The 112,709-nt window shown below is 46.4% G+C and carries 120 protein-coding genes and 6 tRNA genes (2 of these 126 cut by a window edge); 64 read left to right on the top strand and 62 right to left on the bottom strand.

Features of this window, described 5'->3' with window-relative positions; translation table 11 throughout:
* The 3 genes from IS446_RS02735 to IS446_RS02725 all read right to left on the bottom strand — a co-directional run.
* On the bottom strand, positions 1-1,613 hold the 5' portion of the coding sequence (locus tag IS446_RS02735; protein ID WP_203058339.1) for a M1 family metallopeptidase. 700 nt of this gene lie to the left of the window's left edge; 1,613 of the gene's 2,313 nt are visible here — the first part of the coding sequence; the start codon lies at positions 1,611-1,613; its stop codon lies off the left edge, out of view.
* 63 nt (positions 1,614-1,676) lie between these two features.
* Positions 1,677-2,180, bottom strand: coding sequence for a DUF6702 family protein (locus tag IS446_RS02730; protein ID WP_203058338.1), 504 nt, complete (start codon positions 2,178-2,180; stop codon positions 1,677-1,679).
* Between the two features lie 150 nt (positions 2,181-2,330).
* Positions 2,331-3,071: a peptidase associated/transthyretin-like domain-containing protein gene (locus IS446_RS02725; protein WP_235996377.1), complete on the bottom strand. Its 741-nt coding sequence runs from the start codon at positions 3,069-3,071 to the stop codon at positions 2,331-2,333.
* A gap of 166 nt (positions 3,072-3,237) precedes the next feature.
* Here IS446_RS02725 and pepE point away from each other — a divergent pair, with 166 nt between their 5' ends.
* Entirely contained in the window at positions 3,238-3,942 is a 705-nt protein-coding gene (gene pepE / locus IS446_RS02720; RefSeq protein WP_203058328.1) for a dipeptidase PepE, read from the top strand.
* A 155-nt stretch (positions 3,943-4,097) separates the two neighbouring features.
* Here pepE and rluF read toward each other — a convergent pair whose 3' ends face one another.
* Positions 4,098-4,829 carry a 23S rRNA pseudouridine(2604) synthase RluF gene (gene rluF, locus IS446_RS02715; protein WP_203058326.1) on the bottom strand — a complete coding sequence of 244 codons (732 nt, stop codon included), beginning with the start codon at positions 4,827-4,829 and terminating at the stop codon, positions 4,098-4,100.
* Between the two features lie 81 nt (positions 4,830-4,910).
* A tRNA-Gly gene (locus IS446_RS02710) sits at positions 4,911-4,983 on the bottom strand.
* Positions 4,984-5,166: 183 nt separating this feature from the next.
* On the opposite strand from IS446_RS02710, the gene IS446_RS02705 reads away from it, so the two are divergent.
* The 4 genes from IS446_RS02705 (at position 5,167) to IS446_RS15550 (ending at position 8,082) form a co-directional block, all read left to right on the top strand.
* Positions 5,167-6,126 carry a GNAT family N-acetyltransferase gene (locus IS446_RS02705; RefSeq protein ID WP_203058323.1) on the top strand — a complete coding sequence of 320 codons (960 nt, stop codon included), beginning with the start codon at positions 5,167-5,169 and terminating at the stop codon, positions 6,124-6,126.
* Positions 6,123-6,836 carry a M15 family metallopeptidase gene (locus IS446_RS02700; protein ID WP_203058322.1) on the top strand — a complete coding sequence of 238 codons (714 nt, stop codon included), beginning with the start codon at positions 6,123-6,125 and terminating at the stop codon, positions 6,834-6,836. The genes IS446_RS02705 and IS446_RS02700 overlap by 4 nt, the downstream gene beginning before the upstream one ends.
* A 65-nt stretch (positions 6,837-6,901) precedes the next feature.
* Positions 6,902-7,678 carry a M48 family metalloprotease gene (locus IS446_RS02695; protein ID WP_203058320.1) on the top strand — a complete coding sequence of 259 codons (777 nt, stop codon included), beginning with the start codon at positions 6,902-6,904 and terminating at the stop codon, positions 7,676-7,678.
* A gap of 236 nt (positions 7,679-7,914) precedes the next feature.
* Entirely contained in the window at positions 7,915-8,082 is a 168-nt protein-coding gene (locus IS446_RS15550) for a DUF6747 family protein (RefSeq protein ID WP_317192153.1), read from the top strand.
* Between the two features lie 89 nt (positions 8,083-8,171).
* Here IS446_RS15550 and IS446_RS02690 read toward each other — a convergent pair whose 3' ends face one another.
* On the bottom strand, positions 8,172-8,555 hold the full coding sequence (locus IS446_RS02690; protein WP_203058318.1) for an ankyrin repeat domain-containing protein: 384 nt from the start codon (positions 8,553-8,555) through the stop codon (positions 8,172-8,174).
* A 232-nt stretch (positions 8,556-8,787) separates the two neighbouring features.
* Here IS446_RS02690 and gpmI point away from each other — a divergent pair, with 232 nt between their 5' ends.
* From gpmI to IS446_RS02670, 4 genes are all read left to right on the top strand, one after another.
* On the top strand, positions 8,788-10,311 hold the full coding sequence (gpmI, locus tag IS446_RS02685) for a 2,3-bisphosphoglycerate-independent phosphoglycerate mutase (protein ID WP_203058316.1): 1,524 nt from the start codon (positions 8,788-8,790) through the stop codon (positions 10,309-10,311).
* A 20-nt stretch (positions 10,312-10,331) separates the two neighbouring features.
* Entirely contained in the window at positions 10,332-10,955 is a 624-nt protein-coding gene (locus tag IS446_RS02680; protein WP_203058314.1) for a thioredoxin family protein, read from the top strand.
* An 88-nt stretch (positions 10,956-11,043) separates the two neighbouring features.
* Positions 11,044-11,316, top strand: coding sequence for a Sec-independent protein translocase subunit TatA/TatB (locus IS446_RS02675; protein ID WP_203058313.1), 273 nt, complete (start codon positions 11,044-11,046; stop codon positions 11,314-11,316).
* Positions 11,316-11,876 (top strand): phosphatase PAP2 family protein, encoded by a 561-nt coding sequence (locus IS446_RS02670; RefSeq protein WP_203058312.1) that lies wholly within the window; start codon positions 11,316-11,318, stop codon positions 11,874-11,876. Before IS446_RS02675 ends, IS446_RS02670 begins: the two co-directional genes overlap by 1 nt.
* A gap of 18 nt (positions 11,877-11,894) precedes the next feature.
* Here the strand turns inward: IS446_RS02670 and IS446_RS02665 are convergent, their stop codons facing one another.
* The gene (locus IS446_RS02665; RefSeq protein ID WP_203058309.1) at positions 11,895-12,536 is read right to left on the bottom strand and encodes an O-methyltransferase; all 642 of its coding nucleotides are present in this window, start codon (positions 12,534-12,536) and stop codon (positions 11,895-11,897) included.
* 133 nt (positions 12,537-12,669) lie between these two features.
* Here IS446_RS02665 and kynU point away from each other — a divergent pair, with 133 nt between their 5' ends.
* A complete protein-coding gene (gene kynU, locus IS446_RS02660) occupies positions 12,670-13,938 on the top strand; it encodes a kynureninase (RefSeq protein WP_203058307.1) in 1,269 nt (422 codons plus the stop codon).
* Between the two features lie 36 nt (positions 13,939-13,974).
* On the opposite strand, the gene IS446_RS02655 is transcribed toward kynU, so the two are convergent.
* Both IS446_RS02655 and IS446_RS02650 read right to left on the bottom strand, forming a co-directional pair.
* On the bottom strand, positions 13,975-14,703 hold the full coding sequence (locus IS446_RS02655) for a pirin family protein (protein WP_203058304.1): 729 nt from the start codon (positions 14,701-14,703) through the stop codon (positions 13,975-13,977).
* A gap of 76 nt (positions 14,704-14,779) precedes the next feature.
* Entirely contained in the window at positions 14,780-15,646 is an 867-nt protein-coding gene (locus tag IS446_RS02650; protein WP_203058298.1) for a helix-turn-helix domain-containing protein, read from the bottom strand.
* A 97-nt stretch (positions 15,647-15,743) separates the two neighbouring features.
* Here IS446_RS02650 and IS446_RS02645 point away from each other — a divergent pair, with 97 nt between their 5' ends.
* Entirely contained in the window at positions 15,744-16,898 is a 1,155-nt protein-coding gene (locus IS446_RS02645; RefSeq protein ID WP_203058296.1) for an MFS transporter, read from the top strand.
* A gap of 22 nt (positions 16,899-16,920) precedes the next feature.
* Here the strand turns inward: IS446_RS02645 and IS446_RS02640 are convergent, their stop codons facing one another.
* Positions 16,921-17,574 carry a hypothetical protein gene (locus tag IS446_RS02640; protein WP_203058294.1) on the bottom strand — a complete coding sequence of 218 codons (654 nt, stop codon included), beginning with the start codon at positions 17,572-17,574 and terminating at the stop codon, positions 16,921-16,923.
* Positions 17,575-17,745: 171 nt separating this feature from the next.
* Between IS446_RS02640 and IS446_RS02635 the strand changes: the two genes are divergently transcribed.
* Positions 17,746-18,171 carry a (4Fe-4S)-binding protein gene (locus tag IS446_RS02635; RefSeq protein ID WP_203058292.1) on the top strand — a complete coding sequence of 142 codons (426 nt, stop codon included), beginning with the start codon at positions 17,746-17,748 and terminating at the stop codon, positions 18,169-18,171.
* A gap of 5 nt (positions 18,172-18,176) precedes the next feature.
* On the opposite strand, the gene IS446_RS02630 is transcribed toward IS446_RS02635, so the two are convergent.
* The 5 genes from IS446_RS02630 to IS446_RS02610 form a co-directional block, all read right to left on the bottom strand.
* Entirely contained in the window at positions 18,177-18,938 is a 762-nt protein-coding gene (locus IS446_RS02630; protein ID WP_203058290.1) for an SDR family oxidoreductase, read from the bottom strand.
* A 469-nt stretch (positions 18,939-19,407) separates the two neighbouring features.
* Positions 19,408-20,943: a cryptochrome/photolyase family protein gene (locus IS446_RS02625; protein ID WP_203058288.1), complete on the bottom strand. Its 1,536-nt coding sequence runs from the start codon at positions 20,941-20,943 to the stop codon at positions 19,408-19,410.
* A gap of 10 nt (positions 20,944-20,953) precedes the next feature.
* Positions 20,954-22,264 (bottom strand): DASH family cryptochrome, encoded by a 1,311-nt coding sequence (locus tag IS446_RS02620; RefSeq protein WP_203058286.1) that lies wholly within the window; start codon positions 22,262-22,264, stop codon positions 20,954-20,956.
* Positions 22,207-22,383, bottom strand: a complete 177-nt coding sequence (locus IS446_RS02615) for a DUF2256 domain-containing protein (RefSeq protein ID WP_203058285.1) — start codon at positions 22,381-22,383, stop codon at positions 22,207-22,209. The genes IS446_RS02620 and IS446_RS02615 overlap by 58 nt, the downstream gene beginning before the upstream one ends.
* Positions 22,384-22,457: 74 nt before the next feature.
* Positions 22,458-22,703 (bottom strand): hypothetical protein, encoded by a 246-nt coding sequence (locus IS446_RS02610; RefSeq protein WP_203058283.1) that lies wholly within the window; start codon positions 22,701-22,703, stop codon positions 22,458-22,460.
* Positions 22,704-22,904: 201 nt separating this feature from the next.
* Here IS446_RS02610 and IS446_RS02605 point away from each other — a divergent pair, with 201 nt between their 5' ends.
* The 3 genes from IS446_RS02605 (at position 22,905) to IS446_RS02595 (ending at position 25,562) form a co-directional block, all read left to right on the top strand.
* A complete protein-coding gene (locus IS446_RS02605; RefSeq protein WP_203058281.1) occupies positions 22,905-24,251 on the top strand; it encodes an FAD-dependent oxidoreductase in 1,347 nt (448 codons plus the stop codon).
* 276 nt (positions 24,252-24,527) lie between these two features.
* The gene (locus IS446_RS02600) at positions 24,528-25,361 is read left to right on the top strand and encodes a VOC family protein (protein WP_203058279.1); all 834 of its coding nucleotides are present in this window, start codon (positions 24,528-24,530) and stop codon (positions 25,359-25,361) included.
* Between the two features lie 21 nt (positions 25,362-25,382).
* Positions 25,383-25,562 carry a hypothetical protein gene (locus IS446_RS02595; protein WP_203058278.1) on the top strand — a complete coding sequence of 60 codons (180 nt, stop codon included), beginning with the start codon at positions 25,383-25,385 and terminating at the stop codon, positions 25,560-25,562.
* A gap of 87 nt (positions 25,563-25,649) precedes the next feature.
* Here IS446_RS02595 and IS446_RS02590 read toward each other — a convergent pair whose 3' ends face one another.
* Together IS446_RS02590 and IS446_RS02585 are read right to left on the bottom strand one after the other, a co-directional pair.
* Complete coding sequence (locus tag IS446_RS02590) at positions 25,650-26,429, bottom strand: zinc ribbon domain-containing protein (protein WP_203058277.1); 780 nt, start codon at positions 26,427-26,429, stop codon at positions 25,650-25,652.
* 5 nt (positions 26,430-26,434) lie between these two features.
* Positions 26,435-27,529 (bottom strand): Nif3-like dinuclear metal center hexameric protein, encoded by a 1,095-nt coding sequence (locus IS446_RS02585; RefSeq protein WP_203058276.1) that lies wholly within the window; start codon positions 27,527-27,529, stop codon positions 26,435-26,437.
* Positions 27,530-27,573: 44 nt separating this feature from the next.
* On the opposite strand from IS446_RS02585, the gene lpxK reads away from it, so the two are divergent.
* Positions 27,574-28,581 (top strand): tetraacyldisaccharide 4'-kinase, encoded by a 1,008-nt coding sequence (gene lpxK, locus IS446_RS02580; protein ID WP_203058271.1) that lies wholly within the window; start codon positions 27,574-27,576, stop codon positions 28,579-28,581.
* Positions 28,582-28,597: 16 nt separating this feature from the next.
* Here the strand turns inward: lpxK and IS446_RS02575 are convergent, their stop codons facing one another.
* From IS446_RS02575 to IS446_RS02530, 10 genes are all read right to left on the bottom strand, one after another.
* Entirely contained in the window at positions 28,598-30,835 is a 2,238-nt protein-coding gene (locus tag IS446_RS02575) for a response regulator (protein ID WP_203058269.1), read from the bottom strand.
* A 28-nt stretch (positions 30,836-30,863) separates the two neighbouring features.
* Entirely contained in the window at positions 30,864-31,862 is a 999-nt protein-coding gene (gene gap / locus IS446_RS02570) for a type I glyceraldehyde-3-phosphate dehydrogenase (protein WP_203058267.1), read from the bottom strand.
* Between the two features lie 61 nt (positions 31,863-31,923).
* The gene (gene lipA / locus IS446_RS02565) at positions 31,924-32,802 is read right to left on the bottom strand and encodes a lipoyl synthase (protein ID WP_203058260.1); all 879 of its coding nucleotides are present in this window, start codon (positions 32,800-32,802) and stop codon (positions 31,924-31,926) included.
* A 50-nt stretch (positions 32,803-32,852) separates the two neighbouring features.
* On the bottom strand, positions 32,853-34,061 hold the full coding sequence (locus IS446_RS02560) for an Nramp family divalent metal transporter (protein WP_203058253.1): 1,209 nt from the start codon (positions 34,059-34,061) through the stop codon (positions 32,853-32,855).
* Between the two features lie 73 nt (positions 34,062-34,134).
* Entirely contained in the window at positions 34,135-34,698 is a 564-nt protein-coding gene (locus tag IS446_RS02555) for an RNA polymerase sigma factor (RefSeq protein WP_203058250.1), read from the bottom strand.
* Between the two features lie 126 nt (positions 34,699-34,824).
* Complete coding sequence (locus IS446_RS02550) at positions 34,825-35,025, bottom strand: membrane or secreted protein (protein WP_203058249.1); 201 nt, start codon at positions 35,023-35,025, stop codon at positions 34,825-34,827.
* 165 nt (positions 35,026-35,190) lie between these two features.
* Positions 35,191-35,988, bottom strand: a complete 798-nt coding sequence (locus IS446_RS02545; RefSeq protein ID WP_203058248.1) for an anti-sigma factor domain-containing protein — start codon at positions 35,986-35,988, stop codon at positions 35,191-35,193.
* Entirely contained in the window at positions 35,985-36,560 is a 576-nt protein-coding gene (locus IS446_RS02540; RefSeq protein ID WP_203058247.1) for an RNA polymerase sigma factor, read from the bottom strand. Before IS446_RS02540 ends, IS446_RS02545 begins: the two co-directional genes overlap by 4 nt.
* 124 nt (positions 36,561-36,684) lie before the next feature.
* Positions 36,685-37,704, bottom strand: a complete 1,020-nt coding sequence (gene murB / locus IS446_RS02535; RefSeq protein WP_203058245.1) for a UDP-N-acetylmuramate dehydrogenase — start codon at positions 37,702-37,704, stop codon at positions 36,685-36,687.
* A complete protein-coding gene (locus IS446_RS02530; protein WP_203058242.1) occupies positions 37,697-38,887 on the bottom strand; it encodes a pyridoxal phosphate-dependent aminotransferase in 1,191 nt (396 codons plus the stop codon). The genes murB and IS446_RS02530 overlap by 8 nt, the downstream gene beginning before the upstream one ends.
* Before the next feature lie 156 nt (positions 38,888-39,043).
* Between IS446_RS02530 and IS446_RS02525 the strand changes: the two genes are divergently transcribed.
* The 3 genes from IS446_RS02525 (at position 39,044) to IS446_RS02515 (ending at position 43,492) form a co-directional block, all read left to right on the top strand.
* Positions 39,044-40,381: an aspartyl protease family protein gene (locus tag IS446_RS02525; protein WP_235996376.1), complete on the top strand. Its 1,338-nt coding sequence runs from the start codon at positions 39,044-39,046 to the stop codon at positions 40,379-40,381.
* Between the two features lie 83 nt (positions 40,382-40,464).
* Positions 40,465-42,309 (top strand): CBS domain-containing protein, encoded by a 1,845-nt coding sequence (locus IS446_RS02520; RefSeq protein ID WP_203058240.1) that lies wholly within the window; start codon positions 40,465-40,467, stop codon positions 42,307-42,309.
* The gene (locus tag IS446_RS02515) at positions 42,299-43,492 is read left to right on the top strand and encodes a M14 family metallopeptidase (protein ID WP_203058235.1); all 1,194 of its coding nucleotides are present in this window, start codon (positions 42,299-42,301) and stop codon (positions 43,490-43,492) included. Before IS446_RS02520 ends, IS446_RS02515 begins: the two co-directional genes overlap by 11 nt.
* A 68-nt stretch (positions 43,493-43,560) precedes the next feature.
* Here IS446_RS02515 and IS446_RS02510 read toward each other — a convergent pair whose 3' ends face one another.
* Both IS446_RS02510 and IS446_RS02505 read right to left on the bottom strand, forming a co-directional pair.
* Complete coding sequence (locus IS446_RS02510) at positions 43,561-43,989, bottom strand: hypothetical protein (protein WP_203058233.1); 429 nt, start codon at positions 43,987-43,989, stop codon at positions 43,561-43,563.
* A 76-nt stretch (positions 43,990-44,065) separates the two neighbouring features.
* Positions 44,066-44,452 carry a DUF1573 domain-containing protein gene (locus tag IS446_RS02505; protein ID WP_203058231.1) on the bottom strand — a complete coding sequence of 129 codons (387 nt, stop codon included), beginning with the start codon at positions 44,450-44,452 and terminating at the stop codon, positions 44,066-44,068.
* Positions 44,453-44,581: 129 nt separating this feature from the next.
* Here IS446_RS02505 and IS446_RS02500 point away from each other — a divergent pair, with 129 nt between their 5' ends.
* Positions 44,582-47,215, top strand: coding sequence for a valine--tRNA ligase (locus IS446_RS02500; RefSeq protein WP_203058229.1), 2,634 nt, complete (start codon positions 44,582-44,584; stop codon positions 47,213-47,215).
* Positions 47,216-47,311: 96 nt separating this feature from the next.
* Here the strand turns inward: IS446_RS02500 and IS446_RS02495 are convergent, their stop codons facing one another.
* From IS446_RS02495 to rsfS, 6 genes are all read right to left on the bottom strand, one after another.
* A complete protein-coding gene (locus IS446_RS02495) occupies positions 47,312-47,587 on the bottom strand; it encodes an acyl-CoA-binding protein (RefSeq protein WP_203058225.1) in 276 nt (91 codons plus the stop codon).
* Between the two features lie 3 nt (positions 47,588-47,590).
* On the bottom strand, positions 47,591-48,241 hold the full coding sequence (locus tag IS446_RS02490; RefSeq protein WP_203058224.1) for a phosphatidylserine decarboxylase family protein: 651 nt from the start codon (positions 48,239-48,241) through the stop codon (positions 47,591-47,593).
* Entirely contained in the window at positions 48,231-49,046 is an 816-nt protein-coding gene (locus IS446_RS02485; RefSeq protein ID WP_203058223.1) for a phosphatidate cytidylyltransferase, read from the bottom strand. The genes IS446_RS02490 and IS446_RS02485 overlap by 11 nt, the downstream gene beginning before the upstream one ends.
* Before the next feature lies 1 nt (position 49,047).
* Complete coding sequence (locus IS446_RS02480; protein WP_203058222.1) at positions 49,048-49,656, bottom strand: LUD domain-containing protein; 609 nt, start codon at positions 49,654-49,656, stop codon at positions 49,048-49,050.
* 113 nt (positions 49,657-49,769) lie between these two features.
* A complete protein-coding gene (gene ftsH / locus IS446_RS02475; protein ID WP_203058215.1) occupies positions 49,770-51,767 on the bottom strand; it encodes an ATP-dependent zinc metalloprotease FtsH in 1,998 nt (665 codons plus the stop codon).
* A 29-nt stretch (positions 51,768-51,796) separates the two neighbouring features.
* Positions 51,797-52,165 carry a ribosome silencing factor gene (rsfS, locus tag IS446_RS02470; RefSeq protein WP_203058207.1) on the bottom strand — a complete coding sequence of 123 codons (369 nt, stop codon included), beginning with the start codon at positions 52,163-52,165 and terminating at the stop codon, positions 51,797-51,799.
* 94 nt (positions 52,166-52,259) lie between these two features.
* Between rsfS and IS446_RS02465 the strand changes: the two genes are divergently transcribed.
* Positions 52,260-52,991 (top strand): biotin--[acetyl-CoA-carboxylase] ligase, encoded by a 732-nt coding sequence (locus IS446_RS02465; protein WP_203058193.1) that lies wholly within the window; start codon positions 52,260-52,262, stop codon positions 52,989-52,991.
* A 307-nt stretch (positions 52,992-53,298) separates the two neighbouring features.
* On the opposite strand, the gene IS446_RS02460 is transcribed toward IS446_RS02465, so the two are convergent.
* From IS446_RS02460 to pyrE, 3 genes are all read right to left on the bottom strand, one after another.
* A complete protein-coding gene (locus IS446_RS02460; RefSeq protein WP_203058191.1) occupies positions 53,299-53,781 on the bottom strand; it encodes a glutathione peroxidase in 483 nt (160 codons plus the stop codon).
* 182 nt (positions 53,782-53,963) lie between these two features.
* Positions 53,964-54,356, bottom strand: a complete 393-nt coding sequence (locus IS446_RS02455) for an SRPBCC family protein (protein WP_203058190.1) — start codon at positions 54,354-54,356, stop codon at positions 53,964-53,966.
* Positions 54,353-55,006: an orotate phosphoribosyltransferase gene (gene pyrE / locus IS446_RS02450; RefSeq protein ID WP_203058188.1), complete on the bottom strand. Its 654-nt coding sequence runs from the start codon at positions 55,004-55,006 to the stop codon at positions 54,353-54,355. Before pyrE ends, IS446_RS02455 begins: the two co-directional genes overlap by 4 nt.
* 88 nt (positions 55,007-55,094) lie before the next feature.
* Between pyrE and IS446_RS02445 the strand changes: the two genes are divergently transcribed.
* Positions 55,095-55,616 (top strand): NUDIX hydrolase, encoded by a 522-nt coding sequence (locus IS446_RS02445; protein ID WP_317192152.1) that lies wholly within the window; start codon positions 55,095-55,097, stop codon positions 55,614-55,616.
* Here the strand turns inward: IS446_RS02445 and IS446_RS02440 are convergent.
* Positions 55,597-57,348, bottom strand: coding sequence for a M14 family metallopeptidase (locus IS446_RS02440; protein WP_203058186.1), 1,752 nt, complete (start codon positions 57,346-57,348; stop codon positions 55,597-55,599). The genes IS446_RS02445 and IS446_RS02440 overlap by 20 nt on opposite strands.
* Positions 57,349-57,541: 193 nt before the next feature.
* Here IS446_RS02440 and IS446_RS02435 point away from each other — a divergent pair, with 193 nt between their 5' ends.
* Positions 57,542-59,134: a SulP family inorganic anion transporter gene (locus tag IS446_RS02435; protein ID WP_203058184.1), complete on the top strand. Its 1,593-nt coding sequence runs from the start codon at positions 57,542-57,544 to the stop codon at positions 59,132-59,134.
* Between the two features lie 207 nt (positions 59,135-59,341).
* On the opposite strand, the gene coaD is transcribed toward IS446_RS02435, so the two are convergent.
* Both coaD and IS446_RS02425 read right to left on the bottom strand, forming a co-directional pair.
* Positions 59,342-59,809 carry a pantetheine-phosphate adenylyltransferase gene (gene coaD / locus IS446_RS02430; RefSeq protein WP_203058181.1) on the bottom strand — a complete coding sequence of 156 codons (468 nt, stop codon included), beginning with the start codon at positions 59,807-59,809 and terminating at the stop codon, positions 59,342-59,344.
* Positions 59,810-59,850: 41 nt separating this feature from the next.
* Complete coding sequence (locus tag IS446_RS02425; RefSeq protein ID WP_203058179.1) at positions 59,851-60,831, bottom strand: D-alanine--D-alanine ligase; 981 nt, start codon at positions 60,829-60,831, stop codon at positions 59,851-59,853.
* Between the two features lie 142 nt (positions 60,832-60,973).
* Between IS446_RS02425 and IS446_RS02420 the strand changes: the two genes are divergently transcribed.
* The 4 genes from IS446_RS02420 to yaaA all read left to right on the top strand — a co-directional run bounded on the left by IS446_RS02420 (position 60,974) and on the right by yaaA (position 64,084).
* Positions 60,974-61,546: a PASTA domain-containing protein gene (locus IS446_RS02420; RefSeq protein WP_203058177.1), complete on the top strand. Its 573-nt coding sequence runs from the start codon at positions 60,974-60,976 to the stop codon at positions 61,544-61,546.
* A gap of 3 nt (positions 61,547-61,549) precedes the next feature.
* Positions 61,550-62,584 (top strand): RluA family pseudouridine synthase, encoded by a 1,035-nt coding sequence (locus IS446_RS02415; protein WP_203058174.1) that lies wholly within the window; start codon positions 61,550-61,552, stop codon positions 62,582-62,584.
* A gap of 79 nt (positions 62,585-62,663) precedes the next feature.
* Positions 62,664-63,326: a VOC family protein gene (locus IS446_RS02410; protein ID WP_203058172.1), complete on the top strand. Its 663-nt coding sequence runs from the start codon at positions 62,664-62,666 to the stop codon at positions 63,324-63,326.
* Positions 63,323-64,084 (top strand): peroxide stress protein YaaA, encoded by a 762-nt coding sequence (gene yaaA / locus IS446_RS02405; protein WP_203058170.1) that lies wholly within the window; start codon positions 63,323-63,325, stop codon positions 64,082-64,084. The genes IS446_RS02410 and yaaA overlap by 4 nt, the downstream gene beginning before the upstream one ends.
* A 75-nt stretch (positions 64,085-64,159) precedes the next feature.
* Here the strand turns inward: yaaA and IS446_RS02400 are convergent, their stop codons facing one another.
* Complete coding sequence (locus tag IS446_RS02400) at positions 64,160-64,288, bottom strand: 30S ribosomal protein THX (protein WP_203058168.1); 129 nt, start codon at positions 64,286-64,288, stop codon at positions 64,160-64,162.
* A gap of 152 nt (positions 64,289-64,440) precedes the next feature.
* Between IS446_RS02400 and IS446_RS02395 the strand changes: the two genes are divergently transcribed.
* Complete coding sequence (locus tag IS446_RS02395; protein ID WP_203058166.1) at positions 64,441-65,118, top strand: uracil-DNA glycosylase family protein; 678 nt, start codon at positions 64,441-64,443, stop codon at positions 65,116-65,118.
* Between the two features lie 69 nt (positions 65,119-65,187).
* On the opposite strand, the gene IS446_RS02390 is transcribed toward IS446_RS02395, so the two are convergent.
* The 12 genes from IS446_RS02390 to IS446_RS02335 form a co-directional block, all read right to left on the bottom strand.
* The gene (locus IS446_RS02390; protein ID WP_203058165.1) at positions 65,188-65,328 is read right to left on the bottom strand and encodes a hypothetical protein; all 141 of its coding nucleotides are present in this window, start codon (positions 65,326-65,328) and stop codon (positions 65,188-65,190) included.
* Between the two features lie 84 nt (positions 65,329-65,412).
* On the bottom strand, positions 65,413-66,915 hold the full coding sequence (locus IS446_RS02385; RefSeq protein ID WP_203058164.1) for a M20/M25/M40 family metallo-hydrolase: 1,503 nt from the start codon (positions 66,913-66,915) through the stop codon (positions 65,413-65,415).
* A gap of 37 nt (positions 66,916-66,952) precedes the next feature.
* On the bottom strand, positions 66,953-67,717 hold the full coding sequence (gene trpA, locus IS446_RS02380) for a tryptophan synthase subunit alpha (RefSeq protein WP_203058163.1): 765 nt from the start codon (positions 67,715-67,717) through the stop codon (positions 66,953-66,955).
* 3 nt (positions 67,718-67,720) lie between these two features.
* Positions 67,721-68,902 carry a tryptophan synthase subunit beta gene (gene trpB, locus IS446_RS02375; protein WP_203058162.1) on the bottom strand — a complete coding sequence of 394 codons (1,182 nt, stop codon included), beginning with the start codon at positions 68,900-68,902 and terminating at the stop codon, positions 67,721-67,723.
* Positions 68,903-68,909: 7 nt separating this feature from the next.
* Positions 68,910-69,569 (bottom strand): phosphoribosylanthranilate isomerase, encoded by a 660-nt coding sequence (locus tag IS446_RS02370; RefSeq protein WP_203058161.1) that lies wholly within the window; start codon positions 69,567-69,569, stop codon positions 68,910-68,912.
* Positions 69,566-70,369, bottom strand: coding sequence for an indole-3-glycerol phosphate synthase TrpC (trpC, locus tag IS446_RS02365; RefSeq protein WP_203058160.1), 804 nt, complete (start codon positions 70,367-70,369; stop codon positions 69,566-69,568). Before trpC ends, IS446_RS02370 begins: the two co-directional genes overlap by 4 nt.
* Before the next feature lie 10 nt (positions 70,370-70,379).
* The gene (gene trpD / locus IS446_RS02360; protein ID WP_203058159.1) at positions 70,380-71,372 is read right to left on the bottom strand and encodes an anthranilate phosphoribosyltransferase; all 993 of its coding nucleotides are present in this window, start codon (positions 71,370-71,372) and stop codon (positions 70,380-70,382) included.
* A gap of 6 nt (positions 71,373-71,378) precedes the next feature.
* Positions 71,379-71,942, bottom strand: coding sequence for an anthranilate synthase component II (locus IS446_RS02355; RefSeq protein WP_203058158.1), 564 nt, complete (start codon positions 71,940-71,942; stop codon positions 71,379-71,381).
* Positions 71,943-71,957: 15 nt separating this feature from the next.
* Positions 71,958-73,361: an anthranilate synthase component I family protein gene (locus tag IS446_RS02350; RefSeq protein ID WP_203058156.1), complete on the bottom strand. Its 1,404-nt coding sequence runs from the start codon at positions 73,359-73,361 to the stop codon at positions 71,958-71,960.
* A gap of 283 nt (positions 73,362-73,644) precedes the next feature.
* Positions 73,645-74,217: a YceI family protein gene (locus tag IS446_RS02345; RefSeq protein ID WP_203058154.1), complete on the bottom strand. Its 573-nt coding sequence runs from the start codon at positions 74,215-74,217 to the stop codon at positions 73,645-73,647.
* A 25-nt stretch (positions 74,218-74,242) separates the two neighbouring features.
* Entirely contained in the window at positions 74,243-74,875 is a 633-nt protein-coding gene (locus IS446_RS02340) for an NAD(P)H-dependent oxidoreductase (protein ID WP_203058152.1), read from the bottom strand.
* A 17-nt stretch (positions 74,876-74,892) separates the two neighbouring features.
* Positions 74,893-75,342 carry a MarR family winged helix-turn-helix transcriptional regulator gene (locus IS446_RS02335; RefSeq protein WP_203058150.1) on the bottom strand — a complete coding sequence of 150 codons (450 nt, stop codon included), beginning with the start codon at positions 75,340-75,342 and terminating at the stop codon, positions 74,893-74,895.
* A gap of 139 nt (positions 75,343-75,481) precedes the next feature.
* Between IS446_RS02335 and IS446_RS02330 the strand changes: the two genes are divergently transcribed.
* The 27 genes from IS446_RS02330 to IS446_RS02200 all read left to right on the top strand — a co-directional run bounded on the left by IS446_RS02330 (position 75,482) and on the right by IS446_RS02200 (position 99,499).
* The gene (locus IS446_RS02330) at positions 75,482-76,036 is read left to right on the top strand and encodes a TlpA family protein disulfide reductase (protein WP_203058148.1); all 555 of its coding nucleotides are present in this window, start codon (positions 75,482-75,484) and stop codon (positions 76,034-76,036) included.
* A gap of 13 nt (positions 76,037-76,049) precedes the next feature.
* Positions 76,050-76,664, top strand: coding sequence for a thioredoxin family protein (locus IS446_RS02325; protein WP_203058146.1), 615 nt, complete (start codon positions 76,050-76,052; stop codon positions 76,662-76,664).
* 81 nt (positions 76,665-76,745) lie between these two features.
* Complete coding sequence (locus IS446_RS02320) at positions 76,746-77,060, top strand: rhodanese-like domain-containing protein (protein ID WP_203058144.1); 315 nt, start codon at positions 76,746-76,748, stop codon at positions 77,058-77,060.
* A gap of 89 nt (positions 77,061-77,149) precedes the next feature.
* Positions 77,150-78,424 carry a DUF2851 family protein gene (locus IS446_RS02315; protein WP_203058143.1) on the top strand — a complete coding sequence of 425 codons (1,275 nt, stop codon included), beginning with the start codon at positions 77,150-77,152 and terminating at the stop codon, positions 78,422-78,424.
* 15 nt (positions 78,425-78,439) lie between these two features.
* Positions 78,440-78,667: a PspC domain-containing protein gene (locus IS446_RS02310; protein ID WP_203058142.1), complete on the top strand. Its 228-nt coding sequence runs from the start codon at positions 78,440-78,442 to the stop codon at positions 78,665-78,667.
* Positions 78,668-78,670: 3 nt separating this feature from the next.
* The gene (locus IS446_RS02305) at positions 78,671-79,681 is read left to right on the top strand and encodes a potassium channel family protein (protein ID WP_203058141.1); all 1,011 of its coding nucleotides are present in this window, start codon (positions 78,671-78,673) and stop codon (positions 79,679-79,681) included.
* A gap of 102 nt (positions 79,682-79,783) precedes the next feature.
* Positions 79,784-81,931 carry an amino acid carrier protein gene (locus tag IS446_RS02300; protein ID WP_203058140.1) on the top strand — a complete coding sequence of 716 codons (2,148 nt, stop codon included), beginning with the start codon at positions 79,784-79,786 and terminating at the stop codon, positions 81,929-81,931.
* 13 nt (positions 81,932-81,944) lie between these two features.
* On the top strand, positions 81,945-82,784 hold the full coding sequence (locus tag IS446_RS02295) for a helix-hairpin-helix domain-containing protein (protein ID WP_203058139.1): 840 nt from the start codon (positions 81,945-81,947) through the stop codon (positions 82,782-82,784).
* Between the two features lie 35 nt (positions 82,785-82,819).
* Entirely contained in the window at positions 82,820-83,959 is a 1,140-nt protein-coding gene (locus IS446_RS02290) for an acyl-CoA dehydrogenase family protein (protein WP_203058409.1), read from the top strand.
* Between the two features lie 67 nt (positions 83,960-84,026).
* Positions 84,027-84,221, top strand: a complete 195-nt coding sequence (gene rpsU, locus IS446_RS02285; RefSeq protein ID WP_203058131.1) for a 30S ribosomal protein S21 — start codon at positions 84,027-84,029, stop codon at positions 84,219-84,221.
* Between the two features lie 77 nt (positions 84,222-84,298).
* The gene (locus IS446_RS02280) at positions 84,299-85,192 is read left to right on the top strand and encodes a tyrosine-type recombinase/integrase (RefSeq protein ID WP_203058128.1); all 894 of its coding nucleotides are present in this window, start codon (positions 84,299-84,301) and stop codon (positions 85,190-85,192) included.
* A 34-nt stretch (positions 85,193-85,226) separates the two neighbouring features.
* Entirely contained in the window at positions 85,227-85,529 is a 303-nt protein-coding gene (gene hpf, locus IS446_RS02275) for a ribosome hibernation-promoting factor, HPF/YfiA family (RefSeq protein WP_203058122.1), read from the top strand.
* A 90-nt stretch (positions 85,530-85,619) separates the two neighbouring features.
* A tRNA-Thr gene (locus IS446_RS02270) sits at positions 85,620-85,693 on the top strand.
* Between the two features lie 276 nt (positions 85,694-85,969).
* Positions 85,970-86,052 (top strand) — tRNA-Tyr (locus tag IS446_RS02265).
* Positions 86,053-86,093: 41 nt separating this feature from the next.
* Positions 86,094-86,166 (top strand) — tRNA-Gly (locus tag IS446_RS02260).
* Between the two features lie 155 nt (positions 86,167-86,321).
* Positions 86,322-86,393 (top strand) — tRNA-Thr (locus tag IS446_RS02255).
* 55 nt (positions 86,394-86,448) lie between these two features.
* Positions 86,449-87,636, top strand: coding sequence for an elongation factor Tu (gene tuf, locus IS446_RS02250; RefSeq protein ID WP_203058119.1), 1,188 nt, complete (start codon positions 86,449-86,451; stop codon positions 87,634-87,636).
* A gap of 69 nt (positions 87,637-87,705) precedes the next feature.
* A tRNA-Trp gene (locus IS446_RS02245) sits at positions 87,706-87,776 on the top strand.
* A 22-nt stretch (positions 87,777-87,798) separates the two neighbouring features.
* A complete protein-coding gene (gene secE / locus IS446_RS02240) occupies positions 87,799-87,984 on the top strand; it encodes a preprotein translocase subunit SecE (RefSeq protein ID WP_203058118.1) in 186 nt (61 codons plus the stop codon).
* A 27-nt stretch (positions 87,985-88,011) separates the two neighbouring features.
* Positions 88,012-88,563, top strand: a complete 552-nt coding sequence (gene nusG / locus IS446_RS02235) for a transcription termination/antitermination protein NusG (RefSeq protein ID WP_203058117.1) — start codon at positions 88,012-88,014, stop codon at positions 88,561-88,563.
* A gap of 73 nt (positions 88,564-88,636) precedes the next feature.
* Positions 88,637-89,074: a 50S ribosomal protein L11 gene (rplK, locus tag IS446_RS02230; RefSeq protein ID WP_203058114.1), complete on the top strand. Its 438-nt coding sequence runs from the start codon at positions 88,637-88,639 to the stop codon at positions 89,072-89,074.
* 19 nt (positions 89,075-89,093) lie between these two features.
* Positions 89,094-89,783: a 50S ribosomal protein L1 gene (rplA, locus tag IS446_RS02225; protein WP_203058112.1), complete on the top strand. Its 690-nt coding sequence runs from the start codon at positions 89,094-89,096 to the stop codon at positions 89,781-89,783.
* Between the two features lie 25 nt (positions 89,784-89,808).
* The gene (rplJ, locus tag IS446_RS02220) at positions 89,809-90,330 is read left to right on the top strand and encodes a 50S ribosomal protein L10 (RefSeq protein ID WP_203058111.1); all 522 of its coding nucleotides are present in this window, start codon (positions 89,809-89,811) and stop codon (positions 90,328-90,330) included.
* A gap of 51 nt (positions 90,331-90,381) precedes the next feature.
* A complete protein-coding gene (rplL, locus tag IS446_RS02215) occupies positions 90,382-90,759 on the top strand; it encodes a 50S ribosomal protein L7/L12 (protein WP_203058110.1) in 378 nt (125 codons plus the stop codon).
* A 136-nt stretch (positions 90,760-90,895) separates the two neighbouring features.
* Positions 90,896-94,705, top strand: a complete 3,810-nt coding sequence (gene rpoB / locus IS446_RS02210) for a DNA-directed RNA polymerase subunit beta (protein WP_203058109.1) — start codon at positions 90,896-90,898, stop codon at positions 94,703-94,705.
* 83 nt (positions 94,706-94,788) lie between these two features.
* On the top strand, positions 94,789-99,090 hold the full coding sequence (rpoC, locus tag IS446_RS02205; RefSeq protein ID WP_203058108.1) for a DNA-directed RNA polymerase subunit beta': 4,302 nt from the start codon (positions 94,789-94,791) through the stop codon (positions 99,088-99,090).
* A gap of 94 nt (positions 99,091-99,184) precedes the next feature.
* Positions 99,185-99,499: a DUF3467 domain-containing protein gene (locus tag IS446_RS02200; RefSeq protein ID WP_203058107.1), complete on the top strand. Its 315-nt coding sequence runs from the start codon at positions 99,185-99,187 to the stop codon at positions 99,497-99,499.
* Positions 99,500-99,685: 186 nt separating this feature from the next.
* On the opposite strand, the gene IS446_RS02195 is transcribed toward IS446_RS02200, so the two are convergent.
* The 3 genes from IS446_RS02195 to IS446_RS02185 form a co-directional block, all read right to left on the bottom strand.
* Complete coding sequence (locus IS446_RS02195) at positions 99,686-100,162, bottom strand: cupin domain-containing protein (protein WP_203058106.1); 477 nt, start codon at positions 100,160-100,162, stop codon at positions 99,686-99,688.
* A gap of 143 nt (positions 100,163-100,305) precedes the next feature.
* Positions 100,306-101,031: a DUF998 domain-containing protein gene (locus tag IS446_RS02190; RefSeq protein WP_203058104.1), complete on the bottom strand. Its 726-nt coding sequence runs from the start codon at positions 101,029-101,031 to the stop codon at positions 100,306-100,308.
* Positions 101,032-101,162: 131 nt separating this feature from the next.
* Positions 101,163-101,654, bottom strand: a complete 492-nt coding sequence (locus IS446_RS02185; protein ID WP_203058102.1) for a metallophosphoesterase family protein — start codon at positions 101,652-101,654, stop codon at positions 101,163-101,165.
* Positions 101,655-101,747: 93 nt separating this feature from the next.
* Between IS446_RS02185 and truA the strand changes: the two genes are divergently transcribed.
* Together truA and IS446_RS02175 are read left to right on the top strand one after the other, a co-directional pair.
* Positions 101,748-102,503 carry a tRNA pseudouridine(38-40) synthase TruA gene (truA, locus tag IS446_RS02180; RefSeq protein WP_203058100.1) on the top strand — a complete coding sequence of 252 codons (756 nt, stop codon included), beginning with the start codon at positions 101,748-101,750 and terminating at the stop codon, positions 102,501-102,503.
* Positions 102,496-104,274 carry an ABC transporter ATP-binding protein gene (locus IS446_RS02175; protein ID WP_203058098.1) on the top strand — a complete coding sequence of 593 codons (1,779 nt, stop codon included), beginning with the start codon at positions 102,496-102,498 and terminating at the stop codon, positions 104,272-104,274. Before truA ends, IS446_RS02175 begins: the two co-directional genes overlap by 8 nt.
* A 28-nt stretch (positions 104,275-104,302) precedes the next feature.
* Here IS446_RS02175 and IS446_RS02170 read toward each other — a convergent pair whose 3' ends face one another.
* Positions 104,303-104,695 (bottom strand): winged helix-turn-helix transcriptional regulator, encoded by a 393-nt coding sequence (locus tag IS446_RS02170; RefSeq protein WP_203058096.1) that lies wholly within the window; start codon positions 104,693-104,695, stop codon positions 104,303-104,305.
* A 105-nt stretch (positions 104,696-104,800) separates the two neighbouring features.
* Between IS446_RS02170 and IS446_RS02165 the strand changes: the two genes are divergently transcribed.
* Both IS446_RS02165 and IS446_RS02160 read left to right on the top strand, forming a co-directional pair.
* Positions 104,801-105,391 (top strand): NAD(P)H-dependent oxidoreductase, encoded by a 591-nt coding sequence (locus IS446_RS02165; protein WP_203058094.1) that lies wholly within the window; start codon positions 104,801-104,803, stop codon positions 105,389-105,391.
* Positions 105,392-105,393: 2 nt separating this feature from the next.
* Positions 105,394-105,924 carry a peroxiredoxin-like family protein gene (locus IS446_RS02160; RefSeq protein ID WP_203058092.1) on the top strand — a complete coding sequence of 177 codons (531 nt, stop codon included), beginning with the start codon at positions 105,394-105,396 and terminating at the stop codon, positions 105,922-105,924.
* A gap of 69 nt (positions 105,925-105,993) precedes the next feature.
* On the opposite strand, the gene cdaA is transcribed toward IS446_RS02160, so the two are convergent.
* From cdaA to folP, 3 genes are all read right to left on the bottom strand, one after another.
* Positions 105,994-106,782, bottom strand: coding sequence for a diadenylate cyclase CdaA (gene cdaA, locus IS446_RS02155; protein WP_203058090.1), 789 nt, complete (start codon positions 106,780-106,782; stop codon positions 105,994-105,996).
* A gap of 260 nt (positions 106,783-107,042) precedes the next feature.
* Positions 107,043-107,675 (bottom strand): hypothetical protein, encoded by a 633-nt coding sequence (locus IS446_RS02150; protein WP_203058088.1) that lies wholly within the window; start codon positions 107,673-107,675, stop codon positions 107,043-107,045.
* A gap of 126 nt (positions 107,676-107,801) precedes the next feature.
* Positions 107,802-108,635 carry a dihydropteroate synthase gene (folP, locus tag IS446_RS02145; RefSeq protein ID WP_203058086.1) on the bottom strand — a complete coding sequence of 278 codons (834 nt, stop codon included), beginning with the start codon at positions 108,633-108,635 and terminating at the stop codon, positions 107,802-107,804.
* A 119-nt stretch (positions 108,636-108,754) separates the two neighbouring features.
* Here folP and IS446_RS02140 point away from each other — a divergent pair, with 119 nt between their 5' ends.
* The 5 genes from IS446_RS02140 (at position 108,755) to IS446_RS02120 (ending at position 112,528) form a co-directional block, all read left to right on the top strand.
* Positions 108,755-109,297 carry a DUF1599 domain-containing protein gene (locus tag IS446_RS02140; RefSeq protein ID WP_203058407.1) on the top strand — a complete coding sequence of 181 codons (543 nt, stop codon included), beginning with the start codon at positions 108,755-108,757 and terminating at the stop codon, positions 109,295-109,297.
* 36 nt (positions 109,298-109,333) lie between these two features.
* Positions 109,334-110,428, top strand: coding sequence for a BT_3928 family protein (locus IS446_RS02135; protein WP_203058084.1), 1,095 nt, complete (start codon positions 109,334-109,336; stop codon positions 110,426-110,428).
* Between the two features lie 212 nt (positions 110,429-110,640).
* Entirely contained in the window at positions 110,641-111,390 is a 750-nt protein-coding gene (gene tpiA, locus IS446_RS02130; RefSeq protein WP_203058082.1) for a triose-phosphate isomerase, read from the top strand.
* A 12-nt stretch (positions 111,391-111,402) separates the two neighbouring features.
* A complete protein-coding gene (gene prmA, locus IS446_RS02125) occupies positions 111,403-112,236 on the top strand; it encodes a 50S ribosomal protein L11 methyltransferase (protein WP_203058080.1) in 834 nt (277 codons plus the stop codon).
* 16 nt (positions 112,237-112,252) lie between these two features.
* Complete coding sequence (locus tag IS446_RS02120; RefSeq protein ID WP_203058078.1) at positions 112,253-112,528, top strand: ATP-dependent Clp protease adaptor ClpS; 276 nt, start codon at positions 112,253-112,255, stop codon at positions 112,526-112,528.
* 61 nt (positions 112,529-112,589) lie between these two features.
* Here the strand turns inward: IS446_RS02120 and IS446_RS02115 are convergent, their stop codons facing one another.
* Positions 112,590-112,709 carry the 3' portion of a YgaP family membrane protein gene (locus IS446_RS02115; RefSeq protein WP_235996375.1) on the bottom strand. It continues 93 nt past the right edge of the window, so only the last 120 of its 213 coding nucleotides appear in the window; its start codon lies beyond the right edge, outside the window — the gene reads right to left on this strand; the stop codon is at positions 112,590-112,592.

Raw genomic sequence — 112,709 nt, 5'->3', positions numbered from 1 at the left:
ACGGTTTCACGAAGGATGTTGAGTGCTGTTGCCGGCTTGCTATATGCATTAGGTCCAAGCTGGTATACGTTCTCCGGGTTCGACATGATCGGAGAGATAAAGTTTTGGTCTCCCTTCATGTAAGGAACGATCTTTTTAGGTGCTCCTCTTCGCGATGGGTAGTTTTCGTATCCGTCGATAGACTCCGGGTAGTTTTTACCGAAATCCTGCTCTGCAAGGTACTGCATAAAGGTGTCAAGACCTTCGTCCATCCATCCCCACTGACGCTCGTCAGAGTTAACGATCATCGGGAAGAAGTTGTGACCTACCTCGTGGATGATCACAGAGATCATTCCGAACTTGGTTCTGTCGCTGTATTCTCCTTCTGCATTAGGACGTCCGTAGTTCCAGCATATCATTGGGTATTCCATTCCCTGATTCTTAGCGTGAACCGAAACAGCCTTAGGATAGGGGTAGTCGAAGGTATGACGCGAATAGGTTTTTAAGGTCTGGATCACTGCCTTAGTAGAATATTCTTCCCAAAGCGGATTTCCTTCTTTAGGATACAAAGAAACGGCCATAACGGTTTTTCCGTTATTCATTTTTACTGCCTGACGCTCCCAGATAAATTTTCTGGAAGTTGCAAAAGCAAAGTCTCTTACATTCTCGGCCTTGAAGGTCCAGGTATTCTTTTTAGAAGCCTTTTCTGTTTCATTAACTCTGGCCTCTTCTTCCGTAACGATAAATACGGGCTTATCATAAGATGAAGCTGAAGCTTCAAAACGCTTGTACTGCTCTTTAGTAAGTACGTCTTTAGCGTTTTGCAGCGTACCGGTAGCTTCCATGATATGGTCTTCCGGTACGGTGATGTTCACTTCGTAGTTTCCGAAAGGAAGAGCGAATTCCCCATTCCCCCAGAACTGATAGTTCTGCCAACCTTCAACGTCGTTGTAAACGGCCATTCTTGGGAAGAACTGGGCAATAACATAGGCGTTGTTCCCATTTTCTTCAAAGTGCTCATAACCACTACGGGCTCTGTTCACAACGTGGTTGTTCACGTTGTACCACCATTTGATCTCAAAAGACATGCTTTCTCCCGGCTGAAGCGGTTGCTTGATGTCAACGCGCATCATGGTTTGGTTGATGGTGTATGTAAGCGGATTCCCTTTGGTGTCGGTAACAGCTTCGATGTTGAAACCTCCGTCAAAAGGCTCTCCCAGGTATTTGTCGGCAAAACGGCCGGCCATATCTGCAGAAGAGGCAGAAGCCGAATTTTTTAATAATGCAGGTGAATCTTTCTTACGGATGTTCTGGTCGAGCTGTAGCCACAGGTATTCAAGAACATCAGGAGAATTATTGGTATAGGTGATCACCTCTCTACCATAAAGTTTCTGGGTTTCGTCATCCAGCTCAATATCCATTTTATAATCGGCTTGTTGCTGGTAGTATGCATGACCGGGAGCACCGGCTCCTGTTCTGTACTGGTTAGGAGTAGCAAACTCCTGGTACAGTTGGCGGAATCTGTTATTGTTGAGGTGCCCTTCAGGGGTAGCCTCCTGTTCCTGTTCCTGGGCCTGCAACAAACCGAAAGAGGCTGTTGCAATAGCTGCAAAGAGAAACTTGGTTCTTTTCATAGTTGTTTTTAAGTGATTTAAGTCGCGAAAAATATAAATTTTTAGCTTTTAATGGTTTTTACGTTAAAAGTTTAACAAAGCTTTATCATTCCCCTTGTGTAAGAGAAAACTCTTCTTTCCTTCCGGAAATTTAATATGGGTAATGTGTTTCTGCTCTTCAAAAAGTTCTGTCATCACCTCATTTTCAACCCGGATACTGCTATAGCTGCCCGGATCGATACTTTTGATCTCCAGGTAGCATTTGGTGAGATCGGAGTCGTATTCCTTTCCGAGGAATTCGAAGGTTTGTAATTCACCATCCAGGTATATCCTGAACTTTGTTTTAAGGTATTTTTCAATGAAAAAGTCGGCTTGAGCCGATTCTTCATCGGTCATTAGGCCAGCTTTAATGCCGTATCGCTCGCTTAGTAACAGGTCGAGATCGTCTGTAAAATAACGTGCAATGATCTGTATCGAACGGCTTTCTGCGTTGTAGTTGATGTCGGTTACACTTACGTAATATTTGTGCAGGATACCTGCTGAAAGCAAGGGCAAGCAGCATAGGAGGAGGGCTAAAATTCTTTTCATGCGATTTTTTTGAACGCGCGAAAAGTATCCCTTTTTTGGCATTTATCATGTTAAAAAGATGATAACTTCTGCCATTAGCCACGAACTGCATCGCTCTTGTTTAAGAGGGTGGGGTGTCTGAATGTAAAGCTGAGGGTGTTTTCCGGTGGGCTATTGTCCTTCTTTTAGCAGTTCGTTAAAGCTCCTGCTCTGATTGACCAGGTAATCGATAAGTTGAAATTCCTGATCTTTTCGCAAGAGCTCCCTGGGAGGGGTGTTCTGATCGATATAGACCAGAAATTCGTTGATCTTATCCTGAGGAATGCTGAGGTCGGTTACGAAGAATTCGTCATCGTATACCTGCCTCAATACCTCCGATACCTTAATGGTCGGCAGGTTTTCCCCATTCTTATTGTTGGCGTTGAAAAGGGCTTTAAAGATGTTAACAAAATTGAGTCCGTATTGCATTCCCTGGTCCTGCAGCGGGAGGGCTACATTATCTACCTTGGTAGACATATCGGTCTGGTAATCGATCTTCTTGAACTCCTCTCCTTTGAGCTCCAGGAATTTCTCCCTGTTCTCGGGGGTGATCACCACCTCGTCCAGTTCGGTTATCTTTTCATCGACGGTGACCACGATCCTGTTCTTTTCGATCATATCTGCAGTGATGGTTACCGTTTTGAACTGGTAGTTAAGCGAAGTAAAGGCCAGGATGTCTCCTTCTTTTACGTCGATCATGAATTCCCCGTTGTCGTCTGTGGCTGTAGCGGTTTCTGCAGTGATATTGATCACATTCTCATTGGGTACATTCGTGTTGATGTAGAGCACCTTTCCGATGATCGGAACGCGATCGTCCTGAGTATGACCGAGGAGGGTGAAGAGGCAGAGTGTTATGGTAAGTAAATGTTTCAAGAGCAAATTTTTTATTGAAATTAACCATTAAAAAGATCTAATCAAAATAAAAACAGCGGGAAGCGAGGTGCTTGTGTTTGAAGGATGATCGATGCAGGCTTCTCCTGAAGTTGTTTTAAAAACAATAAAATGCCCATCTTTGCAGGGACAGCAAAACGTTCTTCTCATGAAAAATATGATCGTAGCCAGTACTTCTACAGTACACGGCGCTTCTTATCTTGAATACCTTTTACCGGCGCTTGAATCCATGTTCGAGCAGGTCGATACGATTACTTTTATACCCTATGCCCGCCCTGGAGGTATCTCTGAAGATGCCTATACCGAAGTGGCTGCAAAGGGTTTGTCGCCCTTGGGGAAGAAGGTGGTGGGACTTCACACCTATGAGGATCCCGTGGAAGGTCTTAAAAATGCCGAGGCTGTGTTTACGGGTGGAGGAAATACATTTTTGCTGGTAACAAAGCTCTACGGGGAGGGCGTTATGGAGGTGTTGCGTGAAAAGATCTATTCGGGAATGCCTTACCTGGGTACCAGTGCCGGATCTAACATTACGGGGCTCAGTATGCAAACCACCAACGACATGCCTATTATTTATCCGCCCAGCTTTAAAACCCTTGGGGCCATACCTTTTAATTTGAATCCGCATTATCTCGATCCTGTGGAGGGGAGTACCCATATGGGCGAGACCCGGGAGACCAGGATCAAGGAGTTTCATACCCTTAATCGCATTCCTGTGGTGGGATTGCGCGAAGGCAGCTGGCTGGAAGTTAAGGGAGATAACATCGTGCTTCGCGGCCCTCTTACCGCCCGTATCTTTGAGCAGGGAAAAGATGCCTGGGAACTTGAGCCCGGGGCCGGAGTTAATTTGTCCTGACCTGTTGCCGGAAAACTCGAACCCGGGGCCGAAGTTAACTTCTCCCGACCTGTTGCAGGGAAGCTGTTGGTGGACTGTTGGTGTATTGAGCTAACTTAGGGTTGTCTCTTTTCCAGAGTCTGCGGAGTTTGGGTTTAACCTGTCTCCAGGGGCTGCTAGCGGTGGGTCTTTGACGAATCGGAGACCATATTTTTGATCTCGCCAACCTCTTTAGGGGTCAGGTAGCGCCATTTACCCGGTTCCACATCAAGGTTTACATTCATGATGCGCACCCGTTTAAGTTTGGTTACTCTGTAATCGAAGTATTCGCACATACGCCTGATCTGGCGGTTGAGTCCCTGGGTGAGTATGATCCTGAACTCGTAACGCCCGGTTTGCTCGGCAAAGCATTTTCTGGTAACTGTTCCTAAAATGGGAACACCGCTGCGCATACGTCTTATAAAATCTTTATTTACCGGTTTGTTCACCCTTACCACGTACTCTTTTTCGTGATTGTTGCGCGCCCGCAGGATCTTGTTAACGATGTCGCCATCGTTGGTAAGAAAGATGAGGCCTTCACTGGGCTTGTCAAGCCGACCTATGGGAAAGATGCGCTTTGGGTAATTGATGTAGTCAATGATGTTGTCTTTTTCGACCCTGGTGTCTGTGGTGCAAACAATACCCACGGGTTTATTGAAAGCGAGGTATACTGGAGCTTCTTCAGGCTCGTTAATGAGTTTGCCATTTACTCTGATCTCGTCTTCGGGACTCACCTTGGAGCCCATTTCGGGAAGCTCCCCATTAACCGTAACCCGGCCCTGGGCGATCAGTTTATCGGCTTCCCGGCGGGAGCAAAATCCTACTTCGCTCAGGTATTTGTTAATGCGTGTAAGCGCTTTTTCGTTCATAATCGTAAAGTTACATAATATGAAAGAGGTTTACCTCCCGGTTTATGGCAAAAAAAAACCCAACCATAAGGTTGGGCTTAGAGCGGGAGACGAGGTTCGAACTCGCGACATTCAGCTTGGAAGGCTGACGCTCTACCAACTGAGCTACTCCCGCATTCCGGGTGCAAATATATAAATTCTTTGAAATTATAACCAAAAAAAAATTGCAGTCATTTTGGCAAAAACAGCCCCTCAAAAAGGAGGAGGTGCTAAGGGTGTTGATTCTCAGGATCCTTCTTCAGGTAAGGGCTCCGGATTTGTGAAATAAAGATTATCTTAAAGGCTCATATTTTTCTTTATGAAGCGAATTACAGAGGGGGTTAGGGTCTACCTGAGGGAGTTCATGCCCGGCGACGGGATGGAGCTTTACGCGCTCAATGCCGATAGTGAAGTACTGCAATTTACCGGAGACAGCCCTTTTGCCTCAACCGCCGAAGCGGAAGCGTTTTTGCAACGGTATGAAGATTACAGGAAGTACGGTATCGGCCGGTGGGCGGTGATCCGTAAAGAAGATAATGCCTTTCTGGGGTGGTGCGGACTCAAACTTCATCCCGCAGAGGGTATCACAGAGGTGGGGTATCGCTTTTTTAAAAAATACTGGGGACAGGGCTATGCCACAGAAGCGGCCGAAGCTTCTATGGACTACGGATTTTTCAGGTTGCGGTTATGGCGTATTTACGCCCATGTGCATGTGGATAATGTAGCTTCATTAAGGGTGGTCGAAAAACTTGGGATGCTTCATATAAAAGATTTTGATTACGAAGGTTTGCCGGCGAAGTTGTTTGCCAGGGTCAATCCGAACTACCACCTGCGACTGGTTGATAAAAGCACTGTACTGGAGGTACGTCATCCGGTGCTGCGAAGCGGAAGGCCGCCGGAGAGCGCTGTTTTCAATGGTGATGAGCTGGCAACGACCTTTCACCTCGGAGCCTACTATGAAAGTCGGTTGGTGGGGGTGGCAACCCTTATGCTTACCGGCCGTCCCGGAAAACAGGAAGACGGGGTGTACCAGTTAAGGGGAATGGCCATAATCGATGAATATCGTGGTAAAGGCGTTGGTGGTGCCCTGTTGAATAAGGCGGAAAACGAGGTGGTCGCCCGCGGTGGGGATCTTATCTGGATGAATGCCCGTGAAAAGGCGGTTGGATTTTACAAGCGGGCCGAATATCGTACTATCGGTCCTTTATTCGATATCCCCAAAATAGGACCGCATTTTTATATGGAGAAATCTTTAAATTCGGGAAAACAGGCAAAATGATGAAAATTAAAGTGTTCCTGCTGTGTTGGGTTTTTACGAGTGTGCTCTGCTCGCATGCTCAGGAATTTTCTGTAGATCTTTTAAGCGGAAGGGTCGCAGTAGCGATGCGCGACGACCTTTCAGGATTGCAGCCTGAGGTGGTGGAGGCATTTAAGAAGATGGCTGAAGCTGCCGCAAAAGAAGGTGTCGTTTTAAAAGTGGTGTCCGGATTTCGCAGTTACAGCCGACAGGCAGAGATATGGAACGACAAATACAAGACATACAGGAAAGAAGGTCTTACCCCCTTGCAGGTAGTAGAACGCATTACCGAGTATTCTACCATTCCCGGTACATCGCGGCATCATTGGGGTACCGATATGGATCTTGTCGATGAGGCAGCCGGAGAAACAGAGGGGTTGCTCGTGGCCGATAAATTTGAGGATGGCGGCCCATTCGCGAAGATGAAGCAATGGATGGATGCCCATGCCGGTGATTACGGATTTTTCCTGGTCTATACGAACGACCCGGATCGAAAGGGATTTCATTATGAGCCCTGGCACTACAGCTATGCTCCGCTCTCCAAACCCATGTTGAAGGCTTTTCTGGAGCTTGAACTGGAATCGCTCATTGAACCTGCTGAACTCTATGGCGGACAATTACTACGCGGACGATTGCTGGAAGCCTATAAAAATGAACATATCATGGATATAAATCCGCAGCTCAAAAACTAATTTTTTGTAAATTGAACCACCTCCTTACGATCTTCCTGCACTGCTGTGTTATAAATGTTTAGCTCATGAGAACAAAAGTAGGCTTCCGTTTTATGATCGGAGTGGTGATCGTGCTTTTTGCGGTCTTTAAATACTGCTCTTCTGCCGAGACCAATCCCTATACCGGAAAGGAACAACACATTACCATATCGCCGGATGAAGAGGTAGCCCTGGGGTTGCGCAGTGCCCCGCAAATGGCTGCTCAGTTCGGAGGTCTTCATCCCAGTCGCGAGGCACAGGCCCTGGTAGATGCCGTGGGAAATAAACTGGTGGCCAATACCGTGGCCAGGGAAACCCCTTATAGTTTTGAATTTCACTTGTTGGCAGATCCGTCAACGATCAATGCTTTTGCACTGCCTGGCGGACAGATCTTTATTACCTATGGGCTTTTCACAAAGCTGGAGACCGAAGGGCAGTTAGCCGGAGTGCTGGGGCATGAGATAGGTCATGTGGTTGGGCGCCATAGTGCAGACCAGATGTCAAAACAAGGGCTAACCCAGGGTATTTTAAGTGGAGTGGCCATCGGGTCAGAAAGCGTTGCCACCACACAAATGGCTGCAGTAGTCGCCAATATGATCAATATGAAGTATGGTCGTAGTGACGAGCTGGAGAGTGACGACCTCGGTGTACGGTTTATGATCCGGTCGGGTTACGACCCTCATGACATGATCGGAGTACAGCAGATCCTTAAATCGGCAGCAGGACCGAACAGAACCCCTGAGTTTCAGAGTACTCACCCCGATCCGGACAACCGAATCGCTCATATTCGCGCTGCGATCGAAAAATACGGATACCCGCAATAAGTTTCGTACGTCTATATAATTGGTATTTCATCGGGAAATCGTAAGAATTTTTCTTCAAAAATTGATTTTAATTTAGCTTAGAAGGCAGAATTAAGAATGCCCCATTTTCTTATTTCTGGTCCCGGATAGTATTGAGGATCTTTAAAGGTTAAATAGCTTTTTTTCCCTGACTTCTTCACCAGAACGATCTGCTGTATGCTAATCAAAACGTTTTGTTTAATTAGTAATAGCACTTTATGACAACATTTTTACTTCTAAAAAATCTTTACCGTACCTCTTTTGAAGAATTGAATAACCGCACTGCGGCTGTTCTGTTAAAATTCATTAGTATCGTAAGCTTCGCAGGGCTTATGGTAGTGTTATACGCATTTGTATACAGGTTGGCAACCGGATTCACTTTCTAAGGGATCACGGTGCTTTAAAGGAAAAAACCCCGGGATATCCCGGGGTTTTTTTTGCGCTAAATCAAAATAGTTATTTTCAGTCTCCTCTTTTACTGATCAAGTATTGTCATGGCCTCATCGGCATTGGAGATCGCGGCAAAATCGTAAGCGGTCTTTTTCAGAACGCTGTGCTTTACATCTTCTTCAGCTCCCGCATTAAGAAGCGCTTTAACCACCTTGCAGTGATTGTATCGAGCGGCATACATTAGTGGTGTATAGCCTCTGGAGGTGGCGTCTACATCGGCCCCCAGTTCGATAAGTTCTTTAACCTTCGCAACATCGCCTTTGGCAGCGGCATAACACAAGGGGGTTAGGTTGTAAGACGCTACCTCGGTATAAGGATTGGTTTTGTCAGGATCGATGGAGTTGTCGTTGTTTGCCTGTACGGCAGTTACTGTGAGCAGGAATGCTGCGATAATTGATAATGTTTTCATGATTGATGAATGTTATTGGTTATACGATTTAATAGACGCCTCAGAAAGTGTGATGTTTCAGTATTTGGAGGGTATTAACTTGGATTTAACGAAATCAATCACTTCTTTATCAATACTTTAAGAAAGTCAAACGTTTGCGTAAAAACCCTTCGTGAGGCTTAAATCCAAGGGCTCTCAGCTTTCAGAAGAGCATATATGTTAGTATCTTTGGGAGATAAGATTAATGTTGAAAATGGATAAAAAAGTATTATTGATGATCCTCGACGGATGGGGGATCTCACCCGATAAGAACGTATCGGCCATTGCACAGGCCAAAACTCCTTTTGTTGATAGTCTTTATGACAAATACCCGAACGCTACCCTGCGTACCGATGGTCTTAATGTAGGCCTTCCGGAAGGTCAGATGGGAAACAGTGAAGTAGGGCATATGAATATTGGTGCCGGCCGTATCGTTTACCAGGACCTTGCGAAGATCAACCTTGCGGTAAAGAACAATACCCTGGCAGACGAAAAGGAGATCAGAGATGCCTTTGATCACGCTAAAAAGAACAATAAGAACGTTCATTTTATAGGTCTTGTGAGTAACGGAGGGGTACACTCTCATGTGGATCACCTGAAGGGGCTTATGGATGCTGCTCATAGTGCCGGTCTTGATAAGCAGGTTTACATACACGCCTTTACCGATGGTCGGGATGTTGACCCGAAAAGTGGTAAGGATTTTATTGCCGATGTGATCTTACACGGTAAAAAGACCCATTGCCAGCTGGCATCGGTTATAGGGCGTTATTTTGCCATGGACCGCGATAAGCGATGGGAGCGTGTTAAAAAGGCTTACGACCTTATGGTACACGGAGAAGGTGCAGCATACACAGATCCGGTAAAAGCGATGCAGGACAGCTACGATAACGGGGTTACCGATGAATTTGTTGAGCCGATCGTTGTGGTAGATGACAATAAGGAACCGGTGGCTACGATCGCAGCGGGCGATGTGGTGATCAATTTTAACTTCCGTACAGACCGTGGTCGTCAGATCTCCATGGCACTTACCCAGCAGGATTACCACGAGCAAAATATGCATAAGCTCGATCTGTATTACGTGACCATGACCAATTACGACGATACCTTCAAGAACGTTCATGTGGTTTACGATAAGGAAAATATCTCCGACACCCTTGGTGCTACGCTCGCCGCGGCCGGTAAAACACAGATCAGGATCGCAGAAACGGAGAAGTATCCGCACGTAACCTTCTTCTTTAACGGAGGGCGCGAGGAACCTTTTGAAGGAGAACAGCGCATTCTTTGTCCGTCGCCAAAAGTGGCTACCTATGATCTTCAGCCGGAAATGAGTGCCTTTGACATTCGCGATCAGATCATTCCGGAGATCAAAAAAGACGATTCGGCCGATTTTATTTGTCTTAATTTCGCCAATCCGGATATGGTTGGACATACCGGAGTAATGGAAGCTGCCGTCAAGGCTTGTGAAACCGTTGATGCCTGTGCGAAAGAGGTGATCTCGGCTGCCCTTGAGAGCGGATATGCCACCATCGTGATCGCAGATCACGGAAACTGCGATACCATGATCAATCCGGACGGTTCGCCAAACACGGCGCATACCACCAACCTGGTGCCGATCATTCTTGTAGATAATGACGTTAAAAAAGTGGCATCAGGGATCCTTGGGGATATTGCTCCAACCGTACTGAAGCTTATGGGGGTAGCAAAACCTGAGGCCATGACCCAGGATGCTCTAGTATAAAAACCAATTAAAACCATACCATGTATAAAATTGCTTATGTAGTGCTTGCTGCCATCATGCTTTCGTGCGCAGGCCAAAACAATAAAGAAGGAAAACAGGCTGAGGTAGCTGCAGAGGCTGCCGTTGCTGATGAAGCGGCTATGGCCGGGGCATCGGCTATGGCGGAAGAAGCCGAATCTGCGGCAGATCACGCTGAAGCGCAGGATAAGTTACTCCTCGGACTTCAGGATCGCGAAGCCCTTCAGCAACCACCGTTCAATAGCTGGTTTGATGTGAATTACGAGGAGTATCGTCCGGATGTCGCGATGGTCCAAAAGCTCAAGCCACTCACACAAGACCTCGAGATCAAAATGTTCATGGGGACCTGGTGCGGTGATAGTAAGCGTGAAGTACCGGCCTTCTTCAAACTTTTAGACGCGTTGGAATTTCCGGCAGATAAGGTGACCCTTATCACCATGGATACCGAAAAGACCACTCCGGACAACCTGGAGGAAGGTCTGGATGTAACCAATGTACCTACCATCATATTTATGAAGGAGGGTAAAGAGCTCAACAGGATCGTAGAATATCCTATCGAGTCTCTTGAAGAGGATATGTTAAGCATTCTTAAAGGTGAAGATTATAAGCACGCCTATGCGTGGTAATTGCAGGAAGCAAAATATTTCTTCCTTATATTTGTAGACTCAAATGGCTGCCGGCTCCTGCCGGCAGCTTCATATAATCGAAGTAGCTATGTTTTTATTTATCAGCGGAGGTGAGATCGTATTTATCCTGTTTATCGTGATCATGGTTTTTGGTGCCGATAAATTACCTGAGATCGCTCGCGGACTCGGGAAGGGGATGCGACAGTTGAAAGACGCGACAGAAGATGTAAAGAGAGAGATCCAGCGCAGTGCCGAAAGCCAAGGCATAGATACCGATTTTACCAAAGAGATCAAGGAATCTGTAGAAGGGGTGAAAGACGATCTTGAAAAATTCACCGGCTCGGTTAAACGCAAACTCTGATGTTCGAGCAATTGCTGGAATACGACAGGCAGCTGCTCGTATACCTCAATAATCTGGGAATTGAAGAATACGATCTTTTCTGGAGCACCATTACCCAACCCATTTTCTGGACCCCTTTGTTTTTTTTGTTCCTGTTCCTGATCTATAAAGCTTGGTGGGGTAATAAACCCTGGATGGGACAGGTTACTGCCGTAAGCACCTTGCTTTTTACCTTATTACTTACCGTTGTAGTTAAAACTCTGGTGGCCCGTATACGGCCCAGTGGCGATGAAGAATTTTCCAAATTACTTCGCGTACTTACCCAATCTGATACCTTTAGCTTTTTTTCGGGGCATGCCGCCAGCTCATTCGCACTTACCACCATTGTGGTGTTCCTGGTGCAGCGCAAATATCCCTGGGCATTCTTGTTCTTTCTGTGGCCTTTGGCGTTTAGTTTCAGCCGGATATATGTGGGCGTACATTACCCCTCAGACATCCTTGCCGGAATGCTGGTGGGGATATTACTTGGAACCCTTGGGTACCGGGCGCATAATTCCTGGAGAGCAGCTACCGGAAGGTGAATGCTTTTGTGTATGGCGTTAGCGTACCCGCGTAACGGTGAGTCCGTCGCGTATAGGCAATAATACGGTTTCTACCCTTGGATCTTCATTAAGTAGCTTGTTGTACTCCAGCAGGGCGTTGGTTTGCTTGTCGTTGGGCTTCACTTCTTCCAAAACCTTACCGCTCCACAATACATTGTCTGTTAGGATCACGCCTCCGGGATTCATCTTTTCGATGATCAGGTCGAAGTATGCGGGGTAGTTTACCTTATCGGCATCTATAAAGACCAGATCGAATTTCTGAGGCATGTCGGGGATGATGTCCAGGGCGTTCCCGGTATATTGAACGATCTGTTCGCCCCAGCCACTCAGATCGAAGTACTTTCTTTGAAAGTCGTGAAGCTCCTCGTTTACGTCGATGGTATGCACCTTTCCACCGCTGGCTAGTCCTTCGGCCAGGCATATGGCCGAATAACCCGTATAGGTGCCGATCTCCAATACCTGCTCAGGGGCAATGATCTTTGACAACATGCTGAGTACTCTGCCTTGAAAATGACCGCTGATCATTCGGGGTTGAAGCACCTTGAGATGCGTCTCCCGGCTCAGCTTTTTTAAGATAGCAGGTTCCTGTTGTGAATGCTTTTCGACATATACTTCCAGTTCCTCGGGTAAAAAATGCATATCCAGAAATTTTTGCAAAGGTACTACCTGGAACACAGATGTCATAACCAGGAAACAAAAGGATATAGTTTTTGCCATTTTTCGACCCAAACCTATTCTTCTTTGTATTTTTAGCCCAAAACAAAATAAACGCATGACATTCGAGAATACGTTGGATTTTGCTAAGAAGATGGATGCTTCTGATCCTCTGGCCTCGTACCGTTCGGAATTTATTTTTCCGCAACACGAGGGGCATCCGGTGATCTATTTTACGGGGAACTCCCTGGGCTTGCAGCCCAAACGAAGCAGTGCCTATGTCAATGAGATCATGGCCGATTGGGCCAACCTTGGTGTAGAGGGGCATTTTGAGGCCGACAAACCCTGGTGGGATTACCATGAAAGGCTGGCGGCTCCCCTGGCAAAGATCGTAGGGGCTCGGGAAGAAGAGGTAACCGTTATGAATACCCTCACCGTGAACCTGCACTTGCTCATGGTGTCTTTCTACCGTCCGGAAAAAGGGCGCTATAAGATCTTGTGCGAGGAGAAGGCCTTTCCGTCTGATCAGTATATGTTAAAAAGTCAGGCGAGGTTTCATGGGTATGACCCGGAAACTGCCCTGGTAGAAGTTCAAAAACGCCCCGGTGAGCACCATTGGCATACCGAGGATTTTTTAGATGCTATCGAGGAACATAAAGATGAGCTCGCTCTTGTTTTGCTTGGAGGCGTTAATTACTACAACGGTCAGGTGCTAGATATGGAGGCCATTACGGCTAAGGCCAAAGCCTGTGGTGTAATGATCGGTTGGGACCTGGCACATGCTGCCGGTAATGTGGAGCTGAAATTACACGATTGGGATGTTGATTTTGCTGCGTGGTGCAGCTATAAATATATGAACAGTGGTCCCGGAAACCTTTCGGGAGTCTTTATCAATCAGCGCTACCTGGATCGTAAAGATATTCCGCGTTTCGAGGGATGGTGGGGAACTAAAAAAGAAACCCGCTTCTTGATGAAGCCCGAGTTTGAACCTATGGCCAATGCAGAGGCCTGGCAGTTGAGTAATGCTCCTGTTATGGCTATGGCTCCATATCTTGCTTCTCTTACCATGTTCGAGGAAGTTGGGATGGATGCCCTCAGAGCTAAGAGCCAGAAGCTCACTGCTTACCTGGAGTTCATCCTTAAAACGGTCGAGACTGAGGTCCAGGGAAGTTTTGAGATCATTACTCCGGAAGAACGCGGATGCCAGCTTTCGGTGTTCCTGCACGGACAAGGACGGTCGTTGTTTGATTTTTTAATGAGCAAGGGAGTGCTTCCCGACTGGAGGGAGCCTAATGTGATACGACTGGCACCGGTGCCATTCTACAATTCGTTCGAAGATATGTATCGCTTCGGCCAGATCCTGAAAGAAGGGATCCTTAAGAAATAAAAAAAACGCCCGGCTTGTGCCGGGCGTTTTTTATAATCATCCATTAATAGAAGGAAGCTGCATGGGCACCTCCATAAGCAAAAACTCGGCATCGGTACCTGCTTCAATTTTGAGGCTGTCGGTTTCACTGATCCCCAATCCGTCGCGGGTGGAGAGCGCTACCCCATTGATCGATACGTCTCCTTTAAGAACGAAGGCGTATACTCCTGTATTCTCCCCTTTCAGGGTGTAGTCCAGGCTTTTTCCGCTATCGAGATTCGAGAGGTGAAACCAGGCGTCCTGGTTAATGGTCACCCCACTGTCGTCCTTATCGGGAGATACGATCTGTTGCAGGGTATTGTGACGGTCTTCTAACGATAAGGTGATCTGATCGTAAGAAGGGGTGACGTTTCTCTTTTTAGGGAGTATCCATATCTGGAGAAATTTCACTTCTTTGTCTTTGTTCTTGTTGTATTCGCTGTGAAAAACTCCGGTTCCGGCAGTCATGGACTGTATGTCACCTTCTTTGATCACCGTTTTGTTTCCCATACTGTCCTGGTGCTCCAGGTCACCGTAGAGCGGGATGGAAATGATCTCCATATTGTCATGAGGATGCTTTCCAAATCCCATGCCCGGGGCTACACTGTCGTCGTTGAGTACGCGTAGTACACCAAAATGCATGCGCTCAGGGTTGTAGTAATTGGCGAAACTAAAGGTGTGATAACTCTTTAACCATCCGTGATCTGCATGACCGCGGGTATCTGCTTTATGAAGTAGTGTTTTCATAGGATCTTATTTTTTAACAAAGATCAGGAATAACCAAACCTGAGTCCATGTAAAAAAGCGGAATATTGGTGTAGATCTAACTCCTGATGCCCTGGCGGAAGTCGGAGATAGAGGTTCCCGTACAATTTCTGAACATTTTGCTGAGGTGTGAAGGGTCTTGAAAGCCCAGGTCGTAAGCGATCTCCTTGGCCGATGCACCGGAGGTAAGCAGCTTGCGCTTGGTTTCCAGTACCAGTCGGTTCTGCAGGTATTCCTTGGTGGAGGTATGCAGGTACTCCCGGTTGAGCTTGTTGAGGTAATTGGTGCTAATGTGCAGGGCTTCGGCATATTGGGATGCCTTATGCCAGGTGTTGATCTTTTTTTCGACCAGGTCCTTGAATGCGCTTATGGTGGTCATAGCGCTGTCAAGCGTTTGGTTGATATCGGTCGAATTCAGGTTGCAAACGGTATTGCAACTAATAAGAAACAGACGTAGGTGTGCCCCCAATGCCTCGTACCTGAAAGCCTGCTCTTCGTTAAAGCAGGTCTCCATATCACGGCAGTACTGCTCCAGTAAGGTCATGGTGTCGGGGTCAGGGAGCAGGGGAGGACTCTCTCCATAAGGCCTGAAGAGGTTGATGTGTTCCAGGAAATGCCTGCTGATATTGGAGTGCAGTAAGAACTCATCGTTAAAGGCGATGGTGTATCCACTCAATCCCTTTTCTTCGATGACCCGGTGTACTTGGTTCGGGCTTAAAAAGAATACACTACCCGGAGTGATCTCGTATTCCCGGAAATCGATAAGGTGCATGCCGGTGCCGTTTCGGGTAACCATGATCACGTAGTAATCATGGCTGTGAGGTGCATAGGTCTTGGGTGGTTCGCCATCTGCTTCCCGGTTAACCAAGGTAATGTGAAAAAAGGGATCTCTCTCGAAGGTGTTTTCAAATTGCATTAACCGCATGCGTAGCCGGGGATTTCTTGTGGTGTGATCATCAAAAATAATGGAAACACAGTGAGTTACACAATGAATAGTTTTATTTTTGCACTTTTTTAAGTCTATGAGATCACTGAAATTAATCCTGACCAAACCCTTGTACTTTGGCGTTGCATGGGTGTTTGCTTCTATCAATATCCTTATTGGTACATGGGCTATTTATATTCCGGAGATCGCTCAGAAACTGGCGATCAATGAAGGACAATTAGGAATTTCCCTGTTCTTTCTGGCTTTCGGGACCTTATTAGGTCTTCCTGTATCTCCTTACCTCGTGGGCCGTTTAGGTCTTGGAAGATCCACCATCGTGGGGATCTCCCTGTTTTGTGTCGCCTTTGTTTTTCCGTTTCTGGCCACAAGCCATATCGGTTTGTCGGCAGCTTTGTTCGGAGTGGGGCTGGCTTCGGGATTTACCGATATTGCCATGAATACCCTGGTGTCTGAACTGGAAGCTAAGAAGCAGGTACAGATCATGTCTGCAGCGCACGGATTTTTTAGTCTTGGAGGTGTTATCGGAGCGGGAGTAGGAAGTATCTTATCGCCTCTGTTCCCAACCCCATTGATGTATATGTTGGTGGTCGCTTCCCTGGTGCTTGTTGTGAACGTATTGCTCTCGCGCAACTACATTGCTGAGCGGTCACCCGTGAAGTCTGATGGTCACTTTAGCTTTAAACACTTTAAACCGCTCTTCGCACTCGGATTAGTGGCTTTTATCATTATGGCCAGTGAAGGTGCAATGGTCGATTGGAGCGGCTTGTATCTCGAAAAGGTAACCCTGGCACAAACGGCATTGCTCATAGGTATGGGGTATACTGTTTTTTCGGCCTGTATGACCCTGGGCAGGTTCTTTGGTGATGAGGTGAGTAACCGCTTTGGCTCTTTTGCGATAATCATTTATGGCCTTCTCATTGGTATTGGGGGGTATTTGCTTATCCTGAGCGGATCTACCCTGTTGGCTATTGGAGGGTTCGGACTTGTAGGTATCGGATTTTCGGTGATCGTTCCTGAGCTGTTTCGCCTGGGAGGAAAAGTTAAGGGGGTGGCAGCTTCTCAAGGGATTTCTTTTATCGCCGGAAGTGGATTTCTCGGATTCTTAATGGGGCCTGTGTTTTTAGGATTTTTGGCACAATACGCTTCCCTGCGTTTGAGTTTTATCGCATTGCTGGTGGGGGCGGTCATAGCCGCGCTTACCATGTCGTATAAAAAAATAAAGGGCTCTTAACAAGAGCCCTTTATTTTTTGATCTAATCTTTGATCACTTCTATGTCGCTGAAGTAAAGTTTGAAGCCTCCCGTCTCATCCTGATGAAGCGTAGCGAACTTCATTTTTCCTTCTTCTGTATAGTCTTCCCATGTGGTGATAAAACAATTGCTGGTAGAATTGTCTTCCCGGTAGATCCATTCTCTGATCATATGGTCGTCGTCAATAAAGAAATCGTAGGCATCTCCCGGCGTGTATCCGCCATCCCCGGTGTAGTGTATGGTGAGCTTGTACAGGGTATCTTTGCTAATTGGCGCTTCATCCCTGATGATAGAATCCCTGGTATACCCTTCGTCCCAAATGAGCTTGAAGGGAGCAAGCAGCCAATAGGTGTCATTTACAAAGGCCTTATCGGCTTTAAGTGAGCGTTCGTCTACAGCATCCCTGTTGTAGGTGGTAGTCTCTCCGTTATAGGTCATAGCCACCTGGCCGGTTTTCGGATTCCATGCCCAGTCCCTTTCAAAGTGAATGGTATCCCGGTCTACATTGAAGGTGAAGCGCAATTCTGAAACATCTTTCCAGTGTTCAATACCATTGGCTTGGGCCACTTTTTCAACAAAACTTAAGGGTTTGGCCTTTTCCTCTTTACAGGAAATAATGGTGAGGAGGATCATGGCGATCGGAAACAGGTATTTCATAGTAGATGATTTTTGATAAAATTAAAGAATTATCGGGTATCAGCCTAATGTACATTCTTTTAAGGTGACCAGCCTGTAAGTACAGGAGGTTGTAACGGTTGGGTGTATTTTTCATTCCCCGGCCCGGGGAAGAGTCTCCATTTTTGGTATCTTTAAGAGAAAATCGAAGACATGTCAAAAAAAGAGTATACCAACGGCGAGGTTACCGTGGTTTGGAAACCCGGAATTTGTATTCATTCTGCCATTTGTGTTAAGGGACTTCCCGGCGTTTTTAAGCCTGATGAAAAACCGTGGATAACCATGGACGGGGCGGGGACAGATGCCATTGTAGAACAGGTGAAAAAATGTCCGTCCGGCGCATTGAGCTTTTTTATGAAGGATAGCGAAGAGCAGGCTGTAACCGCAGGGCACGATAAAGATACCCTGGTTGAGATCATGGAGAACGGACCGTTACTGGTACACGGTAAGCTCCATGTGGCACATCCTAACGGCGACACCGAGGAAAAGGAAAAGACCACCGCCTTTTGCCGATGTGGAGCATCTGCGAACAAACCATATTGTGATGGAGCACACCGCAAAGCCGGTTTTAAAGGATAAGGAGATCACAACAGGGCATTGATGCTCATGCCGCCATCGGTTACGAGATTGTGCCCGGTAATATATGATGATTTGTCCATAGCCAGGAACGCAACAGCTGCTGCCACCTCTGAAGCATCGGCAACGCGTCGCAATGGCGTGCGTTGAAGTACGGGGTCTATTTTTTCAGGTTGCTTTAGGAGTCCTTCTGTTAAAGGGGTAAGGGTAAACCAGGGAGATACAGCGTTAACGCGAATGCCGTGTTGCGCCCATTCTACGGCAAGACTTCGCGTCATTTGAAGGATCCCCGATTTGGCCATACCGTAGGGGGCACCTGTGTGATCGTCTACGATAGCCGCTACCGAAGAAATGTTGATCACAGATGCTTTTCCTGAAATTTTAAGAAAGGGAAAGCAGATACGACATAATTCGAATGGAGCCATGAGGTTGAGTTCGATCACCTTTCGGTACTCTTCTTCCTTATAGCCTGTCGTGGCCTTGCGAATGTTGGTTCCTGCGTTGTTCACCAGGATGTCCAGGCTGCTGAAGTTCTTTTCGATGGCGTCCCGTAATCTCGCCCTATCACTATCCAGGGTTACATCGCCGGCTACACCAATAACCTTGTAGCCTTTTTTCTTTAGCCGGGTTTCTTCCTTTTTGAGTACGTCTTCATTTCGTCCTGTAAAGATCACCCGTGCGCCCAGTGCCGCAAATTCTGCTACACAGGCCAGGCCTATGCCTTTAGAGCCGCCAGTGATCAAAGCTGTTTTATTTTTAAGATCCCACATCGTGTTCTTTGCTTTTCAACTAAGATAGGTAAACTGTAATAATCTCCTTTGAGGCTGTGGCGTACAAATGAGGTCGTGGCGTACAAGAACATCTGAAAACAAAGAGGTAGGAGATCGTGTTGACAGGAAAACGGTTACAGTGCGAAGGGAGGTGAAAGATGATGCTGCAAAGATTAAGGTGCTGCAGAAAGTGGTTTAGTGCGAAGTCCGGTTATGGGAAGTATTAACCAACAAAAAGCCCTTTGACCTTAAAAGACCAAAGGGCTTTCTTCCCTAAACTAATACCTACTACTATGTAATGATTACTTTATATACGTGCGCTTTTTGGTTTTGGATCTCGATAATGTGTTTTTTTTGAAAAAAAATGCTTGTTTTTTACAATTTGCTGAAACCTCCTAAAGTGGTTGTAAGTAAATGATTTATACTATTGGGTTAAGCGCTGTCATACAAGGTGAAGGCCTTTCAGAAATTAAAATTCATCCGGATCGCTCATGATCGCCTGGCTGCGTTTTTTGATCGCATCCAGCTCTTCCGGTTCGATCTTGTCGAGTAATCGGTACATTATTCCCATGCGTCTGTTTGATTCCAGTTGTGCTCTTTTATCATGGAGGAAATTCCAGTACAGGGCATTAAACGGACAGGCATCTGATCCCGTTCTTTTTTTGTGATCGTATGTACACCCTTTACAGTAATCACTCATTTTGTTGATGTAGTTGGCAGAGGATATATAGGGTTTTGTAGCGAGAAGTCCGCCATCTGCATACTGGCTCATGCCTCGTGTGTTGGTGATCTCTACCCATTCTATAGCATCTATATAGATGCCGAGATACCACTCGTCTACCATATCCGGGTCGGTTTGATTGAGCAGGGCAAAATTTCCGGTAACCATCAGCCGTTGTATATGGTGGGCATAGGCGTGGTCCAGGCTGTTCTTTATGCAGTTGCTCAGGCAGTTCATTCGTGTGTTTCCGGTCCAGTAGAAACCGGGTAATTTGTTCTTGTTCTTAAAAAAGTTTTGATCATTATACCCGGGCATTTCCATCCAATAGATGCCTCTCATGTATTCTCGCCACCCGAGGATCTGGCGAACAAACCCTTCTACCTGGCTTATGTCGATACGGTCTGGATCCTTTTCATAGGTATGAACGACCTGATCGATAACTTCCCGGGGATGGAGGATCTTGGTGTTCAGGGCAAACGACAGGCGGGAGTGAAACAGGTATACGGTCTCAGTGTGCATGGCATCCTGATAGTCGCCGAAGTTGGGGAGCAGGTATTCGCAAAAGTGATCGAGGAGTTCCCGGGCTTCAGATCTGTTTAATGGCCATTGAAAATTATCGGGGTCGGCCTCACCGATTGACGATAATTCAGCTTCATCGATGTCCTTTAATACAGTGACCGTGTTTCGGCTAAAATGAGGTAGTTCCGGAATTTCAGGGTCTCCCTTCCATTTTTTTCTGTTGCTTTTATCGTAATTCCACGCTCCCCCTACAGGCTTCCCGTTAGCGTCGATAAGGATGTTGTGTTCTTTTCGCATCATGCGATAAAAATGCTCCATAAGCAGTTGCTTCTTGCCTTTAAAGAAGTTCTTCAGCGTATCGCGGGTGGTGAGAAAGTGCTCTGTGTCGGCAGTCGCCGAGGAGATATTCAGGGTTTTGCAAATTTCCCGAAGTTCCTTGTCAAGGCGATATTCATCGGGTAGTTGGTATTCGAATTGCTCTGCCTGGTATTGTGTGATGCACTTGTGGATCACTTCTTTAAGGGTGTGCGGATTCTCAGGGTCATTAATGCGGAGGTAGTGTACCCGATGCCCCTCTTGCTCAAGGTGCTCAGAAAAATTGCGCATGGCAGCGAAGAAGCCGATAAGTTTCTGCAGGTGATGAGTCACATAGGTCGCTTCCGGTCTCATTTCGGCCATTAGGTAGATCACCTCCTCGTTCTTTTCTTTAAACCAGGAGTGTTGGCTATTGAGTTGATCGCCTAGAATAAGTCGGACAATGGTCATAGGTATGGGTTTAGAATAAGGTGTTTTGCAGCCATAGTTTTCTAAAGGAGCCATTGGTGTCGTAGCGTTCTGCCTGGCTTTTGGTATTGAACTTCCGGTTTCTGGGATCGTTACCTACCCCGCTTACATAGTTCCAGTTGCCCCAATTGCTGTGCACATCGTAATCGATCAGTTGGCTTTCGAACCACGCCGCACCTGCGCGCCAATCCTGTTCCAGGTCTTTTGCCCAGTATGAAGCCACATTTTGCCGCCCCCTGTTACTCATCCATCCGGTGCGGGCCAGTTCGATCATGTTGGCATCGACAAAATCATTACCGGTGTTCCCGCTGGTCCAGCGTTTAAAGGCGTGCTTGTTAAACCTCCATTCGTATTCCCGGTTTTTGATACCTCCCTGCAGAAAGATGCGGTTACCGTGTTTCATGGAGATGTATTTAAAGTAATCCCGCCAGAGGAGTTCAAAGATCAACCAGTAAGTATCCTGATTACTCACCACCTTTTTTTCGAATTGTTTTACCTCGTGGTAGATCATTCGCGCAGAAATACTTCCATTGGCCAACCATGGGGAAAGCTTGGAGCTGTAATCTATACCTGTTAGTCCATTCCTTGTGCGCTTATAGTATTGCAGTTTTTTCGTTTTCCAGAAATAATGATCTATACGTTCCAGGGCTTGTGAGGTACCACCCTTGCACGGGAAAGCAGTCCTGTTGTCAGGCTCACTGATCACGACGCCTAGATCGTCGGGCTGGGGGAGTTGGGTGTTCAATCCCGGTAGCGGATTTTCAGCCGAAGAGCTGCCCGTAATATGCACGACAGGCTTCACCTCCGAATGGGCTTCCACCTGTTTTCGGAATCTCGTAAAGACTTCGGGAACATTCTCCGGTTCAAAAGGCAGGTGATCGGGGTGTATGAGAAACTGATCGTAATGTTCGATCAGGGGAGGCAAGGTATGCGCTTTTATATGCCTGTTATCCCATTCTTCTTCTGAAGTCCATTCTTTTTGGGTGTAAATGGCATCGACATGCCAGGATCTTACCAATTCCGGAAGTACTTCTCCCGGTCGCCCTGAGCCAAAGTGCAATGGGATGTTCAGGGTAAGCAGTTCCTCCTTAAGGTCTTTCAGGGTTTCCAGAAAGAAACGTCTTCGGTGACCTCCGGTTTTTGGAAAGCCCCAGGGCGTTGTGCCCAGTTGTACGGGGTCAAAGCAATACACCCCGGTAACCTGATGGCATGAGGCCAGGGCTTCATGGAGACTCGTATTGTCTTTTACCCGAAGGTTGTTTCTGAACCAGACGATTCCGTGTTTTTTCTGTTTCTCCTGCATCGTTCGCTACAGTATTTGACCTGCTCCCAGTTGCGCTGCCATTTTTTTCTCCAGCTGAATGGTCTTTCACAGGTCAGGCATATCTTTTCCGGCAGGTCTCCTTTCTTTTTGTGTTTCATAAATAAGGGCCGGAACTATCCGACCCCTCTAAAATATAAAATGTCTAACTTTTTAAAGTTAATATTAAACAAAATTATTCTGATGGTGTTAACTTTTTCAAGCGTTCTTCATATTCGTGCATGGCTGCACGAACCATGTCTACATTGTCTGATGCTCTTTGGTGGGCGTCTTCCATGACCTTTTCCAGTTTAGGGTCAGGGTGTTGAAACAGATCGGTGATCACATGGTTGATCTTATCGATGCTGCTTTCCTGGGTGTTTTTAATGTCTTCAAGTTTTGTGAGGAGCTTACGCATGACCTCAAGTTTCGCTTGGTCCATAATATTTGAATTTTTGGATTCTCTATAAAATACAAAATTTTGTTTAAAGTGCTTTTGTACAGGGGCGTAGGGTCTTGTTTCGTCTTTTGAAGATCGGTGTAAGATGGGTGTGCTGAGGTTTGTAATATGGGAAGAGTAAACCCGTATTTATTTGTTAACTTTGTAAAAACCCGCTATGGCGGGCATTTTTTTATACACGATATGCAAACGCCCAAAAATATCGCTGTCATTGGCAGCGGACTCGTAGGAAGTTTACTGGCTATTTATCTCAAGAAGAGGGGTCACGAAGTCGATGTTTATGACCGACGTCCTGACATACGGCATACCGCTTTTTCCGGTAGGTCTATCAACCTTGCCATGTCTGTTCGCGGGTGGAAAGCCCTGGCTGAGGTGGGTATTGAGGAGGAGATCCGTAAATTGGGGATCCCCATGGATAAGCGCGCCATTCATCCTATGGAAGGGGAGGTATATTTTCAACCCTATGGAAAAGAAAGGGAGGCTATCTATTCTATATCCCGTGGGGTGTTAAACAAAAAAATGATCGATCTGGCAGAAGCTACCGGGGCCCGGTTTATTTTCAACTCCAGGGTTTGGGATGTCGATCTTCCGGAAGCTAAGATCTACCTCGGAGACGAGGAGAATGCTCCATGGACTCCTGTAAAGTACGATCATGTTTTTGGGGCCGACGGTGCTTTTTCAAGGGTTCGGCACAAAATGCAACGTCGTAGTTTGTTCAATTACAGTCAGTCCTTTCTCGAATCGGGATACAAGGAGCTCACCATCCCGGCAAATGCAGATGGATCGCATAAGCTCGACAAGCATTCGCTGCACATCTGGCCAAGGGGTAAGTTCATGCTCATTGCCTTGCCTAACCTGGACGGGAGTTTTACGTGTACCTTGTTCATGCCGTTGGAGGGCAAGTATTCTTTCGAGGCTTTGACCGATGAAAAGATCGTTGAGGAATTCTTTAGCCACTATTTTGCCGATGTGCGCCACGAGATCGAAAATCTGAAAAAAGACTTTTTTAAGAACCCAACCAGTACCTTGGTCACTATTAAATGTGATCCCTGGACCTACTGGGACAAGGTGGCCCTGGTGGGGGATGCCGCCCATGCGATAGTACCTTTTTACGGTCAGGGCATGAATGCGGGATTCGAAGATATTATGACCCTGAATGATCTTATGAACGCTTATCAGGACGATTGGGAACTTATATTCAAAGCCTATCAGAAACTGCGTAAACCCAATGCAGATGCCATTGCACAACTCAGCCTGAATAATTTTATGGAGATGAGTTCCAAAACTGCAGATCCTGACTTTTTACTGCGTAAACAGATCGAAAAATGGTTCTCTGAACGTCATCCGGATAAGTGGGTGCCGCTATACACCCGGGTAACCTTTAGCACGAAGCCTTATGCCGAAGCTCTGAAAGAGGGAGATCGACAAAAGGCGATCATGGACCAGGTGATGGCTATGGAAGGCATACGAGACCAATGGGCTACCGATGAAGTAGAGCAAAAGATCCTGGAGCTTCTCGAATCGCACTGATCGTTTTTACAGGGTATAAACTATTTTTCTTCTTAGTTAATGAGAGGCGGTAGTTTTACCCATCCCGCATCCCGCATCCCGCTATACGCTGTACGCATCCCGCACTACGCATTTCGCATCACTAATCATCCATAGTTTATGATCTCTCGAGGTGTAAACAGCTATGGATCAGGTGGTTGGTAGGATTTTTATTTTGGTTGTTTTATCTTTAACAAAGGGTTTAACGGCTTGACTAGAGGTACGTTAGACCTTCTTAATAAATTAAAACCACCAGCAATGAAATGTACACGGTATCTTCAATGGCCCCTGATCGTGATCTTGTTCTTGACCTTGTCTGCCTATGAAGATATTCCAGAGCCTACCGGGGAGGAGGCGCCTACCCGGCCTTTTATTTGGCATGATCTGGTGACCCCGGACCTGGATGCCTCCAAAAAGTTTTATGAATCGGTATTTGGGTGGACCTTTAAGGATATAAAAGTTAAGGGGCTGCGATTGGCCGGTATCTATTCGGGAGGGACCCGAATAGGAGGTGTTATAGAAGTTCCGAGAGCCAATCAGGCCGTATGGATCAAATTGATCCCTGTAAATGACCTTGAGCAAAGGGTTGACATGGTGAAGCAGAACGGAGGCAGGGTGATCCTGCCGCCGGCGAATATACCCGGTCGTGGAACCCAGGTAGTTCTGGAAGGGGCTGAAGGAGAAGAATTTGCCTTTATCGGAAATGTTGATCCCGCGTTTAGCGGTGGTGGTATGGCCGACAAACATCCTCTCGCCTGGTCGGAACTATGGGCCGACGATCCCGCTACGTCAAAAAGCTTTTATGAGACTGCTTTCGGAGTGGCTACAAATGATCAGGAGGTTGATGGAAAACCCTATTGGGTGTTTGAGAACAATGGAGAGAAGATCGCGGGAATGATTGAGAATCCGATAACCAACCAGGGGACACAATGGGTACCTTATGTGCTGGTGTCGGACCCTTCCGGGGTTGTTGAACGCGCTGAGCAAGGTGGCGCTTTTATTGTGCTGGAGCCTGCAGAAGACATACGTGACGGGAAGTTCGGGATCTTTCAGGATCCTGCAGGAGCTATCGTTTGTGTACAAAAGAAATAATGTGAATTAAAAAGTAGAAAGATGAAAAAGTACAGATATGCCCTGATCATAGCGATCGTTTTACTGGCCGGATTTAGTCTGGCAGGTTGCGGAAATTCTCACTGGGGTACCAGTGCGGGAGTCGATGTGGTTTGGGGGCCGGGAGGACCCAGGGTACAGCCAAATATTAGCGTAGGTGTTTACAACGGAGGGCGTTGGTGATCATCCGGTTGATTTGCCCATTATAATTGATAGCATAAAAAAAGGCCACTGAGATCAGCGGCCTTTTTCAATATTTGGAAAACCTTCTTAGAACGATTCGAAAAGGTTTTGCATTTTCTCTTTTTCTTCATCTGCCAAAGCAGGGTCTACAAGGATACGACCACTGTGCTCGTCGATGATGATCTTTTTGCGGGCAGCGATCTCCATTTGCACCTGTGGTGGAATGGTAAAGAAAGAACCTCCTGAAGCGCCACGCTCGATCGGCACTACTGCCAGTCCGTTCTTCACACTTCCGCGAATTCTTTTGTACGCCTGTAGCAAACGATCTTCGATCTGATTTTGGTATTCTTCGCTCTTTTCGATCAGGGCTTTTTCTTCCTTCTCGGTCTCTGCAAGGATATCATTCAGCTCGTCTTTCTTGTGCTTAAGGTGCGTTTCGCGCTCGGTCAGACGCTCTTTGGTCTGAGCGATAACCTCTTTTTTCTGCTCGATCTGTACCTTGAATTCCTTGATGTGCTTTTCAGCCAATTGGATCTCAAGCTCCTGGTACTCGATCTCTTTGGAAAGCGAGTTGAACTCTCTGTTATTTCTAACGTTCTTTTGTTGTTCGCTGTACTTCTTGATCAGCGACTTGGCTTCTTCGATCAGGTTCTTCTTGTTGGCGATCTCCGTGTGGATATCGTCAAGATTCCCGTTCAGCTTTTCTAACCTGGTATTCAGGCCTTCTACCTCATCTTCCAGGTCTTCCACTTCAAGAGGAAGTTCTCCTCTTACATTTCTGATCTCATCTACCCTGGAATCTATGAGCTGAAGGTCGTAAAGTGTCCTTAACTTTTCTTCAACGGTTACGTCTGTTTTCTTTGCCATATGAATTATAAATACTTGACGGGATTTGTATTGCAAACTGATAAAACGATTGCAAAATTAGGGATTTTTTTTCTAAGATGCTCAACTAATAGTTCTTTTGTATATTGTTCCGTTTCAAAATGACCCGGATCAGCGAGCAGGATCTTGCCTTCGGCCTTGTAAAAGTCGTGATACTTAAGGTCTCCGGTAATGTAGGCGTCGGCACCGGCAGCCAGGGCATTACCTATACCAAAGGCTCCGCTTCCGCCTAATACAGCTACCTTTTTTACCGGTTTTCCTCTAAGGGCTGAGTGTCGCACACAGCCGGTTTTAAAAACCGATTTCACGTGATCCAGGAATGTTGTCTCTTCCATTGGAGCTTCAAAGGTACCGGTCATTCCGATCCCGATATGCTGGTTGGTGTTTTCCAGGGTATGGATCTCATAAGCCACCTCTTCGTACGGGTGGGCTTTAAAAAGACCTTGCAGTACCTGAGATTCGGTGTGACGTGCATAGGTTACCCCTACCATGACCTCTTTTTCGGTATGTACCTCACCTTTTTTTCCGTATACCGGATCTGCACCTTCCTCACCTTTAAAGGTGCCGTCACCTTCGAGATTAAAGCTGCAATGGCTGTAATTGCCTATGTTACCGGCGCCGGCCTCGAATAGGGCCTGGCGAAGTTTTTCGGCATGTTCAACGGGCACGAAGGTGGTGAGTTTTTTGATGGTTGCCTTTTGAGGAATAAGTACCTTCTTATTGCTTAATCCCAATACATCACAGATCCTGGCGTTAACGCCTTCAAAGCTATTGTCCAGTGCCGTGTGTATGGCATAAATGGCAATATCGTTTCTTATGGCTTTTAATACCACCCTTTCTACATATGTCTTTCCGGTGATCTTTTTGAGTCCGCTAAAAATAATGGGATGAAAGCTCACGATCAGGTTGCACGCTTTTTCGATGGCTTCATCGACCACCGCTTCAAGGGTGTCGAGGGAAACCAGAACCCCGGTGCAGTCTGCATGGGCATTGCCTACCAACAGGCCTACGTTGTCAAAATCTTCAGCATAGGGCAGGGGCGCAAAAGCCTCAATGTGATCGGTGATCTGCTTTATTGTCATAGACAGGTTTTATTTTCAAATATAATTATTCTAATTTCGCTATTGTGCGTGCCTGGCGAAAAATACTACTTCCCTTTACTTGGCTTTATGGAGCTGTGATCCTGGTGCGCAATAAATGCTACGACTGGGGCTGGTTTGCCACAAAGCGATACGATCTTCCCGTGATCTGTATCGGAAATCTCAGGGTAGGGGGTACGGGAAAGACCCCAATGACCGAATTTATTGCCGATCATATCAAGGACCGGTACAGGACGGCACTGCTGAGTCGCGGGTATAAGCGGAGGTCTTCAGGCTATGTGCTGGGCGGTCCCGATACCAGGGTTGAAGATCTGGGCGATGAACCGTTTCAGTTCTTTCGGAAGTTTCCGGAAGTGGCGGTTGCGGTCGATGCCAACAGGACAGAGGGTATCGCTATGCTACTGAAAGAGGTGGCTCCCGAAGTTATTCTGTTGGATGATGCCTTTCAGCATCGCAAGGTAACAGCGGGATTAAATATCCTGCTAACTGTATATGGCGATCTCTATGTAGACGATCGTGTGTTGCCGGCAGGAAATCTCAGAGATACGAAGAACCAGGCTGCCAGGGCCGATATTATCGTGGTAACTAAGTGTCCTTCGCATCTCATGGACACCGAGATGAAAGATGTAAAAGCACATTTGGATCCCTTGCCCGGGCAGGAGGTGTATTTTGCCACTATCGATTACGATCAATACCTGTACAACAAAAAGGGAGAAAAGTTGCCGCTTACCGCCATACCTCAGGACGCCAGCCTGATCACGGGTATTGCGACCCCGGGACCGCTATTGCATTATTTGAAGTCGCTGGACCTTGAGTTTAAGCACCTGGGATATCCGGACCATCATAATTTTGCACCCCATGAAATAAAGGTGCTAAAAAAGAATAGCTTCAATTTCACTACCGAAAAAGACTTTATGCGGCTGGAAGACCAATTGGACGACCTTTGGTACTTGCCCATTAAGTTGCGATTACTCGACCGGGAAGAGCAGTTCCTGGAACATCTCAATTCCTTTATTGCGGGGTATTCAAACTAGAAACTTTCTGTTTTTACTAGACGCTGGCCCTTGAGTCTCCAATAACGCGGGCTATGGTATGGTAAAAGGTATCCGGTTTAAAAGGCTTGGTGATGATGTCTGTACATCCGGCCTCAAAGAAATCATCGGTATTCTCATCGAGGGAGATGGCAGTAAGTGCAATGATCGGAATGTTCGTGTCGAATTCCCGGATCTGCCCCGTAGCAACGAGTCCGCTAATTCCGGGCATATGAATATCCATGAGTATGAGGTCGTATTCGTTGCTTTTTGCCATATCTACAGCCTCATATCCGTCATTGGCGATCTCACAGGTGATATCTTTTTTATCGAGCATTTTTTTGGTGATCACCTGGTTGATCTTATTGTCTTCCACGATGAGAATGTGGAGGCCTTTAAGAATGTCGAGGTCGGTGCTTTCCATGACAGGCAAGGGCTCCGGAGTTTCTTCTTTTTCGGCCACTGCCACCTTTTCTTCAGGAAGATCGAAGGTGATATCAAAAAAGAAACGGCTTCCTTTTCCGAGTTCACTCTCCAGGTCGATCTCACTGTTAAAGAGACCTAGCAAGCTCTTGACTATCGTGAGGCCCAAACCGGTACCCCCGTATTTACGGTTGATCTGTACCGATCCCTGAGAGAAGCTTTCAAAAATGGTTTGTTGCATTTCTTTAGAGATCCCTATCCCCTCATCGACCACCTCGAAATGGATCTTGATCAATTTATCGGTTTTCTCTGTGGTAAGGGCTTTAAGGGTTACAGTACCGTTATTGGTGAATTTTAGTGCATTTCCGACCAGGTTCAGGAAGATCTGTGAGAGTTTGAGTGAATCTCCAATGATCTTCGGAGGTATGTCAGGAGAAATATCCAGTTCAATACGGTTGTTGTTCTCTCTGGCCGTTTGCTCCAGTGAATGCGATACATCTTCAAGGGAGTTGCGCAGGTCAAAGGGCTGATTTTCGAGAGATACCTTATTGGCGTCGATCTTATTGATCTGAAGGATGTCATTGATGAAATCAAGCAGGTATTCTCCGGAGAATTTTAATGATTTCAGGTGTGCCTTCTGACTTTCTTTAGGGTCTTCTTCCAGCAACAGGTGGGTGAGTCCGGTAACCGCATAGAGTGGCGTGCGTAACTCGTGACTCACGGTAGAAAGAAACTGACTTTTGGCTTTCATCGCCTTTTCGGCCTCTTCTTTAGCCAACTGTAATTCTTTATTCTTGATGATCAGAAGGTCATTCGATTTGATCTTGATCTGGTTGTTCCTGTAAAGGGAGATGGTAAGTAAAGAGATAATAATAAGCAGGGCAGAACTCAGAACCGTAGTGAGCTTTTGTTTGTTGGAGGTTGCTTCCCCTTGCTTTATTTGCGCATTCAGTTCATCAAACGTTCGCTGCATCATTTCGATGTCGTTCTCGTGGGAAGCTCTTTCCTGTGATTGCAGGATATCCGGATTAAAGTACAAGGCAATAATGCTATCGGCTTGTTTAAATTGGTACAACGCCTTCTGGTATTCTCCTTGTTCTTCAAGGATCTTATAACTGAGCAAGTGGGCGTCTTTTAAGATCTTCGGGTACTCTCGTGCAGAGGCTATTTGTAAGGCATTTTCCAGCTGTGGGCGGGCACTTGCAAAATTGTCATTCTCGAAAAAGATCTCGGCCATGCGCAGATTTGACATTGCTTTGAGGTATTCTTTTTCGAAGCTGTGTTCTTGTTGACCTACCTTACTGAAATAAACCTTGGCCTTAGCGTAGTTCTCCAGCTCCTTATAGGTGAGACCTAAATAGAAATTGATTGAGGTCTGTGTGTTGGGATTGAGTAATTCCGGGTCGACCTTGGCAAGGAGTTCTTTGGCGCGGTTTACCTCTTTGAGGGCGTTACCTGGGTTGTTGTTCCTGGCTTGAACATAGGCTGCAAGAACCGAAGTCAGAGCATCGGCCTGGGGGTAGGTGCCTGAACCGTTGAGGTCGTCCTTAGCCAGCCGCAAGCTCAGAGAGGGGCTTATGTTTTTGTTGAACTCCAGGTTGAGGATGGTGTTCAGGTTATACAGGTCAACGAGTACCCTCTCGTCATCTATGATCGAAGCCAGCTCTGTTGCCCGGTTGAGCTCTGTAAGGGCTCCTTCGTAGTTGGCCAGATTCTTTTGTTTGTAAAATTTTTCAATGATGCCTTGCAGACTGTCCTTGTTGATGAGGTCGGTCTGTGCCACCCCGGAAAAGGGTGCGAAAAGTAGTGCTATGAGGAGTATAATGAACCGCATAGAGGTAAGTTAAGAAAATTAAATATAGCTATTTCTGACTTAACAGTTCAATTAAATTGACGATTCTGCTGCTGTAACCGTACTCGTTATCGTACCACCCAATGATCTTAACCATTTTTCCGATCACTGAGGTCATTTGGGCATCGAAGGTACACGATGCCGGATTTCCGATCATGTCTACCGAAACTACCGGGTCTTCTGTATACACCAAAATGTTCTTTAAAGTGGTGGAGGCTGCTTCCTTAAAAGCGTTGTTGATCGCTTCGATACTCGTGTCCCGGGTTACGTTCAGGGTGATATCGGTTAGGGATCCGTCCGGAACGGGAACGCGAATACCACAGCCACCGATCACATCGGCCAGGTCGGGGAAGATCTGCGTGAGTGCTTTCGCAGCACCAGTCGTGGTGGGCACAATACTTTGTCCGGCAGCCCTGGCTCTTCGCAGGTCCCGGTGTGGTTGATCGTGTAAACTTTGATCGGTAGTATAGGAATGCACGGTGGTGATATACGCCTGCTCGATGCCACAAAGGTCCCTGATCACCTTGATCATCGGGGCCGCATTGTTGGTGGTGCAGGAAGCATTGGAAATAATATCTTCTTCTCCGGTGATCTCGTGCTGGTTAACGCCTAATACGACCATTTTTATGTCGTGATCTTCGGGGGGGACACTCAGGATCACCTTTTTTACTCCGTTCTTGAGGTGACCTTCAAGGGAGGCCTTGGTTTTGAACTTCCCGGTAGCCTCCACTACAAGAGTCACAGTTTCGGGCCATGCGATGGCATCCGGGGTGCGATCGTTGGATAAGGGGATCTCCCTGCCGTTCACAATGATCCTTCCCGAAGCATGAGTAATGTCTGCTTTCATGACTCCGTGTATGCTGTCGTATTTTAAGAGATGGGCCAGCGTACGGGCATCGGCGAGGTCATTTATAGCTGTTACCTCAATAAATGGGTGGTCTTGTAAAATGCGGAAAAGCGTTCTTCCGATGCGGCCAAAGCCGTTTATTCCGATAGCGATCTTCTTCAAGGTGTGGTGGTTAAAGATAAAAAACCCCGCCGTGGCGGGGTGAGTATAGTGTTGGTGTTATTTATTCAATATGTTTTTGAGCCTTGTATGACGAACGCACCAGTGCTCCACTTTCTACATGGCGGAACCCAAGGTCCAAACCGATCTGACGGTATTTGTCAAACTGATCGGGAGTGATGAACGAACGTACCGGAAGGTGTTTTTTCGAAGGCTGGAGGTACTGACCGATAGTTACGATATCTACCTGTGCTTCCTTAAGGTCGTGAAGGGTTTGGATCACTTCTTCTTCGGTTTCCCCAAGACCGAGCATGATGCCCGATTTCGTTCTGTTGATCCCCTGTTCTTTCAGGTATTTAAGTACGCCAAGGCTTCGGTCGTACTTTGCCTGGATACGAACCTCACGGGTTAACCTTCTTACGGTTTCCATGTTGTGAGATACCACCTCAGGAGCTACCTCGATAATACGATCAATATTGCGTTCTACGCCCTGAAAGTCGGGAATAAGGGTTTCGAGGGTGGTTTCGGGGTTCATTCTTCGGATCGCCTTCACGGTCTCTGCCCAGATAATAGACCCCATATCTTTAAGGTCGTCACGGTCTACAGAGGTGATCACGGCGTGCTTGATCTTCATGATCTTGATCGATCGGGCTACCTTTTCGGGTTCTTCCCAATCTACCGTTTCCGGACGCCCGGTCTTCACTCCGCAAAATCCGCAGGAACGGGTGCAGGTGTTTCCGAGGATCATGAAGGTGGCGGTACCTTCTCCCCAGCACTCACCCATGTTCGGGCAACTTCCTGAGGTACAAATAGTGTGGAGGTTATATTTATCTACCAGGCCTCGAAGCTCGGTGTATTTCTTGCCTGTGGGCAGCTTTACCCGCAGCCATTTCGGTTTACCTTTTTTTGGTGCAACACTTTTGGATACAGTTTCTGTACTCATAGCTGAAATTTTCTTCCGGCAAAGATACAAAGTTCAGATCATAAAATGTCTTAAAGGGTTGTGATATACCAAATACTGAATCCCGATAAGAATAAGATCCCTGCACAACTTAATATGCGCATAGACGTATGAGGTCTTTCGCCTTCCGGCATATGGCGGGAGGTCACCAATGTGTAATTGACAATGGCATAAAACGGAGCCGTAACAAACGAAAGGATGGTGGCCAGATCGATCAGGGTTTTCATTTCTGACCGCAGGAATAGCAGGATGCTTATAGTTCCCGTTGCCAGGATCGCGATCCAGAATACGAAGTTAAAGGGTGTTTTTCTCCCTGTGAGCAATTGCGTGGCCCTGGCCATGGTTCTGGGGGAGGCATCCAGGGTGGTGAGGGTGGTGCTGAACATGGCTGTAAATCCGGATAGTGCAATGATCAAAAAGGTATTGCTGCCCAGGTTGGAGGTATACAGGTCGATGAACTCACCGGCAAAGGCACCTGCTCCCGGGCTGAAGGTGGTTCCTGAACCGAACATGACCAAGGCTCCCAGGCTCAGGAAGAATATCCCCAGTACGATGGTGCTGAGGTAGCCAAGATTGAAGTCGCCAAGGGCATGTTTGATCTGGTAATCGGGTTGGATCTTTTTCTTTTCTATTGCCCACAGCGAATGCCAGACCGATATGTCCATGGGGGCAGGCATCCATCCCATAAATGCTATGAGGAATGCTACGGAGGCGGCTTCGGTAGGGAATACCTGGGTAAGGGGAGGCGATTGCTCTCCTCTTAGCGCGATGATCACCGCCAGCAAGGTGCAGAGGGTAAGGGTGAGCACGATGTATTTCATAAGGCGGTCCAAGAGTTTGTAATGCCCCAGTAAAAGGATCACCGTACTGATCACGGTAATGATCACGCTCCAGATCACCGGATCTGCAGTAATGCCAAAGAGGTTGGCCGCCAACCCTGCTGTAACTATGGTCACTGCTGTTTGTATAGTGAACATGGTGGCCAGGGTAATGGTGAAATACGCCAGGAGTACGCCCTTTCCTAATTTAAGGTAGCCTTCCAGTAAACTTTCTCCTGTAGCCAGGGCATATCTGGGGCCGAATTGAAAGAAAGGGTATTTAAAAAGGTGAACGAGGAGTAGGGCCCATAACAGTCCGTACCCAAAAGAGGCACCGGCACGTGTAGACTGGACCAGGTGAGAAACCCCGATGGCTGCACCGGCAAAAAGTAGGCCGGGGCCTATTCTTTTCAGAAAATGCATAGGTTGGTTAGTTTTCTGAAAAATAATGTTTTTCAGACAATATTATAACGGAAATTTAAAAGGGGTGAGGTTTTTATTTCTGCTTAATGATCTCTGCGAGGAGTTTTCTCGCCCGAAGCAGCTTCACTTTTACACTGTTTAGCGGCTCTGCAAGTTCGTCAGAGATCTCCTGGTACGACAATTCCTGGAAGTAGCGCAGGTTGATCACTTTTTGATAGTGTGGCTTCAGTTTTTTAATGTCTTCCAGCAGGGAGGCAAGGTGCTGCTCTTTAATAAGCTGGTCTTCTGCTGTAGGGGTGTCGTCGGGTAATTCGTAAATACCGCTTTCGTCCTCGCCCTGCCTTTTGTGCTCCCCTCTACTTTTTTGTTTACGCAACAGGTCGATGTGAATATTCTTGGAAATGGTGATAAGCCAGGTCTTAAAATCGTACTCTTCCTTGTAGGTTTCGATCTTATCGAAGGCTTTGGTGAAGGTTCTTATAGTAATGTCTTCCGTAAGGTTTTCATCCTTGGTGCGGAGCAGTTGATAACCGTATACGTAGTTCCAAAAAGAGTTAAGGAGAAAACTGAAGGACTTCTGATCTCCTTGTCTGGCTTTTTCTATATGTGATGTTATCAGTTCCGGCGTGAGCTCCAAAAGGATGGTGTTTGATGTCGTTTAAATATAAGAAATCTGTGGGATCTCAGAAGTTTTTCAGGATTCTGAAAACCCATAGCAGATCCGGCGCGCTCTGAAATGGGATAACGTAGGGAGGGGAAGCGGTTAGTTAAGCTCGGGGCTTTTGCATTCTTGCTCCTCGGGTAGTTTTCCACAGAAACTGCAGGCCTGACCGTCCTTGTTAAGATATGGCGATTGGCTGGCGCAGGTTCCTGCAAATTTACCGTCCTTTTTGGCCCAGATCTTAATGGCGATTCCTGCAAAAGCAATTGCTAATAATACGACACTTATCAATACGAGTTTCATACATTCAAATTTGTGGCAAAAATACGAAAATCCGCAGATATCATATTTCTTAAGCAGTTAAAAATTTGCCATTTAACAGCGCTTCACGGAAGCTGATGAGTGACATAAAAAAAAGCAGCAAAACGTAGGGTTTTACTGCTTTTATAGCTGTTTTCAATAGCCGGTTCACTCTTTGGTGAAATCGATTCTTGCTACCTCGGTATCGATGGCGGCAAAATCTTTATTTCCTTTATTATCGATGGTGATCTGTATGCTCGAGGCTTTATCTGTTAAAGGTAATGACATGAGCTTTTGATCGGCTTTTTCGAGTACTCCGAGAAGTACCATATTACCGTCGACCTCTGCCCACATCTTAAATTCCTTCTCCTTAGGCAGATCGGGTAGCGATACGATGTTAATGGCACTTAGTCCGTCTTTCGGATTGATATAGGCAACAGACCTCAGATTCTTGGCTCTTTCGTTTCCTTCAAAAACGTATTGCCTGGTATCCGGATCGCTTAATACGGCGAATTTACTTTTGAGCACTTCCATTTTGGAATTGGTCTCTACGATATCGTTCTTAAGCAAATTGACCTGTTCTGTGATATTGTGTTTCTCAGAATTGAGCATTTGATTTTGCTTCCATAGGGTAACGGTCGCTGCCCCCATAAGAAGCGTACTGATTATGGCGGCAGCCATATACCAGGTAGCGAACTTTTTCTTTGGTGCTTCAAATGTTACTTCAGATGTGTTTTGGGTCTTGATCTCTTCCAGCACGGAGTTCCTCACGGATGCAGGAAGGGGTTTGGCGTAGGCGCGAGCGAATTGTTCCAGGTCTTCCTGTAACTTATCGTATTCCTCTTTTACTTGGGGGTAAGTAGAAATAAAGTGCTCGGCCTGGAGGCTCTCCTCATAATCTGCAGCGCCCATCACGTAACGCTCCAGAATATCTTCCTCCAGAAAAATTTTCACAGCTTCTTTCATGGTAAATAATTCATCAACATACTACATATCAAAATAACCAGGGCCGGGTCGTAGATCTTTCTGAGCTCTCTCAGGCCGATCTTTAATCTTGACTTGATGGTTCCCAGCGGCATATCTAGTGCTTCGCTGGCTTCCTGTTGGGTCATGCCTTGAAAAAACAAGGCTTCCATCACCACCTGGTACTTCTCGTCGAGTGAGGCTAAATGCTTTCTCAGGTCCAGGTGATCCGGATTAACCGATTCAGTCCCTAAGTTATATACGTCAGAAACTTCGATTTGGATCTCCTGATCGCTTTTTAAATTTGCACTACGCAATTTATCGATGGCGGTGTTCCTCGTAATGCGAAATATCCACGTAAAAAGCTTTGATTTTTCCTGGTTGTAGGTGTCTATCTTGTCCCAGATCTTCATCAGGCTCAGTTGTACCACATCCTTAGCCAGATCTTCATCCTTAGTGACTTTGTAGGCTACCCCAAAAAGGGTGTCGCCATAGTGATCGAAGAGCAATTCCATACCTTTCTCGTTCCGTTCCCGGAGCAGATCAATGATATTTCTTTCAAGCAATTTGCTCATGCTATTCTATTTTAGGTAAAACAGGGGTTACAGAATTACTAAGTAACAAAATAATAATGCTTTTGCCATGAGCAAAGGTATCAATTTAATGTAATACGCTGAGGGTCAGCGTGAAGAAGGGGGGTTAAAATATATTGACCTCGGGGGTTATAGAGATGCCGTAGGTTTGCTGTACTTTCTCCTGTACGTATCTTGAAAGTCTCAGGATGTCGGATCCACTGGCGTTACCGTGGTTCACCAATACCAGGGCCTGTTTCTCATGTACGCCGGCATCGCCCTCCCGATAGCCTTTGAGTCCGCACTGGTCAATAAGCCAACCTGCGGGAACCTTTACCATATCGGTTCCGGCGGGATAATGAGGGAGCTCGGGACTATTTTCTAGTAGTTTTTCGAAGGTGGCTTTCGGGAGGATGGGGTTTTTAAAGAAACTACCGCTGTTGCCCAGTTGAGCAGGGTCGGGAAGTTTGCTTTGCCTTATGGCAATAACTGCCCTGGAGACATCTCCGATCTCCGGGTTGTTGATCCCCATTCGTTCCAGCTCGTTGGTTATGGCCCCGTATGCGGTATTTATTTTATGATGTCCTTTGGTGGTGAGCTCCATGGTCACCGAAGTGATCACGTACTGGCCTTTGATCTCCCTTTTGAAGATCGAGTCGCGGTATCCGAATTGACATTCTTCTAGGGTGAAGGTTCTAAGATCTCCGGTGCTTACAGACATGGCCTCACAGCTGTGAAAAACGTCTTTGAGCTCCACCCCGTAGGCTCCGATGTTCTGTACAGGGGCGGTACCGGTATTTCCGGGGATAAGCGACATGTTCTCTACCCCGCCAAGGTCGTTGGCAATAGCCCAAAGCACGAATTCATGCCAGGATTCACCTCCTGCAACTCGTACAAGGGCCTTCTCTTTGGTCTGTGAGATGATCTCAATGCCCTTGAGTGCGATGTGTATCACGGGGCTGGTGATCTCCCGGGTGAGTAGCATATTGCTTCCCCCACCCAGGATGAATTTTTCACCCGGGGCGTTAAGTAGGGCCTCGCGCAGATCTTCTACCGTTTTTGCAGAGAAGAATTGAGCGGCCTTGACATCAATGCCAAAGGTGTTGTATGGTTTTAGTGATACGTTCTTTTGAAAAAGATTATCCATTGTATTTTTTGAGGCCTTCTTTCAGGATGTTTACTGCCTTTGAAAGGTCTTCCTTTTTCAGGACATATGCAATACGCACCTGGTTCGATCCGATCCCCGGTGTGGAATAAAAGCCTGCAGCCGGAGCAACCATGATGGTCTCCCCGTCAATGTTGAAATCTTCTAAAAGCCATTTAGCAAAATCGTCGGCATCTTCCACCGGAAGTTCGGCGATACAATAAAAGGCGCCTTGCGGAACGGCTACTCTTACGCCATCGATCTCAGAAAGTTCCTTGATCAACAGGTCTCTGCGTTCTACATACTCTGTGATCACCTCGTCGAAATAGCTCTGAGGCGTTTCGAGAGCTGCCTCTCCGGCGATCTGCGCAAAGGTAGGGGGAGAGAGTCGTGCCTGGGCAAATTTGAGAGCCGTGGTCATGACTTCCTTATTTCTGGAGATCATATATCCGATTCGTGCCCCGCACATGCTGTAGCGTTTAGAAACCGAGTCGACAACGATGGCATGATCGTCAAGGTCTTTGCGCTCCAGTATGGATACGTGCGACCTGCCGTCGTAGGTAAACTCGCGGTATACTTCGTCTGCGATCAGGAAGAGGTCGTATTTTTTTACCATGGCTGCAAGCTCTGCGATCTCTTCTGCAGAGTACAGGTAACCGGTCGGGTTGCCGGGGTTGCAGATGAGGATAGCACGTGTTTTTGACGTAATAAGCTTTTCGAACTCTGCAATAGGAGGCAGGGCAAAATTATCTTCGATCTTGGAAACTACCGGGACCACCGTCACTCCCGATGCCGTAGCAAATCCGTTGTAATTGGCGTAAAAGGGTTCAGGGATGATCACTTCATCTCCCGGGTCACAAATGCTTCCCATGGTGAATAACAAAGCTTCCGATCCACCTGTGGTGACAATGATCTCTTCCGGTTTTACTGCAATACCCTTTTGGTTAAAGTTTTCTGCGATCTTACTGCGGTAAGAGGCTGTACCTTCACTTGGACTGTAAGCGAGTACTTCCAGCGTGTTGTTCTTTATCGCGTCAAGCGCTACCTGCGGGGTTTTGATATCAGGCTGACCTATATTCAGGTGGTATACGTGTGTTCCTTTTTTCTTAGCAGCTTCTGCAAAGGGAACTAATTTTCTAATTGGAGATTCGGGCATCGCCTGGCCCTTGGTTGAAATTTGTGGCATATCCTTCCGGTTTAACGCCAGCAAATTTGCAAAATATATTTCAATATTATAGCCGGTTTTCAGGGTAAAATTCCGCTCGTTAAAGTGTGTTAAACAGATAGTCAAAAGCTATAATAATGTGTATCTTGAATAGCATTCATCAATCTATTGTCAATTTTGCGTTCAATCCAAGTCATATGGATATTCTTTGCGTTGGCCTTTTCTTCATTACAGGCCCAGCAGGGATATCATTTAAAGGCAGGTGAGAGCCGGGAGACCATCCGTTTTCAATTCATCAATAACCTGATCATTGTTCCCGTAGAAGTTAACGGGGTAGCGTTGTCGTTTATTCTCGATACCGGAGTAAGCACGCCTATTATGTTCAATGTGACCGGAGAGGAAGGACTCGAACTTCGCAATGCCGAAACCATTATGGTTAAGGGATTAGGGGAGGGGGAGCCCATCAAGGCTGTCAGGTCTACAGGGAATACGTTCAGGCTGAAGAACCTGATGAACAGCCGCCAGGAGTTGTATATGCTCCTGGACAGTGATATTAATTTTTCACCCCAATTGGGGATTCCTATTCACGGGATCATAGGTTACGATCTCCTCAAGAATTTTATTGTGGAAGTGAAATACAACCGTAAGGTTCTGCGATTTCATGATCCGGAGGAATACCGATATAAGAATTGCAAGAACTGTGAAACCTATCGTCTGGACATTATTGGGAACAAACCATTTGTTAAGGCTGAGGTCGGGTTTGGTGAAGAAGGGAATACCCCGGTGTACCTGTTGGTAGACAGTGGTAGCTCTGATGCATTGTGGCTTTTTGAGAACAGCGACAGAGGGATCGAAGTTCCCGAAAAGCATTTTGACGACTACATGGGCAGGGGGCTCAGTGGAGAGGTCTACGGCAAGCGCTCCAGGATCGATCGGTTTCAGATCGGGAATTTTGAGTTCGAAGATGCCAAGGTGGCATTTCCCGATTCGACCAGTGTGCAGCACATTACGTTTTCTGGTGGCCGCAGTGGTAGCCTGGGGTCGGAGATCCTCAAGCGTTTCAACCTCGTCATCGATTATCCGTATGAACGTATCACCCTCACGAAGAATTCCAATTTTAAAGATCCTTTTCACTACAACATGAGCGGTATCGAGCTGGAACATAACGGCATGCGTATGGTGGCCGAAACGACAATGTCTAATCTCGGTACCGTGTTCAAGGACCGTTCGGGAACTAACGATGGGGGTGTTGTTTTTTCGATGTCCAAAGCCCTTTCCCTGCAGTTAAAACCGGCCTTACAGATCGCTGCCCTTAGAGAAGAAAGTCCAGCGAAGGAAGTTGGTCTGCGGGAAGGAGATGTGCTCCTGAGTGTAAATGGAAAAGAAACCCATAATTTCAATATTCAGGAGGTAAAAGAAATGCTGAATAAAAAGCCGGGAAAAACCGTGCGTCTCGAGGTGGACCGCAATGGTGAGCGGTTAACCTTTGCCTTCACGCTTCGCGAAGTCCTTTAATTGATTTTCAATCCTTTCGAGTTGATAATTATCATAGAATTCATCGGGGATTTGGACTAATTTCCTGCAGGAAAATCTGGGATATGGGAATTAAAGTCGTGCGTAAAATTGACTCTGTCGAAGAGCGTAAACGCTATAACGAGCATTTGCTCGCCGATATTCGGGCGTTAGAAACCATTTGCCGGCAAGGCCTCATCGAAGAAGATGTGGTTCGTATCGGCGCCGAGCAGGAATTGTGTTTGGTAGACCGCAACTGGTATCCGGCACCTCTGGCCATGGAATTACTGGAAAGGCTCGATAACGAACGTTTTACTACGGAGATCGCCAAATACAACCTGGAGATCAATCTGGATCCGCTCGTGTTAGAGGGGAAATGCTTCAGGACGCTCTTGCGCGGACTGAGGGCCGACCTTAAATACGTGGCCGAAAAAGGAGCAGAGCTGGATACTAAAGTGCTGCTCACGGGTATTCTGCCCACTATTAGCCTGAAGCATCTGCGTATAGATTATATGGCTCCTATAGACCGGTATCACGCTTTGAATAAGCTCATGCGTGAACTGCGCGGGCGGGAGTTCGATCTGCATATCAAGGGCATTGATGAGGTATCCCTTAAACACGATTCGGTATTGTTCGAAGGGTGTAATACGAGCTTTCAGGCCCACCTGCAGATAGGTGCCAAAGATTTCTGCAATAGTTATAACTGGGCGCAGATGATCTCCGGACCAGTGTTGAGTATCTGTACCAATTCTCCTTTATTACTGGGAAAAGAGCTCTGGGATGAGACCCGTATCGCACTTTTCACCCAAAGTATTGATACCCGGGCGAGTTCGTTTTACCTGAATGAACGGGAAGCCCGCGTTAGCTTTGGCGATAACTGGGCGCCGGAGAATGTTGCCGACCTGTTCAAACAGGAGGTACTGCGTTTTCGCAGCTTGTTAACTTCCGATTTTGAAGGCTTTAGCGATGAACAGCTGGCCGAAGGAAAGATCCCTAAGCTCAAGGCGCTTAACCTGCATAACGGAACCATATACCGCTGGAATCGCGCTTGCTATGGGGTTACCGAAGGAAAACCACACCTGAGGATCGAGAACAGGTACCTGCCTGCCGGACCTACCGTGACCGATGAGGTGGCCAATATGGCGTTTTGGGTAGGACTCATGAAAGGGCGTCCGAAGCAATATGATGACCTTCATCTTAAATACGATTTCCGTGATGTGAAAAGTAATTTTCTTCAGGCGGCGAGACACGGAATGGCGACGCGGTTTCATTGGGCCGGCGAATTGATCGCCGCCGATACGCTACTCGAAGAGGTCCTGATCCCAATAGCTTACAGAGGACTTATAGATTGTGGGGTGGATCATGAAGACGCCTCCTACTTCCTGAGGGTGATCCGTAACCGCATCCACCATCAGGATGGTAGTACCTGGATGCGTAAAAGCTACCGTGCCCTGAGAACCCATATGAAGAAAACCGATGCCTGCAGGGCGCTTAGTGCAGCCATTCACACCTATCAGTTCAGGGGGATTCCCGTATCGGCCTGGAAGGTGTTGAAAGAGGATATGGATATAAAGCTGGAATCAGAAAAGTACGTTAATCAATATATGAACCGTAATGTGCAAACGGTAAGGATCGACGATAATGCGGGGTTCATTGAACAGTTGATGCTTTGGCGCGGGATCCATCATATGCCGGTGATCGATGATAAGGGGGTGTTACGAGGGATCGTGACCACGACCGATCTCGACCAGACCGAAGGCGACCTGGAGCAGTTATGCGTGGCCAGTATTATGAAAAAGAATGTGATCACCATTTCTCCATACGAACACATAAGCAAGGCGCGAGAGATGCTGTTGCTTCATCATATCGGGAGCTTACCCGTAGTTCAGGAGGGATACCTGGTAGGAATAATAACCAAGAATGATGTCTGAAACCAAATCGACCATACTACCTGTAGCTAAAGATATAAACAGGGTGATCTATGAACATTACGAAAGTGCCGAAGCCCCTTGTGTGGTTGTGTTTTGTGGTGTTCACGGGAATGAACAAGCCGGACTTAAGGCCGTGGCCCGCATGAAGGATGCGCTGAGAGCGGCAAACTTTAAAGGGTCGCTTTATATCTTAAGCGGGAATATTCCCGCCATTAGACGCGGACAGCGTTTTATAGATAAGGACCTTAATCGCGTGTGGTCAAGAAACCTATTTTCAGGTCCTGTTCTGGGAGGCACCAAGGTCTCAGAACACAAGGACCGCCGGGAATTGCTCGGGATCATCTCCGATATAAGCAATCACGTAAAAGGCCCCTTATATTTTATTGATATTCATACCACCTCTGCGGCCTCCATACCTTTTATCACCATAGACGATGCCTTGATCAACCGACGGTTTACCTCGGTATTTCCTGTGCCGGTGGTGCTGGGTATCGAAGAATACTTGCGGGGTGCCTTGCTTAGCTTTATCAACCAGCTGGGGTTTGTGAGTCTCGGATTTGAAGCGGGAAGTCACGATGCAGAACAATCGGTGTTGAATGCCGAGAGTTTTCTTTGGCTGGTGTTGGATGTAGCAGGCGTTTTGGAGTTGCCAGAAGGAGTTGGAGTTGCCCATCGAAAACGTCTGGCCGATATTACCCGGGGTTACCAGAATTTCTATGAGGTCACCTTTCGCTATGCCCTTAAACCTGACGAAGGCTTTAAGATGTTTCCCGGATTTCAGAATTTCCAATCCATAGAAGAAGGCGCATTATTGGCAGAAAGTAAAGGGCAGACCCTGGTAGCCCCGGAATCGACCATCATATTTATGCCGCTCTATCAGCAGCAGGGGGAAGACGGCTATTTTTTTGTTAGAAAAGTACCTTATCCGATGCTCAAACTTTCGGCCTTGTTCAGGTTGATGAAATTAGACAGTTTGCTGGCAGCGCTGCCAGGGGTGGAGTGGATCGACAGTACAAAGAACGGATTAAGGGTCGATCTTAAGGTGGCGCGTTTTATGGCTAAGTCGGTCTTTCACCTGCTGGGCTACCGCGAAGTACAGGAAGATAAAGACCATTTGCTGGTGTACAACCGGGAACGGGAGTCTAAAAAAGACCGTTATCCGTTTCGGTATTCTAAGCATTGATCTTAAGGCGGAATCAGAATTTGTGAACCGTTTTCTTGAGATGCTACTTTCCGAAGTGCGCCTTATTGCTAATCGTAAAAGAAGGCCCGGGTAGCCTGATTTAATAAGACCTGGCCATCAATTCCTTTTTCGATCCCCAGGAAGGTTCCTCTTTTTAGATCTACCGGAATAATTGTCTTCACATCATTTATAAGAATGGTAAATGATAACGTAGCTTTTTCTGAAATTACCCATGTGCTTTCCCGTGTTTTATTCCGATAGATCACGATGGTGTCTCCTTTCTTGTAGGCAGTATAAGTGAAATCGGTAATTCCGACCGATTTATCGCTATCCAGAATTTCATGCTGAAACACCTTGCGGTCGTTAATGTGAAAGCTAACCGTATCGTTGTCAAAATAATCCTGGAAATGCAGGCTAAATATAAATTCATGATCTGACTGGCTATTCATATTTAGCGTGAACGCGATGGAAGCGAGTAGGCTGATCATAATTTTCATATCGGAAGAGGAGTGTTTTTTATTGTTATAAAAAAAGGCCCGCGATGGCGAGCCTTTTGGTGTGTTAAGCAGGTGTTTATTTTCCTGAGTCCGGCATTACTTGCCCCTTAATTTTTAATGGGACTTTAGGGGTAGCGGCATTAGAAGTTACCATGATGGTCTTTCTGATATGCCCAACTCTTTGCGTGTCGTATTTAACTTCGATCTGGCCAGTTGCTCCTGGCATGATCGGTTCTTCCGGTTTCTTCGGGATGGTGCATCCGCAGGATGAAGTTACTTTAGAGATGATCAAAGGAGCGTCTCCAGTATTCGTGAATTCGAACACACGTATTCCATCACTGCCTCGGGCGATCTCACCGTAGTCGATAACATCGCTCTTAAATTCGATCTTGGCTACTTTTTCCTGTGCAGACACACTGAGGTAGGTGAGTCCCACAAATAAAAGCATTAGTAATTTTTTCATCATTATAAGATTTAAGTGAAAAGTAAATGTAATCGATTTTAGACAGTCTTCAAAATTTAATCTTTTCTTTTAAAATCCTGCCCTTATGGCTACTTTTGCAACTTTAATGCCAAAACACAGTTTCCGAAGATGAATATTCCTTCTAAATACGAGGCCAATACCGTTGAGGGTAAGTGGTATGAATACTGGATGCAGCACAATTATTTTCGCTCGGTACCTGATGGTAGGGAGCCTTACACCATTGTAATTCCTCCGCCAAACGTGACCGGGGTATTGCACATGGGGCATATGCTCAACAATACCATACAGGATGTCCTGATAAGAAGGGCAAGACTCAAAGGGTTTAACGCCTGTTGGGTGCCCGGAACCGATCACGCATCTATCGCAACCGAAGCCAAGGTAGTGGCCCGATTGAAGGAGCATGGGATCAATAAGAGCGACCTTACCCGTGAAGAATTTCTGAAACACGCCTGGGACTGGACAGAAGAGTACGGAGGAGTGATCCTGGAGCAGCTTAAAAAATTGGGATGCTCATGTGATTGGGATCGTACTAAGTTTACGATGGACGACGATATGTCGACCTCGGTGATCAAGGTGTTCGTTGACCTCTATGAAAAGGGACTCATCTATCGCGGTCATCGCATGGTGAACTGGGATCCGGAAGCCAAGACCACCCTTTCTGATGAGGAGGTGATCTACGAAGAACGTCAGGGGCTGTTATATTACCTGGAATACTCGATCGTTGGAAGTGATGAAAAAGTGACCATTGCCACGACGCGTCCGGAAACCATCCTTGGAGATACTGCTATCTGTATTAATCCTAACGATGAGCGTTATACCCACCTTAAAGGGAAAAAGGCTATCGTACCATTGGTGAACAGGGAGATCCCGATCATCGAAGATGAGTATGTAGACCTGGAATTCGGTACGGGATGTCTTAAAGTGACCCCGGCCCACGATGAGAACGATAAGGTGTTAGGGGAGAAGCATCAACTGGAGGTGATCGATATCTTTAACGACGATGCCACCCTGAACAGCTTCGGAATGCATTACGAAGGCATGGATCGCTTTGATGTGCGTAAGGCGATCTCTAAAGAACTGGAACAAAAAGGATTTTTGGTAAAGACCGAAAACCACGTCAATAAAGTAGGAACCTCAGAGCGTACCAAGGCAGTTATCGAGCCCCGACTTTCTGAGCAGTGGTTCCTGAAAATGGAAGAGTTGGTGAAGCCTGCGATCAAAGCGGTGCTTGAAGATGAAGACGTAAAGCTCTTTCCTAAGAAATTTGAAAATACGTACCGCCACTGGATGGAGAATATCCGTGACTGGAACATTTCGCGCCAGCTGTGGTGGGGACATCAGATCCCTGCATGGTACTACGGCGACGGACAAAATGATTTCGTAGTGGCTGAAACGGTGGAGCAGGCCCTGGAAAAGGCTAAAGAGGCGACGGGTAATGCCGGTCTCACAGTAAATGACTTGAGACAGGAGGAAGATTCTCTGGATACCTGGTTCTCTTCGTGGTTATGGCCTATTAGTGTTTTCGGAGGTGTTTTGGAACCCGAAAATGAAGAGATCGAATATTACTATCCGACCAATGACCTGGTTACCGGTCCGGACATCCTCTTTTTCTGGGTGGCTCGTATGATCATTGCCGGTTACGAGTTTAGGGGAGAAAAGCCTTTTAGTAATGTATATCTCACCGGACTTGTTCGCGATAAGCAACGTCGTAAGATGTCAAAATCACTTGGGAATTCGCCCGATGCTCTAGGATTGATCAAGGAATACGGAGCCGATGGGGTTCGTGTTGGATTATTGCTGAGTTCTGCAGCGGGAAATGACCTGTTGTTCGATGAAGGCCTTTGTCAGCAGGGGAAAGGATTTGCCAATAAGATCTGGAATGCCTTCCGTTTGGTAAAAGGCTGGGAGGTAAGCGACACCCTGGAGCAACCGGAGGTAGCCAAGAGCGCTATTAGTTGGTATAAGAGCCGATTTAATGCTACCCTGGAAAATATTGAAGATCAATTTGATAAGTACAGGATCTCTGATGCGCTTATGGCGACTTATAAGCTTATTTGGGACGATTTCTGTTCCTGGCTGCTTGAGATGGTAAAGCCGGCCTATCAGCAACCTATCGATAAGAAGACCTATGAGGAGGTGCTTTCACTTTTTGAAGACAACCTGAAGATCCTTCATCCGTTCATGCCTTTCCTTACCGAGGAGATCTGGCAGCTTATGAAAGTGAGAACTCCCGAAGATGCGTTGATCATCGCATCATGGCCTGAAAAAGGAGCTGTAGATGCCGATCTTATCGCCGACTTTGATCTGGCAGCGGGGGTGATCTCCGGGATACGAAATATTCGTAAGGAGAAGAACATCGCCTTTAAGAACACTATCGACCTGATGGTGCTCAATAACGAAAAGGCAGGGACCCACTTAGATCCTGTGATCTCCAAGCTGGGGAATGTAGAAAACCTTACCTATGTGGAAGAGAAGCCGGAAGGGGCCTTGTCGTTCCGCGTGCGTTCCAACGAGTATTTTATTCCTGTGACAGGAGCCGTGAACGTAGAAGAGGAAATTCAAAAGCTGGAAGAAGAGCTTAAGTATACCGAAGGATTCCTGAAGAGTGTACAGAAAAAGCTTTCGAACGAGCGTTTTGTGAACAATGCTCCTGAGCAGGTAGTTGCCATGGAGAAGAAGAAAGAAGCAGATGCCAAGGCTAAGATCGAAACCCTTCGCGAAAGCCTCGCTTCATTGAAATAGTACGAATAACACATGTGCTGTTACAGGTGTGTCAGCATAAAAAAAGCCCGCTGTAGTCCAGCGGGCTTTTTTTTATGGTTTTTTTTCTTTTTGATTTTAGCTGTCGGTGAATGCTTTGCCAAAGTAGGAACTTACCAGGTCGGTGTATTTCTTTTTGGCTTCGTCTTCACTAATATTCCCCGCTTGAAATAGGGCATTGGTCTTAAAGGCATTGATGATAGCTCTTCGGCTACGTGGAGGAGCGTCACTGCTGGTAGCCTTTTTATAATAGGCGTATAGCCTAAGCAACAGATCGGCAGGCAAGGGCTCGTAGTAATTATTCATGAATTCTACGGCTTTGTTGAATTCTTTTTCCAAAGTGTCTTTTTCCATGTTCTATTTGCTTGCAATACGATCGATTCCTCCTTTAACTTTCTGGTTAAGGCTCACGTGTATTTTAGCATCAAGGGGCAGGAACAGGTCTACTCTGGACCCAAACTTAATAAATCCGGCATCTTCACCCTGGGTGACTTGCATGCCTTCTTTAGCGTAATTTACGATTCTTTTGGCAAGTGCACCGGCGATCTGTCTGTATAGGACCGCTCCAAAAACAGGGTTCTCTACCACGATGGTGGTACGTTCGTTCTCTTCTGAAGCTTTAGGATGCCAGGCAACGAGGTATTTCCCGGGATGGTATTTGCTGAATTTTACCAGACCGCTCAGGGCGTATCGGGTAACGTGTACGTTTACCGGAGACATAAAGATCGATACCTGTATGCGCTGGTCTTTGAAGTATTCTTTTTCGTATACTTCTTCGATCACCACGACCTTGCCATCTACTGGAGATACGATATGCTCATCTGAGAGCGCCCCCACTCGTTTTGGATTTCTGAAGAATTGCAGTACGGTAACCAGGAGCAATAGCAATACAACCTGCACGGTTTTCTGTATCCAATTAACCGGAATGTAATACTGAGCCAGCAAAATACCAATAATGACCGTTAACAGGGTCGCTACAATGATCTTATATCCTTCTTTATGAAACATAGGTGAAAATTTGCAGGGTTAAATAGGCAAATGGTGCTGCGAAGACCAAACTATCCAGTCGGTCTAATAATCCGCCGTGTCCGGGGAGAATAGCGCCACTGTCTTTCACGCCTGCCATCCGTTTAAATTTTGATTCGACAAGATCTCCCAGGGTACCGGCAATAACAACAACCATTCCCAGAGCGATCCAGTGTAACAAAGTTAATTCTTTCGTATATATGAATAAAAAATAGGAAGCAATTAATGCAAAAACGAATCCGCCCAGGAAGCCTTCAATGGTCTTTTTAGGGGATACCCTTTCAAAGAGTTTGTGTTTTCCGAAGGTACGCCCCACGAGATAAGCAAAGGAGTCGTTTACCCAGATCAGGATAAAGATCCCGATAATGAGCGACTTGGAAAATCCTTCATGGCTATAGGGGATCATGGTCAGGAAGATGCATCCGCCACCAATGTAGAACAGGGCGATAAAGAATTTTTGAAGATTCGAAAAGCGTGGCCTGTTATGGCTGTACAGCATTCTTACCATTAAAATATCGGTGATCAGGGTGCACACCAGAAGGATGCCGCTGATCAGGATCCTTTTAGGGAGTCCGTGTAAGAGATAGATGTGAAGCCACCAGAGAACCATGAATCCTAAAAAGATATAATACCCCTGCAGGCGTATGATCTTTTTAAACTCATAAAGACAGGTAAGACCAAATATCATGAAAAGGAAATCGAAGGCGTCGTCGCTAAGGAACACTGCCGCCAGTAACAGTAAAATATATAAAACACCAGTAATGGCGCGCTTTAAGAGTTCTCGCATCTTATAAATCTTCCAATAAGAGCAAATATAGGTTTTTTGAGGTACTCCCGTAAGACAGAAAATCTTTTTCTTCCTGGTTGCTGAAGTGTTTTATGGTGGTAATATTGGTAGGGATGTGCCCTTTGTTCTTCGATTTTATTCCGTGTAATCCTTCGCCCAAATTGTCAATGAGCTGACTCGTAGTGGCAAAGACGATAAAATTGTCGGGTAGATCGTGTAGTTTGCTTTCTTTGATCTGGTTCGAACTGATCAGGATCGATCCGTTATCGGCAACAAGATTTTCACATCGGGTGAGAAAAAGATTGGTATTGTAGCAGTGTGTGCGGCTGCCGATCTGGAAATTCCGGAACACAGAAGCCAGGTTGTCGTCGATACAACATACATCGTTAGGTGTCCAGGCATTTTCATTAAGGATATTTCGGAAGGCTTCCAATACTTCTTCCTTAGAGTCACAGTAAAGGAATTTGCCGCCGTTCTTTTTGAAGTTTATAGTGAATTTCTCATCGGTAGGTAATTGGACCTCAGGCATGAACTTGCCGCGCTCAGTGGCGACAGGAGTTTCCTTGTTTTTATTTTCTTTCGATCCAAAAAGTCGTCTGAAAAAGTTCATTTATGAATTTATGGGGGATGCAGATTTATAATGTTCTCTTTTCATAAAATTATGAAATCTGAACCGATAAAGTACAAAAAGGGCGTAAAAATTACCTTTACGCCCTTTTAAACTTATTCTTTTTCCTGAAGTTCTTCTTCCGGTTTTTCAGAATCGTCTTCATTTTTTGGAGTATTCTCCTCCTTTTCAAACGGACGTTTTCCGAAAATTCGCTCCAGGTCATCTTTAAAGATCACCTCTTTTTCAAGGAGTCTGTCGGCCAATGTGGTGAGCTTATCCTTGTTGTCTTCCAGGAGTTTAATGGCTCGCTGGTATTGTTCTTCTATAATGTTGGAGATCTCCTCGTCGATGGTCTTGGCAGTCTCTTCACTATACGGTTTTGAGAAGGTGTAGTCTGATTGCCCTGTTGAATCGTAATAGGTGAGATTCCCGATCTTGTCATTAAGTCCGTAAATAGTGACCATGGCACGTGCCTGTTTGGTTACCTTTTCCAGGTCGCTCAGTGCTCCCGTAGAGATCTTGTTGAACATCACTTTTTCTGCGGCACGGCCACCCATGGTCGCACACATCTCGTCGGCCATTTGTTCCGGTCTTACGATAAGGCGTTCTTCGGGCAGGTACCATGCGGCACCAAGACTTTGACCACGAGGAACGATGGTAACCTTCACCAGGGGAGCAGCGTGCTCCAATAACCAGCTTACGGTAGCGTGACCGGCTTCGTGGTATGCGATGGTCTTTTTCTCATCGGCGGTAATGATCTTGTTCTTTTTCTCCAGACCCCCTACGATACGATCTACTGCATCCAGAAAATCTTGCTTGTCTACGGCCTTCTTACCATTTCTCGCAGCGATCAGTGCCGCCTCATTACATACGTTGGCGATATCGGCGCCGGAGAATCCGGGAGTTTGCTTAGCAAGGAAATCCAGGTCCAGGGTTTCTGAATTTTTGATGGGTCTTAGGTGTACCTCGAAGATCTCTTTTCTTTCCCTGATATCGGGAAGGTCAACATAGATCTGGCGGTCGAAACGCCCGGCACGCATCAGTGCCTTGTCGAGGACATCGGCTCTGTTGGTCGCGGCAAGCACGATCACATTGGTGTTCGTTCCGAATCCGTCCATTTCGGTAAGCAGCTGGTTAAGGGTATTTTCCCTTTCGTCATTACTACCGGTGAAATTATTCTTACCTCTCGCTCTACCGATGGCATCGATCTCATCGATAAAGATGATGGCAGGCGATTTGTCTTTAGCTTGCTTAAAGAGGTCACGTACTCTTGAGGCACCAACCCCAACGAACATCTCTACAAAGTCTGATCCTGAAAGGGAGAAGAACGGCACTTTAGCCTCTCCCGCCACAGCTTTGGCGAGAAGGGTCTTACCGGTTCCCGGAGGTCCTACGAGGAGGGCTCCTTTCGGGATCTTACCACCAAGAGAGGTGTATTTTTCAGGATTCTTAAGGAAATCTACGATCTCCTGAACCTCTTCTTTCGCCCCTTCCAGTCCGGCAACGTCCTTAAAGGTTACCTTCATATCGGTCTTTTCGTCAAAGAGCTTAGCCTTCGATTTCCCGATATTGAATATCTGTCCGCCGGCTCCACCTGCAGCTCCTCCGGACATTCTACGCATCAGGAAGATCCAGATGGCGATGATCAGTACGAAAGGAAGCAGGGTGATCAAAAGATCTCCCAGTAAATTGGATTCCTGGTCAAATCGAACTTCAACGTTGTCTTTGATCTCCGGGTTCTCCTCTTTGATCTCCTTAATTCCGTCTTCAAAGTTTTTAGCATCTCCGAATTTTACCAGATACGAAGGTGCCTGAGAGGAACTTGGAAGCAGTGATTTTCCCTGTGCACTCTTATGAATGTCTTTATTGAGGGCTTCCTGTGTAAGGAAGATCTTTGCGCTTTTGGTGTTGTTTATTATGAGTATCTTCTCAATGTCGCCTTCCGCCAGGTACTGTTCCATCTTAGAAGGGGTGATCTCTGGTGGAGTCGACCAGCTGCTTCCTCCGGAAAACAATTGCATTCCGACAATGAAAAGCAGAATTACTCCATAGATCCAGTACGAACTGAACTTAGGCTTTTTTGGACTTGTATTGTTTGTGTCTTTTGCCATTTAATTCTTTAAGTTAATAGGTGTGGTGATTAATTCATGGGAACAGCAGTAACCTTGGCGTCTCCCCAAAGGCCTTCGATATCGTAATACTCGCGAATGTGCTTCTGGAATACGTGAACCACTACGTTCACGTAGTCGATCAAAACCCATTCGGCGTTATCAGTACCTTCAACGTGCCATGGTTTGTCTTTAAGATCTTTGCTGACTGTTTTTTGGATAGAATTTACGATGGCGTTTACCTGTGTGTTAGAGGTTCCGTTACAGATAATGAAGTAATCGCAAACCGTGTTGTCTAATTCTCTTAAATCTAAAATATTAACATCCTGTCCCTTTACTTCTTCAATCCCCTTTAAGATATGTGTGATCAACTGATCTGCGCTACTGCTCGTTTTTGCCATTAATTAATAGTATTTTCACAAAGTTATTATTTTTTTGTTTTTGGCCCTACCTCCATTAACATAAGATTACAACATAATAAATGATGGGCGCTGTATGAATTTAATCAAACTTGATGCCATTGATTCCACCAACACCTATTTAAGGCTGTTGGAGGCCCAGGTACCCCTGGAAGATTACACGGTGGTTATGGCCGACCGGCAGACTATGGGACGCGGACAAATGGGAACTACCTGGGAGACTGAACCCGGTAAAAACCTAACGTTTAGCCTGTATAAGGAGCTTTCGGGCCTGGATACCGAGCAGATGTTTACCTTGAGTATGGCCATTTCTCTGGCCGTTTATGACACCCTGAATCACTTTTCAGTGCCCGATGTCAAGATCAAATGGCCTAACGACATTTTGTCAGCAAACCACAAGGTGGGGGGTATTCTTATCGAAAATATCTTCAGGAATGCAAGGTTAAGCGCTGCAGTGATCGGGGTAGGACTCAACCTGAATCAAACAGAATTTCCCGGATTGCTCAACGCATCATCCCTCAAAAAGATCACCGGGGTGCACTATGTGCGGGAAGAAGTGCTCTATAAACTGGTCGACGAGTTTCGCAATTATATTCCCTGGATCAGGGAAGGTCGCTTCGATGCCCTTAAAACCCACTACGAGTCCCGGCTCTTCCGAAAGGATAAACCCTCAACCTTTAAAGATACCGAAGGCAAACTCTTTATGGGCTTCATTAAAGGGATCGATAAGGATGGTAAGCTACAGGTGTTGATGGAAGATGAGGTCATGGGGAGCTTTGATCTCAAAGAGATCACGTTGTTGTACTGAGTTACGATGTTACGTAGTTACAAGGTGACGCAGTGAAGCAGTGAAGCAGTGAAGCGGTGACGCAGTGAAGCGGTTACGAGGATTTTAAAACCCAAAATCCAAAACCCAAAATTCAACTTTCTTAGCCCTTAGCCCTTAGCCCTTAGCCCTTAACTCTTAACCCTTAGCTCTTTCCTCATTACTCTTGGTTCTTGGTTCTGTGATACGGTTATGCCCTCTTTCGCTAAAGCTCCAGAGGATGAAACTGTGATGCGGTTAGAAATAATCATCCACTCACCACTCCCTATTCACTACTCCCTCTCCCTACTCACCTTTTCAACACCCGTTGAATGTATCCTTCCATTTTCTCGGGTTTAGTGGTGGGAGAGAACCGCTTTACGGGTTTACCCTTCTTATCGATCACGAACTTGGTGAAATTCCATTTGATCCTGCTACCGAATAATCCGCCGGGAAGGCTGGATCGTAAGTGCTTAAAGATCGGATGGGCGTTTACCCCGTTCACTCTTACCTTTTCGAACATAGGAAAGGTTACCCCGTAATTCATTTCGCAGAACTCTTGTATTTCATCGGAAGATCCCGATTCCTGCTTGCCGAATTGGTTGCATGGAAACCCGAGGATCACCAGTCCGTCGTCCTTGTACTTCTGGTACAGTTTTTCTAAACCTTTGTATTGGGGAGTGAAGCCGCATTTGCTGGCCGTGTTAACCACTATAATGGTTTTCCCCTTATATGCGCTCATGTCCTGGGGTTCCCCGTTTAGCTTAAGGGCTTCGTGATCATAAAAGTTCATAGCGTTTCTTTTTAGCGCTAATTTAAACTATTCTTTGGTCTGATGCCATAGTGGTAAAGGTCGCTTTAACAATGGCGTGGTCACATTAGCCGGGAACCGGGCTACCGGCGAACTGAATGCAAAAAAATAACCCTACTCATCGGAGCAGGGTTATCCAGTTGTTTTTCTATATGCATATGGGACTACAATTTCCCCATATTTTCGGTAAGCGTATTGATGAAGGAAGTAATGGGGCCTTTGATCATCATTCCCATCATGGCATTGAATTCGCCATTAAATACCAGGTCTACTTCACTGGTAGATGCCGAAGTTTCTGCAATATTTGCGGTCAGGGTAAAAGGCAGCTTATCTGAAGCCGCTCCCAGGACGATCTGGTTGCTTGGGCTCTTTTCCTTGATCTTCAGTACGATCTCCGGCATGCCTTTGAGGGCGAAGAGGAATTTTTCTTCTTCCAGTACTTCGAACTTACTGATGCTTTCAGGCATAAGCTTTTCAAAGTTTTTTACATCCGCAAGAAAATCAAAGAGTTCAGAAGCTCCGAGGTTTACCTGAGTTTTTGGAGTGTCTATGGTCATTCTTTTTCAGTTTTATTCCAGGATTGTGGAGCTACTCTCCAGTCCTGAAGGGTGTGCAATTCTTTTTCTGTGATATAATGGGTGTCTACCGCCTGCTGCAACAGATTTTCATAGTTGCTCAAGGTGTGTAGTTGTATTTTTCGGTCTTCAAAGTTTTCGGTCGCCACATCAAAGCCATAGGTAAAGATGGCGATCATCCCTTTTACACGTGCACCTGCTTCTTCCAGGGCGGTAACGGCATTAAGGCTGCTCTTACCGGTACTTATAAGATCTTCTACCACCACCACGTTCTGTCCGGCCTCGAGAGCTCCCTCGATCTGGTTACCACGACCGTGCTTTTTAGGTTCGGGTCGTACGTATACGAAGGGGAGGTTGAGGTAGTCGGCCACCAGCATTCCAACGCCAATGGCACCGGTAGCAACTCCGGCGATCACATCGGGTGTGCCGTAGAGCTCTTCGATCTGTCTTGCCATCTGTTCTCTGACGTAGTTTCTTATGGGCGGATAAGAAAGGATGATGCGGTTGTCGCAATAGATGGGTGATTTCCAGCCTGAAGCCCAAGTGAAGGGATTTTTGGGATTCAACTTTATTGCCTTAATTTGCAACAAAAGCTCTGCTGTTTTCCTGGCGGTATCTTTGTTTAAAATCATGATGCAAATGTATGAAGTTTTTGTAAATGGACATCGCATTTTTTTGACCTCTGAACTTACTAAAGAAACCGATTTTAAGCTGTTTCTTATGGACACTGTAGATATCGCCGAGGTCATCGATCAGCTCGAAAAGGGCAGGATATCATCTGCCAGGATCTACCATCCCGATGCCGATAGCCTGCTGAAGAAATTCACCAAGAAAGTGCCTTTGGTCATCGCTGCCGGCGGACTCGCTCTGAATCCTGAGGGCGATACCCTGTTTATTTTCAGAAACGGAAAATGGGATCTTCCAAAAGGCAAGGTCGATAAGGGCGAGGCCATAGCCGATGCCGCTATTCGGGAGGTGGAAGAAGAAACCGGGGTTAAAAAGCTCAAGCTGGATCAGTTTCTTAAAAAGACCTACCATATCTTTAAGCGCAACGGGGTGTACAAACTAAAAGAGACCCATTGGTACCTTATGCATACCAAATACTCCGGGAAGCTTAAGCCCCAGGGGGAAGAAGGTATCGAAAAGGCCGTTTGGCTGGATGAGGGGGAGGCCAAAAAAGCCCTTGAGAATTCTTATGAGAATATCAAAGGCTTCTTTACTTCTAAGGCCGTTGCTTCATAATGCGGTATACCGGATAATTCAGGTGCGCTTTTTCGTAATTTTCAGATCGTTTGTGCAGCCAGTCCAGTTGGGCATACCAATTGGTTGCAAATTCAGGATCTTGCTCGCGTTTTAACCTGAATGCCTTAGCGAGTTCACTATTGGATTCCAGTAATGCTTTTGCTTTGTCTTCCCATACATACGGCGAAAATCCTTCCTTTTGTTGTAGTATCGTGTCAAAGAAATTCCAATTGAAGAAAGAGTCTGTCGCTTCCGGCTCCAGGGTTTCCAGAAGGTAGCGAATGCCTTTTTGCCTGGTTGGAACGCGGTAGTACATACCTGCTCTCAGGGTTACCATTGGGGTGGTGGTTTCCACCCGGGTGTTGTAGTGCTGGTAATGTCCTTCATAGGCCGAAGAGCGGGTTTTGTAATCTGCGATCCTGTAGGCTTCAACTTCCAGAACCGTATCGTTTTCTATGAGTTCCATTTCGATCGCATTCTCCCTGAGCAGGGTGATCACCTGGTGCCATCCCACCGGGATAAGATAGGCTTCGGGGATAGTGACCGCTTTCACCGGTTTAAATTGATCGCGATAGGCGACCTCTTTTTCAAAAGGCCGTGAGCGGTCGTATTTGAGTCGGTCCAATCCGGTAACCTCACTTTTAATGATATCGGCTTCATACCCCTTAAAGAGCAGGCTGCGTTGGGCCGTGGTGTCATTTTCCCAGGTCAGGGGGTAGGTGGTTGCAACGTAGAGTTCTTTCAATCGTTCCCGGCGAACGGTTCTGATGGTCTTGTAATTGGTTTCGGCGATCTCCAGCATGGACACCATGAGTTGATAGGTGCCTTCTACGCGGGGTTTGTAGGGTTTAAGCATGTGTGTTTCCACCATCATTCCCAGGGTGTTCCAAAGGGTGGTATAGCCCGTGGAATAGCGGGGTGAGTCAAAGAATTGAGAAAAGCCTTTTTCAGGAACCGAATTAAATACATTCACATACGGAGTAATGTCCCATTGTGCATCGAGGAGTTTGTTTTCCAGCTCAGGGCGAAGCTGCTTGTGGAGAAAATCTCCTGCTTGTCCTCCCAGTTTATTGTGTTGGGTAAATAGATGCGTCAGGGTATACTGGTAGTCGGCCCCGTTACTCACGTGGTTGTCGATAAAAATGTCTGGCTCCAGCTCGTGATAGATGCCTGCAAAGGCGCTGGCATTGCGGGTGTCTGACTTTATAAAATCCCTGTTGAGGTCATAGTTTCTGGCATTACCCCGGAATCCGTATGCTTCCGGGCCGTTCTGGTTGGTGCGGCTATGGCTGTTGCGATTCAAAGCACCTCCAATATTATAAACAGGGATGGTGGCCACTACTGTGTGTTGTAGGGCTGGGAGTTTGCCTGTGGCCAGGTCGCGAAAAAGCATCATGGTCGCATCGATACCATCGGGTTCCCCCGGGTGGATCCCGTTATTGATCAATACTGTGAGTGGTTTTTCTTCTTGCTCCTTGTTCACTGCTACGGCTTTTGGAGTGAAGGTCACCAGCATTAACGGCTCTTCGCTGTCGGTAAGGCCTTTTTGGGTAACCTTGATCTCCTCAAAACGTTCGGCCAGCATCTGGTAATACGCTACTACCTGGTTATATGTTGCGGTTTCTTTACCATCGGTGGCTTCGAATATGGTTTGAAGGTCGTTGGTGACATTTTGAGATCTTGTTTTGGTCAGAAAGAGTACAAGGGCGAGGAAGAATATTTTTTTCAGCATGTTGGTTTTTGCGATTTGAAACCAAAAATAGCGAATTCCTCCTGATGCCAAACCCTTGTTGTGAAGCTGTGGCGGTGGTGTTACGTGCTTGTTTTATTTACTTAATTGAAGTTCAGGGTGATGTACACAAAATAATATCTTGTCCATGTCAAAAATTGAAGTAGTTTTGCAGGCTTAAAAATTTATTGCATCGATGACAGAATTTATCAGAAAAAGGGCGGCCAACGCCAAGAATGATATTTTTAGTGGTTTAACCGTGGCCCTGGCCCTTATTCCGGAGGCGGTAGCCTTTGCCTTTGTGGCAGGAGTACCTCCATTGGTGGGGTTGTACGCAGCTTTTATGATCGGATTGATCACCTCGATCTTTGGAGGTAGACCGGGTATGATCTCCGGTGCTACCGGAGCCCTGGCGGTGGTTATGGTTACTTTGGTTGCCCAGGGTAACGCCATGGGAGCCGAAGGGGAGAACCTCGGATTGTACTACCTGTTCCTTACAGTGATCCTTATGGGGATCATTCAGATGCTTGCCGGGGTGCTTAAGCTCGGGAAATTTGTACGTCTTATTCCACACCCGGTAATGATGGGATTTGTAAATGGTCTTGCCATTGTGATCTTCCTTTCTCAGCTGGGCATGTTCAAGCACGTGGTTGATGGTGACCGCGTGTGGATGCAAGGTGCCGATCTGTGGCTCATGGTCGGATTTGTAGGGCTTACCATGTTGATCATGTGGGGACTTCCTAAACTGAATAAAAAACTTCCCGAGGCCCTTATAGCCATTCTGGTAGTTTCTGCGATTGTGATCTTTGGTGATCTGGATGTGGCCACCGTTGGTTCATTCATCAGAGACGGAGGTGGGGAAGGCCTTAAAGGTGGATTGCCACAATTCCAGTCGGATATATTTACCAAGGTGCCCTTGAACCTGGAGACCCTGAGATTCATCGGGCCGTATGCATTGATACTCGCTGCCATCGGACTTATAGAATCGCTTATGACCCTGAACCTTTTAGATGAGCTTACCGAAACCAACGGTAATTCTAACCGAGAGTGTATGGCTCAGGGAGGTGCCAATATCATCACCGGACTCTTTGGTGGTATGGGAGGTTGTGCCATGATCGGACAATCTATTATCAACATAAAAGGTGGTGGTAGAACCCGACTATCGGGGATCGTTGCGGCAGTAACCCTGTTGTTCTTTATCCTTTTTGCCAGTTCCCTTATCGAGCAGGTGCCTATTGCTGCCCTTGTAGGGGTGATGTTTATGGTGGTTATCGGGACCTTTGCGTGGAGTAGCTTTAGGATACTCAATAAGATCCCTATGAGTGACGCAGTTGTGCTTGTGGCGGTATCTTCGCTTACGGTATTCTTCGATCTCGCTATTGCTGTGATCGCCGGAGTAATTATCTCGGCTCTTGTATTTGCCTGGGAGAACGCCAAGCGTATTCGCGCCAGAAAGTACCTTCGTGAAGATGGTACTAAGGTTTACGAGATCTGGGGACCATTGTTCTTTGGTTCTATCCAGGCTTTTAGCAGTAAATTCGATGTGAAGAACGATCCGGAGTATGTAGAGATCGATTTTATAGAATCTCGTGTAACCGACCACTCGGCTATCGAAGCGCTCTTTAACCTGGTAGAGAAATACGAGCTCGCCGGGAAGAAGGTGAAGATAAAACACCTTAGTGAAGAATGTCAGCGATTAATGATCAAGGCTTCGCCAAGACTGGCCCAGGTCATTGAAGAAGATATAGACGATCCGCGCTATCACGTGATGGCCGATGTCATGAAATAATAAAAAAGGCTGCCCGTTAAGGCAGCCTTTTTTTTATGATCAAAGATTAAAGAGTCAAGATTAAATAGTAAAGAGTCGAGAGTCGAGAGTCCAGAATCGCGAGTGGTGAATGGTGAGTCGTGAGTCGTAAGAGCTGATTTCTCCCTTCCCACTACTAACTACTCCCTATTCCCTATTCCCTATTCCCTACTCCCTACTAACCACTAACTACTCCCCATTCCCATTTATTCGTACGGTCTCCGGCACGAGTCCGGAAACGTCTCCGCCGTTGCGAATTACGTCGCGAACAATAGAAGAAGAGATATAGCTCTTTCCTGATGAGGTGAGGAGGAAAACCGTCTCGATCTCACTGAGCTTCCTGTTGGTGTGAGCAATGGCCTTTTCAAATTCGAAGTCGGCCGGATTGCGCAGGCCACGAAGAATGAATTCGGCTTCCACCTTCTTGCAGAAATCCACCGTAAGGCCTTCATAGGTCATAACACGGATCTTTTTTTCGTGTTTAAAGGCCTCCTCTACAAAACGCTTGCGCTCTTCGAGGGAGAACATGTATTTTTTATCGGCATTGATCCCGATGGCAATAATGAGCTCATCGAACAGGGTAACACCTCTGCTAATGATATCGTAATGCCCCAGGGTTATGGGATCAAAGGATCCCGGGAATATGGCTCTTCGCATAGCGATGATAAGGTTTGTGTAAAGTTAATAAAAATAAGCGCTTAGCTTTTTAATGCCTCTTCAATGGCATTGCCAAAGAGCTCTTCCAGTGAGATGCCTGCTACCCCCGCCTGCTGAGGGAGTATACTCTCTTTGGTGAGTCCGGGAACGGTGTTCATCTCGAGCAGGTGAGGCTCTCCGTTCACAAAGATGAATTCGCTTCGGGAAAAGCCTTTCATGCGCAGGATCCTGTATATGCGTTCGGCAACCTCAGTAACCTTTCTTTCTTCTTCAGCAGTGATGCGGGCAGGAGTGATCTCCTGTGATTTTCCCTGGTATTTGGCCTCGTAGTCAAAAAAGTCGTTTTCTGATACGATCTCGGTGATCGGTAAAACAGTAACTTCTCCTTTCCAGGTGATCACTCCGACCGAGACTTCCGTCCCGTCAAGGAAGGATTCGATAAGGATCTCATCGTCTTCTTTGAACGAGGTTTCTATGGCTGCAGGGAGGTCTTTAATATGGTTCACCTTAGAGATCCCAAAACTGGAACCGGCCTTATTGGCCTTTACAAAACAAGGCAGGCCGACTTTGGCTACGATCGCCTCAGGGTCGGCGTGGTCTCCTTTGTTCAGGTAGTGAAACTTTGCTGTTTTGATGCCGTAGGAACGTAATACCGCAAGACAATCCCTTTTATTGTAAGTGAGGGCCGACTGATACATGTCGCAGGAGGTTTGTGGGATACCCAGCAATTCAAGGTAGGCTTGTATGTATCCGTTCTCTCCGGGAGAACCGTGAATGGCGTTAAAGACACAATCAAAGTGTATTTTCCCGTTTGGGGTGTTCAGGGAAAAGTCGGCACGGTCCAGTTCCTGTTCTGTACCGTCTTCAAGTATTCCCACCCACCTTTCTTTAAGGAGGTGTAACGCATACACATTGTAGCGTTCCTGATTGAGGGTTTCGCAAACTACCTGTCCGCTTTTCATGGAGATCCCGGCTTCTGAGGTGTAGCCTCCCATGATCACCCCAATGTTCTTTTTGGTCATATCCCGATCGTATGTTTATTAGGTAACCCAAATGTATTATTAATTGCACAATAAATAAAAAGCCTCTTTTGACTAAATCTTAAAAATATGTACTCTCTGAGATGGGGTTGGTTTTTATATCTTTGTCAAATAAATTCTACGCATGAACTTTTTGAAATTCCTCTTTAGTAAGACCCTTCTGAAGCAGATCCTTATTGCTGTGGTGGTTCTCTTTGCCCTGATCATCGGAGTACTTCAATATCTTAAACAAACCACCAATCACGGTGAGTACGTGCTGGTACCCGACCTTTCGAAGAAGACCCTTCGTGAGGTGAACGAGATCCTGGGTGATGCAGGACTGCGTTCTGTCGTGCTGGACTCTACCAATTACAATCCGCAATACCCCAGTTTTTCGGTGATCGAGCAGAACCCCGTGCCTAACAAGCAGGTAAAGGAGGGACGCAAGATCTACCTTACTTTGAATCCGTCGGGATATCGTAAGGTGAGTGTGCCCGATGTGATCCAAAAGACCAAGCGAAATGCCGAATCCATGCTTAAAGCTGTAGGCCTTGAAGTAGACCGTGTGGAATACATCAATGAACTCGGTAAGGATATGGTGTATTACCTGGAACACGACGGTAAGCGCATTAACCCGGGAATTCAGCTACCAAAAACGACCAAGGTGGTTTTGATATGCGGAAACGGAAACAGGGATCAGGTTAAGGTAAACGAATAATATATGGCATCGATAGATCAAACCGATGAGTTGCAGCAGGACGATGAGCTCTATGAGCATTACAGTTTTACTGCCGGTAAAGGGCAGGAACCCCTTAGGGTAGATAAGTTCCTCATGAACTTTATCGAGAATGCTACCCGTAATAAGATACAACAGGCAGCCAAAAGCGGGAATATCTATGTGAACGGTACCGTGGTAAAATCCAATTATAAGGTCAAGGCCTTTGATGTGGTCAAGGTGCTTTTTGAACATCCACCTCATGAGTATTTGCTCACACCCGAAGATATTCCGCTCGATATCGTTTATGAAGACGACACATTATTGGTGATCAATAAGCCGGCCGGGATGGTGGTACACCCGGGACATGGTAATTATTCAGGAACCCTGATCAATGCCTTGATCTATCATTTTAATAACCTCCCCCTCAACAGTAATGAGCGTCCGGGACTGGTGCACCGTATCGATAAGGATACCAGCGGCTTGCTGGTGGTGGCTAAGACCGAACACGCCCTCAATCATTTGTCCCGTCAATTCTTTGAGAAAACCAGCGAACGTGAATATATCGCCTTGGTCTGGGGAAATATCGAAGAAGAGGAAGGTACTATTGAAGGGCATATTGGCAGGAATCCGAAGAACAGACTGCAGATGGCGGTATTCCCTGAAGGTGATCAGGGGAAAGAGGCCGTTACCCACTATAAGGTACTGGAGCGCCTGGGGTATGTAACCCTGGTGTCATGCAGGCTTGAGACCGGTCGTACCCACCAGATCAGGGCACATATGAAATACGCCGGGCATACGCTCTTCAACGACGAGCGTTATGGCGGTGATAAGATCCTGAAGGGAACTACCTTTACCAAATACAAACAGTTCGTGGAGAATTGCTTTAAAGCATTGCCGCGACAGGCCCTGCATGCCAAAAGTCTTGGATTCACACATCCCGTTTCCGGGGAGTTTATGAGATTCGATTCGGAAATTCCGGACGATATGCAGGAGGCTATTGCTAAGTGGCAGCATTATGCCAAGCACCGCGATATGTAATAGGCAGGGATTATCCGGCCATAGAAAATGATTCTTTAAGGGGCTTTGTCTGCCCCGTCGGTTGCCGTACTTTTAAGTCATGAAAATCGAAGAGCTCACCTTGTTTTCTTCAGACCTTGCTGCTCAGGAGCATTTCTATGTCCGCGAGATGGGATTTCCTTGTGTGCTGTCGAATGACTACAGGTTGGTCTTGCAGGCGGGTAATTCCCGGTTGGTATTTGAAAAGGCATCGCATACGCATCCTGTTCACTTCGCCTTTTTAATTCCCGGCGATAGCTTTACTCAGGCCAACAAATGGCTAAGACAGCGGGTGGAGCTTTTGCCCTTTGAGGACGAAGAAATAATCGATTTTCCTAACTGGCATGCGAAAGCCCAATACTTTTATGATGCCGATAAGAACATCGTAGAGTTTATCGCCCGCCGTGATGTGGAAGGGAAAGCTCCGGCCACCTTTTGGGCAGGGGAGGTGCTTCAGATAGGAGAGGTGGGATTACCGGCGCAGGATCTTGAAAAGTTGTACAGGGACCTTAATACCCTGGACTATTTGCCGAAGTACGATGGCGATTTTAATCGTTTTGGTGCCGCCGGAGACCCACAAGGTTTGTTCATCATGGTGAATCCGTATGAAAAAGACTGGTTTCCCACGGGCGATAAGGTCATGCCTGCCCATTTACGTGTGCGCGGCGATTTTAATTTTGAATACAATAACGAGATGCTAACAGCTATAAATAACCCTATATGAAGATCGTAATATCACCAGCAAAATCATTAGACTACGAATCTAAGGTTCCTACACAAAGAATGTCCCAGCCCGTTTTTCAGGAAGAGGCAGCTACGCTTAATAAAGCGCTGAAGGACCTTAAGCCGGCAGATCTGTCTAAGCTTATGAGTATTTCTGATGCCCTGGCGAATTTGAACTGGGAGCGCAACCAGGAATTTTCATTGCCTTTTACTACCGAAAATTCACGTCAGGCAGTTTATGCCTTTAACGGAGATGTGTATACTGGCCTCGATGCTTACTCCCTCCCGGAAGAAAAGCTGGATGCCCTGCAGGACAGGTTACGAATTTTAAGCGGACTCTACGGAGTGTTGAAACCTCTTGACCTGATGCAACCTTATCGCCTGGAGATGGGGACGTTTTTTGGGGTCAATGGCAGTAAGAACCTTTATGGATTCTGGAAAGAAAAGGTTACTGCTAAGTTAAATGAAGAACTGGAAGACGACGAGTTGTTCGTAAACCTGGCGAGTAATGAGTATTTCAAGGCCGTAGATAAAAAAGGGCTGAAGGTACCTGTGATCACGCCTGCGTTTAAAGATTGGAAGAACGACAAGCTTAAGGTGATCAGCTTTTTTGCCAAAAAAGCCAGAGGGGCTATGGTGCGATACATTATCGATAATGACGTGCAGACCCTTGACGAGCTGAAAGCCTTTAACTGGGAAGGTTACCGGTTTAGTGAAGAATATACCAAGAAGGCCAATGAGCCTGTATTTGTAAGGTAAAAGTCGCACTGGTTCTTTTAAACTGAAGAGAACCACAACATGATATGAAGCTAAAGACCGGTGTAAAACCGGTCTTTATTTTTTGGTGTCAACGCTGAGTTGCTCTTCGGTGGGACGTCTTTTTTTGATCTTTCTTCGACGACTCGTTCCGTAGGTACCGCGATTGATCTTTCCTCTTTTGGTCTTTTTATCTCCTTTTCCCATATCGTTGATTTTGTTGTTGCCTTCTAAAGTTAATAATTATAATAGCGCTTGTCAAATCAACCGGGGTAGGGCATGATAACTCCGGTGGTCTCTGTGTTTTGATTTCCAATAAAAAAGAAAGTAGTTTTACGTTCGTTTTAAACGCTATCGTTTTGTTTTTACATCAACATCCATATGAGCCTTTTTTACCGGAGGGAGCCGACCGGTTGATCGTAGGCACCCTGCCACCACCGCGATTTAGTTTGGGGAGGTTACGGGAAGAAGATGTGAACTTTTGCTACGGCAGTCGCGATGGATTACTTTGGCCGGTTCTTGAACGTGTTTACCAAACCTCCCTGCACTATCAGAACGATGAAGCCGCAGTAATGGAGCGTAAGCAGTTATTGACATCGAAGGGGGTAGGGGTTTTTGATATCGTGGCTTCTGCAAAGCGGGAAAAGATCGATGCTTCAGACCTTGGGATGCAGGATGTGGAACTTCGCAACCTCACCGGTGCCCTGAGCGAATTGACAAAGGTAAAGGCCTTACTTTTTACAGGAGGCAATTCTAAGAATGGTCCCGAATATTTCTTCAGAAAGCATCTTAAAGCCAGGGGGATCCAATTGAAGCGTATCGCAAACGAGATTCCCCGTATACACCAGTTCGATCTCGATTCCCGAACTATTTATACGGTTTCCCTGACCGCACCTTCGGGCTCAGCAAACCGCGCCATTGGGGGCATGGATGCCTATAAGATGAAGAAGGCCAAAGATCCTTCATTCACTACCCTTGATTTCAGGGTACAGCAGTATACGCCTTATTTCCGCGAAGCCTTCTGGGAGTTGCTCTAAAACATAAAACCTCCGGAACATTATATGCTCCGGAGGTTTTGCATGGTAATTTCGAGTAGGTGTTTGAAATTACCTTTTATTTTGCTGCCTCTTGATCGTCTTCTCATCAATATCAAAGTCGTTCAGATCTGCGTTTGTTTTACCCGTTGGATTCGTTGGGTTGGTTTGTTCTTTTCTTCTTCTCCATTTTTTGTCTGCTATCTGTCCCATATGTTGATGTTTTTATAGTCATTAATAATTCAGTGATTCATCTTTAATATACAGTTTAGACAGCGAATTCTTCTTAAAATCGATTTAAAGTCCTGTTAAATTACTGGAAAAGAGGGCTTCATAAGCTCTTAGTCCGTAGTCTATTCGTTCCAGGGTGATGTTTTCGTTCGGACTGTGTTGGTTGTTATCCGGATTTACCATGGGAACGATATAAGCGGGGATGTCGAGTACATTGATAAACGGGGCAATGGGTACGGTGCCTCCCATGATCCTGATGTTTACAGGGTCGGTGCCAAATGCATTTTTCAGGGTGCTTTGCAGCCACAATGCTCCCGAACTGTTCATATCTGAACGGAAAGCTTCTGTTACAGATCCTTCCTCAAATTTTATGATCTTGTCGTGTTGCATCCGGGTGGTCTCATCGGGTTCCTGACCTACGAGGAAGTATCCGAGGTTTTCGAGGTGGGTGCGGATAAAGTCCTTTTGACGTTGTCCCGGTGTTTCCGGCACCAGGCGAAGGTCGATCTCGGCAACGGTCTTTTCAGGAATAATGGTACGCGCCTTAGTTCCGGTCCATCCGCTGCTAAGTCCTCGAACATTGAGGGAAGGAAATTGCAGGGACTCCTGGTAATTCCCGCCAACGCTTTCCGGGTTATGTATTTGAAGTCTTTGTTTGAGTGCGCTCTCATCTTCCGGTACTTGGGCCAGAAGGGCTTTTATCTCAGTGTCGAGGGTGATCCCGTCGTAATATCCCGGCACGGTCACTTTGCCGGCTTCGTCTTTAAGGGTATTCAGGACTTTGGCCATGATAAAAGCCGGGTTGGGAGCGTAATTGCCAAAGTGGCCACTGTGTTGCGGTTTTACCGGGCCATAGGTGGTGAGGGTAAGGGTAGTGATCCCGCGACAACCATATACAATGGTCGGAGCTCCGGAGGTGTGAACGGGGCCGTCGTTGATGATCAGGAGGTCGGCTTCAAAAAGTTCCCTGTAATTGGCCACTGCCTCCGGGAGGGGCTTGCTTGATTTTTCTTCCTCGCCGTCAAGGATCACCTTGATATTAAAAGCCGGAGTCTTGCCACTGCTTATCAAATGATCATAGGCATTGAGAAACATCACGATCGGGCCTTTATCGTCGGAAACCGATCTTCCGAATAGCCGCCAGTCCAGGTTGAGGTCCTTCTCCAGGTCGCTATCGGGAATGGTTTTCCAGCCATCTCCTTCTCTGGCTTTGATCACCATCTTATAGGGGTTTTCCTGGTCCCATTTTTCGGGATCCACTGCTTGTCCGTCAAAATGCATATAGAACAGCACGGTAGGCCGGCCTTCTTTGATGGTGTTGTTGGCAAAGAAAAGCGGGATGTTGGAAGTGGGGACTTCCATAAAGCTGAAGCCTCTTTTCTGAAAGGCCTTTTTTAGCCATATGAGGTTGTCTGTCATGTCTTCCGGATGATCGGCATCGTTGGGAATAGCAATGAATTCACCGATCTCGTGGATGGTTTTGATGATAGACGGATGAGCCTTTTGTGCCAGTGTGTACTGCCATTGGGCCAGGGTGAAGATCACGGCGCAGATAAGCGTTTTTCTCATGGTGTTGATTTTGATGAAATTTAGAGAATTTTCTTGGTTATCTGATCGCGGCAATAAAATCCTTGATCTTTTCTACCCCGTGGTGGGTAAGGTGTTTGATAAAGGCCGACCCAATGATCGCCCCATCGGCCTTTTTGGTGGCCGTGTTAAAGGTTTCAGCATTACTGATCCCGAAGCCAACGATCCTCGGTGTTTCCAGGTTAAGAGCAGCGATGCGGTCAAAATATTCCTCTTGCGCATTGCCAAAGGTGCTCTTTGCCCCCGTGACCGATGCCGAACTCACCATGTATATAAATCCTTCTGAGGTAGCGTCGATCTTACGTACCCGGGCTTCAGAGGTTTGGGGCGTGATCAGGAAGATATTGGCCAGGCCGTATGTTTCGAAGATGTCCTTGTAGGAGGCTTCATAGACCTCTACAGGAAGATCGGGGATAATGAGTCCGTCGATCCCTATTGCCGCACAGCGCTTGCAAAAGGCTTCTACCCCGTATTGCAGCATCGGATTGAAATATCCCATGATAATAAGCGGGATGTCTACATCCTCACGGATGTCTTCCAGTTGTTCAAAAAGTTTTTCGGTGGTCATCCCATTATGCAGGGCTTTGGTCGAACTATCCTGGATGGTTGGACCGTCGGCAAGGGGATCGCTAAAAGGGAGTCCGATCTCGATCATATCGACACCGCTGCTTTGCAGTTCGCGTATGATGCGGGTGGTATCTTCCAGTTTAGGGTAGCCCGCTGTAAAATATATGGAAAGCACTTTTTTCTGCTCGCGAAGTTTTGCGTGAATTCTGTTGTTCATGATCTAGAGGTTAAAATGATCGATATAGGTGTTGAGGTCTTTGTCGCCGCGTCCGGAAAGGTTGATCACCACCACTTCATCTTTTTTAAAGGGACGTTGTTGGGGTACGGCCAGGGCATGTGCGGTCTCTATGGCCGGAATAATACCTTCCAGGCGGGTGAGCTCCAGTCCGGCATTCATCGCATCGTCGTCGGTAACCGAAATGAACTCTCCTCTTTTTGAGGCGTATAGGTGGGCGTGCATGGGGCCTACTCCCGGGTAATCCAGTCCTGCAGAGATCGAATAGGGCTCGGTGATCTGACCGTCGTCGGTTTGCATGAGCAACGTTTTACAACCGTGAATGATCCCTTCTCTGCCCAGTGCAGATGTGGCAGCACTTTCACCGCTGTCGATACCTTTTCCGGCAGCCTCTACCGCAATGATATTTACGCGGGTATCGTCAAGAAAATGATAGTAGGACCCCGCGGCATTACTACCACCTCCAATACAGGCAACCACATGGTCCGGGTAGTCCCTGCCTTCTTTCTCCAGGAGTTGTTTCCTGATCTCCTCAGAGATCACGCTTTGAAAACGGGTAACCATATCGGGGTATGGATGCGGCCCAATAGCCGAACCAATAATGTAATGGGTGTCTAAAGGATTGTTGATCCAGTCGCGAATGGCCTCATTGGTGGCATCCTTGAGGGTGCGACTTCCCGAAAGCGCGGGTCTTACCTCTGCCCCCAGCATTTTCATACGGGCTACATTAGGGGCCTGCCTGGCAATATCGATCTCCCCCATATATACTACGCACTGCATTCCCATCAGGGCACATACCGTTGCGGTAGCCACCCCGTGCTGTCCGGCACCGGTCTCTGCAATGATACGTTTTTTACCCAGTTTACGGGCCAGGAGGATCTGACCGATGGTGTTATTCACCTTGTGGGCACCGGTGTGATTGAGGTCTTCCCGCTTAAAGTAAATACGGGTGCCGTACTTTTCAGAAAGGCGCTTGGCAAAATATAACGGGGTAGGCCTCCCGACATAGTCCTTAAGTAATTGGTCGAAATCTTTTTTAAATGAGGGGTCGTTCATGATCTGTAAATAATTCGTGCGTAACTCCTCCACATTAGGATATAGCATTTCGGGAATAAAAGCACCCCCAAAATTGCCGTAATAACCGTTTTGATCTACGTGATAACTCATAGTGGTTTTATTTTTTGGTGCTCCCTCCGGCGGGAACGAACTTTTCGATAAATGATCTCAGTAATGCAATGTCTTTTTGGCCCGGAGCGGTTTCGAATTTGCTGTTCACGTCAATACCTATACATCTCACTGCTTCTTTGCTATTGGTGAATTCCCGGAGCTTTTCAGCATCTTCGGGACCTATGCCTCCGCTTAACAGGTAAGGCACGTCAAGGGTATAGGCACTTAGGAGATCCCAGTTAAAAGCGGTTCCGTTACCTCCACGGTATTTTCCCTTACTGTCGAACAGAAAAATATCGACGTAGGCCACATAAGGTGGCAGGCCTTCAAGGTCTGAAGCTTCGGAAATGGCAAAAGCTTTGATCAGGGGGCATGATATTCCCTCATTTGCTAGTTGCTGCTTTAATTGCCTGCAGTAATCAGGACTCTCTTCCCCGTGCAGTTGAATGTATTTGAGGCCGTATTGTTTTGTTTTTTCCACGATCTCCATAACAGGGGTGTTCACAAAAACACCTGTTAGCTCGGGAGCCTTTTCAAATTCGGGGAGTACTCCGTTAAAGTAACGCGGCGACTTTTCATAAAAGATCAGTCCCATCATATCGGGGTGCAGGGAGGCCAGGGCCTTCATGTTTTCCTGATCTTTCATTCCGCATACCTTTAGTTTCATAGCGATATCTTTTGAATGGATTCGATAAACTGTTTTGCGAATAATCCGGGGTCTCCTGTTTTCATGAAATGCTCTCCAACCAGAAAGCCGCGGTAACCGTATGGACGGAGTTCTGCAATGACCTCCTCATGGGAGATGCCACTTTCTGAAACCTTAACAAAGGAGTCGGGAATATCGGCGGCTAATGTCTTGCTTATGGCAATATCTACTTCAAAGGTCTTAAGATCGCGGTTGTTCACCCCGATCATGTCGCAGTGATCGTTAAGGTGGGTCTCCAGTTCTTCACGGGAGTGCACTTCGAGCAACACTTCCAGACCAAGGTCTTTAGCTTGTTGAGCCAGTTCTCTTGTCGATCGGGGAGTAAGGGCCGCGGCTATCAGGAGGATCACATCGGCTCCATAAGCTTTGGCTTCCAGCAACTGGTAAGGGTCTACGGTAAAATCCTTGCGCAGCAGGGGGAGGTTACAGCTCGCCCGTACCAGCAGGAGATCGTCCAGGGATCCACCGAAGTATTTTCCGTCGGTGAGCACCGACATCCCGCATGCCCCTGCGACTTCATAGCCTTTCGCAACATCGCTCACGGTGAGGGAATGGTTGATCACAGATTTGGAAGGCGATCTTCGTTTATGTTCTGTAATGATCCCGGTTTCGCTATCGCGTAAGGCATTGCTAAGCGATCTGCCGCTGTCTTTTAAAAGAGCGGAGGCCTGAAGTTGGGAAGGGGGAACCACTTTCTTTTTTAGAGCGACCTCTTCTTTTTTATCTCTGATAATTCGTTCGAGTATGGTGGGTTTTTCCATGGATGTCATTTTAAGCACTCAGGTTTTTCAGGGTTGTGAATCGCTCCAGCGCTTTGCCGGATCTCAGGGATTCATAGGCAAGGGAGGTGGCCGAAGAAAGGTCTTTTCCGGTAGCCGTGGCAATGGCCATAGCGGCGTTGGCGCATACCACCGAATTTTGAGCTTCACTGCCTTCACCTTTGAGGATGTTCATGAATATCTGTGCATTCTCCTCAATACTTTTTCCTCCGGCTATTTCTTCCGGTCGCAGTAATTTCATACCGAGGTCGTCTGCCTGTAATACTTTTTCACTGCTGTTGCCTATGACCTTGACCGGTCCGGTGAGCGACACTTCATCATAGCCATCAAGGGCATGGAGAATGGTGTAATTCTTATCGGTATTCTGGTAGAGGTAGCCATAGATACGTGCCAGCTCCAGGTTGAATACGCCGACCATCTGGTTTTTCGGGAAGGCCGGATTAACCATGGGGCCGAGCATATTAAAAAAGGTCTTTACAGCCAATTCCCTGCGAATAGGGGCTACCTCTTTCATGGCGGGGTGAAAGAGGGGAGCATGGAGAATACAAATGCCCGCCTTATCCAGGGCGCGTCTGAGTTGATCCTGCTTGTTGGTGAATTCGATCCCGAGGTATTCCAGAACATTACTGGACCCACAGGTAGACGATACCCCATAATTTCCGTGCTTGGTTACCGCAACTCCGGCCCCGGCGGTAACAAAAGACGCCAGGGTAGAGATATTAAAAGTATCCTTGCCATCGCCCCCGGTACCGCAAAGGTCAATGGTTTCATGACCGTTGAGATCGACCGGAATACAAAGTTCCAGGAGGGCATCTCTAAATCCTTCCAACTCTTCGATGGTGATGCTTCGCATCATATAAACGGTGAGAAAAGCAGCGATCTGACTGTGGTTGTAGTTGCCTCTGGATATATTGATGAGTACCGTTCGGGCTTCTTCCCGGCTTATGGTCTCATGATTGATAAGTCTGTTGAGTATAGCTTTCATAGCGATCTATATTTTGATCCAGTTTTCCAGTATTTTTTTTCCTTCAGGGGTGAGTACCGATTCAGGGTGGTACTGTACGCCGCGCACATCGTAGGTGTCGTGTTTTAAAGACATCACCTGGCCGTTATCATCTACCGAAGTGGCGATAAGGCTATCGGGGAGGCTCTCTGACACGACCCAGCTGTGGTATCGGCCCACCTCCAGCTCTTCGGGCAGGTCTTTGTAGATCGGGTCTTTGGCAATGATCTTTATCGGGGTCGATACGCCGTGGTATACCCGTTCGATATTTTTGATGGTTCCTCCAAAAACCTCACCTATGGCCTGCTGTCCCAGGCATACGCCCAGGATACTGTGGGAGGGAGCGTATTCCCTGATGATCTCTTTTAAAAGTCCTGCTTCATCGGGAATACCCGGGCCGGGTGATAAAAGTATTTTGTGAAAGGGCCTCACCTCTTCGAGACTCAGCTGGTCATTGCGTTTTACCGTAACCTCACATCCCAGGTCTTCCAGGTAGTGTACCAGGTTGTAGGTAAAGCTGTCGTAATTGTCTATAACTAATACTTTTTTCATTGTCGTGCGTTGCTTTTAAAGGTTGCCGGCCAGTTCGAGGGCGGTGGTCAGTGCTCCCAGTTTATTATAAGTTTCCTGTAATTCGGTTTCGGGATCGGAGGCAGCTACCAATCCGGCACCGGCCTGGTAGTACAGGTGGTGATCCTTGCTCAGGAATGTTCTGATCATAATGGCGTGATTAAAATTCCCTTTAAAGTCCATAAATCCGATAGCCCCGCCGTAGAAATTCCGGTTGCCCGGTTCGTAACGGTCAATGAGTTGCATGGCCATATACTTTGGAGCTCCGCTTAGGGTGCCGGCAGGAAAGGTGTCGGCAACAACCTGCATGGTAGGGATCTCCGGTTTTACCTGTCCTACCACCTTTGATACGAGGTGTATCACATGAGAAAAGAACTGTATCTCCCTGTTCTTTTGTACTTCTACCCGGTTACCGTTCCGACTGAGGTCGTTACGGGCCAGGTCTACGAGCATGACATGCTCGCTGTTCTCTTTCTCATCGTCGGCCAGAGCACGAGCAAGTTTTGCGTCTTCTTCATCATTACCTGTCCGCTTAAAGGTCCCCGCAATAGGGTGGATCTCTGCCTTGTGGTCTTTGATCACCAATTGGGATTCGGGTGAGCTTCCGAAGATCCTGAAATTTCCGTAGTCAAAATAGAAGAGGTAAGGAGACGGATTCACCGAGCGCAAGGCGCGGTAAACATTGAATTCATCGCCTTTGAACTTCTGACTGAACCTTCTTGATAGCACCAGCTGAAAAACATCGCCACGAGCGCAGTGTTGTTTGGCTTTGTGCACCAGCTCTATGTAGTCGTTGTCTGTGAGTGCAGAAGTTGCTTCACCTTCCGTACGAAAATCATAAGAAGCGAAATTGCGCGAGCGAATGAGCTGATCGATCTCCTCCAGGTTGTGATCGCCGTCATAGGAGTGGGAGAAGATGTAGGCCTCGTTCTTAAAATGGTTAATGGCAATGATATTTTTGTAAACGGCGTAATACATGTCGGGGATGGCAATGCGATCTTTCTTTTGGGTAATGGTGATATCTTCAAAGTACTGTACGGCATCATATGCCATATACCCGAAAAGGCCATTATGTATAAAAGGAAATGCACTTTGATCGGTTTCAAAAGCCGATGCGAATTCGGCGACCATATTGGGCAAGGCACCTTTTCCGGTATCCAGGGGACGGGTGATCTCTTCGGCATCGGGATAGGCCGTGATCAGATTTCGGTGCTCTACCCTGAGGTGCGCTATCGGATTAAAACAGATGTATGAGAAACTGTTGTCGTTAGCGTGGTAGTCACTCGATTCGAGCAGGATGCTGTTAGGGAAGCGATCCCGAATTTTCAGGTAGATGCTCACCGGGGTAATGGTGTCGGCAAGGATCTTTTTGTAGGCGGTTGATAAATGGTATTTTTTCATGCTTTTGAACGCTATATCGGTTGCAATTTTTTAACAAAATGGTATAAAAAAAGCCTGTCGTGATCGACAGGCTTTCTGAAAAATATTTTCATGCAGCGGTCCTTCTCACGACGTCAGACGTAAGTTTTTCCACCACCAAATATGATTTTTAATGTTTTGCATTGCTCAAATATAGAGACCAAAATTTAAATATCATAATTCGGGTTAAAAATATTTATACAGCTTCCCGTATAGCTGTGGGCTACTAATTGTCAAGTGAAGCCCAAACAGATACCATATGTTATTAGAATTCGAGGTCGGCTACCAGGTCGAATTCGTCGTAGATGGTCTTGTCTCCTAAATTATCAAAGAAAGATCCTGATCCGTAACGGATGTCGTACTTGGTGCGGTCGATCTTAAGGTTGGCAGTAGCCTTGCTTCCGTAAACAGACATATCGAAGGTCACCGGATGGGTTTGTCCTTTGATGGTCATGTTGGCAGTTACCTCATAGGCATTCTTACCTGTAGCTTTCACCTCGGTGAATTCAAGGGTGGCGGTAGGGAATTTTTCAACCCCGAAGAAATCGTCAGATTTCAGGTGTCCTTCAAGTTTACCTTTATACTCCCCGGTAAGGTCTGTAGAAATTAGGGTAGACATTGCTACGGTAAATGCACCTCCGGTAAGTTGGTCTCCGTCAAACTCTAACTTTCCGCTTTCAAGTTGCACGGTACCTTCGTGAGATCCGGTAACCTTATACCCCTTCCAGGTAATGGTGCTGGTTTCGGTATTAACGGTTTTTTCTTCCACCGGAACGGTAAATGCAGTGGTTGCTGAGGCGATTACGATCGCCAGGATAGTTGTTGCAAACTTTTTCATGATGTGTAGTGATAAATATTCGTAATTAAATGGTTTCAAATAATTCAGATGCGGGCTTGCGCACTTTGGCGTAATGCTGGGTGTCGTCTTCTTCTGAGCGATAGCCCACAGTAGCGATCACGGCCGTGCTTAGGTTCTTTTCTTTCAGACCAAGGATCTCGTCAAACTTCTCTGCCTCGAATCCTTCCATAGGGCACACATCTACCTTAAGATGGGCAGCGGCAGAAAGAAGGTTGCCTAAGGCGATATAGGTTTGTTTGGCGGTCCAGGCAGCTCTTACTTCTGCGGGAAGCGGAGTGATCTTGGATTTCATAAAATCGGCATATCCCTTCAGACCTTCGGCTTCCAGGTTCCTGGTGGTAGCTACATTGTTGATGTAGTCGTCTATTTGTGCATCACCAAAGTCGGTGTCGTTAGCAAAAACAACGAGCTGAGATGCATCGGTGATCTGTGGCTGATTCCATGCAGCAGGACGCAGTTGTTCTCTCAAAGCGGCGTCTTCAATAATAAATACCTTATAAGGTTGTAAGCCATAAGAGGAAGCGCTAAGTCGAATAGCCTCCTTTAATTGGTCAAGGGTTTCCTTGTCCAGCTTTTTTCCCGCGTCAAATTTTTTGGTGGCATAACGCCATTGCAGTGCTTCGTTATACGTGTTCATATGAGCTGATTTATGTATTAACTTCTTATTTTTTCCAACAGATTGTTTATGGTTTGTACTTCGTCCGGGGTAAGACCGGCAATAGCCTCCCGGTTAACACTATCCATGGGTTCGTCGATCTTAGCGAGCAGGCTAAGTCCTGCTTTCGTTATGGTGATCTCGACCTTTCGACGGTTCTCCGGACAAATGGTTCGTTCGGCCAGCCCTTTCTCTATGAGCTTATCTACGATCCTGGTGGTGTTACTCATTTTGTTGACCATACGCTTTTGAATGGAAGAGAGGTTTGCCGGTTTTCCTTTTCGCCCTCTTAAAATGCGAAGTACATTGAACTGCGGCAGGGTAAGTTTGAACGGCTTAAGTACGGCAGCACTTTCTTCACTTAGCATATTGGCGGTGTATATGATGCTGATCACCGTTCTTCTCCCTTCCGGCAAATTCTCTGATTGTATAAGATCTTCGATCTTCATGTTTGTATCAACAATATTTGTAGGTACAAATGTATGTAAATTTTGCGTTTCGCCAAATGGCGGGGTGATAAAAAAAAGTTAAAGGAATACGATCGGGGTTATTCATGCCTATTTTAGAGGGCGTGTAAAAAAGGCAGTTATGAAATACATTTTATATGCACTCGCAGGTTTAATGGTCTTTGTTTCTTGTGGGGAGGGGCAGGGGCAAAAGGCAAATGAGCCGGGAGCATTGGTTATGGAAACCACCCCAAAAGGAGTGCTTGAAAGTGAGAATAAAAAGATCGCGATATACGATTTCGATGGCCTGTCGGAGTTATTGGAGCGAAAAGACGAAAAGGTTTACGTGGTGAACTTTTGGGCCACCTGGTGTAAACCTTGTGTGGAAGAGCTTCCTTTTTTTGAAAAGCTCAACGATAAATATGCCGGTAAGAATGTAGAGGTGGTGCTGGTGAGTCTCGACTTTCCGTCTCGTGCCGAAGAATTGTTGCTCTCCTTTGTAGAGAAGAAGAATATAAAGAGCGATGTGTTGTTGCTGGACGACCCTAAGCAGAACACCTGGATCCCAAAGGTAGATCCGAAGTGGTCCGGAGCTATTCCGGCAACCCTTATCTTCAACAAGGACCGTAAGGTGTTTTATGAAAAATCATTTAATTTTGACGAATTAGAAACCGAACTACTTAGCTTTATCAACTAATACGATCTTGAATATGAAAACATCACGAATTTTATTGCTTATAGGGGTGCTCCTGATGACCTCTGTTCGCGGAGTTTATGCACAGGATACCGGCGGCTATGAAGTTGGAGACCTGGCGACCGACTTTAAACTGCAAAGCACCGATGGTTCGGTGGTGTCCCTCGCCGATTACGACGATGTTCGCGGTTACCTGGTGATCTTCACCTGTAACAGTTGTCCTTATGCCGTGGCATACGAAGATCGTATCATCGCATTGGATAAGGAGTTCAAAGAAAAGGGGGTGCCGGTGATCGCCATTAATCCCAATAATCCGAAGGTACAACCCAAGGATAGTTTTGAGGAAATGAAGAAACGTGCGGCAGAAAAGGGATTTACCTTTCCATATTTGCTGGATGCCGGTCAAAAGATCTTTCCGCAGTATGGCGCTACCAGAACACCTCATTGTTTCTTACTTGAAAAGACCGACAAAGGCAATGTGGTAAGGTATAATGGAGCCATAGACGACAATTATCAGGATGCCTCGGCAGTAGAGACCACTTATGTGGCGAATGCCATCGAAGCGATGTTGGCCGGAGAGGCGATCAAGGTAGAGAATACCAAGGCTATAGGCTGTTCCATAAAAATATGACAAATAGATAGAAAGCCTTACATTTGCGCTCCGAATCCCGACGGATTCAGACCTTTGTATAAAAAATCTATTGAAAAAGACATGGCAGATCTAACACAACAAGAATGGGTATCTAAACTGGAAGCTGATGATAACGCTGTTATCATCGACGTGAGAACTCCGGGTGAGTTGCGCTCAGGGATGATCCCAAAGGCATTGCACCTTGACTTTTACCAGGGACGGGATTTTATTCAGGAGCTGGAAAAACTGGATAAGAACAAGCACTACTACGTGTATTGCCGTTCCGGTAATCGCAGCGGTAAGGCTTGTGAGATCATGAACCAATTAGGTATTCCCGAAGCGTATAACCTCATGGGAGGCATGCTTGACTGGGAAGGAGAAGTGGTGATGCCCTAAGTGCGCCGAACTTCGATCTTCTTTCACGTTATAAATTAAATCATCCTGTTTCGGCAGGATTTTTTATTTTTATAGAAAATAATCTATAAATGAAAGAAGATTTTCTTCATTACCTGTGGGGTGCCGGGAAGATCCCGTTTGGCGCCATGAGAACTACCGGTAATTTGCCTGTTATGCTGGTAGACAAGGGGGTACATAATAGCAATGCGGGGCCCGATTTTTTAAATGCTTCGTTATATATAGGAGAGACCCTGTGGGCGGGGCACGTAGAGATGCACCTTGATTCGTCTTCATGGTATGCTCATGAGCATCACTTAGACCCGGCATACCGCAATGTGGTATTGCATGTGGTATGGCGGCATGACCGGGAGGTTTACCTGGCCGACGGGTCTCTGCTTCCGGTGCTCGAACTTCAGGGGGAGATCCCCCGACATTTTCTGGAAAAGTATCATTCGCTTTCCGGCATGCAAGCCCGGTTTTTGAATTGCTCAGGTCAGTTGCAGGATTATCCCCTGGTGCAATGGTATTCGTGGTTCGACCGGCTCTTTGTGAGTCGTATGGAACATCGTACAGCGGCCATGCATCGCCTGGATCCGGCCTTGCGCACGCATTGGGAGGCCCTCTTATTTCGGGCTGTTTTTCGTTATATGGGAGCGCGTGTTAATGCCGATGCATTTTACAGTATAGCTGAAACTCTGGGGATCGAACAGGTTCGGAAAATGGTGGCGGCAGGAGAAGATCTCGAGGTCGTTTTGCACGGCCTTGCTGGCTTTTTTGAAGATCCTGAAGCGGGGGAGGAGGTGTCGGAACGAAAACGGGAGTACCATTATTTGTGTAAAAAGTATCGACTGGTACCCGAAAGGGTTGTAAGACCTGTGTTTTTCAGGCTTCGTCCTGCGGGGTTCCCTACCATCCGACTTTCACAACTCGCCCGTATCTACGGAGATCGCAAAGGCTTGTTCGCCAGGCTGCTGCTTTGTGATACGCCTTCTGCCATGCGATCGGTGTTCGAGGTTTCGGCTTCTTCGTACTGGGATACGCGGTATACCTATACTTCGAAAGGGCATAAGGCCCGGAGCAAGCGACTCTCGAGGGAACGCATCGATCTTTTGCTTCTCAATGCGGTTTTACCCATCCTGTATGCCTATTACAAATACCGGGGTTCCGATAAGATGCATCGGGTGGTGGAATGGGCCTCGGCCATGCCGGCAGAGCACAATAAGATCCTCTTTGCCTTGAAAGACGAAGGGGTACCGGTAGGTAATGCAGCGCATGCCCAGGCGGCTTTGGAGCTTTACACCAATTACTGTTCAAAGAACAAGTGCCTGCAATGTGAGGTCGGACAGTTTATTATTGGGGGATAATTTTATATTTGTAATATGAAATGGTTTACAGATCTAAGGTATTTTTTTGAAAGGCATGGTTTTGCAGTGACCTCACGTCTTGCCGACCGGCTGGGAATGAAGGCCAAGAACGTACGCTTGTTCTTTATCTATACCACCTTTGCCACCTTTGGGATCTGGTTTCTGTTTTACCTCGTGCTGGCCTTTTGGTTAAAGCTCAAGGATCTGGTCTATACCAAAAGGAGTACAGTTTTTGATCTCTAGTCTATGTTTCAGTTTTTCCGTTCCAAATTTTACACCGCCCTGTCCTTTCTATTACTGGTACTCGTTTCGGGCACCCTGGGGTATCGGCTGATCTCGGGCTACGAATGGATCGATGCCTTGTATATGACCGTGATCACTGTAACTACGGTAGGTTTCCAGGAGGTGCACCCTTCCGATCCCCCGACCAAATTGTTTACCATTGCCCTGATCATCTTAAGTGTCTTTATTTTTGCCTATGCCATTTCGGTGATCACCGAATACATTCTCTCCAAAAGCAACTTTCAGAACATAAAATACCGGAAAATGAAAAAACAGATCGAACACCTGAACAACCATGTGATCATTTGCGGTTATGGCCGTAATGGCCGTCAGGCAGCAGCGAAGCTCAAAGCTTACAGAAGGCCTTTCGTGGTGATCGAGAGAGATGAAGAGATCATAGATCGCTGTACAGACGATGTATTGTTCGTTCCTGGTGACGCGAATGAAGATGAGGTGCTTGAGGCGGCAGGTATCAACCGCGCTAAATGCCTTATTGCATCCCTGCCCAATGATGCCGACAACCTGTTCGTGGTGCTCTCGTCGCGGCAACTCAATAAGGATATGATCATTATTAGCCGGGCCTCTAGCGAATCGACCGTAAAGAAATTGCACCTTGCCGGTGCCAATAAGACCATTATGCCCGACAAGATCGGGGGCGATCATATGGCTTCTCTTGTGGTGATGCCCGATCTTATTGAATTCCTCGACCAGCTGTCTATTGACGGCGATAATAGTATTAACCTCGAAGAGATCGCTATTGATGATCTTTCAGAGGACTTCAGCTACCGTTCGATCCGTGACCTTGATATTCGCAAACATTCCGGTTGTACGGTGATCGGTTATAAAGAGCCTTCCGGATCATATATCATTAACCCGGAGGCAGACACCAAATTGCTTCCACACTCAAAGCTTGTAGTACTGGGAAGGCCCGAGCAGATCATAAAATTAAACTCGATTCTCTTCAAGAACGCTTAGTTTTATTTAGCATCTATTACTTGATTAAGCGCTTTATTTTTCACATATTGCGTGACGATTTGCAAAAACCTTACGAAAAATTAACCTAAACAACAGTTTTTTATGAGAAAACCATTTCTCTCATTTCTTCTTACGCTATGTGGTGTAGCGCTCTTTGCACAGGATACTGCCGTGCAGGATACGCTCGCTGTACAGGACACGTTGGTAGTTCAGGAAGCTCCTGAAGTACTTCCTCTTGCGGTACAGGAAACCCTGATTAATCCTTCTAAAAAAATTAACGATGCCGCTGTATCCCTTGATGTTCAGGGGGGTGTGCCACCATATCAATTCAAATGGAATAACCAGTCTACGCCTCTTAAGTCTAATGAGGCTGTCGGGCTTACAGAAGGTATTCCTTATACCGTTACCGTAACCGATAGCGAAGGTACTGCTGTAACCGGAACTTATGAAGTTCCCGCAGAATCTATTGTAGAGGTATTTAACAGTACCATGACTCCTGCCGTTGCAGGATTGGGATCGGTACTTTTCTGGGATCCGTTCGCGGCTATGGGTATCTACGACCCGGTAATGTATGCCGATAAGAAAATGGTTTCTATCCCTGGATGGACTACGACCACTAATAAGACCTATACCCTTAAGAAGTTGCTCGTTGAAGAAGGAGCTCACGTAAATAAGGGAGATGAGATCGCAGTGATCGAGACCGGTGAGGGAGAAGAGATCGTAGCCAAGGCAATTACCAGTGGAGAGCTGGAATATCGTCTGGCTGCTGGTAAGGTGATCTATGACGGTACGAGTACTTCTGATAAGATCGAAACCAATGCCGATGTTTTTGCCGATATCGTTTATGATGAAAAAGAGCCTTTGCTGCATCCTAATGGAGACAAAAAGACCATGGCGATCCCGTTTATCGTGATCTGGCTGGTATTTGGTGCTGCTTTCTTTACGATCAAAATGGGCTTTATCAATATTCGCGGATTCAAGCACTCACTTGATCTTGCTAAAGGAAAATACGACGATCCTGATGCACCCGGAAAGATCACCCACTTCCAGGCACTTGCCACTGCAGTATCTGCTACGGTTGGTTTGGGTAACATCGCCGGGGTGGCTGTGGCGATCTCTCTTGGAGGTGCCGGAGCTACGTTCTGGATGATCGTTGCCGGATTGCTCGGTATGTCGTCTAAGTTCGTAGAGTGTACCCTGGGTGTGAAATACAGGGACATTCTTCCTGACGGGCGTGTATTCGGTGGGCCTATGAACTACCTGCGTTACGGACTGGAGAAACGCAACCTGACCGGACTTGGTAAAGGTCTGGCGGTATTCTTCGCCATTCTTGGAGTAGGAGCTTCTTTTGGTGGTGGGAATATGTTTCAGGCAAACCAGAGTTTCGAGATCCTTTCAGGACAGTTCCCTGTGCTTGAAGGTAACGGATTCATGTTCGGAGTGCTTATTTCTATCCTTGTAGGTGTTGTGATCATCGGAGGTATAGACAGTATTGCTAAGGTAACCGGGAAGATCGTACCATTTATGGCCGCGGTTTACGTACTGGGAGCGCTTGCGGTGATCATCGTAAATATTGATAATATCGGTCCTGCTTTTGGAGCGATCATCGATGGTGCTTTTAGTCCAAGTGCTCTTAAAGGTGGTGTTATCGGGGTGCTCGTAGTTGGTTTCCAACGTGCGGCCTTCTCGAATGAAGCCGGTGTAGGGTCTGCTGCGATCGCTCACAGTGCCGCTAAGACCAACCACCCGCCGTCTGAAGGTTTCGTTGCGCTTCTGGAGCCGTTTATCGATACCGTAGTGGTGTGTACGCTTACTGCCCTGGTATTGATCTTTACAGGAATGCACGAGGTGTCTGGTGTAGCCGGAGCTCAACTTACTTCTGATGCCTTCGGAAGTGTGATCAGCTGGTTCCCTTATGTATTGGCTGCAGCCGTGTTCCTGTTCGCGTTCTCTACTATGATCTCATGGTCGTACTACGGCATGAGAGCCTGGACCTACCTGTTCGGTAAGAGCAAAAGAACTGAGCTCATTTATAAGATCTTATTCCTATTCTTCGTAGTGGTTGGAGCTTCTGTGAGTCTTGGAGCTGTACTTGACTTCTCGGATATGATGATCCTGGCCATGTCGTTCCCGAATATCATCGGACTCTATATTATGAGTGGTGAGGTGAGAAAAGATCTTTCTAAGTATCTTAGTGATCTCAAAGCGAACAAGCTATTTAAAAAGCAAAAAGTACAAAAGGCCTCATAAGTCTTTAAAACATATGAAAAGATCATCCCACTTCCGGTTCTCAAAGTCCCAGCGAAGTGGGATATTTTTTTTAGGGATATGCGTAGTTGTTGTGCAGGTGCTTATCTGGCAGGGCTTTTTTGACAGGGCAGAGCAGGAGGCTCATGCAGATGCGTCTTATATGGAACGGCTCAATGTCTACCTCGATTCGCTGGATCGTGAGGCCAGGGTGGTTTATAAGCAGCGTCCTTTTAATCCGAATTACATGAGCGACCAGAAAGGCTACGGATTTGGGATGACCACGGAGGCTATCGATCGTTTGTTCGCCTTCAGGGAGAAAGGTGGTTTTGTGAACACGGCAAAGCAGTTTCAGGAGGTTACCGGAATTCACGATACCCTGCTGGCCAAAATGGCGCCCTATTTTCAATTTCCCCGTTTTGCGGGGTCTTCAAAAAAACGGATTGTCGCTACTCCCGGGGTAGATATAAATGCAGCTAGTGCCTCAGACCTGGAAAAGGTGTACGGTATCGGACCGGTGTTGGCCGGGCGTATCGTGGCCTACAGGGAACGCCTCGGCGGATTCGCTGTTAAGGGGCAGCTGGAGGAAGTGTACGGGTTGCCGCAGGAGGTGTTGCCGGAATTGTGGCAGAAGTTTCATCTCGACCTCCCTGTGAGCTATGAGAAGCTCGATATAAATACGGCAGACCTTAAAGCGCTTTCTGCGATCCCATATGTTTCACAGTCGCTTGCGTCCAAGATCCTGGCATACAGGTCGATGCATAAAAGGATCGACAGTCTTGGAGAATTAACAAAATTTCACAATTTATCTGAAAAAGATTTAGGCAGAATTGGCCTATATTTGGTGGTTGAATAAAAATTGCTTTTATGGATTTAGATGTTGCGACGCAAATGAACTTTGATGCTTCAGAAACCCAGCAAATGGTGGCGGCCGCTGCCAGAGATTTTGCTGAACAATATATTCGTCCGCATGTGATGAAATGGGATGAGTCTCAGGAATTCCCTGTAGAGGTCTTTAAAAAAGCAGGGGAGCTCGGTTTTATGGGTGTCCTCGTGCCCGAGATCTATGGTGGTTCCGGGATGGGATACCACGAGTATATTGCTATTGTTGACGAGATCTCGCAGGTAGATCCGTCCATAGGACTGTCTGTTGCGGCACACAATTCACTTTGTACCAATCACATTCTTTCTTTCGGGAATGAAGAGCAAAAAAAGCGATGGTTGCCCAAGCTCGCTACCGGAGAGTGGATCGGAGCCTGGGGGCTTACCGAGCACAATACCGGTTCGGATGCAGGAGGTATGAATACCACTGCGGTTAAAGATGGTGATGAGTGGGTGATCAATGGTGCTAAGAACTTTATTACCCACGGTAAGAGTGGTGATGTGGCCGTTGTGATCGTGCGCACCGGAGAAAAAGGTGATTCGCATGGTATGACCGCCTTTGTTATTGAGAAAGGGACACCGGGATTCAGTAGCGGTAAAAAAGAAGATAAGCTTGGAATGCGCGCAAGTGAAACGGCAGAATTGGTATTTTCAGACTGCCGTATTCCCGATGCAAATCGCCTGGGAGAAGTTGGGGAAGGATTTATTCAGTCCATGAAGATCCTCGATGGAGGTCGTATCTCTATTGGAGCATTATCGTTAGGTATAGCAAAGGGAGCTTACAAGGCGGCTAAGAAGTACGCCAAGGAAAGAGTGCAGTTCGGCAAGCCGATCGCATCCTTCCAGGGAGTCTCTTTTAAGCTGGCCGATATGGCTACAGAGATCGAAGCATCGGAGTTGTTGTTACACAAAGCCGGTTATGAGAAGAATGCAGGTCGTAAGATGACTACTTTGAGTGCCATGTGTAAGATGTTCGCTTCAGAAGCATGTGTGCGCATTGCCAATGAGGCCGTGCAGATCCATGGGGGGTATGGTTACACCAAAGAGTTCCCTGTAGAGAAGTTTTACCGCGATTCTAAATTGTGTACGATAGGGGAGGGAACCACCGAAATTCAGAAGCTGGTGATCTCCAGAAATATTTTGAAATAATTTTTTGTTTGGTATTTGGATTTTGATATATATTTGCCGCCGGTAAAAGAAAGGAGGTGATAAGCTTATGTTAATTATACCAGTAAAAGAAGGAGAAAATATAGATAGAGCGCTGAAGCGTTACAAGCGAAAGTTCGACAGAACAGGAACTATGCGTCAGCTAAGAAGCCGTCAGCAGTTTACTAAGCCTTCCGTTGAGAAAAGAAAGCAAGTTCAGAAAGCTGAGTATGTTCAGCACCTGAGAGAGCAGGAAGAGATCTAGTAGCGCTGAAGCTATAAAGACTTTAAGATCCCGCATCGAATTAACGGTGCGGGATTTTTTTTGGTTATTTTTATCTCATGGAGCTTCCTGAGTTTACCGACTATCTTCGATTAGAGCGGCATTATGCCGAGCATACCATCACGGCCTATTGTGCCGACCTGGGATCCTTTTTTGAATTTTATGCGGATTACTCCGGCGGGAGTGATCCCGATAAGGCTGTTTACGGTGAGATACGCGCCTGGATCGTTTCCCTGGTCGATTCGGGGCTCAGTACGGTGTCTGTGAACAGGAAGGTGTCTTCGCTTAAGGCGTATTATAAGTTTTTGTTGAAGGTGGGTGTTATAGAGGTACATCCCCTGGCGGGACACAGGGCGTTGAAGGTGGCTAAAAAGGCGCAGTTGCCTTTTTCAGAGCAGGAGGTTAGGGAGGTGCTGGATGAGCTGGATTTCCCTGAAGGTTTTTCCGGAATGAGAGACCGTTTGATCATTACCTTATTCTATGTTGCCGGGCTAAGGCGTAGTGAGCTTATCGGACTTCGTTGTGCCGATGTGGATCTGGAGGTCGGAGAGCTCAGGGTATTGGGTAAGCGCAATAAGGAGCGTCTGGTTCCTTTGCTGGAAGGTAGTGTGTCGTTGTTGCGAACCTATTTAAAGGCACGGAGATCGGTCTTGCAGGAGGATTCTGACGACTGGCTTTTTCTACGCGATAACGGACTTAAACTCTATGATTCGTTTGTATATAGGTTGATAAATACCTATTTTAGTAAGGTGTCTGTTAAGGCAAAAAAGAGTCCGCATATCCTGCGGCACAGTTTTGCTACTCATTTATTGAATAATGGGGCAGACCTGAACTCGGTCAAGGAGTTATTAGGGCATTCCAGTCTGGCTTCTACCCAGGTGTATACACATAACAACCTGGCAGAACTACGAAAGCAATTTGCGAGGCATCCACGGAACAACCAGGAATCCTGACCTTCGATTACGTCTAACCCTTAAAACACCAGAGATGGAAGTAAACACGCAATCTGTGAACTTCAATGTTCAGCCGGATCTCATTAATTTTGTCCAGAAGCGAATGGACAAGTTGGATCACTTTTACGACAGGGTAATTCATTCTGATGTGTATTTAAAGCTTCAAAACACCAGCGCCAAAGAGAACAAGATCGCAGAGATCAAAGTTCATGTTCCCGGCGATGAGTTTGTGGTGACCAAGCAATGTAAGACCTTTGAGGAGGCGGTTGATGCGGCGGCCAGTTCGCTCGAGCGGGTACTCACCAAACGCAAGCAAAAACTAAGGCCTCACAGCTGAAGCAAAAAAAAATGAAATTTATTTTGTGGAAACAATAAATTCTATACATTTGCAGTCCGTTAGAAATAGCGGGCTTTTTTAGTGAAAAATGCCGATGTAGCTCAGCTGGCTAGAGCAGCTGATTTGTAATCAGCAGGTCGTGGGTTCGAGTCCCTCTATCGGCTCTCTTTGAAAGGTTGAATTCCGGTTTCGATAGTACGTTCCGGAGAAGTTTTTGAAGGCTTAGGTCTTTCAGAACTACCGGTGGTAAAAGTCCGGTTTCAGGTTCCTTGAAATTTTGATAACTGATCGCGAAAGTGTTCGTTTTTTACTGAGTTTTAAGTGCTTAAAAAAAAGACGAAAAAAAATCGCGAAAAAGACATAAAAAAACTTGTCTAGAGTCGGGTTTACTACTATATTTGCCCGCTCAAACAATTAAGGTTGTATTTCAAATACGACTTGGGGAGATACTCAAGCGGCCAACGAGGACAGACTGTAAATCTGTTGGTTTTTACCTTCGCAGGTTCGAATCCTGCTCTCCCCACAAAATCAAGATCAAGCAAGTTTAAAATTTGTTTGTATCAGGCGGGAGTAGCTCAGTTGGTAGAGCGTCAGCCTTCCAAGCTGAATGTCGCGAGTTCGAACCTCGTCTCCCGCTCAAAAAATCTTACCGGACTTTAACTAGTTTCGGTTTTCTAAAGTGCTTAAAGAGTTTTATATTTGTGCACCTTTTGAGGGTGCATAAAACTTAAAGAGCCTTTTGTGTTTCCAAAGCCGGCCGTTTAGGCGGGCATTTTTGGTAAATACTAATCAGCCGATGTAGCTCAGGGGTAGAGCGCTTCCTTGGTAAGGAAGAGGTCACGAGTTCAACTCTCGTCATTGGCTCTTGTTGCGTTTAAATTTGAACACTAATATATAACTAAGATTAAATTATTAAATCATGGCAAAGGAAACTTTTGATCGTTCCAAACCGCACTTAAATATAGGTACTATTGGACACGTAGATCACGGTAAAACTACTTTGACCGCTGCCATTACTAAGGTATTGGCAGACGCTGGTCTTTCTGAGACTCGTTCATTCGATTCTATCGATAACGCGCCTGAGGAAAAAGAGAGAGGTATTACTATTAACACTTCACACGTGGAGTATCAGACTGAGAATCGTCACTATGCGCACGTTGACTGTCCTGGTCACGCCGACTACGTGAAGAACATGGTAACTGGTGCTGCTCAGATGGACGGAGCTATCCTGGTAGTTGCTGCTACTGATGGTCCTATGCCACAAACTCGTGAGCACATCCTTCTTGGACGTCAGGTAGGTGTTCCAAGAATCGTTGTATTCCTTAACAAAGTGGATATGGTAGACGATGAGGAGCTTCTCGAGCTTGTTGAGATGGAGGTTAGAGAACTTCTTTCTTTCTACGAGTACGATGGAGATAACGGACCTGTAGTTTCAGGATCTGCTCTTGGTGCTCTTAACGGAGAGCAGAAGTGGGTAGATACAGTTATGGAGCTTATGGCTGCTGTTGATAGCTGGATCGAACTTCCTGAGCGTGATGTAGATAAGGATTTCCTTATGCCTGTTGAGGACGTATTCACCATTACTGGTCGTGGTACTGTAGCTACCGGACGTATCGAGTCTGGAGTTGCTAACACTGGTGATCCTGTAGAGATCATTGGTATGGGAGCTGAAAAGCTTACTTCTACCATCACCGGGGTTGAGATGTTCCGTAAGATCCTTGACAGAGGTGAAGCTGGAGATAACGTAGGTATCCTTCTTAGAGGTATTGAGAAATCAGACATCAAGAGAGGTATGGTTATCTGTAAGCCAGGTTCAATTACTCCTCACGCTAAATTCAAAGCAGAGGTGTATATCCTGAAAAAAGAAGAAGGTGGTCGTCACACTCCATTCCACAACAACTACCGTCCTCAGTTCTACGTTCGTACAACTGACGTAACAGGAACAATTTCACTTCCTGACGGAGTAGAGATGGTAATGCCAGGTGATAACCTTACTATTACTGTAGATCTTCTTTCTCCAATCGCACTTAACAAAGGTCTTCGCTTCGCGATCCGTGAAGGTGGTAGAACTGTAGGTGCTGGTCAGGTTACTGAGATCTTAGACTAAGTTCTTTATAGATATATTTCAGGTTAAGGGTATCCTGTCGTAAGATGGGATGCCTTTAAACTTGAATAGACGGGTGTAGTTCAAGGGTAGAATAGCGGTCTCCAAAACCGTTGATGGGAGTTCGAATCTCTCCACCCGTGCGAATAGTTAGACAATTGTACTATGGTTAATTATATAAAAGAGTCGTTCGAAGAGTTAAAATCGAATGTATCATGGCCGAGCTGGGCTGAAGGACAGAACCTGATGGTGGTAGTAGCTGTGTTTTCGATTCTCTTTGCACTGGCAATATGGGGAATAGATACGGTGTTTAGTAAGGCCATAAGTTTCTATTTCGGTTTAATCAACTAAGAATTATTTTAAAGCATTTCTATTGCAATGGCAGAAGCATTAGCTAAACAATGGTACGTGGTTAGAGCCGTAAGCGGTCAGGAAAACAAAGTGAAAGGATACATCGAGCAAGAGGTAGAGCGTCACGGTTATGCTGACTATGTGGATGAAGTGCTGGTGCCAACAGAGAAAGTAATTCAGATCCGTAACGGGAAAAAGATCAGCAAAGAGCGTGTGTATTTCCCGGGATACGTTATGGTGAAGGCCAACCTCGGTGGTGAAGTTGTTCACGTGATAAAATCGATCACCGGCGTTATTGGTTTTCTCGGGGAGGTAAAAGGAGGAGATCCTGTTCCGTTGAGAAAATCGGAAGTGAATCGTATGTTAGGTAAGGTCGATGAGCTTACTGTTAAAACTGACAATGTTGCGATTCCTTACGTCATAGGTGAAACCGTTAAGGTTGTTGACGGGCCGTTCAACGGCTTCAACGGAACTGTTGAGAAGGTAAATGAAGAAAAGCGTAAGCTGGAAGTGATGGTGAAGATCTTCGGAAGAAAGACGCCGCTGGAGCTCAGCTATATGCAAGTAGAGAAGATATAATTGTTACATTATATACCAGATGCGCCTGGCTTCCAATTGGGCGTTTCGAATTTTTAAATTGAACTATTAAACAATGGCAAAAGAAGTTAGTAAAGTAGTTAAGCTACAAGTTAGGGGAGGTGCTGCGAATCCGTCGCCACCGGTTGGACCCGCTCTAGGTGCTGCCGGCGTTAACATCATGGAGTTCTGTAAGCAGTTTAATGCTCGTACACAGGACAAACAAGGTAAAGTTTTACCTGTTGTTATCACGGTTTACTCTGATAAGTCATTCGACTTCGTTGTAAAGACACCGCCAGCGGCAGTTCAGCTCATGGAAGCGGCTAAGGTTAAAAAAGGTTCAGGAGAGCCAAACCGTAAGAAAGTAGCAAGCGTAACCTGGGATCAGGTACGTGCTATCGCAGAAGACAAAATGCAGGATCTTAATGCGTTTACCGTAGAATCAGCTATGAGCATGGTTGCAGGTACCGCAAGATCAATGGGTCTAACGGTTTCAGGTGAAAGACCTTTTTAAATCTTAAAAGTATCTGGAAATGGCAAGATTAACGAAAAAACAAAAAGAGGCAGCTGCTAAGATCGACAGAAGTAAATTGTACTCTGTTTCTGAAGCGTCTCAATTAGTAAAAGATATCACTAACGTAAACTTTGATGCATCTGTAGATATCGCTGTACGTCTTGGAGTAGATCCACGTAAGGCTAACCAAATGGTTAGAGGGGTTGTTACCCTTCCTCACGGTACAGGGAAAGATGTTAAGGTTCTTGCGCTTGTTACTCCTGATAAGGAGGCTGAAGCAAAAGAAGCTGGTGCAGACTATGTTGGATTAGATGAGTATCTACAAAAGATCAAAGACGGTTGGACAGATGTTGATGTGATCATCACTATGCCAAGCGTTATGGGTAAACTTGGGCCACTCGGACGTATCCTCGGACCAAGAGGTTTGATGCCTAACCCAAAGACCGGTACGGTTACTATGGATGTAGCTAAGGCGGTAGGAGAAGTTAAAGCTGGTAAGATCGACTTCAAAGTAGATAAGACCGGAATCGTACACGCTTCTATCGGTAAAGCATCTTTCTCTGCTGAGAAGATCGCCGGAAACGCGAACGAATTAATTCAAACTTTAATTAAGCTTAAGCCAACTGCGGCTAAGGGTACTTACATCAAGAGCATCGCTATGTCGAGCACGATGAGTCCCGGAGTGCCTGTTGATCCTAAAGCAGTTTAATTGGCAGTTATAAATTTTTGAGATCATGACTAGAGAAGAAAAGTTAACGGTAATAGAAGATTTGACTGCACAGTTAGCTGATAGTGGGGTGATCTACCTCGCAGATATATCAGGATTAGACGCTCAAACAACCTCTAACCTAAGAAGAGCTTGTTTTAAAGCGAACATCAAACTCGCAGTTGTTAAGAATACCTTGCTTGCAAAAGCAATGGAAGCTTCTGATAAGGATTTCGGAGAACTTCCTTCTACCTTGAAAGGAAATACCTCTCTGATGCTTTCGGAAACTGGAAATGCTCCGGCGAAGCTGATCAAGAATTTCAGAAAGAAATCTGAAAAACCTCTACTTAAAGGTGCCTTCATCGAAGAGGCTATCTTTATCGGAGACGAGCAGCTTGAGACCCTGGTAGCGATCAAGTCGAAAGAAGAAGTTATCGGAGATATCATCGGATTGCTACAATCACCTGCTAAGAACGTTATTAGCGGACTTAAGAGTGGTGGTGGTAAACTGGCAGGTATCCTGAAGACCCTTTCAGAAAAAGAGTCCTAAGAACGCACTTTAAACTATTATATTAAAAATTTACATTAAAAACGATAGAAAATGGCAGATTTGAAAGATTTTGCAGAACAATTGGTTAACCTAACCGTTAAAGAAGTAAACGAGTTAGCTGACATCCTTAAAGAAGAATATGGTATCGAGCCTGCTGCTGCTGCAGTAGCTGTTGCTGGTGGTGCTGCCGCTGGTGGTGGAGAAGCTGCTGAGGAGAAAACTGAATTTGACGTTATCCTTAAGTCAGCTGGATCATCTAAGCTTGCTGTTGTTAAGCTTGTAAAAGAGCTTACCGGTCTTGGGCTTAAAGATGCTAAAGAAATGGTAGATGGCGCTCCTAAAGCTATCAAAGAAGGTATCTCTAAAGACGAGGCTGAAGGTCTTAAGAAGTCTTTAGAAGAGGCTGGTGCTGAAGTAGAAGTGAAGTAATTTTGCTCTACAGCGCAAGCTGTAAAAATACGGTTTAGGTCTTACCCCGAAAGTGGGGTTTAGACCTAAACCCTTTTGCGTATATATATTTATATGCGTAAGTTAACGTTTATTTTAATCATAATACTGTCCATTGATGTTCACAAATCAGACTGAAAGAATTAATTTCGCCTCAGCAAAAAGCACTCCGGACTACCCGGATTTCTTGGACATTCAGATTAAGTCGTTCCAGGACTTCTTCCAGCTGGAAACCAAATCTGAAGAGCGAGGTAACGAAGGTCTTTACAACACCTTCATGGAGAACTTCCCCATTACTGATACGCGCAATCAATTTGTACTCGAATTCTTAGACTACTTTATTGATCCTCCACGTTACTCCATCCAGGAGTGTATCGAAAGAGGACTTACCTACAGTGTACCCCTTAAAGCTCGTCTTAAGCTCTATTGTACAGATCCTGAGCACGAAGATTTCGAAACGATCGTGCAAGACGTATATCTGGGAACGATCCCTTACATGACTCCCAGTGGTACTTTTGTGATCAATGGAGCAGAGCGTGTGGTAGTGTCTCAGTTGCACCGTTCACCAGGTGTGTTCTTTGGACAATCATTCCACGCGAACGGTACCAAACTATATTCGGCCAGGGTAATTCCTTTTAAAGGTTCATGGATCGAATTCGCGACCGATATCAACAGCGTGATGTACGCCTATATCGATCGTAAAAAGAAATTACCGGTAACTACCCTTTTCCGCGCTATCGGATTCGAGCGTGATAAGGACATCCTTGAGATCTTTGACCTTGCAGAAGAGGTTAAGGTGACTAAGACCGGACTTAAGAAAGTACTCGGACGTAAACTTGCGGCCCGTGTGCTTAAAACATGGCATGAAGATTTTGTAGACGAGGATACAGGTGAGGTTGTATCGATCGAACGTAACGAGATCATCCTTGACAGGGATACCATCCTTGAGAAAGATCACCTAGACGAGATCCTGGATACCGATGTGAAGACCATTCTTCTTCACAAGGAGGATAGCCAGACCGGAGATTATGCCATTATTTACAATACCCTCCAAAAAGACCCTACAAACTCTGAAAAAGAGGCTGTAGAACATATATACAGACAGCTGCGTAATGCAGAACCGCCAGATGAGGAAACCGCTCGTGGTATCATCGATAAGCTCTTCTTCTCTGATCAGCGTTACAACCTCGGTGAGGTAGGACGTTACAGAATGAACAAGAAGCTCGGTCTTGATATCGATATGGATAAGCAGGTGCTTACCAAGCAGGATATCATTACCATTATCAAGTACCTTATCGAGCTTATAAACTCTAAGGCAGAGATCGATGATATCGACCACCTTTCCAACCGTCGTGTACGTACTGTTGGAGAGCAGCTTTCTACCCAGTTCGGTGTAGGATTGGCTCGTATGGCGAGAACGATCCGCGAACGAATGAACGTTCGTGATAACGAGGTGTTTACACCTATCGATCTGATCAACGCCAAGACCCTGTCGTCGGTGATCAACTCGTTCTTCGGAACCAACCAGTTGTCTCAGTTCATGGACCAGACCAACCCGCTGGCAGAGATCACGCACAAGCGTCGTCTTTCTGCACTCGGACCAGGTGGTCTTTCCAGAGAACGCGCAGGATTCGAGGTGCGTGACGTTCACTATACGCACTACGGTCGTCTTTGTCCGATCGAAACCCCTGAAGGACCGAACATTGGTCTGATCTCTTCTCTTTCTGTATTCGCGAAAGTGAACAATATGGGATTCATCGAAACCCCTTACCGTACGGTTAAGGAAGGTAAGGTGAACCTCGGTGAAGTGCTTTACCTGAGTGCGGAAGAAGAAGAAGGTAAGAAAATTGCTCAGGCAAACATTCCATTGACAGACGATGGGACTATTGAAAATGATAAGGTTATTGCACGTGAGGAAGGTGACTTCCCGGTGGTTGATCCTTCAGAGGTAGACTACACCGACGTTGCTCCTAACCAGATCGCTTCCATCTCGGCATCGCTTATTCCGTTCCTGGAACACGATGATGCGAACCGTGCCCTGATGGGATCCAACATGATGCGCCAGGCAGTACCGCTTTTGCGTCCTGATTCACCTATCGTAGGTACCGGATTAGAGCGTCAGGTAGCCTCAGATTCGAGGGTACTTGTAAATGCTGAAGGCGACGGAGAAGTAGATTACGTAGATGCAAAGAAAATTGTGATCAAGTACGATCGTACCGATACGGACAGATTGGTAAGTTTCGACGATGATTACAAGACCTATGATCTCGTAAAATTCCGTAAGACCAACCAGGGTACCTCTATTAACCTGAAGCCTAACGTAAGGAAAGGCGATCGCGTTAAGAAAGGACAGGTACTTTGTGAAGGGTATGCTACACAGCAAGGAGAACTTGCACTAGGTAGAAACCTTCAGGTGGCCTTCATGCCTTGGAAAGGATATAACTTCGAGGATGCGATCGTGATCTCAGAGAAGGTGGTAAGAGAAGATATCTTTACTTCGATCCACATCGATGAGTACTCGCTTGAAGTGAGAGATACCAAACTCGGAGCAGAGGAGCTTACCAACGATATTCCTAACGTATCGGAAGAAGCGACCAAGGAACTCGATGAGAACGGTATGATCAGAATCGGAGCCGAGGTAACCCCTGGCGACATTCTTATCGGTAAGATCACTCCTAAGGGAGAATCTGATCCGACTCCTGAAGAAAAACTGCTTCGCGCCATCTTTGGTGATAAGGCAGGTGATGTTAAAGACGCCTCTCTTAAGGCTTCTCCATCGCTTAACGGGGTAGTTATCGACAAGAAGTTGTTCTCGAGAGCTATTAAAGACAAGCGCAAGCGCGCTAAGGATAAGGAAGATATCGCGAAACTGGAACTGGAATACGAAACCAAGTTCAGTCAGCTGAAAGATGTATTGGTAGAAAAACTGTTCTCTATTGTAAACGGTAAGACCTCGCAAGGGGTATTTAACGACCTTGGAGAAGAGGTACTTCCAAAAGGGAAAAAGTACACCCTGAAGATGCTTAACGCCGTAGACGATTTCGCCCACCTGGTGAGCGGAACCTGGACTACCGACGATGAGACCAATGCATTGATCAATGATCTTCTGCACAACTATAAGATCAAATTGAATGACCTGCAAGGGGCACTGAGAAGAGATAAGTTTACCATCTCTGTCGGTGATGAACTTCCTGCAGGGATCATGAAGCTTGCTAAGGTTTATATCGCCAAAAAGCGTAAGCTTAAAGTAGGTGATAAGATGGCAGGACGCCACGGTAACAAGGGTATTGTAGCGCGTATCGTACGTGAGGAGGATATGCCGTTCTTAGAAGACGGTACTCCTGTAGATATCGTTCTTAACCCACTAGGGGTACCATCGCGTATGAACATCGGACAGATCTATGAGACCGTTCTTGGATGGGCTGGTAAGAAACTCGGTAAGAAGTTTGCTACCCCGATCTTTGACGGAGCATCTCTGGATCAGATCAATGAACTTACAGATGAGGCCGGAATTCCACGTTTCGGTCACACCCACCTCTACGACGGAGGTACCGGGGAGCGTTTTGACCAGGCTGCTACAGTTGGTGTGATTTACATGCTTAAACTAGGTCACATGGTGGATGATAAGATGCACGCCCGTTCTATCGGACCATACTCGCTCATTACCCAACAACCTCTTGGAGGTAAAGCACAGTTCGGGGGTCAGCGTTTTGGTGAGATGGAGGTGTGGGCCCTTGAGGCTTACGGTGCATCGAGCACGCTTAGAGAGATCTTGACCGTTAAATCTGATGATGTAATTGGTAGAGCCAAGACTTACGAGTCGATCGTAAAAGGAGAAACCATGCCGGAACCGGGATTACCTGAATCGTTCAATGTATTGATGCATGAACTTAAAGGTCTCGGACTCGACATCAGATTAGAAGAATAAATTTTGGATCGCTGTCTCCTTTACCGGGGACAGCGGTTTAAAACGTAATTTAAATTACACTTAATTCATTATCACCATTTATTATGGCTAGAAATAAAGATAAGAATACAGTACAGAGATTTAACAAGATCTCGATCGGTCTGTCATCTCCCGAAGCCATTCTGGCGGAATCCAGAGGAGAGGTGCTCAAGCCGGAAACCATTAACTACCGTACCCATAAGCCAGAGCGTGACGGTCTGTTCTGTGAGCGCATCTTTGGTCCTGTAAAGGATTATGAGTGTGCCTGCGGTAAGTATAAGCGAATTCGTTACAAGGGTATTGTTTGTGATCGATGTGGAGTTGAAGTTACCGAGAAAAAGGTACGTAGAGACAGAGTAGGTCACATTAACCTGGTAGTACCTGTAGCACATATCTGGTATTTCCGTTCCTTACCAAACAAGATTGGTTACCTTCTTGGGTTGCCATCCAAGAAACTTGATATGATCATTTACTACGAGCGTTACGTAGTAATTCAACCCGGTATCGCTAAGAATGCCGACGGTGATCCTGTTGAGAAAATGGACTTCCTTACTGAAGAGGAGTACCTGAACATTCTCGACTCGATCCCTATGGAGAACCAGTACCTGGACGACTCCGATCCGAACAAGTTCATCGCTAAGATGGGAGCTGAGTGTTTGATCGAACTGCTTCAACGCATCGATCTTGACGCCCTTTCATATGAGCTGAGACACAAAGCACACAACGAAACCTCGAAGCAGCGTAAGACCGAAGCGCTTAAGCGTCTTCAGGTAGTTGAGGCTTTCCGTGATTCTCAGAAGAACCGCGAAAACAATCCGGAGTGGATGATCATGAAGGTGGTTCCTGTAATTCCGCCGGAATTACGTCCGTTGGTGCCACTTGACGGTGGTCGTTTTGCGACTTCCGATCTGAATGACCTCTACAGAAGGGTGATCATCAGAAACAATCGTTTGAAGCGTCTTATGGAGATCAAAGCTCCTGAGGTGATCCTTAGAAACGAGAAGCGTATGCTGCAGGAATCTGTAGACTCGCTCTTCGACAACACCCGTAAGTCTTCTGCGGTTAAAACAGAATCAAACAGACCACTTAAATCACTTTCAGACTCCCTGAAAGGTAAGCAAGGTCGTTTCCGTCAGAACCTCCTCGGTAAGCGTGTTGACTATTCGGCACGTTCGGTTATCGTTGTAGGTCCTGAGCTGAAACTCTATGAGTGTGGTCTGCCTAAGAATATGGCTGCCGAGCTTTACAAGCCTTTCGTGATCAGAAAGCTTATCGAAAGAGGTATTGTGAAGACCGTTAAGTCGGCCAAGAAAATTATCGACAAGCGCGAGCCTGTAGTTTGGGATATCCTTGAGAACGTACTTAAAGGACATCCGGTACTGCTTAACCGGGCCCCCACACTTCACCGTTTGGGTATCCAGGCCTTCCAGCCTAAATTGATCGAAGGAAAAGCGATCCAGCTGCACCCGTTAGTATGTACGGCATTTAACGCCGACTTTGACGGTGACCAGATGGCTGTTCACCTTCCGTTAGGACCGGAGGCGATCCTGGAAGCACAGTTATTGATGCTTGCCTCTCACAACATCCTGAACCCTGCGAATGGTTCGCCAATTACCGTACCTTCACAGGATATGGTACTGGGGCTGTACTATATGACCAAAGGTCGTAGGTCGACCCCTGAGCAGCCGATCAAAGGAGAAGGACTTACCTTCTATTCTGCAGAAGAGGTGAATATCGCCTTCAATGAGAAGCGTGTTGCCCTGAACGCCTTTGTAAAAGTGCGTGCCAAGGACTTCAACGAAGAGGGAGAGCTTGTTTACAAGATCATTGAAACTACCGTAGGACGTATCCTGTTCAACCAGGTGGTGCCTGAGAGTGCCGGGTTCGTTAACGAACTGCTGACCAAGAAATCGCTTCGTGATATTATTGGTAACATCCTTAAGGCTACCGACGTACCTACAACTGCCGATTTCCTTGATAAGATCAAGAACATGGGATACAACTTCGCATTCAAAGGCGGATTGTCATTCTCACTTGGAGATATCATCATTCCTGCAGAAAAGCAGGGTATGATCGAGGAGGCCAACGGCCAGGTAGACGGTATTATGATGAACTATAACATGGGTCTTATCACTAATAACGAGCGTTATAACCAGGTGATCGACGTATGGACCTCTACCAATGCCATGCTTACCGAGCTTGCCATGAAGCGTATCCGCGAGGATAACCAAGGATTTAACTCGGTATTTATGATGCTTGACTCGGGAGCGAGGGGATCTAAAGAGCAGATCCGTCAGCTTACCGGGATGCGAGGTCTGATGGCAAAACCGAAGAAATCGACTGCCGGTGGTGGTGAAATTATTGAGAACCCCATCCTTTCGAACTTTAAGGAAGGTCTTTCCATCCTCGAGTACTTTATTTCGACTCACGGTGCCCGTAAAGGACTTGCGGATACGGCACTTAAGACGGCAGATGCAGGTTATCTGACCCGTCGTCTGGTTGACGTTTCACAAGACGTTATCGTGAACTCAGAAGATTGTGGTACGCTTAGAGGTGTGGAGGTTGCTCCATTGAAGAAGAACGAAGAAGTGGTAGAAAGCCTTGGAGAACGTATCCTCGGTCGTGTATCGCTTCACGATGTATACGATCCGCTTACCGAAGAACTCCTTGTTGGAGCAGGTGAAGAGATCGATGAGGTAACGATGAAAAAGATCGAAGCTTCTCCGGTTGAGCGCGTAGAAGTGCGTTCGCCACTTACCTGTGAGGCTAAGCAGGGAATTTGTTCTAAGTGTTACGGACGAAACCTGGCTACCGGTAAGATGGTTCAGCGAGGTGAGGCTGTAGGTGTTGTAGCTGCCCAGTCTATTGGGGAGCCCGGAACACAGCTTACACTGCGTACCTTCCACGTAGGGGGTATTGCGGGGAACATCTCTGAGGAGAACAAGATCATTGCCCGCTTCAAGTCGAAGATCGAGATCGAGGACCTGAAGACCGTAAAAGGAGAAGACAGCGAAGGAAACAAAGTGGATATCGTGATCTCCAGAACGGCAGAGGTGAAATTTATCGATGAGAAAACCGGAATTACCCTGGGTACCAACAACGTACCTTACGGTTCGCAGATCTTCGTTAAAGAAGGTCAGACCCTTGAGAAAGGTGATGTGGTTTGTCAGTGGGATCCGTATAACGCGGTGATCATCTCTGAATTCTCCGGAAACGTTGGTTATGAGAACATCGAGCAAGGTGTTACTTACCAGGTGGAGATCGATGAGCAAACCGGATTCCAGGAGAAGGTGATCTCTGAATCGAGAAACAAGAAACTCATCCCGACCCTGCATATTAAAGATGCAAAAGGAGAAGTGATGCGTTCCTATAACCTTCCTGTTGGTGCTCACCTTATGGTAGATGACAACGAGAAGATCAAAGAAGGTAAGATCCTTGTTAAGATCCCTCGTAAGTCGTCTAAGGCAGGAGATATTACCGGTGGTCTTCCAAGGGTAACCGAGCTTTTCGAAGCGCGTAACCCATCGAACCCGGCCGTAGTATCAGAGATCGACGGTGTGGTTTCATTCGGTAAGATCAAGCGTGGTAACCGCGAGATCATCGTTGAGTCTAAACTCGGAGAGATCAAGAAGTACCTTGTTAAACTCTCTAACCAGATCCTCGTACAGGAGAACGACTACGTTCGTGCCGGTATGCCGCTATCAGACGGTTCGGTAACTCCTGAGGATATCCTGAGAATTAAAGGGCCTTCTGCCGTACAACAGTACCTGGTGAACGAAGTACAGGAAGTATATCGTTTACAAGGGGTGAAGATCAACGATAAGCACTTTGAGGTGGTTGTTCGCCAGATGATGCGTAAAGTACGAATCAATGATTCGGGAGATACCATCTTCCTCGAGCAACAACTGGTTCACAAAGACGACTTTATCGAAGAGAACGACAGGATCTTTGGAATGAAAGTGGTAGAAGATGCAGGAGATTCAGAAAGACTGAAGCCTGGTCAGATCATTACGCCACGTGAACTCAGAGATGAGAACTCTATCCTGAGACGTGCAGATAAGGCACTGGTAACGGCAAGAGAAGCTGTTCCTGCAGTAGCAACGCCAATTCTGCAAGGTATTACCAGAGCGTCGCTGCAAACCAAATCGTTCATCTCAGCGGCTTCCTTCCAGGAAACCACTAAGGTACTTAACGAGGCTGCAGTAAACGGTAAGGTAGATAACCTTGAAGGACTCAAAGAGAACGTGATCGTTGGTCATAAGATCCCAGCCGGTACCGGTATGAGAGACTATGATAACATCATCGTAGGATCTAAGGAAGAATACGAAGAGATCATGGCGCATAAGAAGCCGGAAGTGAACTTCTAAGATCATCCTTATATAATTTCAATGAATACCCCGGTTTTGGCCGGGGTATTTTTTTGGATTATACTTAACTTTAAACACAAATTAATACGTACCCATGAGCGATAAGAAAGAACAAAATAAAGGACAGATCAATATAGAACTCGACGAGCAGGTAGCAGAAGGAACTTATTCTAACCTGGCCATTATAAACCATTCGGTTTCGGAGTTCGTTGTAGATTTTGTGAACATCATGCCCGGAAAGCCTAAGGCTAAGGTAAAGAGCCGTATCATACTCACCCCACAACACGCCAAGCGTTTCTTAAAGGCGTTGGCCGATAACGTACACCGATTTGAGCAGGCTCACGGCGAGATCAAAGATTACGACCAGCCACCGGTGCCTATGAATTTTGGGCCTACGGGAGAGGCGTGATTTTGGAAGTGAGTAGGTAGTGGTTAGTAGTGGTTAGTAGTGGTTAGTAGTGAGTAGGTAAGGTTGCCTTACTTTGTATTCCTGTTTTTACCGCCTCTATTTTACAAGCCGTCTTTTCACGAGGTTTTCAGCCCTCTTTATTTCAAATTCCAGCACTTTCGGGAAGGAATACTACGGTAATGTAGATTACATGATAAAACGTACCCCATAATTTCCGCAGATCTCCGTGATCCTTGCAAAATCGGGTGGGCCTTCCGGGAGTGCACTGAGTTCCCGGAACATCCCTTCGATCCCTGATGGATAAATGCTTAGTGAAACCCTGGCAGGGCTGTCGCCACTTACGTGAAAGCCGTGTGGTGTTAGCGGAGGGAGGTAGATCATTTCTCCTGCCCTCAGGGTAAAGGTTTTTTTTGGCAGGGAAAAGATAACTTCTCCCGATTCTACTTTAAAGATCTCAGCTTCGTTTTCGTGAAAGTGCATAGGGATCTGAGTTCCCGGGAGGTTGTTTTGTTCCACCAGGGTAAATTTTCCGTCGGTGTCTTCCCCGGTAAGCTTTATGGTTTGATGGTCGCCCATGACGTTCAGGCGTAAGCCTTCGTCTTTCTTAACTATTTTGAAAGGATAGGTGTCTTTACCGCTGTTACCGCTTGCTGCTGTCTTCATGTACTCTGTTTTTTGAAAGCGGTTAGTTCAGGCGGATGCCCTTTGTTCGGGATAATAACCCCTGGGTGTTCGAAGATCGGAAAGGGGAGGAGTTGTTCAAATTTAGCTAAAAATAACCTATTATACCCTTTTCGAAGGTTTCTTTAGCGCATGTCCCCGGCCTGCGTCTGTTCAGCTCTGAATACCTCGGGAGCTCGTGCCGGAGGTCTTTTTATCAAGGTGTATACACAGGCAATAACCACCCACAGATCGCCCGCAGCAATATTTAGTCTTTGTAGCATACCTTTCCATTCATAGAGTACATTGTTCACTCCGTATTCTGCGGCAATGATCCCGGCCCAGAGGGTGGTAAAAGCGATAACGCCAATTATGCCGAGGATCAAAGCGATCTTGTAGATACGCGATCTATTGCCTTTTAGAAACCCGATACCATAAACAAAGGCTGAGAGGCTAAGCGATAGGGATGCAATAAAGCCGCAAAGCGCATGGACCATCATCTGGTTAGAAGCGATCTCGGGATCACATCCGGGCGGACAAGGGAACAGGCCTATTCCGATAAAGCTCACCCCGGCAACAGCCATATAGGCTGTTGATAATGCCGTTTCCCGGCCGGGCAATCGAAGTTGCAGGGCTTTGGACGCGATAATGGTAAAAGCTCCGAAAGCCATAAGGCTACCTGTGTTCATAAGATGCTCGTAAGCCATGCCTTCTGCAGATAGTTCGCTTATGAGTCCGGAGATCGGCGAATATCCGGGAGTAATAGCCCCGACAAGGTATACCAGAATATTTCTGAAGATCACACCAAAGATCCCTGAGGCAAGCATCAGGATGGTGAGGGTATTGGCAATATAGGTTTTGGTTTGGGGCATAAACACGCCGAATGTATCTATTTTTCATTTCTAAGAAAGTAAATGTCTTTGAAAAACAGGTTTTATCGGTGGCGTGTAAGGTTGCTAAAGATCTAACGAACAGGGTATATTAGCAACCCTCTCTGCAGTGGCTATTTTTCCATTTCCACGATCTCCAGGTCTTTGATCTCTTCCCCGTCGATATTAAAGCGCAACATGGTACGCACCTTGTGAAATCCGTGTTTCCCTGCGGCTCCCGGATTCATATGCAGTAGTCCCAGGCTTTTATCCCACATGACCTTCAGGATATGTGAATGGCCACAGATAAATAATTTAGGAGGGTCCTTTTTGATGGCCTCGCGAATGCGCCTGTCGTACCTGCCCGGATATCCGCCAATATGGGTGATCCACACATCGACGCCCTCGCACATAAACCGGTTGTTCTCGGGAAATTCGGTTCGGGCCTCGTGGTTGTCAATATTGCCCCAAACGGCGCGTAGTGGTTTTAGCTTCTTCAGGGTGTCGGTCACCGCAAGATCTCCAATATCGCCGGCATGCCACACCTCGTCTGCCTGGTTTGCGTATTTCAGGATCTTCTCGTCTATATGGCTGTGGGTATCTGATAAAAGAAGGATTCGGGTCATAAAACTTAAAAAATCATTAAATAAAGGGATGCAGTACAGTGAATGTTATATATTGAATAACTTTGCAGGTCTGTACAAAAGTAGCATTTTGCCTTGAGATATTTCATTGAGTTTGCATACCACGGAAAAGCGTATCACGGATGGCAACGCCAGCCTAACGCTGTTTCTGTTCAGGAGGTTCTTGAAAAAGCGCTAAGCACCCTGTTGCGTGGCGAATCTCCTTTAACGGCGGCAGGAAGAACAGACGCCGGGGTACACGCCCGTTTCATGGCAGCGCATTTTGATACAGCAACAGCACAGGACGTTACCGAACTGGCATACCGGCTTAATCGCTTTCTGCCTCCCGATATTGCGGTTTTTCGTATCTATGAGGTAAAGGCAGATGCCCATGCCCGGTTCGATGCTGAGTCCAGGAGCTATGAATATCACCTGGTGCGCCAAAAAGACCCGTTTCTTCGCGACCTGGCCTATGAGTTCAGGGCACCCCTCGATGTGGATGCCATGAATTATGCGGCTGCCATTATGATGGAATACGAAGACTTTGAATGCTTTTCGCGATCAAAGACCGATGTAAAGACCTATTTTTGCAAGATCACCAGGGCCAAATGGGTGCAGGAAGGTGAAGATAAGCTTGTTTTTCATATCACTGCAGACCGTTTTTTGCGCAATATGGTTAGGGCCGTAGTAGGTACCCTGCTCGAAGTAGGACAGGGTAGGCTTGATGAGCATGGACTACGCGCCATTATTAACAGTAAGAACAGAAGTGAGGCGGGTGCATCGGTACCTGCACACGGACTATATTTAACGGATGTTTCCTATCCAAAGACTATTCTGAACGATAATGAGTAAAGATACTACCGGAAAATCTTTTGACCTGAACCTTTTTAGCAGGATACTCAAGTATACCAGGCCCTATAAGCTTACATTTTTTGCTGTGGCCCTGGCTGCGATCATGTTGTCTGCGTTCTCGACCGTACGTCCGGTGATCCTTCGCTATACCGTAAATGACTATATCTTAGGGAAAGACGCCGAAGGCCTTTTGTTCTTCGTGCTGCTTATGACGGCATCGTTGTTTCTGGAGGTGATCTCTCAACTGTCTTTTATCTATTTTGCTAACTGGCTGGGCCAATCGGTAATTCGCGATATCCGTATCAAGCTTTTTGATCATATGGTGCGTTTTCGCATGAAGTATTTTGACAGTTCTTCTGTTGGGATCCTCGTTACCCGTGCGGTGAGTGATATTGAACGAATTGCAGCGATCTTTAGCGACGGACTCTTTATGATCATTAGTGACCTGTTAAAAATGCTGGTGGTTGCAGGGGTGATGTTGTACTACAACTGGAAACTTTCGGTCATTATATTTGCGGTATTACCCCTTATGCTTTACGCCACCCGCGTATTTCAAAAAGCCATGAAAAAAGCCTTTATCGAGGTGCGTAAAGAGGTGGCAAACCTGAATTCGTTCGTACAAGAGCGCCTTACAGGGATGAAGATCGTTCATCTCTTTGTGAGGGAAAAAAGAGAATACGATTCTTTTGTTGAGATCAACGAAAAGCACAAAAAAGCCTGGATCAATACGGTGTGGTACAATTCCATATTCATCGCTGTTGTAGAGTTGATGTCGGCTGTGACTACCGGTCTTATCGTATGGTACGGGGGCCTGCAGGCCGTGCTTCAGGATGATATTACCAAGCTCGGTGATGTTTTTATGTTTATCATGCTCTCGGGGATGATCTTTCGTCCGCTGCGTCAGATCGCCGATAAGTTCAACACCTTGCAGATGGGAATGGTGGCTGCCAACAGGGTCTTTGATGTACTCGATACCAAAAGCAGGGTAGAGGAAACCGGAACTATTGTTGCCGGTCACTTCAAGGGCGACCTGGAATTTGACAAGGTACGCTTCGAGTATGTAAAAGGAGAAGAGGTGCTGCACGGCATTAGCTTCAATGCCAATGCGGGACAGACCGTAGCCATTGTAGGGGCTACCGGTGCCGGGAAATCGACCATTATCAATCTGCTTAATCGTTTCTACGATATCAAGAACGGAGCGATACGTATTGACGGCCAAAATATCAACGACTTTACCGTTCATTCATTAAGAGATCAGATCGCGGTCGTGCTACAGGATGTATTTCTCTTTGCCGATACCATTTATCATAATATTACCCTGAAAGATCCAAAGATCACCGAACAAGAAGTGGTTGCCGCTGCCAAGGAGATCGGGATACATGATTTTATCTCCAGTCTTCCGGGAGGGTATCACTACAATGTAAAGGAAAGGGGAAGTATGCTTTCCAGTGGTCAGCGACAGTTGATCGCCTTTTTACGAGCATACGTTAGTAACCCGTCGATCCTGATCCTCGACGAGGCGACCTCTTCGGTAGACGGCCATTCTGAAAAACTCATTCAACAGGCTACCGACAGGGTGACCAAAGGGCGCACCTCTATCGTGATCGCCCACCGTTTGGCAACCGTGAAAAAAGCCGATAAGATCCTGGTCATGGAGGCCGGTCATATCGTGGAAGAAGGTACCCACGACGAGTTGCTGCAGCGTGAGGATGGGAAGTATCGCAAGCTTTACGAGGTGCAATTCATGGCCGAAGAGGAGGAGGCGATATAGCCCCTCGAAGGCGCATTCCGCCTCCCTGTTATTCCTTGTTGAATTTCCCGACTTTGAGATCTATGCCGCTGGCGATCCTACATTCTTCAAATGCGATCTCGGGATACATGTTTTCTGCCCACCTGCTTAGTTCGCGTAGAATGGGGAGTAAGGCAAGCCCTTTTTCAGAAAGGGAATATTCTACCCTCGGAGGGGTCTCGTTAAACTTTTCTCTGATGATTAGTCCGTCATCTTCTAATTCCCTTAATTGAGTGGTGAGCACCTTTTTGGAGATCCCGGGAGTAAAAAGGAGGAGCTTTCCAAAACGCAGTTTTCCATTAGAGAGCAGATAAATGAGTATCGGTTTCCATTTATTTCCGATAATGTTCATGGTATGCACGAGCGTGCACGCATTGGGATTTTCAATATATTTTCTTGACATATAGGTTACTTTGGGGTTACTACTATTTGATATACAGGTCTTTAAATTGGTTTCAAATATAAACTATTATAAGTTACTTTGCGAAACAATTAAGAGGAATAACATATGAAAAAAGTATTAGTGATCAACGGACACCAGTATTATCCGTTTTCAGAGGGTAAGTTAAATACAAGTCTTGCAGAAAAGGCAATGGAGGCTTTTAAGGCCGCTGGTTATGAGGTAAAAGTTACCAAAACCCAGGACGAATATGATGTGGAAGAAGAGGTCGGAAAGTTTTTATGGGCCGACCTCGTATTTGTTCAGATGCCATTGAATTGGATGGGCGTAAGCTGGTCATTCAAGAAATATATGGATGAGGTGTTTTCTGCCGGTATGATGGGAAGCCTTTCAGATGGGGATGGTCGCACTTCGGCAGCTCCTAAGAAGAATTACGGACTAGGAGGTAAATTGAACGGGCAGTACATGCTGTCGGTAACGGCCAATGCGCCTAAGGAAGCCTTCAATGATCCTGAAGAGAAATTCTTTAATGGCGCGAGTGAAGACGATCTGTTATTCCCGATGCATCTTAATTTTAAGTGGTTCGGACTTCGTCCGCTAAAGACCTTTATGGCCTATGATGTCATGAAGAATCCGGAAGTGGAAGTGGATTTTAAGCGATTTGAAAAGCATTTACAAGAAGAAATATTAAACAGGTAATCATGAGTGAGACACACCGACCAACACCCAAACAACAGGCGCCATCCTTAGTGGTAGAACTGTTAGGAGGCAGTACCTGGAACCTTGCTGAGCAAAAGCCGGAGGCTTTTACCCTTGTTGTTTTTTATCGCGGCCTTCATTGTCCGCTATGCAAAAAGTATTTAAAACAACTGGAAGAACTCAGAGGTGAATTTGCTGCCATAGGAGTAGACGTGATCGCAATAAGTATGGATTCTCAGGCACGTGCCCGCGCAGCCCGTATGCAGTGGGAACTGGGCGATCTTCCCTTGGGATACGGCCTTAGCAAAGAAACCGCAACGGAATGGGGACTGTATTTAAGTGCAGCTGTAAAGGACGCAGAGCCGGATCTTTTCAGTGAGCCCGGATTATTCCTGATCAGGCCCGATCAAACGGTGTATTACGCCTCAATAAATTCTAATCCGTGGGGACGACCGTACCTGCCAACCTTCGTGAAGGGCGTGCAGTATATTGCAGAAAATAATTATCCCGCCAGGGGAGAGGTCATTTCCTGATCTGATAAAGAAAAACAGCCTCCGGTTCGGGGGCTTTTTTTTTACTTATTGGTGGTTACTTCGGGAGCTCTATGCCAGATCTTTTTTGAGGGATTCTGCCAGTTCATCAAGATCTTCAAAGAGTACGAATTCTCCATTCTTGATATAAGATATCTGTCCTGTTTCTTCACTTACCACCAGTGCCAGGGCATCTGTTTTCTCAGTGATCCCTACCGCGGCCCGGTGTCTTAATCCGAAGCGCAAAGGGATAGTTCGCTCATTAGAAACCGGGAGAATAACCCTCGTAGCTGTAATGCGGTTGTCTTCGATGATGGCAGCCCCGTCGTGGAGCGGACTGTTCTTAAAGAAGATGCTCTCCAGAATAGGTTGGGTGACCTCGATATTCATGCTGTCTCCGGTATTTTTCACGAAATCCAGCGGATTGTTGCGCTCCAGTACGATAATGGCCCCGGTATAGGATCGGCCCATTTTTTCGCAGGCCTTAACAATGGCATCTACATTGGTCTCCGGCTGTATGGGTTGTTGTTGGCGCAAAAATTTAAAGTAACGGGCAAGCCCCTTTTTACCACCGATATTGGTAGAACCAACCATTAAAAGGAATTTCCGGATCTCCTGCTGGAATACCACGATCAAAGCAAAGAATCCGACCCCGATAAATTTCCCAAAAATATTGCTGAGTACTTTCATGCCGAGGGCCTCGGTGATCAGGTAGATGATGTAAATGATCACGATACCCAAAAAGATGTTGATGGCCACCGTACCCCTCAAGAGCTTGTAGAGGTAGTACATCAAAAAGGCTACGAGCACGATATCGATGATATCGATGATCTTAAATTCAAGAAAGTCAAATAGCTCCAAAGTAGGCAGGTTTTATGTAAAAATACATTTCTTATCGAATATAGGAAAAAGTTGTGGGGCTTATGGAGTTTCGAGGTTATGAAGTTATGAGGTTACGAGGTGAAGCCCTTCTTCGCTAAAGCTTCGGAGTGTGGAAGGGTGAAGGGGTAAAGAGGTAAAGGGGTAAAGGGGTAAAGGTGTGAGGAGGTAAAGCGATAGCGCTATAAGGACACAGGGAGTTGGATTTAGTCATTTTTTTGAACGGCGAACATGACCGGGAGTTAAGGCGAAAGTTGTGATCCCTTTTTTCTATTCATAATTGCATTCAGGCCAATGGTCCATGAAAGTATAAGTACAAAGGCAATTTTTTGGATTACAGGAGAGTATCGGGTAAGAGCTTCGTTGAAGTAGAAAAAGTTGTTGAGTGCTATAATGAAAATACAAAGCACCCCCATTACCTTGAAGAAGTTTAAGTGATTGTTGTGTAATGCCCTGATCATTCCTATGATCACTAAACTTCCGGAGATACTGAGTATGGTGGTCATTACATTGTGATATTTGGTAAAAATGAAGGTAGCCGAGATCATGGCCAAGGCGCCTGAAATTTTAATGATCAATTTCCAATGTCTCGTCTTTTCGAAATGGTTGGCAAACTGAAAGAAAAAGACGATCATGCTGATGCAAAGTATAGTTATTCCGGTAATGGCGAGGGATCTATCTTGATTTTCCACCCCGTTTATAGCATTTTCACGCATAAGATTACACCAATGATTACTACGCCAATCAAAACCTGTAGAATCTATATCTGCTATCGAACCTCCGGGATATAATTTTGCCGCAATAATGTAAATTCCGAAGAAGGCAAAAATTCCTATTGTGGGGAGGTATTTAAATGCTCCTTTTAGGGTGATCATATTTAAGTTTTTTACGTTTAGCGATGGAGATTCCCGACTCCCGATACGACTCCCGACTCTCAATTCTCAACTATCTTCTCACTACTCCCTATTCCATCAACCGTAGCTTTAGCGAAGGTTGACTCCCTACTCACTACTTCCAGTAACCCTTTCCCACAACTTCACACACTCTACGGCTTCTTTTACATCGTGCACCCTCAATATATTCGCACCCTTTTCCAGGCATAGGGTATTGAGCACAGTGGTGCCGTTCAGGGCTTCGTCGGGGGTGATGTCCAGGGTTTTGTAGATCATCGATTTTCGGCTGATCCCAGCCAGGATGGGTTTGTCGAGGATCTTCAGGTGATCCATATGCTTCAATAGATGAAAGTTCTGTTCGATATTCTTAGCGAAGCCAAATCCCGGGTCAATGATCACATCATTCACCTTGTGGTCCCGTGCTTTGGCGATCTGTTGTGAAAAGAAATAGGTCATCTCCTTGAGCAGGTCGTCGTATTGGTTGAGCGACTTCATGGTTTGCGGGGTACCCTTCATATGCATCATGATATAGGGAACTCCTAATTTACCGGCTGTGGGGATCATCCCTTCATCCAGGGTTCCTCCTGAAATATCGTTGATCAGGGCGGCTCCGGCATTAATGTTCGCTTCAGCAACCTTCGACCGGAAGGTGTCTATGGAGATCAGTACTTCGGGAAAATGCCGCCGTATGGCTTCCGTAGCCCTGACCGTTCTTTTTAGTTCTTCTTCTTCAGTGATATCATCGGCACCCGGCCTGGAGCTATAGCCTCCAATATCGATAAACTGGGCTCCGTTGGCGATCATGCTTTCGGCCTGCTTTAAAAAGGCGACGTCACTGGTATACCTGCCCCCATCAAAAAAAGAGTCGGGCGTTACATTAAGGATCCCCATGACTTTTGGGGTATTCAGATCGACGAGTTGTCCGTTGCAGTTTATGGTCATAACTTGTTAGTAAATTCTCCTCGATAGGGAGAGATACAGGGGGTATCTATCAGGAAAACCCCTTATTTTTGAACAGATCATTAGTACAAGCGAAATTTAATCAAAATTCGACCATTCTCATGCATGACACCTCAAAACAATACGATGCCGTTGTGAGCCGTTGCCGTGAACTCTATACCAAAAAGATGCAGGACTACGGAAGTGCCTGGAGGATATTACGCCTGCCTTCACTTACCGATCAGATCTTTATCAAGGCACAGCGCATACGTTCCCTTCAGGAGAACACCGAACGTAAGGTTGATGAAGGAGAGGTTTCAGAATTTATCGGGATCATCAATTACTCGGTCATGGCCCTGATCCAAATGGAGAAGGGGGTCGCCAAAGAACCGGACCTCGATGTAGATGAGGCCGTTGCGCTCTATGACGAGATGGTATCCCGTACCAAAAAGCTCATGGAAGATAAGAACCACGATTACGGAGAGGCGTGGCGAGATATGCGCGTAAGCTCCCTGACCGACCTGATACTGCAGAAGCTTTTAAGGGTAAAGCAGATCGAAGATAATAAAGGAAAGACCCTCGTGAGTGAAGGGATCGATGCCAATTACCAGGATATGATCAACTACGCCATTTTTGCCCTGATCCATATGGAAGCCTTTGAATAAACCGCTAGAATCACCATTGAACTAACCTAAACCACCATGAAAATACTTACTCAGACCACAAGGACCCTTGTGGGGCTCATTTTTATACTGAGCGGACTCATCAAGATGAACGACCCTGTTGGGTTCTCTTTTAAACTCGATGAATACTTTGGGCCCGATGTACTCAACCTGGAATTTCTGCAGCCCTGGGCGCTTGCCTTTGCTGTGCTCCTGGTGATCCTGGAAGTGCTGTTGGGGGTGGCCCTTTTGTTGGGGTATAAAAAGAACCTGACCCTTTGGAGTTTATTGGGGATGATCGTATTCTTTACCTTCCTCACCTTTTATTCTGCCTGGTTCAATAAGGTAACCGATTGCGGTTGTTTTGGCGATGCCATTAAACTTACCCCCTGGGAGTCGTTCACCAAGGACGTGGTATTATTAGTACTTATCCTGATCCTGTTTGCCGGCAAGCGCTATATTACTCCTGTATTCCATAACAATGTGACCAGTGGTGCCATGCTTGCTGTGTTGTTCGCGTGTTTCGGATTTAGTTATTACGTCATGGAACACCTGCCGGCGGTCGATTTCAGGCCTTATCACACGGGCGCTAATATCATCGAGGGGATGAGTATTCCCGAAGGCGCACCGGAACCTGTCTATGAATACGCATGGAAGTTTAAGATCGATGGCCAGGAGAAGATCTTTAAGACACAGGGCGCCTATCCTGAGGTCGATGGTGAATTTGTAGCGGTAGAAACCAAAGAAATTCAGAAGGGATATGAACCGCCCATCCATGATTTCACGATGGAAAAGGATGGCGAAGACCATATCTCCTTCTTCATGGAAGAACCCAAATTAATGGTCGTGGTAACCCGTGTTGCCGAGAAGGCCATTCCGGAATCTTACGAAGCGGTAAAAGCAAAGATCGACGAGGCAAAGGCAAAAGGGTATACCGTTATCGGACTCTCGGCGTCTTCTCCTGAGGCTACCGAAACCTTGAATTCAGTTTCCGGATGGGAACTCGATTTTTACTTTTGTGACCTCACCACCCTCAAGACCATAGTGCGTTCGAATCCGGGTATCCTTACCCTGGAAAAAGGCACTATTTCCGGGAAATATCACTACAACGATGTAGGTGAATTGAGTCTCTGAGAGGGGCACTTCAAAAGTTGTGAGGGAATACCACTTTTCCCGTTTTCTGCAGTAAAAGGTGACTATTCTACTAAAGAAGTAGGGTGTTTGATGCCTGCTATGTTGGTCTTTATTAATATTTTTGTATAGGTGCTGCCTGCCAATTTTGGATGTAGTAACCGTATAAATTATTTACCAATTTCAGAGATACCTCTGAAGAATATGATAAACTCATGAGGAGAAAAATAGTAGCCGGGAACTGGAAGATGAATATGGACCTTTCCCAAACAGAATCATTAATAGACGATCTGATGAAGACCCTTCCGGAATCGGATGCAGAAGTAATGATCGCACCAACCTTTGTAAATCTGTACAGAGCATTTGAGCTTTTAAAGAACAATAAGATCGAGGTGATCGCTCAGAACATGCACTTTGAAGAAAGTGGAGCCTTTACCGGAGAGATCTCTGCAGCTATGCTAAAAAGTGTAGGGGTGAAGACTGTGATCCTCGGACATTCAGAGCGTCGTGCCTATTTTGGTGAGACCGATGGGATCCTTGCTAAAAAAGTCGATACTGCATTGAAGCACGGGATGGAGATCGTTTTCTGTTTTGGAGAGGAACTGGAAGACCGCAAGTCTGATAATCACTTTAACGTGGTTGGATCCCAATTAAAGAATGCGCTGTTCCATTTACCGGCCGATGCGTGGAAAAATATCATCCTGGCTTATGAGCCTGTTTGGGCTATTGGTACCGGAGAAACTGCAAGTCCGGAGCAAGCTCAGGAAATGCACGAATTTATCAGAAAGACCATTGCCGAAGCATATGATGAAGCCCTGGCTAACGAAGTGTCTATTTTGTACGGTGGAAGTGTGAAGCCTGCCAATGCAGAAGAGATCTTTGGTAAACCTGATGTTGATGGTGGTCTCATTGGTGGAGCGGCACTTGCTGCGGCCGATTTTGGAGCCATCGTTAAAGCCATTTAATTTTAGAAAAGCATGTCTGCAATATACCTGGAGTTTCAGTTTAAGGTAGCTCCCAGGGATCCCTTTGCGGATCTCCTGATGGCGGAGTTAGGTGAGGTAGGTTTTGAAAGTTTCATGGAAGAGGAAGATGGGCTTTTAGCCTATATCCAAAAAGACCTGTGGAACGAAACCCTGCTCGACGGACTCTACACCCCGGAGATGCCTGATGTAACGATAAGCCACACCCAAAAGGAGGTGGCCCAGGTAAACTGGAATGAAGAGTGGGAGAAGAATTTCGATCCCATTGTGGTAGACGGGAAGTGTACCGTTCGCGCCCCTTTTCATCCTGAAGGCGATACCCAATACGATATCGTGATCGAGCCAAAGATGAGCTTTGGTACCGGACACCACGAAACTACCCATATGATGATCCAGCACCTTATGGATACCGACCTGAAGGGGAAGGAAGTCCTCGACATGGGGTGTGGAACGGGCGTATTGGCGATCCTGGCCGAAAAGGAAGGCGCTAAGGCTGTCGATGCCATAGATATCGATCGCTGGTGCTATGAGAATTCCGTAGAGAATGCAGCGCGAAATGCATGCAACCATATCCGTGTTTTTGAAGGTGATGCATCCCTGCTTCCCGGGAGGGAGTACGATGTGATTATCGCCAATATCAACCGAAATATCCTGTTAGCAGACCTGCCGGTTTACGTTTCCTGCCTGCGTAAGGGAGGGGTGTTACTGCTTAGCGGATTCTATGAAGGAGATATCCCTATGATCCGTGAGAAATGTGAATCGCTCGGGTTAAAGTTTGGTCAAAAACTGGAAAAGAATCTTTGGGTTGCCCTAAAATTTTTAAATTAGTAGAAATACATTGATTATGAGTACGAAAGAAAAGGTCTCCGAAGAGCTGTTGCTGGAGGAGGATGTGAAGAAAGAGAATGAGATCGTACTTTACAATGATGATGTAAATACCTTTGATCATGTGATCGAAACCCTCATCATTGCGTGTGATCATACGCCACTTCAGGCCGAGCAGTGTTCCCTGATTGTTCATTATAAGGGTAAGTGTACCGTTAAGACCGGTTCTTATGAAGATCTGCGTCCGCGGTGCGAAAAATTACTGGATGAAGGACTGAGTGCCGAGATCGTGTAATGCGATCGTATGGACAAGGAACCATAAAACAAAAAGGGAGTGCGATAAGCACTCCCTTTTTTTAGTTCTTGTCTTCCCGGGTATCTTTACCCAGGATCCCGTATACCGGACAAAACCGGAACAAGCTGGTGAGCAATAGCACAATGGCGACGATCATAAAGGCGATACCGAGGTATCCGCT

The sequence above is a fragment of the Robertkochia sediminum genome, from assembly GCF_016786255.1.
In the GTDB taxonomy this organism is placed as follows: domain Bacteria; phylum Bacteroidota; class Bacteroidia; order Flavobacteriales; family Flavobacteriaceae; genus Robertkochia; species Robertkochia sediminum.
The sequence above is the reverse complement of the archived record's forward strand: the minus strand, read 5'-3'. Positions and strand labels throughout refer to the sequence as shown.

Excerpts from the sequence above, each read along its gene's own strand:
- IS446_RS02390 (WP_203058165.1), bottom strand. The coding sequence starts at position 65,328 with ATGGGACAGATAGCAGACAAAAAATGGAGAAGAAGAAAAGAACAAACC.
- folP (WP_203058086.1), bottom strand. The coding sequence starts at position 108,635 with ATGACCATAAACTGCAACGGACAACTCGTCGATCTGAATACCCCAAAA.
- IS446_RS02140 (WP_203058407.1), top strand. The coding sequence starts at position 108,755 with ATGCATGACACCTCAAAACAATACGATGCCGTTGTGAGCCGTTGCCGT.
- IS446_RS02415 (WP_203058174.1), top strand. The coding sequence starts at position 61,550 with ATGGCATCGATAGATCAAACCGATGAGTTGCAGCAGGACGATGAGCTC.
- IS446_RS02635 (WP_203058292.1), top strand. The coding sequence starts at position 17,746 with ATGTCAAAAAAAGAGTATACCAACGGCGAGGTTACCGTGGTTTGGAAA.
- IS446_RS02590 (WP_203058277.1), bottom strand. The coding sequence starts at position 26,429 with ATGGCAAAGAAAACAGACGTAACCGTTGAAGAAAAGTTAAGGACACTT.
- IS446_RS02595 (WP_203058278.1), top strand. The coding sequence starts at position 25,383 with ATGAAAAAGTACAGATATGCCCTGATCATAGCGATCGTTTTACTGGCC.
- IS446_RS02120 (WP_203058078.1), top strand. The coding sequence starts at position 112,253 with ATGAGTACGAAAGAAAAGGTCTCCGAAGAGCTGTTGCTGGAGGAGGAT.
- secE (WP_203058118.1), top strand. The coding sequence starts at position 87,799 with ATGGTTAATTATATAAAAGAGTCGTTCGAAGAGTTAAAATCGAATGTA.
- IS446_RS02505 (WP_203058231.1), bottom strand. The coding sequence starts at position 44,452 with ATGAAAAAATTACTAATGCTTTTATTTGTGGGACTCACCTACCTCAGT.
- IS446_RS02445 (WP_317192152.1), top strand. The coding sequence starts at position 55,095 with ATGGACACTGTAGATATCGCCGAGGTCATCGATCAGCTCGAAAAGGGC.
- murB (WP_203058245.1), bottom strand. The coding sequence starts at position 37,704 with ATGGATAATCTTTTTCAAAAGAACGTATCACTAAAACCATACAACACC.
- yaaA (WP_203058170.1), top strand. The coding sequence starts at position 63,323 with ATGAAGATCGTAATATCACCAGCAAAATCATTAGACTACGAATCTAAG.
- IS446_RS02625 (WP_203058288.1), bottom strand. The coding sequence starts at position 20,943 with ATGACCATTGTCCGACTTATTCTAGGCGATCAACTCAATAGCCAACAC.
- rluF (WP_203058326.1), bottom strand. The coding sequence starts at position 4,829 with ATGAACGAAAAAGCGCTTACACGCATTAACAAATACCTGAGCGAAGTA.
- tpiA (WP_203058082.1), top strand. The coding sequence starts at position 110,641 with ATGAGGAGAAAAATAGTAGCCGGGAACTGGAAGATGAATATGGACCTT.
- IS446_RS02495 (WP_203058225.1), bottom strand. The coding sequence starts at position 47,587 with ATGGAAAAAGACACTTTGGAAAAAGAATTCAACAAAGCCGTAGAATTC.
- IS446_RS02530 (WP_203058242.1), bottom strand. The coding sequence starts at position 38,887 with ATGCCACAAATTTCAACCAAGGGCCAGGCGATGCCCGAATCTCCAATT.
- pepE (WP_203058328.1), top strand. The coding sequence starts at position 3,238 with ATGAAAAATATGATCGTAGCCAGTACTTCTACAGTACACGGCGCTTCT.
- IS446_RS02355 (WP_203058158.1), bottom strand. The coding sequence starts at position 71,942 with ATGAAAAAAGTATTAGTTATAGACAATTACGACAGCTTTACCTACAAC.
- IS446_RS02310 (WP_203058142.1), top strand. The coding sequence starts at position 78,440 with ATGAAATGGTTTACAGATCTAAGGTATTTTTTTGAAAGGCATGGTTTT.
- IS446_RS02330 (WP_203058148.1), top strand. The coding sequence starts at position 75,482 with ATGAAATACATTTTATATGCACTCGCAGGTTTAATGGTCTTTGTTTCT.
- IS446_RS02645 (WP_203058296.1), top strand. The coding sequence starts at position 15,744 with ATGAGATCACTGAAATTAATCCTGACCAAACCCTTGTACTTTGGCGTT.
- IS446_RS02650 (WP_203058298.1), bottom strand. The coding sequence starts at position 15,646 with ATGCGGTTAATGCAATTTGAAAACACCTTCGAGAGAGATCCCTTTTTT.
- lipA (WP_203058260.1), bottom strand. The coding sequence starts at position 32,802 with ATGAGTACAGAAACTGTATCCAAAAGTGTTGCACCAAAAAAAGGTAAA.
- IS446_RS02400 (WP_203058168.1), bottom strand. The coding sequence starts at position 64,288 with ATGGGAAAAGGAGATAAAAAGACCAAAAGAGGAAAGATCAATCGCGGT.
- IS446_RS02665 (WP_203058309.1), bottom strand. The coding sequence starts at position 12,536 with ATGCATTTTTTACCCGAGGAACTGGAAGTATATGTCGAAAAGCATTCA.
- IS446_RS02385 (WP_203058164.1), bottom strand. The coding sequence starts at position 66,915 with ATGAGAAAAACGCTTATCTGCGCCGTGATCTTCACCCTGGCCCAATGG.
- IS446_RS02620 (WP_203058286.1), bottom strand. The coding sequence starts at position 22,264 with ATGCAGGAGAAACAGAAAAAACACGGAATCGTCTGGTTCAGAAACAAC.
- IS446_RS02425 (WP_203058179.1), bottom strand. The coding sequence starts at position 60,831 with ATGACCAAAAAGAACATTGGGGTGATCATGGGAGGCTACACCTCAGAA.
- IS446_RS02165 (WP_203058094.1), top strand. The coding sequence starts at position 104,801 with ATGAAAAAAGTATTAGTGATCAACGGACACCAGTATTATCCGTTTTCA.
- IS446_RS02560 (WP_203058253.1), bottom strand. The coding sequence starts at position 34,061 with ATGCATTTTCTGAAAAGAATAGGCCCCGGCCTACTTTTTGCCGGTGCA.
- IS446_RS02420 (WP_203058177.1), top strand. The coding sequence starts at position 60,974 with ATGAACTTTTTGAAATTCCTCTTTAGTAAGACCCTTCTGAAGCAGATC.
- IS446_RS02305 (WP_203058141.1), top strand. The coding sequence starts at position 78,671 with ATGTTTCAGTTTTTCCGTTCCAAATTTTACACCGCCCTGTCCTTTCTA.
- IS446_RS02730 (WP_203058338.1), bottom strand. The coding sequence starts at position 2,180 with ATGAAAAGAATTTTAGCCCTCCTCCTATGCTGCTTGCCCTTGCTTTCA.
- IS446_RS02480 (WP_203058222.1), bottom strand. The coding sequence starts at position 49,656 with ATGAACTTTTTCAGACGACTTTTTGGATCGAAAGAAAATAAAAACAAG.
- IS446_RS02500 (WP_203058229.1), top strand. The coding sequence starts at position 44,582 with ATGAATATTCCTTCTAAATACGAGGCCAATACCGTTGAGGGTAAGTGG.
- IS446_RS02630 (WP_203058290.1), bottom strand. The coding sequence starts at position 18,938 with ATGTGGGATCTTAAAAATAAAACAGCTTTGATCACTGGCGGCTCTAAA.
- IS446_RS02370 (WP_203058161.1), bottom strand. The coding sequence starts at position 69,569 with ATGAAACTAAAGGTATGCGGAATGAAAGATCAGGAAAACATGAAGGCC.
- rpsU (WP_203058131.1), top strand. The coding sequence starts at position 84,027 with ATGTTAATTATACCAGTAAAAGAAGGAGAAAATATAGATAGAGCGCTG.
- IS446_RS02490 (WP_203058224.1), bottom strand. The coding sequence starts at position 48,241 with ATGTTTCATAAAGAAGGATATAAGATCATTGTAGCGACCCTGTTAACG.
- rplL (WP_203058110.1), top strand. The coding sequence starts at position 90,382 with ATGGCAGATTTGAAAGATTTTGCAGAACAATTGGTTAACCTAACCGTT.
- gpmI (WP_203058316.1), top strand. The coding sequence starts at position 8,788 with ATGGATAAAAAAGTATTATTGATGATCCTCGACGGATGGGGGATCTCA.
- rplA (WP_203058112.1), top strand. The coding sequence starts at position 89,094 with ATGGCAAGATTAACGAAAAAACAAAAAGAGGCAGCTGCTAAGATCGAC.
- rplJ (WP_203058111.1), top strand. The coding sequence starts at position 89,809 with ATGACTAGAGAAGAAAAGTTAACGGTAATAGAAGATTTGACTGCACAG.
- rplK (WP_203058114.1), top strand. The coding sequence starts at position 88,637 with ATGGCAAAAGAAGTTAGTAAAGTAGTTAAGCTACAAGTTAGGGGAGGT.
- IS446_RS02575 (WP_203058269.1), bottom strand. The coding sequence starts at position 30,835 with ATGCGGTTCATTATACTCCTCATAGCACTACTTTTCGCACCCTTTTCC.
- IS446_RS02335 (WP_203058150.1), bottom strand. The coding sequence starts at position 75,342 with ATGAAGATCGAAGATCTTATACAATCAGAGAATTTGCCGGAAGGGAGA.
- IS446_RS02615 (WP_203058285.1), bottom strand. The coding sequence starts at position 22,383 with ATGAAACACAAAAAGAAAGGAGACCTGCCGGAAAAGATATGCCTGACC.
- kynU (WP_203058307.1), top strand. The coding sequence starts at position 12,670 with ATGACATTCGAGAATACGTTGGATTTTGCTAAGAAGATGGATGCTTCT.
- IS446_RS02280 (WP_203058128.1), top strand. The coding sequence starts at position 84,299 with ATGGAGCTTCCTGAGTTTACCGACTATCTTCGATTAGAGCGGCATTAT.
- IS446_RS02670 (WP_203058312.1), top strand. The coding sequence starts at position 11,316 with ATGTTCGAGCAATTGCTGGAATACGACAGGCAGCTGCTCGTATACCTC.
- IS446_RS02290 (WP_203058409.1), top strand. The coding sequence starts at position 82,820 with ATGAACTTTGATGCTTCAGAAACCCAGCAAATGGTGGCGGCCGCTGCC.
- rpoC (WP_203058108.1), top strand. The coding sequence starts at position 94,789 with ATGGCTAGAAATAAAGATAAGAATACAGTACAGAGATTTAACAAGATC.
- IS446_RS02160 (WP_203058092.1), top strand. The coding sequence starts at position 105,394 with ATGAGTGAGACACACCGACCAACACCCAAACAACAGGCGCCATCCTTA.
- coaD (WP_203058181.1), bottom strand. The coding sequence starts at position 59,809 with ATGCGAAGAGCCATATTCCCGGGATCCTTTGATCCCATAACCCTGGGG.
- IS446_RS15550 (WP_317192153.1), top strand. The coding sequence starts at position 7,915 with ATGACAACATTTTTACTTCTAAAAAATCTTTACCGTACCTCTTTTGAA.
- IS446_RS02150 (WP_203058088.1), bottom strand. The coding sequence starts at position 107,675 with ATGATCACCCTAAAAGGAGCATTTAAATACCTCCCCACAATAGGAATT.
- IS446_RS02680 (WP_203058314.1), top strand. The coding sequence starts at position 10,332 with ATGTATAAAATTGCTTATGTAGTGCTTGCTGCCATCATGCTTTCGTGC.
- IS446_RS02455 (WP_203058190.1), bottom strand. The coding sequence starts at position 54,356 with ATGACCATAGACACTCCAAAAACTCAGGTAAACCTCGGAGCTTCTGAA.
- IS446_RS02510 (WP_203058233.1), bottom strand. The coding sequence starts at position 43,989 with ATGAAAATTATGATCAGCCTACTCGCTTCCATCGCGTTCACGCTAAAT.
- IS446_RS02460 (WP_203058191.1), bottom strand. The coding sequence starts at position 53,781 with ATGAACTTTTATGATCACGAAGCCCTTAAGCTAAACGGGGAACCCCAG.
- IS446_RS02690 (WP_203058318.1), bottom strand. The coding sequence starts at position 8,555 with ATGAAAACATTATCAATTATCGCAGCATTCCTGCTCACAGTAACTGCC.
- IS446_RS02295 (WP_203058139.1), top strand. The coding sequence starts at position 81,945 with ATGAAAAGATCATCCCACTTCCGGTTCTCAAAGTCCCAGCGAAGTGGG.
- IS446_RS02440 (WP_203058186.1), bottom strand. The coding sequence starts at position 57,348 with ATGCTGAAAAAAATATTCTTCCTCGCCCTTGTACTCTTTCTGACCAAA.
- IS446_RS02550 (WP_203058249.1), bottom strand. The coding sequence starts at position 35,025 with ATGAAACTCGTATTGATAAGTGTCGTATTATTAGCAATTGCTTTTGCA.
- trpB (WP_203058162.1), bottom strand. The coding sequence starts at position 68,902 with ATGAGTTATCACGTAGATCAAAACGGTTATTACGGCAATTTTGGGGGT.
- trpD (WP_203058159.1), bottom strand. The coding sequence starts at position 71,372 with ATGAAAGCTATACTCAACAGACTTATCAATCATGAGACCATAAGCCGG.
- IS446_RS02515 (WP_203058235.1), top strand. The coding sequence starts at position 42,299 with ATGATGTCTGAAACCAAATCGACCATACTACCTGTAGCTAAAGATATA.
- IS446_RS02345 (WP_203058154.1), bottom strand. The coding sequence starts at position 74,217 with ATGAAAAAGTTTGCAACAACTATCCTGGCGATCGTAATCGCCTCAGCA.
- hpf (WP_203058122.1), top strand. The coding sequence starts at position 85,227 with ATGGAAGTAAACACGCAATCTGTGAACTTCAATGTTCAGCCGGATCTC.
- IS446_RS02600 (WP_203058279.1), top strand. The coding sequence starts at position 24,528 with ATGAAATGTACACGGTATCTTCAATGGCCCCTGATCGTGATCTTGTTC.
- IS446_RS02350 (WP_203058156.1), bottom strand. The coding sequence starts at position 73,361 with ATGAAAAAATACCATTTATCAACCGCCTACAAAAAGATCCTTGCCGAC.
- IS446_RS02170 (WP_203058096.1), bottom strand. The coding sequence starts at position 104,695 with ATGTCAAGAAAATATATTGAAAATCCCAATGCGTGCACGCTCGTGCAT.
- IS446_RS02325 (WP_203058146.1), top strand. The coding sequence starts at position 76,050 with ATGAAAACATCACGAATTTTATTGCTTATAGGGGTGCTCCTGATGACC.
- IS446_RS02640 (WP_203058294.1), bottom strand. The coding sequence starts at position 17,574 with ATGAAATACCTGTTTCCGATCGCCATGATCCTCCTCACCATTATTTCC.
- IS446_RS02520 (WP_203058240.1), top strand. The coding sequence starts at position 40,465 with ATGGGAATTAAAGTCGTGCGTAAAATTGACTCTGTCGAAGAGCGTAAA.
- IS446_RS02195 (WP_203058106.1), bottom strand. The coding sequence starts at position 100,162 with ATGAAGACAGCAGCAAGCGGTAACAGCGGTAAAGACACCTATCCTTTC.
- IS446_RS02610 (WP_203058283.1), bottom strand. The coding sequence starts at position 22,703 with ATGGACCAAGCGAAACTTGAGGTCATGCGTAAGCTCCTCACAAAACTT.
- IS446_RS02485 (WP_203058223.1), bottom strand. The coding sequence starts at position 49,046 with ATGCGAGAACTCTTAAAGCGCGCCATTACTGGTGTTTTATATATTTTA.
- ftsH (WP_203058215.1), bottom strand. The coding sequence starts at position 51,767 with ATGGCAAAAGACACAAACAATACAAGTCCAAAAAAGCCTAAGTTCAGT.
- IS446_RS02655 (WP_203058304.1), bottom strand. The coding sequence starts at position 14,703 with ATGAAAACACTACTTCATAAAGCAGATACCCGCGGTCATGCAGATCAC.
- IS446_RS02700 (WP_203058322.1), top strand. The coding sequence starts at position 6,123 with ATGATGAAAATTAAAGTGTTCCTGCTGTGTTGGGTTTTTACGAGTGTG.
- trpA (WP_203058163.1), bottom strand. The coding sequence starts at position 67,717 with ATGAACAACAGAATTCACGCAAAACTTCGCGAGCAGAAAAAAGTGCTT.
- IS446_RS02410 (WP_203058172.1), top strand. The coding sequence starts at position 62,664 with ATGAAAATCGAAGAGCTCACCTTGTTTTCTTCAGACCTTGCTGCTCAG.
- trpC (WP_203058160.1), bottom strand. The coding sequence starts at position 70,369 with ATGGAAAAACCCACCATACTCGAACGAATTATCAGAGATAAAAAAGAA.
- IS446_RS02540 (WP_203058247.1), bottom strand. The coding sequence starts at position 36,560 with ATGAGCAAATTGCTTGAAAGAAATATCATTGATCTGCTCCGGGAACGG.
- IS446_RS02190 (WP_203058104.1), bottom strand. The coding sequence starts at position 101,031 with ATGCCCCAAACCAAAACCTATATTGCCAATACCCTCACCATCCTGATG.
- IS446_RS02175 (WP_203058098.1), top strand. The coding sequence starts at position 102,496 with ATGAGTAAAGATACTACCGGAAAATCTTTTGACCTGAACCTTTTTAGC.
- nusG (WP_203058117.1), top strand. The coding sequence starts at position 88,012 with ATGGCAGAAGCATTAGCTAAACAATGGTACGTGGTTAGAGCCGTAAGC.
- rpoB (WP_203058109.1), top strand. The coding sequence starts at position 90,896 with ATGTTCACAAATCAGACTGAAAGAATTAATTTCGCCTCAGCAAAAAGC.
- IS446_RS02340 (WP_203058152.1), bottom strand. The coding sequence starts at position 74,875 with ATGAACACGTATAACGAAGCACTGCAATGGCGTTATGCCACCAAAAAA.
- IS446_RS02135 (WP_203058084.1), top strand. The coding sequence starts at position 109,334 with ATGAAAATACTTACTCAGACCACAAGGACCCTTGTGGGGCTCATTTTT.
- IS446_RS02545 (WP_203058248.1), bottom strand. The coding sequence starts at position 35,988 with ATGAAAGAAGCTGTGAAAATTTTTCTGGAGGAAGATATTCTGGAGCGT.
- IS446_RS02300 (WP_203058140.1), top strand. The coding sequence starts at position 79,784 with ATGAGAAAACCATTTCTCTCATTTCTTCTTACGCTATGTGGTGTAGCG.
- IS446_RS02435 (WP_203058184.1), top strand. The coding sequence starts at position 57,542 with ATGACAGAATTTATCAGAAAAAGGGCGGCCAACGCCAAGAATGATATT.
- tuf (WP_203058119.1), top strand. The coding sequence starts at position 86,449 with ATGGCAAAGGAAACTTTTGATCGTTCCAAACCGCACTTAAATATAGGT.
- IS446_RS02605 (WP_203058281.1), top strand. The coding sequence starts at position 22,905 with ATGCAAACGCCCAAAAATATCGCTGTCATTGGCAGCGGACTCGTAGGA.
- IS446_RS02315 (WP_203058143.1), top strand. The coding sequence starts at position 77,150 with ATGAAAGAAGATTTTCTTCATTACCTGTGGGGTGCCGGGAAGATCCCG.
- IS446_RS02705 (WP_203058323.1), top strand. The coding sequence starts at position 5,167 with ATGAAGCGAATTACAGAGGGGGTTAGGGTCTACCTGAGGGAGTTCATG.
- IS446_RS02185 (WP_203058102.1), bottom strand. The coding sequence starts at position 101,654 with ATGACCCGAATCCTTCTTTTATCAGATACCCACAGCCATATAGACGAG.
- IS446_RS02200 (WP_203058107.1), top strand. The coding sequence starts at position 99,185 with ATGAGCGATAAGAAAGAACAAAATAAAGGACAGATCAATATAGAACTC.
- IS446_RS02465 (WP_203058193.1), top strand. The coding sequence starts at position 52,260 with ATGAATTTAATCAAACTTGATGCCATTGATTCCACCAACACCTATTTA.
- IS446_RS02320 (WP_203058144.1), top strand. The coding sequence starts at position 76,746 with ATGGCAGATCTAACACAACAAGAATGGGTATCTAAACTGGAAGCTGAT.
- IS446_RS02675 (WP_203058313.1), top strand. The coding sequence starts at position 11,044 with ATGTTTTTATTTATCAGCGGAGGTGAGATCGTATTTATCCTGTTTATC.
- prmA (WP_203058080.1), top strand. The coding sequence starts at position 111,403 with ATGTCTGCAATATACCTGGAGTTTCAGTTTAAGGTAGCTCCCAGGGAT.
- pyrE (WP_203058188.1), bottom strand. The coding sequence starts at position 55,006 with ATGATTTTAAACAAAGATACCGCCAGGAAAACAGCAGAGCTTTTGTTG.
- rsfS (WP_203058207.1), bottom strand. The coding sequence starts at position 52,165 with ATGGCAAAAACGAGCAGTAGCGCAGATCAGTTGATCACACATATCTTA.
- IS446_RS02585 (WP_203058276.1), bottom strand. The coding sequence starts at position 27,529 with ATGACAATAAAGCAGATCACCGATCACATTGAGGCTTTTGCGCCCCTG.
- IS446_RS02695 (WP_203058320.1), top strand. The coding sequence starts at position 6,902 with ATGAGAACAAAAGTAGGCTTCCGTTTTATGATCGGAGTGGTGATCGTG.